This is a genomic window from Pseudomonas jinjuensis, assembly GCF_900103845.1.
Classification (GTDB): Bacteria; Pseudomonadota; Gammaproteobacteria; order Pseudomonadales; family Pseudomonadaceae; genus Pseudomonas; species Pseudomonas jinjuensis.
This window is the reverse complement of the sequence record NZ_FNIJ01000013.1, coordinates 1-114453: the sequence shown is the minus strand read 5'-3', so window position 1 is coordinate 114453 and position 114453 is coordinate 1. Positions and strand designations below refer to the sequence as shown.

101 protein-coding genes (1 of these 101 only partly in view) are annotated in these 114453 nt (G+C 66.8%); 51 read left to right on the top strand and 50 right to left on the bottom strand.

All coding sequences use genetic code 11. The annotated features are described in order from the left end of the window. The 5 genes from BLR75_RS18515 to ybaL all read left to right on the top strand — a co-directional run. On the top strand, window positions 1-272 hold the 3' end of the coding sequence (locus BLR75_RS18515) for an aspartate aminotransferase family protein (RefSeq protein WP_084311999.1). 1123 nt of this gene lie to the left of the window's left edge; the window shows 272 of its 1395 coding nt (coding positions 1124-1395); the start codon falls outside the window, past its left edge; the stop codon is at window positions 270-272. Between the two features lie 131 nt (window positions 273-403). Continuing rightward, window positions 404-1771 carry a glutamine synthetase family protein gene (locus BLR75_RS18510; RefSeq protein ID WP_084312000.1) on the top strand — a complete coding sequence of 456 codons (1368 nt, stop codon included), beginning with the start codon at window positions 404-406 and terminating at the stop codon, window positions 1769-1771. Window positions 1772-2033: 262 nt separating this feature from the next. Further along, on the top strand, window positions 2034-2792 hold the full coding sequence (locus BLR75_RS18505; RefSeq protein WP_084312001.1) for an SDR family NAD(P)-dependent oxidoreductase: 759 nt from the start codon (window positions 2034-2036) through the stop codon (window positions 2790-2792). Window positions 2793-2917: 125 nt separating this feature from the next. After that, entirely contained in the window at window positions 2918-3418 is a 501-nt protein-coding gene (locus BLR75_RS18500) for an acyl-CoA thioesterase (RefSeq protein ID WP_084312002.1), read from the top strand. 176 nt (window positions 3419-3594) lie between these two features. Next, window positions 3595-5304: a YbaL family putative K(+) efflux transporter gene (ybaL, locus tag BLR75_RS18495; protein WP_084312003.1), complete on the top strand. Its 1710-nt coding sequence runs from the start codon at window positions 3595-3597 to the stop codon at window positions 5302-5304. 164 nt (window positions 5305-5468) lie between these two features. On the opposite strand, the gene pdxY is transcribed toward ybaL, so the two are convergent. Next, window positions 5469-6335: a pyridoxal kinase PdxY gene (gene pdxY, locus BLR75_RS18490; protein WP_084312004.1), complete on the bottom strand. Its 867-nt coding sequence runs from the start codon at window positions 6333-6335 to the stop codon at window positions 5469-5471. A gap of 151 nt (window positions 6336-6486) precedes the next feature. Between pdxY and BLR75_RS18485 the strand changes: the two genes are divergently transcribed. After that, complete coding sequence (locus BLR75_RS18485) at window positions 6487-6909, top strand: DUF3301 domain-containing protein (RefSeq protein ID WP_169720256.1); 423 nt, start codon at window positions 6487-6489, stop codon at window positions 6907-6909. Between the two features lie 101 nt (window positions 6910-7010). On the opposite strand, the gene BLR75_RS18480 is transcribed toward BLR75_RS18485, so the two are convergent. The 14 genes from BLR75_RS18480 to BLR75_RS18415 all read right to left on the bottom strand — a co-directional run bounded on the left by BLR75_RS18480 (window position 7011) and on the right by BLR75_RS18415 (window position 24396). Then, window positions 7011-7889 (bottom strand): alpha/beta fold hydrolase, encoded by an 879-nt coding sequence (locus BLR75_RS18480; protein ID WP_084312006.1) that lies wholly within the window; start codon window positions 7887-7889, stop codon window positions 7011-7013. A 427-nt stretch (window positions 7890-8316) separates the two neighbouring features. Then, on the bottom strand, window positions 8317-8514 hold the full coding sequence (locus tag BLR75_RS18475; RefSeq protein ID WP_084312007.1) for a hypothetical protein: 198 nt from the start codon (window positions 8512-8514) through the stop codon (window positions 8317-8319). A 188-nt stretch (window positions 8515-8702) separates the two neighbouring features. Continuing rightward, window positions 8703-9638, bottom strand: a complete 936-nt coding sequence (locus tag BLR75_RS18470; RefSeq protein ID WP_084312008.1) for a LysR family transcriptional regulator — start codon at window positions 9636-9638, stop codon at window positions 8703-8705. 378 nt (window positions 9639-10016) lie between these two features. Beyond that, window positions 10017-10721 (bottom strand): NAD(P)H-dependent oxidoreductase, encoded by a 705-nt coding sequence (locus tag BLR75_RS18465; protein WP_084312009.1) that lies wholly within the window; start codon window positions 10719-10721, stop codon window positions 10017-10019. A 21-nt stretch (window positions 10722-10742) separates the two neighbouring features. Beyond that, entirely contained in the window at window positions 10743-11918 is a 1176-nt protein-coding gene (locus tag BLR75_RS18460; protein WP_084312010.1) for a pyridoxal phosphate-dependent aminotransferase, read from the bottom strand. 24 nt (window positions 11919-11942) lie between these two features. Then, window positions 11943-13553: a 5-guanidino-2-oxopentanoate decarboxylase gene (locus BLR75_RS18455; RefSeq protein ID WP_084312011.1), complete on the bottom strand. Its 1611-nt coding sequence runs from the start codon at window positions 13551-13553 to the stop codon at window positions 11943-11945. Window positions 13554-13682: 129 nt separating this feature from the next. Continuing rightward, window positions 13683-15770, bottom strand: coding sequence for an acetate--CoA ligase family protein (locus BLR75_RS18450; protein WP_084312012.1), 2088 nt, complete (start codon window positions 15768-15770; stop codon window positions 13683-13685). Window positions 15771-15780: 10 nt separating this feature from the next. Continuing rightward, window positions 15781-16941, bottom strand: coding sequence for an acyl-CoA dehydrogenase family protein (locus BLR75_RS18445; protein WP_084312013.1), 1161 nt, complete (start codon window positions 16939-16941; stop codon window positions 15781-15783). 4 nt (window positions 16942-16945) lie between these two features. Continuing rightward, entirely contained in the window at window positions 16946-17737 is a 792-nt protein-coding gene (locus BLR75_RS18440) for an enoyl-CoA hydratase/isomerase family protein (RefSeq protein WP_084312014.1), read from the bottom strand. Between the two features lie 380 nt (window positions 17738-18117). Then, entirely contained in the window at window positions 18118-19530 is a 1413-nt protein-coding gene (locus BLR75_RS18435) for an amino acid permease (RefSeq protein WP_084312015.1), read from the bottom strand. Window positions 19531-19915: 385 nt separating this feature from the next. After that, window positions 19916-22156, bottom strand: a complete 2241-nt coding sequence (locus BLR75_RS18430) for an ATP-binding protein (protein ID WP_084312016.1) — start codon at window positions 22154-22156, stop codon at window positions 19916-19918. Beyond that, a complete protein-coding gene (locus tag BLR75_RS18425; protein ID WP_084312017.1) occupies window positions 22153-22920 on the bottom strand; it encodes a substrate-binding periplasmic protein in 768 nt (255 codons plus the stop codon). Before BLR75_RS18425 ends, BLR75_RS18430 begins: the two co-directional genes overlap by 4 nt. A gap of 3 nt (window positions 22921-22923) precedes the next feature. Continuing rightward, entirely contained in the window at window positions 22924-23664 is a 741-nt protein-coding gene (locus BLR75_RS18420; RefSeq protein WP_084312018.1) for a response regulator transcription factor, read from the bottom strand. An 84-nt stretch (window positions 23665-23748) separates the two neighbouring features. Continuing rightward, on the bottom strand, window positions 23749-24396 hold the full coding sequence (locus BLR75_RS18415; RefSeq protein ID WP_084312019.1) for a TetR family transcriptional regulator C-terminal domain-containing protein: 648 nt from the start codon (window positions 24394-24396) through the stop codon (window positions 23749-23751). Window positions 24397-24803: 407 nt separating this feature from the next. Between BLR75_RS18415 and BLR75_RS18410 the strand changes: the two genes are divergently transcribed. The 3 genes from BLR75_RS18410 to BLR75_RS18400 all read left to right on the top strand — a co-directional run bounded on the left by BLR75_RS18410 (window position 24804) and on the right by BLR75_RS18400 (window position 28377). Beyond that, the gene (locus tag BLR75_RS18410) at window positions 24804-25898 is read left to right on the top strand and encodes a polyamine ABC transporter substrate-binding protein (RefSeq protein ID WP_084312020.1); all 1095 of its coding nucleotides are present in this window, start codon (window positions 24804-24806) and stop codon (window positions 25896-25898) included. A 175-nt stretch (window positions 25899-26073) separates the two neighbouring features. Then, the gene (locus tag BLR75_RS18405) at window positions 26074-27492 is read left to right on the top strand and encodes an aminotransferase (RefSeq protein WP_084312021.1); all 1419 of its coding nucleotides are present in this window, start codon (window positions 26074-26076) and stop codon (window positions 27490-27492) included. Between the two features lie 42 nt (window positions 27493-27534). Continuing rightward, window positions 27535-28377, top strand: coding sequence for a helix-turn-helix transcriptional regulator (locus tag BLR75_RS18400; RefSeq protein WP_084312022.1), 843 nt, complete (start codon window positions 27535-27537; stop codon window positions 28375-28377). A 182-nt stretch (window positions 28378-28559) separates the two neighbouring features. Here BLR75_RS18400 and choV read toward each other — a convergent pair whose 3' ends face one another. The 3 genes from choV to BLR75_RS18385 are packed head-to-tail and all read right to left on the bottom strand — an operon-like array spanning window position 28560 to window position 31560. Further along, on the bottom strand, window positions 28560-29738 hold the full coding sequence (gene choV, locus BLR75_RS18395) for a choline ABC transporter ATP-binding protein (protein WP_084312023.1): 1179 nt from the start codon (window positions 29736-29738) through the stop codon (window positions 28560-28562). Window positions 29739-29744: 6 nt separating this feature from the next. Beyond that, entirely contained in the window at window positions 29745-30584 is an 840-nt protein-coding gene (choW, locus tag BLR75_RS18390) for a choline ABC transporter permease subunit (protein WP_084312024.1), read from the bottom strand. A gap of 43 nt (window positions 30585-30627) precedes the next feature. Then, window positions 30628-31560 (bottom strand): choline ABC transporter substrate-binding protein, encoded by a 933-nt coding sequence (locus tag BLR75_RS18385; protein ID WP_090416120.1) that lies wholly within the window; start codon window positions 31558-31560, stop codon window positions 30628-30630. Window positions 31561-32164: 604 nt separating this feature from the next. Between BLR75_RS18385 and BLR75_RS18380 the strand changes: the two genes are divergently transcribed. Both BLR75_RS18380 and gbdR read left to right on the top strand, forming a co-directional pair. Further along, window positions 32165-33541: an L-serine ammonia-lyase gene (locus tag BLR75_RS18380; protein ID WP_084312026.1), complete on the top strand. Its 1377-nt coding sequence runs from the start codon at window positions 32165-32167 to the stop codon at window positions 33539-33541. Window positions 33542-33911: 370 nt separating this feature from the next. Next, on the top strand, window positions 33912-35015 hold the full coding sequence (gene gbdR, locus BLR75_RS18375) for a choline metabolism transcriptional regulator GbdR (protein WP_084312027.1): 1104 nt from the start codon (window positions 33912-33914) through the stop codon (window positions 35013-35015). Between the two features lie 380 nt (window positions 35016-35395). Here gbdR and BLR75_RS18370 read toward each other — a convergent pair whose 3' ends face one another. Continuing rightward, window positions 35396-35644 (bottom strand): hypothetical protein, encoded by a 249-nt coding sequence (locus BLR75_RS18370; protein ID WP_084312028.1) that lies wholly within the window; start codon window positions 35642-35644, stop codon window positions 35396-35398. A 286-nt stretch (window positions 35645-35930) separates the two neighbouring features. After that, window positions 35931-36860 (bottom strand): choline ABC transporter substrate-binding protein, encoded by a 930-nt coding sequence (choX, locus tag BLR75_RS18365; RefSeq protein ID WP_084312029.1) that lies wholly within the window; start codon window positions 36858-36860, stop codon window positions 35931-35933. Between the two features lie 158 nt (window positions 36861-37018). On the opposite strand from choX, the gene BLR75_RS18360 reads away from it, so the two are divergent. Beyond that, on the top strand, window positions 37019-37231 hold the full coding sequence (locus BLR75_RS18360; RefSeq protein WP_084312030.1) for a transcriptional regulator: 213 nt from the start codon (window positions 37019-37021) through the stop codon (window positions 37229-37231). Here the strand turns inward: BLR75_RS18360 and BLR75_RS18355 are convergent. Continuing rightward, window positions 37185-38120, bottom strand: coding sequence for a LysR family transcriptional regulator (locus BLR75_RS18355; protein WP_090416119.1), 936 nt, complete (start codon window positions 38118-38120; stop codon window positions 37185-37187). The two genes, BLR75_RS18360 and BLR75_RS18355, sit on opposite strands and share 47 nt — an antisense overlap. Window positions 38121-38360: 240 nt before the next feature. Here BLR75_RS18355 and BLR75_RS18350 point away from each other — a divergent pair, with 240 nt between their 5' ends. The 4 genes from BLR75_RS18350 to BLR75_RS18335 all read left to right on the top strand — a co-directional run bounded on the left by BLR75_RS18350 (window position 38361) and on the right by BLR75_RS18335 (window position 42775). Beyond that, window positions 38361-39776 carry an acetyl-CoA carboxylase biotin carboxylase subunit gene (locus BLR75_RS18350; RefSeq protein ID WP_084312032.1) on the top strand — a complete coding sequence of 472 codons (1416 nt, stop codon included), beginning with the start codon at window positions 38361-38363 and terminating at the stop codon, window positions 39774-39776. A 10-nt stretch (window positions 39777-39786) separates the two neighbouring features. Next, window positions 39787-41595, top strand: coding sequence for a sodium-extruding oxaloacetate decarboxylase subunit alpha (gene oadA, locus BLR75_RS18345; protein WP_084312033.1), 1809 nt, complete (start codon window positions 39787-39789; stop codon window positions 41593-41595). A 157-nt stretch (window positions 41596-41752) separates the two neighbouring features. Continuing rightward, the gene (locus BLR75_RS18340; RefSeq protein WP_084312034.1) at window positions 41753-42376 is read left to right on the top strand and encodes a c-type cytochrome; all 624 of its coding nucleotides are present in this window, start codon (window positions 41753-41755) and stop codon (window positions 42374-42376) included. Between the two features lie 57 nt (window positions 42377-42433). Then, window positions 42434-42775, top strand: coding sequence for a zinc ribbon domain-containing protein YjdM (locus BLR75_RS18335; RefSeq protein WP_084312035.1), 342 nt, complete (start codon window positions 42434-42436; stop codon window positions 42773-42775). A 161-nt stretch (window positions 42776-42936) separates the two neighbouring features. On the opposite strand, the gene BLR75_RS18330 is transcribed toward BLR75_RS18335, so the two are convergent. Together BLR75_RS18330 and aspA are read right to left on the bottom strand one after the other, a co-directional pair. Continuing rightward, window positions 42937-43965, bottom strand: a complete 1029-nt coding sequence (locus tag BLR75_RS18330) for a DUF5924 family protein (protein ID WP_084312036.1) — start codon at window positions 43963-43965, stop codon at window positions 42937-42939. A gap of 429 nt (window positions 43966-44394) precedes the next feature. Further along, window positions 44395-45819, bottom strand: coding sequence for an aspartate ammonia-lyase (gene aspA, locus BLR75_RS18325; protein WP_084312037.1), 1425 nt, complete (start codon window positions 45817-45819; stop codon window positions 44395-44397). A 179-nt stretch (window positions 45820-45998) separates the two neighbouring features. Here aspA and BLR75_RS18320 point away from each other — a divergent pair, with 179 nt between their 5' ends. Beyond that, window positions 45999-46904, top strand: coding sequence for a LysR substrate-binding domain-containing protein (locus BLR75_RS18320; RefSeq protein ID WP_084312038.1), 906 nt, complete (start codon window positions 45999-46001; stop codon window positions 46902-46904). Window positions 46905-47056: 152 nt separating this feature from the next. Here BLR75_RS18320 and adhP read toward each other — a convergent pair whose 3' ends face one another. Next, window positions 47057-48085 carry an alcohol dehydrogenase AdhP gene (adhP, locus tag BLR75_RS18315; protein WP_090416122.1) on the bottom strand — a complete coding sequence of 343 codons (1029 nt, stop codon included), beginning with the start codon at window positions 48083-48085 and terminating at the stop codon, window positions 47057-47059. Between the two features lie 302 nt (window positions 48086-48387). Here adhP and purE point away from each other — a divergent pair, with 302 nt between their 5' ends. The 4 genes from purE (at window position 48388) to BLR75_RS18290 (ending at window position 50967) form a co-directional block, all read left to right on the top strand. Beyond that, window positions 48388-48879, top strand: a complete 492-nt coding sequence (purE, locus tag BLR75_RS18305) for a 5-(carboxyamino)imidazole ribonucleotide mutase (RefSeq protein ID WP_084312040.1) — start codon at window positions 48388-48390, stop codon at window positions 48877-48879. Between the two features lie 8 nt (window positions 48880-48887). After that, window positions 48888-49973 (top strand): 5-(carboxyamino)imidazole ribonucleotide synthase, encoded by a 1086-nt coding sequence (locus BLR75_RS18300; RefSeq protein ID WP_084312041.1) that lies wholly within the window; start codon window positions 48888-48890, stop codon window positions 49971-49973. A gap of 97 nt (window positions 49974-50070) precedes the next feature. Beyond that, the gene (locus tag BLR75_RS18295; protein WP_084312042.1) at window positions 50071-50316 is read left to right on the top strand and encodes a GlsB/YeaQ/YmgE family stress response membrane protein; all 246 of its coding nucleotides are present in this window, start codon (window positions 50071-50073) and stop codon (window positions 50314-50316) included. Window positions 50317-50427: 111 nt separating this feature from the next. Further along, entirely contained in the window at window positions 50428-50967 is a 540-nt protein-coding gene (locus BLR75_RS18290; RefSeq protein WP_084312043.1) for a DUF3299 domain-containing protein, read from the top strand. 203 nt (window positions 50968-51170) lie between these two features. On the opposite strand, the gene BLR75_RS18285 is transcribed toward BLR75_RS18290, so the two are convergent. After that, window positions 51171-52097, bottom strand: a complete 927-nt coding sequence (locus tag BLR75_RS18285) for a LysR substrate-binding domain-containing protein (RefSeq protein ID WP_084312044.1) — start codon at window positions 52095-52097, stop codon at window positions 51171-51173. A 337-nt stretch (window positions 52098-52434) separates the two neighbouring features. On the opposite strand from BLR75_RS18285, the gene BLR75_RS18280 reads away from it, so the two are divergent. From BLR75_RS18280 to BLR75_RS18265, 4 genes are all read left to right on the top strand, one after another. Next, the gene (locus tag BLR75_RS18280) at window positions 52435-53925 is read left to right on the top strand and encodes an aldehyde dehydrogenase (RefSeq protein ID WP_084312045.1); all 1491 of its coding nucleotides are present in this window, start codon (window positions 52435-52437) and stop codon (window positions 53923-53925) included. A 31-nt stretch (window positions 53926-53956) separates the two neighbouring features. Further along, window positions 53957-55378 (top strand): APC family permease, encoded by a 1422-nt coding sequence (locus BLR75_RS18275; protein WP_084312046.1) that lies wholly within the window; start codon window positions 53957-53959, stop codon window positions 55376-55378. A 30-nt stretch (window positions 55379-55408) separates the two neighbouring features. Beyond that, window positions 55409-56791, top strand: coding sequence for an aspartate aminotransferase family protein (locus BLR75_RS18270; RefSeq protein WP_084312047.1), 1383 nt, complete (start codon window positions 55409-55411; stop codon window positions 56789-56791). A 197-nt stretch (window positions 56792-56988) separates the two neighbouring features. Continuing rightward, window positions 56989-58029 carry an ABC transporter substrate-binding protein gene (locus BLR75_RS18265; RefSeq protein ID WP_084312048.1) on the top strand — a complete coding sequence of 347 codons (1041 nt, stop codon included), beginning with the start codon at window positions 56989-56991 and terminating at the stop codon, window positions 58027-58029. A gap of 296 nt (window positions 58030-58325) precedes the next feature. Here the strand turns inward: BLR75_RS18265 and fdhA are convergent, their stop codons facing one another. From fdhA to glyA, 7 genes are all read right to left on the bottom strand, one after another. Further along, window positions 58326-59525, bottom strand: a complete 1200-nt coding sequence (fdhA, locus tag BLR75_RS18260; protein WP_084312049.1) for a formaldehyde dehydrogenase, glutathione-independent — start codon at window positions 59523-59525, stop codon at window positions 58326-58328. Window positions 59526-59756: 231 nt separating this feature from the next. Then, a complete protein-coding gene (purU, locus tag BLR75_RS18255; protein WP_084312050.1) occupies window positions 59757-60614 on the bottom strand; it encodes a formyltetrahydrofolate deformylase in 858 nt (285 codons plus the stop codon). 121 nt (window positions 60615-60735) lie between these two features. Then, complete coding sequence (locus BLR75_RS18250) at window positions 60736-61371, bottom strand: sarcosine oxidase subunit gamma (RefSeq protein ID WP_084312051.1); 636 nt, start codon at window positions 61369-61371, stop codon at window positions 60736-60738. A 172-nt stretch (window positions 61372-61543) separates the two neighbouring features. Beyond that, the gene (locus BLR75_RS18245) at window positions 61544-64564 is read right to left on the bottom strand and encodes a sarcosine oxidase subunit alpha (RefSeq protein ID WP_084312052.1); all 3021 of its coding nucleotides are present in this window, start codon (window positions 64562-64564) and stop codon (window positions 61544-61546) included. Between the two features lie 4 nt (window positions 64565-64568). After that, complete coding sequence (locus tag BLR75_RS18240) at window positions 64569-64895, bottom strand: sarcosine oxidase subunit delta (protein WP_084312053.1); 327 nt, start codon at window positions 64893-64895, stop codon at window positions 64569-64571. Window positions 64896-64908: 13 nt separating this feature from the next. After that, window positions 64909-66159: a sarcosine oxidase subunit beta gene (locus BLR75_RS18235; protein WP_084312054.1), complete on the bottom strand. Its 1251-nt coding sequence runs from the start codon at window positions 66157-66159 to the stop codon at window positions 64909-64911. A 128-nt stretch (window positions 66160-66287) separates the two neighbouring features. Further along, window positions 66288-67541, bottom strand: a complete 1254-nt coding sequence (gene glyA / locus BLR75_RS18230; protein ID WP_084312055.1) for a serine hydroxymethyltransferase — start codon at window positions 67539-67541, stop codon at window positions 66288-66290. Between the two features lie 309 nt (window positions 67542-67850). Between glyA and BLR75_RS18225 the strand changes: the two genes are divergently transcribed. The 4 genes from BLR75_RS18225 (at window position 67851) to BLR75_RS18210 (ending at window position 70825) form a co-directional block, all read left to right on the top strand. Next, the gene (locus tag BLR75_RS18225) at window positions 67851-68867 is read left to right on the top strand and encodes a GlxA family transcriptional regulator (RefSeq protein ID WP_371858126.1); all 1017 of its coding nucleotides are present in this window, start codon (window positions 67851-67853) and stop codon (window positions 68865-68867) included. A 486-nt stretch (window positions 68868-69353) separates the two neighbouring features. Continuing rightward, window positions 69354-69875 (top strand): PAAR domain-containing protein, encoded by a 522-nt coding sequence (locus tag BLR75_RS18220; RefSeq protein ID WP_084312056.1) that lies wholly within the window; start codon window positions 69354-69356, stop codon window positions 69873-69875. Then, complete coding sequence (locus tag BLR75_RS18215) at window positions 69808-70266, top strand: hypothetical protein (protein WP_139207043.1); 459 nt, start codon at window positions 69808-69810, stop codon at window positions 70264-70266. The genes BLR75_RS18220 and BLR75_RS18215 overlap by 68 nt, the downstream gene beginning before the upstream one ends. A gap of 70 nt (window positions 70267-70336) precedes the next feature. Then, window positions 70337-70825, top strand: coding sequence for a hypothetical protein (locus tag BLR75_RS18210; RefSeq protein WP_139207042.1), 489 nt, complete (start codon window positions 70337-70339; stop codon window positions 70823-70825). An 88-nt stretch (window positions 70826-70913) separates the two neighbouring features. On the opposite strand, the gene gabP is transcribed toward BLR75_RS18210, so the two are convergent. The 10 genes from gabP to BLR75_RS18160 form a co-directional block, all read right to left on the bottom strand. Next, a complete protein-coding gene (gene gabP / locus BLR75_RS18205) occupies window positions 70914-72323 on the bottom strand; it encodes a GABA permease (protein WP_084312059.1) in 1410 nt (469 codons plus the stop codon). A gap of 59 nt (window positions 72324-72382) precedes the next feature. Beyond that, entirely contained in the window at window positions 72383-73168 is a 786-nt protein-coding gene (locus BLR75_RS18200; RefSeq protein ID WP_084312060.1) for a creatininase, read from the bottom strand. Between the two features lie 48 nt (window positions 73169-73216). Next, window positions 73217-74305, bottom strand: a complete 1089-nt coding sequence (locus BLR75_RS18195; protein WP_084312061.1) for an ABC transporter ATP-binding protein — start codon at window positions 74303-74305, stop codon at window positions 73217-73219. Window positions 74306-74335: 30 nt separating this feature from the next. Next, window positions 74336-75127 (bottom strand): ABC transporter permease, encoded by a 792-nt coding sequence (locus BLR75_RS18190; RefSeq protein WP_084312062.1) that lies wholly within the window; start codon window positions 75125-75127, stop codon window positions 74336-74338. Beyond that, window positions 75124-76029 (bottom strand): ABC transporter permease, encoded by a 906-nt coding sequence (locus BLR75_RS18185; RefSeq protein ID WP_084312063.1) that lies wholly within the window; start codon window positions 76027-76029, stop codon window positions 75124-75126. Before BLR75_RS18185 ends, BLR75_RS18190 begins: the two co-directional genes overlap by 4 nt. Before the next feature lie 13 nt (window positions 76030-76042). Next, entirely contained in the window at window positions 76043-77170 is a 1128-nt protein-coding gene (locus tag BLR75_RS18180) for a polyamine ABC transporter substrate-binding protein (RefSeq protein ID WP_084312064.1), read from the bottom strand. A 292-nt stretch (window positions 77171-77462) separates the two neighbouring features. Then, window positions 77463-78803 carry an MFS transporter gene (locus BLR75_RS18175; RefSeq protein WP_084312065.1) on the bottom strand — a complete coding sequence of 447 codons (1341 nt, stop codon included), beginning with the start codon at window positions 78801-78803 and terminating at the stop codon, window positions 77463-77465. A 296-nt stretch (window positions 78804-79099) separates the two neighbouring features. After that, entirely contained in the window at window positions 79100-80311 is a 1212-nt protein-coding gene (locus tag BLR75_RS18170) for a M24 family metallopeptidase (protein WP_084312112.1), read from the bottom strand. Window positions 80312-80596: 285 nt separating this feature from the next. After that, window positions 80597-80896 carry a hypothetical protein gene (locus BLR75_RS18165; RefSeq protein WP_084312066.1) on the bottom strand — a complete coding sequence of 100 codons (300 nt, stop codon included), beginning with the start codon at window positions 80894-80896 and terminating at the stop codon, window positions 80597-80599. A 410-nt stretch (window positions 80897-81306) separates the two neighbouring features. Then, entirely contained in the window at window positions 81307-81699 is a 393-nt protein-coding gene (locus BLR75_RS18160; RefSeq protein WP_084312067.1) for a type 1 glutamine amidotransferase family protein, read from the bottom strand. Between BLR75_RS18160 and BLR75_RS26785 the strand changes: the two genes are divergently transcribed. The 4 genes from BLR75_RS26785 to fusA all read left to right on the top strand — a co-directional run bounded on the left by BLR75_RS26785 (window position 81698) and on the right by fusA (window position 87266). Beyond that, complete coding sequence (locus tag BLR75_RS26785; protein WP_169720255.1) at window positions 81698-81856, top strand: hypothetical protein; 159 nt, start codon at window positions 81698-81700, stop codon at window positions 81854-81856. The genes BLR75_RS18160 and BLR75_RS26785 overlap by 2 nt on opposite strands. 29 nt (window positions 81857-81885) lie before the next feature. Then, window positions 81886-82554, top strand: coding sequence for a hypothetical protein (locus BLR75_RS18155; protein ID WP_084312068.1), 669 nt, complete (start codon window positions 81886-81888; stop codon window positions 82552-82554). Window positions 82555-82663: 109 nt separating this feature from the next. After that, window positions 82664-83707: a threonine aldolase family protein gene (locus tag BLR75_RS18150; protein WP_084312069.1), complete on the top strand. Its 1044-nt coding sequence runs from the start codon at window positions 82664-82666 to the stop codon at window positions 83705-83707. 1510 nt (window positions 83708-85217) lie between these two features. Then, on the top strand, window positions 85218-87266 hold the full coding sequence (gene fusA / locus BLR75_RS18145) for an elongation factor G (protein ID WP_084312070.1): 2049 nt from the start codon (window positions 85218-85220) through the stop codon (window positions 87264-87266). A gap of 195 nt (window positions 87267-87461) precedes the next feature. Here the strand turns inward: fusA and gbcB are convergent, their stop codons facing one another. Continuing rightward, entirely contained in the window at window positions 87462-88565 is a 1104-nt protein-coding gene (gene gbcB / locus BLR75_RS18140) for a glycine-betaine demethylase subunit GbcB (RefSeq protein WP_084312071.1), read from the bottom strand. A 410-nt stretch (window positions 88566-88975) separates the two neighbouring features. On the opposite strand from gbcB, the gene gbcA reads away from it, so the two are divergent. From gbcA to BLR75_RS18095, 10 genes are all read left to right on the top strand, one after another. Beyond that, window positions 88976-90265: a glycine-betaine demethylase subunit GbcA gene (gene gbcA / locus BLR75_RS18135; RefSeq protein ID WP_084312072.1), complete on the top strand. Its 1290-nt coding sequence runs from the start codon at window positions 88976-88978 to the stop codon at window positions 90263-90265. A 619-nt stretch (window positions 90266-90884) separates the two neighbouring features. Continuing rightward, on the top strand, window positions 90885-91862 hold the full coding sequence (locus BLR75_RS18130) for a dipeptidase (RefSeq protein ID WP_084312073.1): 978 nt from the start codon (window positions 90885-90887) through the stop codon (window positions 91860-91862). A 70-nt stretch (window positions 91863-91932) separates the two neighbouring features. After that, window positions 91933-92463, top strand: a complete 531-nt coding sequence (locus tag BLR75_RS18125; RefSeq protein WP_084312074.1) for a DUF5943 domain-containing protein — start codon at window positions 91933-91935, stop codon at window positions 92461-92463. 79 nt (window positions 92464-92542) lie between these two features. Beyond that, window positions 92543-94603: a dimethylglycine demethylation protein DgcA gene (gene dgcA, locus BLR75_RS18120; RefSeq protein ID WP_084312075.1), complete on the top strand. Its 2061-nt coding sequence runs from the start codon at window positions 92543-92545 to the stop codon at window positions 94601-94603. A gap of 161 nt (window positions 94604-94764) precedes the next feature. Then, window positions 94765-96732, top strand: a complete 1968-nt coding sequence (gene dgcB / locus BLR75_RS18115) for a dimethylglycine demethylation protein DgcB (RefSeq protein WP_084312076.1) — start codon at window positions 94765-94767, stop codon at window positions 96730-96732. After that, window positions 96732-96863 (top strand): hypothetical protein, encoded by a 132-nt coding sequence (locus BLR75_RS27215; protein WP_255312793.1) that lies wholly within the window; start codon window positions 96732-96734, stop codon window positions 96861-96863. Before dgcB ends, BLR75_RS27215 begins: the two co-directional genes overlap by 1 nt. Continuing rightward, entirely contained in the window at window positions 96860-98092 is a 1233-nt protein-coding gene (gene etfA, locus BLR75_RS18110) for an electron transfer flavoprotein subunit alpha (RefSeq protein ID WP_084312077.1), read from the top strand. Before BLR75_RS27215 ends, etfA begins: the two co-directional genes overlap by 4 nt. Window positions 98093-98200: 108 nt before the next feature. Then, window positions 98201-98974, top strand: coding sequence for an electron transfer flavoprotein subunit beta (etfB, locus tag BLR75_RS18105; RefSeq protein WP_084312078.1), 774 nt, complete (start codon window positions 98201-98203; stop codon window positions 98972-98974). Window positions 98975-99203: 229 nt separating this feature from the next. Continuing rightward, complete coding sequence (locus BLR75_RS18100; protein WP_084312079.1) at window positions 99204-99434, top strand: hypothetical protein; 231 nt, start codon at window positions 99204-99206, stop codon at window positions 99432-99434. Continuing rightward, on the top strand, window positions 99431-99724 hold the full coding sequence (locus BLR75_RS18095; protein ID WP_084312080.1) for a cell division protein ZapA: 294 nt from the start codon (window positions 99431-99433) through the stop codon (window positions 99722-99724). The genes BLR75_RS18100 and BLR75_RS18095 overlap by 4 nt, the downstream gene beginning before the upstream one ends. A gap of 157 nt (window positions 99725-99881) precedes the next feature. On the opposite strand, the gene BLR75_RS18090 is transcribed toward BLR75_RS18095, so the two are convergent. The 4 genes from BLR75_RS18090 to BLR75_RS18075 all read right to left on the bottom strand — a co-directional run bounded on the left by BLR75_RS18090 (window position 99882) and on the right by BLR75_RS18075 (window position 102392). Next, on the bottom strand, window positions 99882-100790 hold the full coding sequence (locus tag BLR75_RS18090; protein WP_084312081.1) for a D-hexose-6-phosphate mutarotase: 909 nt from the start codon (window positions 100788-100790) through the stop codon (window positions 99882-99884). Window positions 100791-100973: 183 nt separating this feature from the next. Beyond that, on the bottom strand, window positions 100974-101663 hold the full coding sequence (locus BLR75_RS18085) for a GNAT family N-acetyltransferase (RefSeq protein WP_084312082.1): 690 nt from the start codon (window positions 101661-101663) through the stop codon (window positions 100974-100976). Between the two features lie 14 nt (window positions 101664-101677). After that, a complete protein-coding gene (locus BLR75_RS18080; RefSeq protein ID WP_084312083.1) occupies window positions 101678-102124 on the bottom strand; it encodes a GNAT family N-acetyltransferase in 447 nt (148 codons plus the stop codon). Between the two features lie 88 nt (window positions 102125-102212). Then, entirely contained in the window at window positions 102213-102392 is a 180-nt protein-coding gene (locus BLR75_RS18075) for a hypothetical protein (RefSeq protein ID WP_084312085.1), read from the bottom strand. A gap of 101 nt (window positions 102393-102493) precedes the next feature. Between BLR75_RS18075 and BLR75_RS18070 the strand changes: the two genes are divergently transcribed. From BLR75_RS18070 to BLR75_RS18055, 4 genes are read left to right on the top strand one after another with little or no spacing between them, the layout of a single operon-like run. Beyond that, a complete protein-coding gene (locus tag BLR75_RS18070) occupies window positions 102494-103144 on the top strand; it encodes a TetR/AcrR family transcriptional regulator (protein WP_084312087.1) in 651 nt (216 codons plus the stop codon). Beyond that, window positions 103134-104099 (top strand): HlyD family secretion protein, encoded by a 966-nt coding sequence (locus BLR75_RS18065; protein WP_084312089.1) that lies wholly within the window; start codon window positions 103134-103136, stop codon window positions 104097-104099. Before BLR75_RS18070 ends, BLR75_RS18065 begins: the two co-directional genes overlap by 11 nt. Next, window positions 104086-105021, top strand: a complete 936-nt coding sequence (locus BLR75_RS18060; protein ID WP_174688569.1) for an ABC transporter ATP-binding protein — start codon at window positions 104086-104088, stop codon at window positions 105019-105021. Before BLR75_RS18065 ends, BLR75_RS18060 begins: the two co-directional genes overlap by 14 nt. Beyond that, complete coding sequence (locus tag BLR75_RS18055; protein ID WP_084312091.1) at window positions 105018-106103, top strand: ABC transporter permease; 1086 nt, start codon at window positions 105018-105020, stop codon at window positions 106101-106103. The genes BLR75_RS18060 and BLR75_RS18055 overlap by 4 nt, the downstream gene beginning before the upstream one ends. Window positions 106104-106196: 93 nt before the next feature. Here the strand turns inward: BLR75_RS18055 and BLR75_RS18050 are convergent, their stop codons facing one another. Beyond that, window positions 106197-107738 carry a BCCT family transporter gene (locus BLR75_RS18050; protein ID WP_084312093.1) on the bottom strand — a complete coding sequence of 514 codons (1542 nt, stop codon included), beginning with the start codon at window positions 107736-107738 and terminating at the stop codon, window positions 106197-106199. Between the two features lie 321 nt (window positions 107739-108059). On the opposite strand from BLR75_RS18050, the gene betI reads away from it, so the two are divergent. From betI to betA, 3 genes are all read left to right on the top strand, one after another. After that, the gene (betI, locus tag BLR75_RS18045; RefSeq protein ID WP_084312094.1) at window positions 108060-108653 is read left to right on the top strand and encodes a transcriptional regulator BetI; all 594 of its coding nucleotides are present in this window, start codon (window positions 108060-108062) and stop codon (window positions 108651-108653) included. 50 nt (window positions 108654-108703) lie between these two features. Continuing rightward, a complete protein-coding gene (betB, locus tag BLR75_RS18040) occupies window positions 108704-110176 on the top strand; it encodes a betaine-aldehyde dehydrogenase (RefSeq protein WP_084312096.1) in 1473 nt (490 codons plus the stop codon). A gap of 119 nt (window positions 110177-110295) precedes the next feature. Next, window positions 110296-111984: a choline dehydrogenase gene (gene betA, locus BLR75_RS18035; protein ID WP_084312098.1), complete on the top strand. Its 1689-nt coding sequence runs from the start codon at window positions 110296-110298 to the stop codon at window positions 111982-111984. Window positions 111985-112131: 147 nt separating this feature from the next. Here the strand turns inward: betA and BLR75_RS18030 are convergent, their stop codons facing one another. Further along, on the bottom strand, window positions 112132-112536 hold the full coding sequence (locus BLR75_RS18030; RefSeq protein WP_084312100.1) for an acyl-CoA thioesterase: 405 nt from the start codon (window positions 112534-112536) through the stop codon (window positions 112132-112134). Between the two features lie 259 nt (window positions 112537-112795). Here BLR75_RS18030 and BLR75_RS18025 point away from each other — a divergent pair, with 259 nt between their 5' ends. Continuing rightward, window positions 112796-114115: an MFS transporter gene (locus BLR75_RS18025; protein ID WP_084312102.1), complete on the top strand. Its 1320-nt coding sequence runs from the start codon at window positions 112796-112798 to the stop codon at window positions 114113-114115. Between the two features lie 14 nt (window positions 114116-114129). Here the strand turns inward: BLR75_RS18025 and BLR75_RS26885 are convergent. Continuing rightward, a partial coding sequence (locus BLR75_RS26885) for a hypothetical protein (RefSeq protein WP_217633621.1) occupies window positions 114130-114453 on the bottom strand: 324 nt, incomplete at its 5' end.

Sequence of the window (114453 nt, the reverse complement as noted above, 5' to 3'; positions counted from 1 at the left end):
AGTGGTCGGTGACCGAGCTGGGCGCGCGCAGCGAATTCCAGTTCTGCCCCGTCTCGCCGCGCACCGGCGCCGAGGCCGAAGCCGCGTTCCACGACGAACTGCAGATGGCCCTGCACCTGTACCTGATCAATCGCGGCATCCTGATCACGCCGTTCCACAACATGACCCTGTGCTGCCCGGATACCAGCGCCGAGGATGTCGACCACCTGATCGATACGCTGGACCAGGCGCTGAGCGAACTCCTCGCCATCCCCGGCGCCCGCGGGGCCTGATCAAAAAGAACCTGTAGGAGCGAGCTTGCTCGCGAACGCTCTTTTGCGAATCCGCAGCGGAGGTGGGTTCGCGAGCAAGCTCGCTCCTACGAAAAGCATTCTGCGGCGCGCCGCGCCCACCGAGGTCCACCATGCAATTCGCCGATCGAAAGGAAGCCGAAGCCTTCCTCGCCGCGCACCCGGAAGTGCGCAGCATCGAACTCTTCATCATCGACGCCAACGGCATCCCGCGCGGCAAGCTGCTGCACCGCGACGAGCTGCTGGCCATCTACGACAACGGCCGGCCGCTGCCCAGCTCGATCCTCGCCCTGACCATCCAGGGCGAGGATGTGGAAAGCACCGGGCTGGTCTGGGAAGTGGCCGATGCCGACTGCTGGACCTATCCGCTGCCCGGCAGCCTGACCCTGCAACCCTGGCGCGCCACGCCCACCGGCCAGCTGCAGGTGAGCATGCACCCGACCCAGGGCCTGCCCGCCACCCCGGCCGATCCGCGGCAGGCGCTGGTGCGCGTGGTCGACCGGCTGAAGGCCGACGGCTTCTATCCGGTGATGGCGGTGGAGCTGGAGTTCTACCTGCTGGACAGGCAGCGCGACGCCCAGGGCCGCCCGCAACCGGCGCTGCAAATGAACGGCGTGCGCCCCGAAGCGCCGCAGGTCTACGGCGTCTACGAGCTGGAGCAGCTGCAGCCGTTCCTCGACGATCTCTACGCCGCCTGCGAAGTCCAGGGCCTGCCGGTGCGTACCGCGATCTCGGAATACGCCCCAGGCCAGGTCGAGCTGACCCTGGAACACCGCTTCGACGTGCTCCAGGCCATCGACGAAGGCGTGCGCTACAAGCGCCTGGTCAAGGGCGTGGCGAATAGACACGGGCTGCAGGCCTGCTTCATGGCCAAGCCGTTCGGCGACCGCGCCGGCAGCGGCATGCACCTGCACGTCAGCCTGGCCGATGGCGAGGGCAACAACCTCTACGCGAGTGAAGACCCACAGGGTACGCCGCTGCTGCGCCACTCCATCGGCGGCATGCTGGCGACCCTGCTCGACTCGCTGGCGATCTTCTGCCCCAACGCCAACTCCTTCCGCCGCTTCCAGGCCAACAGCTACGCGCCGCTGGCCAAGAGCTGGGGCGTGAACAACCGCACCGTGTCGTTCCGCGTGCCCGGCGGCCCGGCGCAGAGCCGGCACATCGAGCACCGCATCTGCGGCGCCGACGCCAACCCCTACCTGGCCGCGGCGGCGATCCTCGCCGGCATCCACAAGGGCATCCGCGAGCAGATCGACCCGGGCGCTGCGATCACCGGCAACGGCTACGAGCAGGCCCGCGAATTCCTGCCCACCGACTGGCTCACCGCCCTGCGCGCGCTGGAACAGTCCGAATGGGCCCGAGATGCGCTGGGCGAGGAATTCCTCAAGGTGTTCCTGGCGATCAAGTGGGAGGAGTACCGGCAGTTCATGGGCGAGGTGGGAGAGCAGGATTGGCGGTGGTATCTCGGTCACGCCTGAAGCCGGATGCATCTGTAGGAGCGCACCTGGGCGCGACCGGTCGCGGGCATGGACTAGGCGTCCCCGCCCGTCCTACAGGTTCGGTGGGGCTTTGCGTGGATCACACCCCGGCAAAAAATAATTCATGGCAAGACGAAATTTCTCGTCTTTCCTTGGTCATTAGATACGGGCGCCGCCTCTGCGGCGCCCTTGTTCGACGGCAATGCGCCGCTACTGCCTGCGGCGCTGCCGGCCCCTTTCAGGCAGGGAGATCCCGCAGCCAATGAGCACCCCCGTCGTTCTGATCACCGGCGCCGCCGGCGGCCTCGGTAGCGCCATCGCCAAACGTTTCGCCCAGAGTCACTGGCGCATCGCCGCCACCGACCTGGACCGGAACGGCTTGCACGCCCTCAACGCCAAGGTGCCGCTGGACGCCAGCGTCCCGGCCGACCTGCGCAGCGCCGACAACTGCCACAGCCTGGTCTCCGACATCCTCGCCCGCACCGGGCGCCTGGACGCGCTGGTCAACGCCGCCGGCGTCTGGCGCGAAGGGCCGGTGGAGCGTTTCGACGAGGACGAGTTCGACCTGGTGCTGGGGGTGAACCTGAAGGCGGCGTTCTACATGTGCCAGGCGGCCACGCCCTACCTGAAGGAAAACAGCGGCTGCATCGTCAACATCTCCAGCGACTCCGGCCGCCAGGCCTACCGCGGCTCGGCGGCCTACTGCGCGAGCAAGGCGGCGCTGACCATGCTCACCCGCACCCTGGCGCTGGAACTGGCGGAGCAGGGCGTGCGGGTCAACGCCATCTCGCCGGCGGACATCGCCACGCCGATGTTCGACTACCAGGCCGAACGCTACGGCAACGGCAACCCGGACGCCTACAAGCGCGCGCTGCTGAAGGATTATCCACAGGGCAAGACGGCCCGCTTCATCCGCCCGGACGAAGTGGCGGAGCTGGTCTGGTATCTCTGCGGGCCGCAATCCGAGGCGATCACCGGGGCCGACCTGGCGATCGATTTCGGGCTTTCGGCGGGGAGGTAGAACTCCCATGGTTCCCACGCTCCCGCGTGGGAACCCATCCGGGCGTCCCCGACCAATTCTTCCCCTCCCTGCCACCTCGCCGGTATAGGCTTGTCTCTTCGATCCCGTGAACCGATGAGACCGCTATGGAACCCGGCAACCACCAGCTCAGCATGACCGTCCTGATGACCCCCGACATGGCCAACTTCTCCGGCAATGTCCACGGCGGCACCCTGCTCAAGTACCTCGACGAAGTCGCCTACGCCTGCGCCAGCCGCTACGCCGGCCATTACGTGGTCACCCTGTCGGTGGACCAGGTGACCTTCCGCGAGCCGATCCACGTCGGCGAGCTGGTCACCTTCCTCGCCTCGGTGAACTACACCGGGCGCACCTCCATGGAGATCGGCGTGAAGGTGGTCACCGAGAACATCCGCGAGAAGTCGGTGCGCCACACCAACAGCTGCTTCTTCACCATGGTGGCGCTGGACGACGAGCGCAAACCGGTCCCGGTGCCGCCGCTGCAGCCGCGCACCCGCGACGAGAAGCGCCGCTACCTGCAGGGGCAGCATCGCCGGCAGCTACGCCAGGAGCTGGAGCAGCGCTACCAGGCGATCCGCGAGGAAGACCTGGGCGGCGACATTTCTTGACAAGAAATCCCGCGCATCGGGGAAAAATCTCGTTGCGTCAGCAGGTTAACCTTGACCTTCGGTGATGCACCCGGCATTGCCTAGACTTTCCTGCGCGGGCTTGACCCCGTGATCCACCTTCGAGCTGCCGGCCCGTCACGGGCGCGGCCGCTCCCTGCGTGCCCGGAGCCCAGACCATGCACCACACACCGCTGCTGACCACCCTTGCCGCCGGCTTCGTCCTGGCCTTCATCCTCGGCGCCCTGGCCAACCGCCTGCGCATCTCGCCGCTGGTCGGCTACCTGCTGGCCGGCGTGCTGGCCGGGCCGTTCACGCCCGGCTACGTCGCCGACCAGGCGCTGTCGCAGGAAATCGCCGAGCTCGGCGTGATCCTGCTGATGTTCGGCGTCGGCCTGCACTTCTCGCTGAAGGACCTGCTCTCGGTGAAGGCCATCGCCATTCCCGGCGCGGTGGTGCAGATCGCCGTCGCCACCGTGCTCGGCATGGGCCTGGCCTGGGCCATGGACTGGCAGATCGGCGCCGGGCTGGTGTTCGGCCTGGCGCTGTCGGTGGCGAGTACCGTGGTCCTGCTGCGCGCGCTGGAGCAGCGCGGGCTGATCGACACCAAGCGCGGGCGCATCGCCATCGGCTGGCTGATCGTCGAGGACCTGGCGATGGTCCTCACCCTGGTGCTGCTGCCGGCGCTGGCCGGCTCGCTGGGCGGCAAGTCCGACGGCAGCGACGCCGGCCTGCTGCTGCCGCTGCTGCTGACCCTGGGCAAGGTCGCCGCCTTCGTCGCGCTGATGATCTTCGGCGGCCGCCGCGTCGTGCCCTGGGCGCTGGAGCGGATCGCCGCCACCGGCTCGCGCGAACTGTTCACCCTCGCCGTGCTGGCCATCGCCCTCGGCATCGCCTATGGCTCGGCGGTGCTGTTCGGCGTGTCCTTCGCCCTCGGCGCGTTCTTCGCCGGGATGATCCTCAACGAATCCGAACTCAGCCACGAGGCGGCGGAGAACTCGCTGCCGCTGCGCGACGCCTTCGCCGTGCTGTTCTTCGTCTCGGTTGGCATGCTGTTCAACCCGGCGATCCTGATCGAGCAGCCGCTGCCGGTGCTGGCCACCTTCCTGGTCATCGTGTTCGGCAAGTCGGTGGCGGCCTACGTCATCGTCCGCGCCTTCGGCCACCCCAGCAGCACCGCGCTGACCATCGCCGCCAGCCTGGCGCAGATCGGCGAGTTCTCCTTCATCCTGGTCAGCCTGGGCGTCGGCCTGCAGCTGCTGCCGGAGATGGGCCGCGACCTGGTGCTGGCCGGCGCGATCCTGTCGATCCTGGTCAACCCGCTGCTGTTCATCGCCATCGAGCGGCTGCAGAAGGCGCAGCCGGTGGTCGTCGAGAGCGAAGGCGAAGCCGTGGCCCAGCAGCAGGAGGAACAGGACCTGCCGCCGACCGTGCGCGAGTGCGATCACGCCATCCTCATCGGCCACGGCCGCGTCGGCAGCCTGGTCAGCGCGCGGCTGTGCAAGGCCGGCGTGCCGCTGGTGGTGATCGAGGACAAGCGCGAGAAGGCCGCCGAACTGCGCGAGAGCGGCCTCACCGTGGTGGTCGGCAATGCCGCCAATCCGGAGGTGCTGAAGCTGGCCAACGTCGAATCGGCGCGCTGGCTGCTGATCGCCATTCCCAACGGCTTCGAGGCCGGGCGCATCGCCAGCCACGCGCGGACGGCCAACCCCCAGCTGGACATCATCGCCCGCGCGCACTTCGACACCGAGGTGGACTACCTCGAACAGAACGGCGCGGACCTGGTGATCATGGGCGAACGCGAGATCGCCCGCGGCATGTTCCAGCGCCTGGGCCTGGGCGACGCGCCGGTGCGGCACGACGACAGCGAGCTGCCGCAGTCGGCTTAACGGAGCGATAGGGAGTGTAGGAGCGGGCCATGCCCGCGACCGTACCTATGGTTCCCACGCTCCCGCGTGGTAACCCATCCGGGGACGCTCCTGCGTCCCAATCGACGCGGGAGCGTCGAGAGCTGCGTTCCCACGCAGGAGCGTGGGAACGATAGGGCGCGTTTCTACAGCGCCTTCGCCTCGTACCGCACCCGCGGGTGCGCGATGCGGTCCTGGGCGCGCACCAGTTCCAGCTCGTAGCTGCCGCAGGCCTGGGTTTCCAGCAGCACCTCGTGCACCGCGGCACCGCTGAATTCGAAGGCCGTGAGCGGCGCGTCGCCGAGCAGCAGGCGGGCGAGGAACAGCCCGGAGGTGAGGTCGCCGACGCCCACCGGCTGGCGCGGGAAGGCCAGCAGCGGGCGGCGCAGGTGCCAGGCCTCGTCGGCGGTGACCAGCAGCATCTCGAAGGCATCCGCCGGCCGTCCGGGGTAGTTCAGGTGCTTCACCAGGATCGCCTTCGGCCCGCGCGCCAGCAGGCTGCGCGCCATCTCCACGCAGTCCTCCAGGGATTCCGCGGTGCGCTCGCAGAAGCTGTCCAGTTCGAGCTGGTTGGGGCTCATGTAGTCGGCCACCGCGGCGGCTTCGTCGAGGAGGAACTGGCTGACTTCCGGGACGACGATGCAGCCCTTTTCCGGATGGCCCATCACCGGGTCGCAGAGGTAGACCGCCCGCGGATTGGCCTGGCGGATGCGCGCCACCACCTCGAGGATCGCCCGGCCCTGCGCCGCGCTGCCGAGATAGCCGGAGAGCACGGCGTCGCAGTTGCCCAGCTCGCCGATCGCGGCGATGCCGTCCACCAGTGCGGGAATCTGCTCCGAGGGCAGCACCTCGCCGGTCCAGTGACCATACTGAGTGTGATTGGAGAACTGCACGGTATTCAGCGGCCAGACGTTCACGCCGACGCGGCGCATGGGAAATTCGGCGGCGCTGTTGCCGGCGTGGCCGAACACGACGTGGGACTGGATGGTGAGGATGTGCGGGGTACGCGCCATGACTGTTTCCTGCTGCAGAATGCGGCAGTATGGGATGCAAAGGGCGCACTGTGAACAACCACCACTCGCCGCGGGTCGGCGGAGTGGGTAAGCTGGGGCGCCTGTCCCGGAGCGGAGCCTTGAAGTGACCTTGGGCAACCTTTTCGCATTCATGCTGCTGGCCGCGTGCGCCGCCTGGTGGTGGCGCGCCCACGGTGTCCGCGAGCGCGCGCTGCTGCTGGCCAGGCAGCATTGCGTCCGCCAGGGCGTCGAGCTGCTCGACGAGAACGTCGCCCTGCGCCGCCTGCGCCTGCGCCGCGACCAGCGCGGCCAGTTGCGCCTGGCCCGGGAGTTTTCCTTCGAATTCACCGCCACCGGGCAGGAACGCTACGCCGGCAGCATCCTCATGTTCGGCCAGTATGCCGGCCATATCGAACTGGCGCCGTTCCGCTTCGCCCCGGAACCCCGGACCCAGGCCGACGACGTGGTGGTGGACGCGGTATTCGACGAACCGCCGCGCCCGCAACGCAGCGCCGAAATCGTGCAGCTCGACGAGTGGCGCCGCGCGCACCAGACCAAGAAGTTCGGCGACTGATCCCACCCCCCTCGGCCTCGCTCCCGTAGGGTGGATGGCGCTATGTAGATCAATGGGCGCCATCGCCGCTCCGGATCGACGAAACGCGATTCAAGCCGAGGTCATTCGTGCCCGAGCAGGAAGCGCGCGACCCGCTCGGCGCTGTCCTCCGGATGCTCCTGCATGAAGCAGTGCCCGCCCTCCACGCGGTGTCCGCTGGCATGCCGGTTCTGCGCGCACCAGCGCGCCACCGCCTTGGGCACGAAGGGATAGGTGCGCTCGCCGTAGAGCACCAGCGTCGGCGTGGTCACCTTGCCCAGCGACGGCCACAGACGCTTGGGGAAGGACGAGAAGATCTCCGCCTCGCGGCTCGGCCGGCATTTCAGCTCGACGCCGCCTTCCACCTGCTTCATCGCGTGCTCGACATAGGCCCACAGCGCCGCATCGGTCCAGCCCCTGAAGATGCCGCGGCCGTGCAGCCCGGCATAGGCGGCGGCGCGGTCCGGCCACTGGCTGCGGCGCGTGCGGGCCTTCTGCACCATGGTGCGGCGCCTGTGCAGGCCGAGCACTTCGGACAATGCCATCACGCCGATCATCGCCGGGGTGAACAGCACCGGATCGAGCAGCACGGCGCGGCGGAACAGCTGCGGGTGGCGGGACAGGATCAGGCTGGTCAGCACCCCGCCGAAGCTGTGCCCGCAGGCGAAGCGCGGCACCTCGCCGAACAGCCCGCGGCCGGCCTCGAAGGCTTCCACCGCCAGCTCGGCCGTGCGGTTCCAGCCGTGGAAGCGGCCACCGTGGTCGCTGTCGCCATGCCCCTGGACGTCGCACATCCACAGGTCGAAGTCTTCCGCCAGCAGCCTGAGCATCGGCTCGTAGGCGCGGGTGCAGAAGCCGTTGCCGTGGATGAAGTGCAGCAGCGGCTTGCCGGACGGCTCGCTGCGCCAGCCGCGCAGGGTGTAACCGGCCGAACTGGCGTGGGACCAAGGCACGAGATGCATCGATTTTCTCCTTATTGGCCGCGCAGTGTAGCGATCGTCGGGGATGCCGGGCCAGTCTGGCAGGCTTCGCGCGGACAAAAAAAAAGCCGCTGATGAGAGCGGCCGGAGAAAGACGTCGATCTGGAGCAATCGGTATCGGCGTCGGGAAGCAGGAGAACGCGGCTGACCGGCCAACTGGACCGGTACAGGGCGCTTGAAGCTGTATCACTGGTGAAATTCTGCTCATTCGGTATAGCGGAATTTCGCCGAATCGTCGGAATCAATGGTATTGATTACAGCTTTGTCGATAAACCGGCTGATCTGTGAAAATCTATTTCACTTTTTGCAACAGTAGGGCGATTCGCAAAAAAACGCCGCAGATCGACTGCGGCGCAAGGCTAGGGAAATCCGGCTCACGCACCGGACTTCCCGGGGGATCGTACGCCGATCAGGAATCGGCGTGGTTGGCGGCACTGGTGTTCGCGGTACGTTCGGCGGAGTTGTCCGCTTTCTGCAGCGCGATGGCCGCTTCGTTCGCCTTGACCAGTTTGTCGGCCATCAGCCGGGATTCCTCGGCGAAGCTCAGTTGGGTGAAGGACAGCGAGCAGACGGCAAGCAGGGAGGCAGCGTAAAGGGCACGAGACATGATGATGTTCCTTTCTGAATACCCGATCGTTCGGGTCGGAGAAAGGTTACGGCGCAACAGTGCCTGGAAAAATAGCTGGCTGACCAATAGAGCGTTGCCTGGAAAGCAATAATCCAATTGTAGGAGCGGGCCATGCCCGCGACCCCGGCGCGGCGCCTGTGGCTGTCGCGGGCATGGCTCCTACGGAATCACGCCCAGTTCGAGGGATGCCCGATCACCTGCTCGTCCTCGGCGAAGGCCCTGGGCAGTTCCTCCTTGAGGAACTCGATCCAGGTGCGGATCTTCGCGTCGAGGAAGCGCCGTGACGGATACAGGGCGAAGATCTGCCGCACGTGCAGGCGGTGTTCCGGCAGTACCCGCACCAGCTCGCGGTGGCGCAGCGCCGGGGCCGCCACGTAGCTCGGCAGCAGGCACACGCCCATGCCCGCACGGGCGGCGCCGGCCAGGGCTTCGGCGACGTTGACCATGAAGGTGTCCTGTGGACGGATCACGCATTCCTCGCCGCCTTCCTCGAAGGCCCAGCCTTCCGGGAAGGTCGGGTCGACCAGATGCAGGCACTGGTGTTCGTGCAGGTCTTCGACGCTGCGCGGGATGCCGCGCCGCTGCAGGTAGCCGGGGCTGGCGCAGAGCACGCTGTAGATGGTGCCGAGGGTCTGGGCGACGTATTCGGAGTCGGGCAGTTCGCGGTCGCGGGTGATCACCACGTCCTGGCCTTCCTCGAGGATGTCCGGCTGGCGCTGGGACAGGGTCAGTTCGACGTTCACCTCGGAGTAGAGCTCGCAATAGCGCGAGATCAGCGGGACCAGGTGCTGCTGGCCGAGACCGGCGATCGAATGCACGCGCAGGCGCCCGCGCGGACGCAGGTGTGCGCCGCTGGCCTCGGCTTCCGCCTCCTCGACCTCGCCGATGATCTGCCGGCAGCGCTGCAGGTAGCGCTCGCCGGTTTCGGTCAGCGCCAGCCGCCGCGTGGTGCGGTGCAGCAGGCGCGCCTGCAGGTGGGTTTCCAGTTCCGAGACGATGCGCGAGACCTGCGCGGTGGAAAGCCCGAGGGCATTGGCCGCTGCTGTGAAACTGCCAGCATCGACCACCCGGGCGAAGGTACGCATTCCGTGTAGGGTGTCCATTGTTGCCTGCTCCGCAAAACTGCATCGCAGTATAGGCACTTCATTACAGATTGTTGCTGCCTATACTGCGCACAGGTCGCTGCAGCAGCGCTGGGCAAACCCTGTCCATCGTCTGGTCGCTGGCACACCAGTCAGCCGCCGATCCCTCACGCATGCAACTCCGGCTGTAGCGACCATTTTCTTTCCTGCCTGGCGCGATCTGCGGCGGGCGAGCCATCTTCTGTAGGAGCGGGCCATGCCCGCGACACGCTGGCACCGCCGAGGTCGCGCGCATGGCGCGCTCCTACAAATGAGCAATTCCCACCTATTCGCGAGCAAGCTCGCTCCTACACAAGCCGCGATCCCCTTGAAAGCCAGGGTGAAACCCGCCAAGCGGACTCAGCGCGGAAGTGGATACAGGCGCTCGTCGAACTGCTCCAGCCGCGGGAATTCCAGCGGCTGGTCGCTGGCGAGGTTCTGCAGGCGGTCCTGGTAGTCGCGCAGGAAGCCTTCGCGGGCGTCGTTGCTGATGTAGGGCACGTGCCAGGCGACGAAGGGCGGCAGCACCTGCATGCCGGTGTAGGCCAGGGTGCCGCGCAGGATCGGCCGCAGCATGTCTTCCAGCGGGCCGTGGATCGCATCCTCGCCGAACATGTGCTCGCGGCCGCCGAGGGTCACCGTCAGTAGCGCCTGCTTGCCGGCCAGTCCGCCCTGGTCGTAGAAGCGCTTGCCGCCGTAGACCACGCCGGAAACCAGCACGCGGTCGAACCAGCCCTTGAGGATGGCCGGGGCGGAGAACCAGTAGATCGGGAAGTTGAAGATCACCAGGTCGGCCCACAGCAGCTTGTCCAGCTCGGCGCGGATGTCGGCGGCGATGCTCTGGTTCTTCGTTCCTTCGCGCTGCTCCAGGGCATAGACCAGATAGTCCGGGTTGGCGCGTTCGGCGAAGTCGGCGGCGCTGGCCACCGGGTTCCAGTTCATCGCGTAGAGGTCGGAGACCTGCACCGCGTGACCCTGGCCCTGCAGGGTTTCCTGCGCCAGCTTGTACAGCGCGGTGGAGAAGGATTGCGGTTCGTTGTGGGCGTGGACGATCAGTACGTTCATGGCGGTTTCCGTGGATGAGTCTTACTGCATCAGTTCGGCGGCGCAGCGGGCGATGCGCCGGCAGGCTTCGCGTAGCGGTTCCTCGTCCAGCACCAGGCCGAGGCGGATATGTCCGGCGGCGCTGGGGCCGAAGGCTTCGCCGGCGAGCGCGGAGACGCCGTGGCGATCCAGCAGGATATCGGAGAACTCCCCGGCGGAAAGCCCGGTGGCGCGGATGTCGACCATGACGAACATGCCGCCGTCCGGACGCAGCGTGCGCAGGCCGGGGCAGCCGTCGAGGCAGTCGAGGACCAGGTCGCGGCGCTGGCGGTAGGCCTCGCGCATGGCCTCCAGTTCCGGCAGATCGGCCTGCAGTGCGACCACGGCGGCGTCCTGGATGAAGTCCGGCGAGCCGTAGAGCATGCACAGCGCCAGGTTGCCCAGGTGCGCGGCGAGTTCCGCCGGGCCGACCACCCAGCCCACGCGCCAGCCGGTCATGGCGTGGGATTTCGACAGGCTGTTGATGGTCGCGGTGCGCTCGGCCATGCCCGGCAGGCTGGCCGGGCTGATGTGTTCGCCGTCGAACACCAGTTCGCTGTAGACCTCGTCGGAAATCATCCACAGGTCATGGGTTATGCACAGGTCGGCCAGCGCATCCCAGGTGGCGCGCGGCAGGCTGGCGCCGGACGGGTTGTGCGGGCTGTTCAGCGCCAGCGCGCGGGTGCGCGGGGTGATGCGCGCGGCGACGTCCTCGGCCTGCACGCGGAAACCGTGCTCGGAACGTACCGGCACCGGGATCACGGTGGCGCCGCAGGCACCGAACACTGCCTCGTAGGTGACATACATCGGCTCGGCGACGATCACCTCGTCGCCCGGATTGAGCACGCACTGGGCCACCGCGTAGAGCGCGCACTGTGCCCCGGCGAGCACTATCACCTGGTCGGCGTCCACCGCCTGGCCGCTGCGCTTGCCATGGCGCGCGGCGATGGCCTCGCGCAGGGCACGCTTGCCGCTGACGTCGGCGTAGTGGGTATTGCCGGCGCGCAGGCTGTGGATAGCTGCATCGACGATCGGTGCCGGCGTGTCGAAATCCGGATCGCCGACCGACAGCAGCAGGATGTCGTCGCCCTGTTCCAGACGGGCCAGGGCGCGGTAGTGGATATCCCAGGCGGCGGCGCCGTCGCCGGCGATGCGTTGGGTGAGTTGTGAATAACGCATGGTGCTTACCTCGCTGCCGGGCCGTTACTGGGCGCAGGCGTGTTTCAGTTCGATCAGGGTGACGCCGGGCTGTGCAAAACCTTCGCGCAGGTCGCTTTCCAGCGCGTCCAGGCTCTGCGGCTGGCGCACCGTGCAGCCATAGGCGCGGCCGAGCAGGGCGAAGTCCGGGTTGCGCGGCAGCACGCCGATGGGCTCGATGTCGAGGCCGAGCATGTCGTCGCGGATCTGCCCCAGCGCGTCGTTGTTCCACAGCAGCACCACCAGCGGGCTGTCCAGCTCCTCGACCGCGGTGGCCAGTTCCTGCGCGGTGTAGAGGAAGCCGCCGTCGCCCACCAGCACCAGGCCGGGCCGCTCCGGCGCGCCGAACTTGGCGCCGATGCCGGCCGGCACGCCGTAGCCGAGGGTGCCGTAGCCGGTGGGGTGCAGCCAGCCGCGCGGCGCCTTGCTGGGGAACAGGTAGTTGCCGCTGTAGGCCAGCTGGGTCATGTCGCTGGCGATGAAGGCGTTGTCCGGCAGCGCCTTCTCGATACGCTCCAGGATCGACTTGTGGATAAGTTGCAGCGGCGCATGGCTGGCATCCAGTTGCGCTTTCAACTGGGCAATCCGCTGTTGTGCCGACGCGGTATCGCGTGTGGATAACTTCAAACCGGCCAGCAGCGCCTCGACGCTCGCCTGTGAATCGCCGTGCAGCGCCACGGCGCTGGGGTAGAAGTCGTTGAACTTGCGCGAGTCGATATCGATGCGGATCAGCTCGCCGCCGATCGGCAGGCGCTCGCGCCAGAAGTCGGTATCGGCCATCTCGGTGCCGACCGCGAGGATCAGGTCGGCCTCGCCGATCATGTCCCAGCCGGCCTGGGTGCACAGGGTCGAACCGGCGTTAAGCGGCGCTTCCGGCGCCAGCAGGCCCTTGCCGGCGACGCTGGTGAACAGCGGCGCGGCCAGGCGCTCACTGAGCGCTGCGAGGGATTCGGCGGCATGCAGGGCGCCGCCACCGGCGATGATCATCGGCCGTTGCGCGCTGGCGAGTTTATCCACAGCCTGCTGGATGGCGGCGGATGCCGCCGGACCACGGCCGGGACGACGAACCACCTCGTTGCTCCAGTCGCGCGCCACCGGGGCGGCGAGCACGTCCAGCGGCACGGAGATATGCACAGGGCGCGGACGCTCGCTGTCGAACACGGCGTAGGCGCGGGCGATCAGCTCGGGCAGATCCTCTGCGCTCAGGGCAACCGCCGAGAACGCGGTGATCGGCGCGGTCATGGCGCGCTGGTCCTGGGTCTCGTGCAGGCAGCCCCAGCCCTTGCCGAGGCTGGCGGTGTGGTTGACGCTGGAGATCACCAGCAGCGGCACGGAATCGGCGTAGGCCTGGCCGATGGCGGTGGCGGCGTTGGTCACGCCGGGGCCGGTGATGACGAAGCACACGCCGGGCTTGCCGCTGACCCGGGCGTAGCCGTCGGCCATGAAGCCGGCGCCCTGCTCGTGGCGGGTCAGCACATGGCGGATGCCGCTGCCGGGCAGGCCGCGGTACAGCTCCAGGGTGTGCACGCCGGGGATGCCGAAGACGGTGTCGACGCCGTAGTTGGCGAGCAGGCGGACGAGGGCCTGGCCGCCGGTGAGGGTTTTGATGTTCTGCATGTTCACTCCTCGAAGCTGTTCTGCTCTTCGTAGGAGCGAGCTTGCTCGCGATCATCCGTGCTATCCGGAGACTCCGGTGTTGTGGGTAACTCCGGGATCGCCAGCAAGCTGGCTCCTACAGGTTCTTGTTCATTCGGCGACTCGAATCAGCGCATCCACCGCCACCGCGCCATCGGCGCAGGCCAGCAGCGGGTTCACGTCCAGTTCCAGCAGCGAATCGACGTGCTCGCAGGCGTAGTCGGCGACCGCGCGGATGGCTTCCACCAGCGCGTCCATGTCCACCGCTGGGCGGCCACGGAAGCCGGTGAGCAGCGGCGCGCTGCGCAGGCTCAGCAGGGCGGCGCGGATCGCCGCGTCGGTGGTCGGCAGCAGCAGGCTGCGGCTGTCCTTGAGCAGCTCGACGAGGATGCCGCCGGCGCCGATCACCAGCGCCAGGCCGAATCCGGCCTCACGCTTGATGCCGACGATCAGCTCGGCCAGCGGCGGGCTGGCCATGCGTTCCAGCAGCACCTTGTCGAAGGCGACCTGCGGCGCGTGGCGGGCGAGGTTCTCGCGCATGCTCAGCAACGCCGCTTCCAGCGCGGCCTCGTTGCGCAGGTTGAGCGCCACGCCGCCGGCCTCGGTCTTGTGCGGCAGGTCGGCGCTGACCGCCTTGAGCACCAGCGGGAAACCGAGCTCGACGGCCGCCTCGCGGGCCTGTTCCGGCGTGGTCAGCACACCCGGCGGCAGCGGCACGCCGAAGGGTTTCAGCGCCTGCTTGGAGTTCCATTCGTCGAGCAGCCGGCCCTGGCCTTCCAGCGCCAGCGGGCAGAGCGGCACGCGCGCCGCCTCGCCACGCTCCAGCAGTGCTTCGCGGCGCTGGCGGTAGTGGGCGATGCGGCCCCAGGCGGCAAGGCCGTCCTCGACGCCCTGCAATGCAGCGACGCCATTGGCGTGCAGCAACTCGCGGGCGTGGGCCGGCAGCAGTTCGGGGAAGGCCGAGGCGATGAAGCCGACCTTGTCGTGACGCTTCAGCGCGGCGCAGTACAGCTCCAGCAGGAGGTCGCACTGCGGCCGTTCGCCGGTGGATTCGCCGGGATAGTCGAGCACCAGCAGCGCGGCGTCGGCCGGCGTGCGCAGGGCGCTGTCGAGCATCTGCTCCAGCGCCGGGCCGTCGCCCCAGATGGCGGTGGTGAAGTCCAGCGGGTTGGCGATGTTGGCATAGTCCGGCAGCACCTTGGCGAGTTCCGCGCGCTGCGCATCGACCAGCCTGGGCAGGCTCAGGCCGTTGCGCTCGGCGTAGTCGGCGATCAGCCCGGCGTCGCCGCCGGAGCAGGCCAGAGCGGCGAGGCTCGGACCGGCAGGCAGGTTGCCGCAGGCGGCCGCCTTGAGGGTTTCCATGAAGCTCACCGGACCGCTCACGCGGATCACCCCGAGGCGATCGAACAGCGCGTCGTACAACGCGTCGGAGCCGGCCAGCGAACTGGTGTGGCTGAGCGCGAGTTCCGCGCCGATCTCGGAAACGCCGGTCTTCAGGGCGATCACGGGGATGCCCTTCTGCAACGCCTTGTAGGCGGCGCGGGCAAAGCCGGGGACGTTCTTCAGGCCTTCGAGGTGCAGGCCGATGGCGGTGACGCGCGGCTCGTCGAGCAGCACGTCCATCAGCTCGGCGACGCCCAGCTGCGCCTGGTTGCCCACCGAGGCCATGTAGGCGACGGGCAGCGAGCGGTCGCTCATCGAGATGTTGTAGGCGAAGTTGCCGCTCTGGGTCAGCACCGCCACGCCCTTCTCGACCATGTGCCCGCCGTGGGCCACCGGCCACAGCGCGGCGCCGTGCAGGTAGTCGAGCAGGCCGTAGCAGTTCGGCCCGAGCAGGGCCATGTCGCCGGCGGCCTGCAGCAGGCGCTTCTGCAGTTCCTCGCCCTCCTCGCCGGTTTCGGCGAAGCCGGAGGCGTAGCAGATGGCGCCGCCCGCGCCTATCGCGGCGAGTTCGGCGACGGCGTCGAGGGTCAGTTCACGGTTGGTGGCGATGAACACGGCGTCCGGGCCGCACGGCAGATCGGCCACCGAACGCACGCAGGGCACGCCTTCCAGTTCGTCATGCTGCGGATTGACCAGCCACATCTCGCCTTTGAAGCCGCCTTCGGCGCAGCGCTTGAGCGCGCGCGCCATGCTGCGGCCGCCGATAAAGGCCAGGTGACGGGGAGCGAGCAGGCGCTTGAGGTTGTCTCGGTTCATGGCTCGGACCTCAACGCAGCAGCGGCCGCAGCAGTTCGCGGGAAATGATGTGGCGCTGGATTTCCGAGGTGCCTTCCCAGATGCGCTCGATCCGCGCGTTGCGCCAGATGCGCTCGACCGGGCCTTCGTCCATCAGGCCCATGCCGCCGAAGATCTGCACGGTCTCGTCGGCGACCTTGCCCAGCACTTCGCTGGCGAACAGCTTGGCCATGCCGGCCTCGCCGTCGGTCATGCTGCCGCGGTCCATCTTCCAGGCGGTGTGCAGGGTCATCAGCTCGGCGGCGCGGATCTGCGTGGCCATGTCGGCGAGCTTGAAGGAGATGCCCTGATAGCTGCCGATGGCCTGGCCGAACTGCTTGCGGTCGGCGGCCCATTGCAGCGACAGGTTCAGCGCGCGCTGGGCCTGGCCGACGCAGTTGGCGGCGACCATCACGCGGCCGGCGGTGAGCCAGGCGTTGGCCACTTCCCAGCCCTTGTCGACTTCGCCGAGGACCTTGGAGGCCGGCACGCGGCAGTCGTCGAAGAAGATTTCGTAGGTGTGGTAGCCCTTGTTGCTGACGCACTTCGGCCCGCGGCGCACGGTCATGCCGGGAGTGCCCTTGTCGACCAGGAAGGCGGTCACGGCGTTGCGCTTCTTGCCGTTGCGCTCGAAGGTGTCGGTCACCGCGAAGACGATGGCGAAGTCGGCGTGGCCGGCGTGGCTGATGAAGTGCTTGGCGCCGTTGATGACGAAGTCGTCGCCGTCACGGGCGGCGCGGGTCTTGATCGAGTTGGCGTCGGAACCGGCGCCCGGCTCGGTGAGGGCGAAGCAGTCGATCTTCTCGCCCTGCACGACGGGCAGCAGGTAGTCGCTGATCTGGTCGCCCTTGCAGGCCATGAGGATCTTCGACGGACGCGCGACGAACACGTGCAGCGCCCAGGAGACCTTCGACAGCTCGCGTTCGACCAGCGCCTGGGACAGGTAGTCGAGGCCGCCACCGCCGACTTCCTCGGGCATGTTGAAGGCATAGAAACCGGCGGCGATGGCCTTGCCGCGAATCTGCGCGGCCAGCTCCGGGGATACCGCATCGGCGCGGTCCACTTCTTCCTCGTAGGGCAGCAGCTCCTTCTCGACGAAGGCCTTGACCGCCTCGACGAGCATTTCCTGTTCCTGGGTCAGTTGGAAGTCCATGGGATTACCTGCCGCTGAAGTTGGGGGAACGTTTTTCCGCCACCGCGCGCAGGGCTTCGGCGGCGTCCTCGCTGCGACCGCAGAGCAGGCCGGCAGCCTGTTCGGCTTCCAGCTGCTGGGTCAGCGAGCGGTTGGCGCCATCGCGGATCAGGCGCTTGGTCTGGGCGAAGGCGAAGGTCGGGCCGGCGGCCAGGCGCGCGGCGAAGTCGCCGACGGCGGCTTGCAGCTGCTCGTCGGCGACCACTTCGCCGACCAGCCCGGCATTCAGCGCGCGCTCGGCGTTCCACAGCTCGTCGAGGAACAGCAGGCGCTTGGCCGCCTCGCTGCCGATCAGCCGCGGCAGGTGCCAGCTGGCGCCGGCGTCCGGGCAGTAGGCCATGCCGGTGTAGCCGGCCTTGAAGCGCGCCGAGGCGCCGGCGATGCGGAAGTCGCAGCAGAGGGTCAGGTCCATCCCGGCGCCGACGGCGGTGCCGTTGATGGCGGCGATGGTCGGTTTGTCCATGCCGTGCAAACGGGCCATCAGGGCGTGGGCGGTTTCGGTCCAGCCGTAGGTTTCCAGCTCGCCACGGGCTTCGGCCTCGGCCCATTCGGCGAGGTCGGCGCCAGCGCAGAAGCTGCGGCCCGTGCCGGTCAGCACCACCACGCGCACGGCGGGGTCGCTGTCGCAGGCATCGAGCTGGGCGTGCAGGGCCTTCAGGGTGGGGATGTCCAGCGCGTTGCGCTGCTGCGGGCGGTTCAGGGCGATCCAGGCGATGCCGCCTTCGATCCGGCTGGAGAGAGAGGAAACGTGAGTCATGCTGCCCTCGTGTTGTTGTCACTTGTGGTGAGGTCGGTGAAGCATTGGAAGCCATACTAAACAAGTGTTCAGCAAGGCGGCAATGCACCCGAAAGGGGGCTTGTAACGGGGTGTGGGAATGCTCCGGAGCCTGATTTCATGGGGCTTTGAAGGATTGGCCGGGGAGGAGGGCGGGGTGGTTGTTACAACTTCGAACAAACGCCGAGGCCGACTGTAGGAGCGTCGCCATGCGCGCGACATCGGTGACGCCGGCGATTGTCGCGGGCATGGCCCGCTCCTACAGGGTGGGCGGGCGCCGGGACCTGTAGGAGCTCGCTCCTACGAAAAGCGAAAAGCGAAAAGCCCCGCAATGCGGGGCTCGTGTCATGCAAAGGGAAGGCTTAGCCGATACTCGACACCGCCTCGTCGCTCAGCACCTGGCCGCGCTTGAGCTTCAGCGTGTAGTACGCCAGGTAGCACGCGGCGATGAAGCCGAAGCCCCAGTACAGCGACGGTCGCTGGGTCGGGTCGATGGCGAGGAAGACGAACAGCGAGCAGCAGATGACGATGCACGCCAGCGGCACGAAGGGGAACAGCGGCGCGGCGTATTTCAGGTCGGCCACCGTGCCGCCCTTGGCCATGTGCTCGCGACGGAAGCGGTACTGGGCGTAGGCGATGACGATCCAGGTCACTGTGCCGGACATGCCGCTCACCGCCATCAACACCATGAACAGGGTGTCGGCGGCGATCACGCTGGTCAGCAGCGAGAGCAGGGCGAAGGCCAGGGTGATCAGCAGCGCGTACAACGGCACGCCACGGGCGCTCAGCCTGGACAGGCTGCGCGGGGCCATGCCGGTCTTCGACATCGCCCAGAGGATGCGGGTCGAGGCGTACAGGCCGGAGTTGCCCACCGAGAGGATGGCGGTGAGGATCACGAAGTTCATCAGGTCCGCCGCGTAGGGGATGCCGACCATGTCGAACACCTGCACGAACGGGCTTTCCATCAGCCCGGCCTTCTCCCACGGGACGATGGCGGCCAGCACGGCGATCGCCAGCACGTAGAAGATCAGCACGCGGAACACCACGTTGCGCACGGCGCGCGGGATGCTCTTCTCCGGCTGCTCGGTCTCGCCGGCGGCGACACCCATGATCTCGCAGCCCTGGAAGGCGTAGACCACCGTCATCATCACCGCGAACACCGCCGCCAGGCCGTTGGGGAACAGGCTGTCGCCGAGCAGGTTGCTCATCATCGGCGCCGGCTCGCCGCTTTCCAGCGGGATGCCGCCGAAGATCACCAGCAGGCCGACCACGATGAAGCCGAGGATGGCCGCCACCTTGATCCCGGAGAACCAGTACTCGGCTTCACCGAAGGCGCGGGTGGTCAGGGCGTTGAGGGAGAACAGCACGACCACGAAGAAGCCCGACCACAGCCAGATCGGCACGTCGGGGAACCAGCGGGTCATCAGCATGCCGGCGGCGGTGAATTCCAGGCCGACGGTGGAGGCCCAGCTCATCCAGTACACCCAGCCGATCATGAATCCGGTGGCGGGACCGATGAAGCGCGTGGCGTGGGCCTGGAACGAGCCGGAAACCGGCATCTGCACGGACAGCTCGCCGAGGCAGACCATCACCAGGTACATCAGCAGGCCGGCCACCAGATAGGCGAGGATCGCGCCGGCCGGGCCGCCCTGGTTGATGATCACGCCCGAGCCCATGAACAGGCCGGTGCCGATCACCCCGCCGAGGGACAGCATGAAGATGTGGCGGCTCTGCAATGCTCGGGTGAGCTGGATCTTCTCTTTAGCTTCAGCCATGGCGCACCTCCGGATTCGGGGTGCGGGCGAGATGGACGTGACGGCTCATTATTGTTGTCTCCAATCAGTCGGAAGCCGTGTCTCGGGCACGGATGCCACCGGATTATTGGAAGGGGATGTAAGGAGCCGTTGAAGGTTGGGATCGAAGATGTAAAAAGTCGTAAGGAATTTGTCGCAAGCGCCGGCCGTTGCAGGAGCGGGCCATGCCCGCGACACGCGGCGGTGCCTGCGATTGTCGCGGGCATGGCCCGCTCTTACGGTCAGGTCAGGCGTAGGCCGTTACAACTCGCCGCGATGAAAGCCTGTAGGAGCGAGCTTGCTCGCGATCGGAGTTACGCCTGGCGGCCGGGCATCCGGCGAACATTGATCGCCAGCAAGCTGGCTCCTACGAATCGAGTTCCCGCATGGCTTCCTCCCGACAAGCCGCTACCCGCTCCGCCCACCCCGCCAACTCTTCTCCGGCCAGCGCCGCACTCTCCAACTCGCGCAAACACTCCCCCAACGCCCGCAATCCCATGGACTGGCAACTCCCCGCCAATCTATGCGCAAGGTCCGCCACCTCCTGCGGATCGTCATGTTGCAGCGCCTCGTCGAGTAGCGGCAGCTGTTCATCCAGCATCCCGCGCAGGCTGGCGAGCAGTTCCGCCAGCCTGTGCTCGCCGAGCAATTGCCGGTGGGTCGCCAGCACCTGCAGGTCCAGTGGTCCGTCTTCGGTGAAGGGAACGGCGTCGTGCAGTCCGGCCAGCGCGCGGCGCAGTTCGGGTAGGCGCAGAGGTTTGCCGAGGACGCCCTGCATGCCGGCGGCGTAGTAGCGGCGGACCATGCCCGGCAGCACGTTGGCGGTGAAGGCGAGGATCGGCGTGTCGCGGTTGCGGCCGTCGACCTGGGCGCGGATCGCCTGGCACAGTTCGATGCCGCCGAGGCCGGGCAGGTGCATGTCGAGCAGGATCAGCTCGAAGCGCCGTTCGCGGCACAGCGCCAGCGCCGGATCGGCATCCTCGGCGAGGCTGACCCGATGGCCGTCGCGCTCCAGCAGGCCCTGGGCCACCTCGCGATTGAGCGCGACGTCTTCCACCAGCAGGATGTCCAGCGCCTTGCCCGGTGCCTCCGAAGGAATGCAAGCCAGCGGCGCGGAAGCCGGCGCCAGTACGATCTCGAACCAGAAGGTGCTGCCTTCGCCCTCGCGGCTGTCCACGCCGATCTCGCCGCCCATGGCTTCCACCAGGCGCTTGCTGATTGCCAGGCCGAGGCCGGTGCCGCCATAGCGCCGCGCCACTTCCTCGCTGGCCTGGGTGAAGCGCTGGAAGATCTTCGCCAGCGCCGCCGCGGGGATGCCGATGCCGTCGTCGATCACCGCGAAGCGCAGACGCTGGCCGTTTTCTTCCTGCGCCAGCAGGCCCACCTCGAGGCGCACCTCGCCGTCCTCGGTGAACTTCACCGCGTTGGCCACCAGGTTGCTCAGTACCTGGCGGAGGAACTGCTCGGCGCCACGGCAGGCGTCCTGTACCTGCGGGTCGATGTGCAGGCGCAGGCAGGTGCCGTTTTCCTCGGCGCGCGGTTCGAGCAGGGTGAGCACGTCGTCGAGCAGCTGGCGCAGGGAGAAGTCCAGCGGTTCCGGCTGGCTGGCGCCGTCCTCCAGCTTGGCGAAGCTGAGCACCTCGTTGAGGATCGCCAGCAGCCCTTCGCCGGCCTGGGACAGCGCGTGCAGCCGGCGCCGGTCCTGTTCGCCCAGCGGTGCGCCGCGCAGCAGTTCGGCCATGCCGAGGATGCCGTTGAGCGGCGTGCGGATCTCGTGGCTCATGGTGGCGAGGAAGCGCGTCTTGGCGCGGTTGGCGGCTTCGGCTTCCTCCTTGGCGCGGCGCAGGCTGGCGGTGCGCCGTTCGACCCGCCGCTGCAGCTCGTCGCGCTTGCTCTGCAGGGCCGCGCGGTCGGCCTCGCGGCGGCGCAGGTCGGCGCGAATCGCCTGGCGCATGTCGTCCAGCGCGTGGGCCACGGTATCGATCTCGTCCTGCTCGGCGCGCTCGCGCTTGTCCAGCAGGAGCGGCGCCTGCAGGTCGCCGCCGGCGATGCTGCGCACGAAGTCGGCCATCACCCGCAGGTGGCGGGTGACCAGGCTATGGAACAGCCAGCTCAGCGCCACGGCCAGGCCGCAGAGGAACACGCCCATCCACAGCAGGCTGGCCAGGCCGCCCTGCCAGAGCCGCCGGTAGACGGCGCCGAGGTCGATGGCGATTTCCAGTTCGCCCAGCTGCCGGCGTTCGCCCTGCGGCGGCTGGTAGCTCAGCGGGAAGCGCTCGACCCGCAGCGGCCCGCGGCCCCGTGCGTCGCCCTGGACCAGGTTGAAGTCGGCGCTGCGCAGGCTGGCGCGGGCGATGTCCGGGAAGTCCACCAGGCCGTGCAGCTGCACGTTCAGCTGCTCCTGGTTGAGGTCCCACAGGCTGCGCTCGAAGCTGGCCAGGTAGCCGACGCGGATCAGCTCCAGGCGCGCCTCGATATCGCGCATCTCGCGGCGGTACTCGAAATACAGCTGCACGGCGCCGGCCAGCACGGTGAAGCACAGGCTGAACAGCAGTACCCGCAGCAGCAGGCGCCGCGCCAGGCCGCCGGGCAGGTGCGGGAAGCTCATCGCGGCACCCCGCCGCCGAGCATGACGCGGTAGCCGGCTTCGCTGTCGTCCAGCCAGCGCGCGATGCTGCCGTCGTCGACGCGCCGTTGCAGCGCCGCGTCGATCTCCGTCATCCGCGCGGCCAGCGGCGAATGGCGCGACACGGCGATGCGCAGGTAGTCGACGGTCAGCGGCGTGGGCAGCACGCGGATGTCCTCGCCGCCGGACAGCTGCTCGGCGAACAGCCGGCCGGTGCGGCGCTCGTGGATGATGAAGTCGATGCGCTGGCGCACCAGCTTGCCGAAGTTCTGCCGGCTGGTGGAGACCCACTCGATGTTGTCGTGGCTGGCGACGAAGCGGTCGAAGTCCGGCCCGTAGCTCTCGCCGAACAGCAGGCCGCCGCGGTAGTGGGCGAGGTCGTCGAGCTGGCGGAACCGCACCGGGCGCTTGCGGTTGTAGAAGATCGCCACTTCCTCGCGCAGCACCGGCACGCTGGAGAACCGCAGGCCGTCGTCGCGCTGCGGCGTGCGGTAGGCCAGCACCGCGTCGACGCGGCCGGCGGCGGCGTCCAGCAGGCAGCGCTTCCAGTTGCCGAGGGTGACGAACTCCACCTCATAGCCCAGCTCGCCGAACACCGCGCGCACCACTTCCGGCGCCAGGCCGCGTATCTGCTGGCCGTCGCTCCAGGATATCGGCGGGTACACCGGGTGGTCGCAGTAGCGGATGCGCTCGCCGGCCTGCGCCACGGCGCACAGCAGGAGGGCGAGCAGGGCCAGCCAGCGCATCGCTCAGGCGTCGCTGGGGGAGGCGGTGAACAGGTAGCCGGCGCCGTGGATGGTGATGATCAGCTCCGGTTCGGCGGGATCGTCGCGCAGCTTGCGGCGCAGGCGGCCGACCAGCACGTCGATGGAGCGGTCGTTGGGCAGCCACTCGCGGTTGCGGATCTGGTCCATCAACTGGTCGCGGTTGAGGGTGTGGCCGGCGTTGCGCAGGAACACGCAGAGCAGCTGGAACTCGCCGTGGGTCAGCGCGGTTTCGCTGCCGTCGGTGTCGATCAGGCGGCGCCGGTCGACGTCCAGCAGCCAGTGGGCGAAGCGCTTCTGGCTGGCGCGCGGAGCGGCGGCGGCAGCGGCCGGCGTGCTGCGCGCATGGCGCACGCGGCGGATCAGGTTCTTCGCCCGCGACACCAGTTCGCGCGGGTTTACCGGCTTGCTGACGTAGTCGTCGGCGCCGCATTCGAGGCCGACGATGCGGTCGATGTCGTCGTTGCGCCCGGTGATGAGGATGATGCCGACCTCCGAGCGCACGCGCAGCTCGCGGGTCAGGGTCAGGCCGTCCTTGCCGGGCAGGCGGATGTCGAGCAGCACCAGGTCGATCGGCTGCTCGCCGCGCTCGGCCTCGGCCAGGCAGCTTTCCGCCTGCTCGGCGGTGTCGGCGCAGAGCACGTCGTAGCCTTCCTCGGCGAGGTAGGCCTGGAGGAGTTCGCGAATCAGCGGATCGTCATCGACGATCAGTACACGGGGAGCCATCGCACTGCCCTGGAATGTCTTCTTATTGTGGGTTGTAGGAAGCGTCCTACTGCCGCCGCAGGGTAACGGCCGCTGAACGATCGATCAACAGCCGGCCGGCGACTTGCGGAACCGCTGGCGTCCGCCGGCCTGCAGGCCGTCCACCCAGGCTTCGCAGATCTGCATGCCCTGCTCGGGAGTGAAGGTATTGGGATTCAGCCCGGATTCCAGCCACAGGCCGTCGAGCAGCGCGCTGAGGCTGATCGCCGCGAGATCGGCGTCGAAGTCTTCCCAGCCTTCCTCGGCGGCCAGTTGGCCGAGGGTCTGGGCGAGCACGGTGCGGTACTCGCCGTAGGAATGGTCGTGGGCCTGGTTGATCGCCTCGGCGGTCTTCACCGCGCCCCAGAACGCCAGCCAGGCTTCCAGCAGCTGCGGGTCGAGCAGTTCGGCGGAGAACGACGCGCGAAAGAACGCCGACAGGCGCGCCCGCGCATCCGGCGCCGCCCCGGCGATGGCCTCGCGCAGCAGTTGCATGACCCGCCCGGTGATCGCCCGGTAGGCCTCGGCGACCAGTTCGTCCTTGCCGCTGTAGTGGTGGCTGATCAACCCCACCGACACCCCGGCCTCGGCGCAGATCTTGCGGATCGAGGCGCCCTGGAAGCCGTGCTGCTTCAGGCAGGTCAGCGTCGCCTCGATCAGCAGGGCCTTGCGCTGCTCGGGTTCCAGTCGGGAAAAGCGGACTTCCTGGTTCATGCCTGGGGCTCCGGGTGAAGGTCAGGGGAGAATTTGAACGATTGTGCAGCAAGAGGGAAGTGGTACGAGGCCCAGCGTGTAGGAGCGAGCTTGCTCGCGATCATCCGAAGCAGCCGGCGGCACCGTGGTCGCCGGGATCTGCGGGATCGCGAGCAAGCTCGCTCCTACAAAAAAAGCGGCTCCGCAGTTTCGGAATCGTTCCCCCGCGGTAGGCGCATACCTGTAGGAGCGAGCTTGCTCGCGATCATCCGGACCGGCCGGCCGCGCCGTGGTTACCGGTAGATAGGGGATCGCGAGCAAGCTCGCTCCTACGAAGAGCAGCCCGGCACCCCACCCTTTCGGGGAATACCCCCAAACCCGCCATCGGTCGAGAGTGAGTCCCGACAACAACAACAGGCGGGACTGACATGCGGACCACTCTTGCGGCAGTACTCAGCACGACCCTGGCGGCCTTGCCGGCCATGGGCTTCGGCGCCGACGACAACACCCTTCACCTCTACAACTGGACCGACTACATCGGCGAGAACACCATCGCCGGGTTCGAGAAGGCCACCGGCATCAAGGTGGTCTACGACACCTTCGACTCCTACGAAACCGTGCAGGGCAAGCTGCTGCCCGGCCGCTCCGGCTACGACCTGGTGGTGCTCAACGCCGCGCTGGTGCCGCCGCTGCTCAAGGCTGGCGTGTTCCAGCCGCTGGACAAGTCGAAGCTGCCGAGCTGGAGCAACCTCGACCCTGAAGTGCTCAGGCACCTCGATCATTACGATCCGGGCGTGAAGTACTCGGCGCCCTACACCTGGGGCAGCAACGGCATCACCTACAACGTCGACAAGATCAGGGAGCGCATGCCCGACGCGCCCATCGGCTCGCTGGCGATGCTGTTCGATCCCAAGGTGGTGTCCAGGTTCGCCGACTGCGGCGTGACCATCATCGACTCGCCCACCGACGTCATCCCGCTGGCGCTGGCCTACCTGAAGCGCGACCCCAACAGCGCCGCGCCGGAAGACCTGAAGGCCGCGGAGGACCTGCTGCAGTCGATCCGTCCGTACATCCGCAAGTTCGACTCCACCAGCTACCTCAACGGCCTGGCCAACGGCGACCAGTGCATGGCGATGACCTGGTCCGGCGACTACGCCACCGCCCAGGCCCGCGCCGACGAGGCCGGGGCGAAGGTGAAGCTGGACTACTTCATCCCGCAGGAAGGCTCGCTGATCTGGTTCGACGACTTCTACATCCCGGCCGACGCGCCGCACGTGGCCAACGCCCACAGGTTCATCGAATACATGCTGCAGCCGAAGGTGGCCGCCGAGGTCAGCGACTACATCCGCTACGCCACCAGCAACGCCGCCGCCACGCCGCTGCTGGCCGCCGAGGTGCGTGACAACCCGGCGATCTACCCGGACGCCGCCATCCGCGCGCGCCTGTTCACCCAGAAGGTGCAGGACCGCAAGGCCACGCGGCTGATCACGCGGACGTGGAATGCGGTGAAGACGGGCACGTAACTACACCAGAGCCCCTCACCCCAGCCCTCTCCCAGGGGGAGAGGGGAATGGCTTGGCGTGAAGAGTCGCTCCGGTAATCCATGGCTGGCACTGTCGCCCCCTCTTCCTCCGGGAGAGGGCCGGGGCGAGGGTGACGGCCTCCGAACAGAACATCAGAAATACAGAGGCACCCAGTATGAACACCCCATCCCCAGCCTTCTTCGCCCAGTTCGACGACGAGCAGCTGGTCGCCGCCGACAAGGCGCACTACATGCACGGCTACCACGTGTTCGACGACCACCGCGAGAACGGCGCGCTGAACATCGCCGCTGGCGAGGGCGCCTATATCTACGATACCCACGGCCGGCGCTACCTCGACGCGGTGGGCGGCATGTGGTGCACCAACATCGGCCTCGGCCGCGCGGAAATGGCCGACGCCATCGCCGAGCAGGTGCGCCAGTTGGCCTACTCCAACCCGTTCTGCGACATGGCCAACGTCAGCGCCATCCAGCTCTGCGAGAAGCTCGCCGAACTGGCGCCGGGCGACCTCGACCACGTGTTCCTCACCACCGGCGGCTCCACCGCCGTGGACACCGCCTACCGGCTGATCCAGTACTACCAGAACTGCCGCGGCAAGCACGCCAAGAAGCACATCATCAGCCGGGTCAACGCCTACCACGGCTCGACCTTCCTCACCATGTCCCTCGGCGGCAAGGTCGCCGACCACCCGGCGGAGTTCGACTTCCTCAAGGACTTCATCCACCACATCTCCTGCCCGAACCCCTATCGCGCGCCGGAAGGCATGACCGAGGCGGACTTCCTCGAATTCCTGGTCGCCGAATTCGAGGACAAGATCCTCGAACTGGGCGCCGACCAGGTCGCGGCCTTCTTCGCCGAGCCGATCATGGGCTCCGGTGGCGTGATCGTCCCGCCTGTCGGCTATCACAAGCGCATGTGGGAGGTCTGCCAGAAGTACGACGTGCTCTACGTCGCCGACGAGGTGGTGACCTCCTTCGGCCGCCTCGGCGCGTTCTTCGCCTCCGAGGACGTGTTCGGCATGCAGCCGGACATCATCACCACCGCCAAGGGCCTGACTTCCGGCTACCTGCCGCTGGGCGCGTGCATCTTCTCCGACCGGATCTGGAAGGTGATCGCCGAGCCGGCCCAGGGCCGCTGCTTCAGCCACGGCTTCACCTACAGCGGCCATCCGGTCAGCTGCGTGGCGGCGCTGAAGAACATCGAGATCATCCAGCGCGAGAACCTGCTGGCGCATGTGGAGGACGTCGGCGCGTACTTCGAGGAGCGCCTGCGCACCCTGGCCGACCTGCCGCTGGTGGGCGACGTGCGCTGCCAGCGGCTGATGGCCTGCGTCGAGTTCGTCGCCGACAAGCGCAGCAAGACGCTGTTCCCCGAGGAGCTGAACATCGGCGAGAAGATCCACCTGCGCGCCCAGGCCAAGGGCCTGCTGGTGCGGCCGATCGTGCACCTCAACGTGATGTCGCCGCCGCTGACCATCACCCGCGCGCAGGTCGACGAGATCGTCGAGAAACTGCGCGAATCGATCCTCGAGGCGGCGGACGACCTGCGCTGGAGCGGCGACTACGCGGGAAACTGATGCGCTTTGCCGAGGTTCCCGGGCGCCAGTAGACTGCCCGGCATGAGCGAAACCGAAAGCAACCTGTCCACCCCGGCCCTGCATGCCTGGCATGCGGGGCTGGCGCGCGTCATGGCGCATGTCGCCGAGCCGGCGTTCGCCGAATGCCTGGCCGAGGCGCTGGCGCAGCTGGTGTCGATCGAATCGGTGCTGTTCGGCCTCGAACGCAAGGGCCAGGCGCCGCGCCATCTCTACCAGCGCGGCATTCCCGAGGAGTACCGCGAGGCGCTGACCGAGCGCTACTACGCCCGCGGCTACATGCTCGACCCGTTCTGCCTGGCGCTGGAGGACGGCCTCGCCGAGGGCTTCTATCCGCTGGCGGAAATCGCCCCGGACGACTTCTTCAGCAGCGAGTACTACAAGACCTACTACCTCAAGTGCGGCTCGGTGGAGGACAGCCACTACATCGTCGACCTCGACGAGCAGCGCAAGCTGTCGCTGTGCGTCTACCAGGGCCGCAGCGGCGCGCGCTTCGACGCCGGGCAGCTCGACCTGCTGCGCAGCGCCCTGCCGCTGGTGCGCGAGCTGTGCGTGCAGTTCGACCGCAGCGGCGGGCTGGAACGCTGCCTCGACGGCGAACCGGCCGGCGCCCCGGCGCCCGCGCTGAACCGGCACATCCGCGCGGCCTTCATGAACTTCGGCGCCGACCTGCTCACCGAGCGCGAACGCGAGATCGCCCACCTGCTGCTGCGCGGGCACTCGGTGAAGTCCAGCGCCAGGGTGCTGGAGATATCCCCGGAAACCGTGCGCATGCACCGCAAGCACCTGTACACCAAGCTGGAGATCAACTCGCAGGCGGAGTTGTTCTCGCTGTTCATCGATTGGCTGACGCAGGGCGAGCCATAGGGGAAAGCCCCGCGGAACCTGTAGGAGCGAGCTTGCTCGCGATCCGCAGGCCATGCTGGCGGTGAGCGCGGCTGATCGCCAGCAAGCTGGCTCCTACGAAAAGCGCATCGTCGCCGTCGTTGCCGCGATCCCAAAAACAAAAACGCCGGGCAATGCCCGGCGTCTTCGTTTCATCGGCCCCGTCAGCCCATGTTCTTGCCCAGCAGCGCGTGATAGAGCTCGCTGTCCCCCAGCACCCCGACCACGCGGTTCTGCTCCTGCAGCACCAGCTTGTGGCCGGTCTGGTAGCGGATCTGCAGGGCGTCGCGCATGCGGATGCTGACGTCGACCACGGTCGGCTCGTGCTTGAGCTTTTCCACCGGGTCGCCCGGGCGCCAGCGTTGCAGGTCGATGATGTTGCTGCCCTGGCGCGCGTTCTTGATCTGGTTGCCTTCGGTGAGGCCCAGCCAGCAGTCGCGGCCCTGGTCGAAGCAGACTTCGCCGGCCTCGTGGCGGCATTGGTCGAGGCCGCGCATCAGGCTCGATCCGCACAGCACGTTGAGCGGGTTGGTGTGGGCGACGAAGGTGCGCACGTAGTCGTCCGCCGGGCTGAGCACGATTTCCTCGGGCTTGCCGTGCTGGATGATGCGGCCGTCCTTCATGATGGCGATGCGGGTACCGATCTTCAGCGCCTCGTCGAGGTCGTGGCTGACGAAGACGATGGTCTTGTGCAGCTGCCGTTGCAGCACCAGCAGTTCGTCCTGCAGCTGCTGGCGGATCAGCGGGTCCAGCGCGGAGAAGGGTTCGTCCATCAGCAGGATGTCGCAGTCCATCGCCAGCGCGCGGGCCAGGCCGACGCGCTGCTGCATGCCGCCGGACAGCGAGTCCGGGCGCTTGTCGCGCCATTGCGACAGGCCGACCAGTTCCAGCTTCTCGTCGATCAGCTTCTTCCGCTCGTTGGCCGGGCGGCCCTGCATCTCCAGGCCGAAGCCGATGTTCTCGGCCACGGTCAGCCAGGGCATCAGGGCGAACTTCTGGAACACCATGGCGATGCGCTTGGTGCGCATGGTCTTGAGGGTCGCCGGCGAGCAGCTGGCGATGTCCACCTGCTGGCCTTCGTGCTCGATAAGCAGCTTGCCGCGGCTCACGGTGTTGAGGCCGTTGATGCAGCGCAGCAGGCTGGACTTGCCTGAGCCGGAGAGGCCCATCAGCACGCAGATCTCGCCGCGGTTGACGTCCAGGCAGGCGTCTTCCACACCCAGTACCTGTCCGGTGCGCTTGAGGATTTCCTCGCGGCCCATGCCCTGGTCGAGCAGTCTGATGGCTTCCTTGGTATGGGCGCCGAAGATCACATCGACGTGTTCGAAACGAATCGCGGACATAAGTGCTTACCTCCCCCGCAGCGAGCGTTGCTTGCACACCCGGTCGAGCAGGATGGCGAGCAGGACAATGGCCAGGCCGGCCTCGAAGCCGAGGGAAATGTCCGCCGTGTTGAGCGCGTTGACCACCGGCTTGCCGAGGCCGTCGGCACCCACCAGGGCGGCGATCACCACCATCGACAGGGACAACATGATGCATTGGGTGACGCCGGCGCCGATGCTGGGCATGGCGTGCGGCAGCTCGATGCGGGTCAGCAGCTGCCAGCGCGAGCAGCCGAAGGCCTTGCCGGCGTCCATCAGTTCCGCCGGCACGTCCTGGATGCCCAGGCAGGTCAGGCGGATCGGCGCGGCGATGGCGAAGATCACCGTGGAGATCAGCCCCGGCACCACGCCCAGGCCGAACAGGGTCAGGGTCGGGATCAGGTAGACGAAGGTCGGCACCGTCTGCATCAGGTCGAGCAATGGCCGCAGGCCGGTGTAGAACCACGGCTTGTGCGCCGCGACTATGCCCAGCGGCACGCCGACGGCGATGCACACGAGGGTGGCGAAGATGACCTGGGCGAGGGTCTCCATGGTTTCCGTCCAGTAGCCCAGGTTGAGGATCAGCAGCAGCGAGGCGAGGGCGAACAGCGTCAGGCCGACGCTGCGCTGGATGAGGTGGACCAGCGCCACCAGGATCGCGGTGAGGACCAATGGGTTGAACCACAGCAGGCCGTTGGTCACGCCGTGGATGAGGAATTCCAGGGTGTCCGAAATCTTGTCGAAGAACGCGGAACCATGCTGGGTCAACCAATCGACGAATCCGGCGATGTGGTCTCCCAGGGGAAGCTTGTTGTCAGTCAGGAACATAGTGCGGGCCCATCGGAAGCTAAGGGGAAACGACCTTCACCAGTTACTTGGCGAAGGCCAGTTTGGCAGCGGCCGCCGCCGGCTTGCCGTCTCGAGTGGTCACCCCTTCGAGCCAGGCATCCAGCAGCTCGGGGTGATCCTTAAGCCAGGTTCTCGCCGCCTCCTCGGGCTTCTTGCCCTCGTTGAGGACGGCGTCCATCAGCTTGTTCTCCATGTCCAGGGTGAAGCTGAGGTTCTTCAGCAGCTGCCCGACGTTGGGGCATTCCTGCACGTAGCCTTTGCGCACGTTGGTATAGATGGTGGCGCCACCGAAGTTGGGGCCGAAGAAGTCGTCCCCGCCTTCCAGGTACTGGATCTTGAAGCGGGTGTTCATCGGGTGCGGTTCCCAGCCGAGGAACACCACCCACTGGTCGCGGCGGTCGGCGCGCTGCACCTGGGAGAGCATGCCCGCCTCGCTGGACTCGACCAGCTTGAACTTGCCGAGGTCGAAGGCGTTCTTGTCGATCATGCTCTGCACCAGGCGGTTGCCGTCGTTGCCCGGTTCGATGCCGTAGATCTTGTTGCCCAGCTTGTCGGCGAACTTGTGGATGTCGGCGAAGCTCTTCAGCCCGGCGTCATACACGTGCTGCGGCACGGCGAGGGTGTACTTGGCGCCTTCGAGGTTGGCGCGCACGGTTTCCACGGTTCCGGCATCGGCGTAGGGCTTGATGTCGTTGGCCATGCTCGGCATCCAGTTGCCGAGGAACACGTCGAGGTCGTTGTTGGCCAGCGAGCGGTAGGTCACCGGCACCGACAGCATGTTCATCTTGGTGGTGTAACCCAGCGATTCCAGCAACTCGCGGGTGGTCGCCGTGGTCACGGTGATGTCGGTCCAGCCGACATCGGAGAAACGTACCGTCCCGCACGATTCGGGTTCGGCGGCATTCGCCGCCATTGCGAAAAGGGACACAGCCAGCAGCAAGGACTTGCCAATCATGAGCGGACTCCTCTGCAGGGTGCCGGCGCCTCCTCTACGGGGCGGCGGACTGAATGCTTGTTAGTGGGACCACCAACTGCCGGTCCCTTTCTTGTCGATTCGGAAACGATCATGGAGCAGGAAAAATCTGTCGCCTACCGGGGGCGTCGTAACCAGTGCGGACGAAGTCGCAATCAGCACCAGGAGTGTCGCATCCGGTTTTGCTGGCCCGCCGCAGCGACTTCGGAGCGGCGTTTTTGCCTGAGAGCGACCTGAATCGGCAGAACCATCTATCAAGATAGTCCGCCATGACCCGCGGCGTTGGCCGGGGTTGGGCAGCTGTAGTGCAGACGCGCGAGGGACGTGCGAGTTCCGCGCCTGGCGCGATGTCGACACAGGGTGGATGGCGCTTTTCCATCCACCATTGCGGGGCCGCATGCGCGGCCATGGCGGATCGGTGGAGCGTGATCCACCCTACGCGTCCCTCGTACCCAGGCCCCCGCGGCGTTTTTGGATAAAAGCAGGTCGATAGCGGACACCGCAGGCCGGTGCGAACCGCAGAAGATGGCGGCAACGCGGACACAGGGACGTTTCCGCTCCCCACTTCGTTTTTCCGGAGGCCGGCATGGCTATCAGTGTGTTCGACCTGTTCAAGATCGGTATCGGCCCGTCCAGTTCCCATACGGTCGGCCCGATGCGTGCCGCCGCGCTGTTCGTCGGCGCCCTGCGCGAGCGCCAGTTGCTCGGCCGGGTCGCTCGCGTCGAAGTGCGCCTCTATGGCTCGCTGTCGGCCACCGGCGTCGGCCACGGCACCGACCGCGCGACGGTCATGGGCCTGATGGGCGAATGGCCGGACCGCATCGACCCGTCGCAGATCGCCCCGCGCATGGCCGAGCTGCTGAGCAGCGGCGAACTGAACCTGGGCGGTGAACGGCGCATTCCCTTCGACTGGGTGCGCGACATGCGCCTGCTGGAAGAGAACCTGCCCTACCACCCCAACGCCATGACGCTGATCGCCTCCGGCAGCGAGGGCGAACTGCACCGCGACACCTACTACTCCATCGGCGGCGGCTTCGTCGTCGACGAGGAACAGGCCGCCACCGGCAGCCTGGACCAGGACCACACCCAGCTGCCCTACGACTTCAACAGCGCCGCCGAACTGCTGACCCTGTGCCGCCGCCACAACCTGCGGGTGTCGGAACTGATGCTGGCCAACGAACGCATGTGGCGCAGCGAGACCGACATCCGCTCCGGGCTGATGACGATCTGGCAGGCCATGAAGGACTGCGTGAACAACGGTCTCAAGGAGGAAGGCATCCTTCCCGGCGGGCTCAACGTGCAGCGCCGCGCGGCCAGGCTGCACCGCAACCTGCTGGAGATCGGCAAGCCCAACGTCATCGGCTCGACCCTGAGCGCCATGGAGTGGGTCAACCTGTTCGCCCTGGCGGTGAACGAGGAAAATGCCGCCGGCGGGCGCATGGTCACCGCTCCCACCAACGGCGCGGCGGGGATCATCCCGGCGGTGCTGCACTACTACATGCGCTTCAATCCGGATGCGCGGGACAGCGACGTGGTGGACTACTTCCTCGCCGCCGCGGCGGTCGGCATCCTCTGCAAGAAGAACGCTTCCATCTCCGGCGCCGAAGTCGGCTGCCAGGGCGAAGTCGGCTCGGCCTGCGCGATGGCGGCCGCCGGATTGGCGGAAGTCCTCGGCGCGACCCCCGCGCAGGTGGAGAACGCCGCCGAGATCGGCCTGGAACACAACCTCGGCCTGACCTGCGACCCGGTCGGCGGGCTGGTGCAGGTGCCGTGCATCGAGCGCAACGCCATCGCCGCGGTGAAGGCCATCAACGCCGCGCAGATGGCCCTGCGCGGCAACGGCGAGCACTTCATCTCGTTGGACCAGGTGATCCGCACCATGCGCGACACCGGCGCCGACATGCACGACAAGTACAAGGAAACCTCGCGCGGCGGCCTGGCGGTCAGCAGCATCGAATGCTGACCCGCAATGGCGCGCATTCCGCCGCTGCGCTTCCTTTTGGCGCGGCGGCGGGAAACGGGAAAGAACCTCATCCGCACAACCGTTACCTTTCTCACCACCCCCGACCGCTAGCGAAAACCGGATGCTACGGAAATGCCCAGACCGGCCAGTCACTAAGGCATTTGCGACATTCTGCTGGTCGCATCTGAGCTCCCAAAAACGCCCATTCATGGGCGTTTTCTTTTTTTATTGAACAATCAATCAATGTGGGCACGGCATTTGCTCTCTCTTCTGTCCAAAGGAGTGCGCCGGTCTCAGAGCATTCCTACAAAAACAAAAGAAAATCGCCCCAACCCCAAGGGGCACGTGACCTAGCGTGAGGATATTGACCATGAATGCGTTCAACGCCGGCGTTCCCCTGCAAACCCGGACTCCGCAGTCCATCGGCTTCCTGCTGCTGGATAACTTCACCCTGATTTCCCTCGCTTCGGCAGTCGAACCCCTGCGCATGGCCAACCACCTCTCCGGGCGCGAGCTGTACCGCTGGCACACCCTGAGCCTGGACGGTCGCCAGGTGTGGGCCAGCGACGGCCTGCAGATCACCCCGGACGCCAGCATGGCCGATGCGCCGGCGCTGGATACGGTGATCGTCTGCGGCGGCGTCGGCATCCAGCGCAGTGTCAGCCGTGAACATGTGACCTTCCTGCAGACCCAGGCGCGCCTCGGCCGCCGCCTCGGCGCGGTGTGCACCGGCAGCTGGGCGCTGGCCCGCGCCGGCCTCCTCGACGGCTACGACTGCAGCGTGCACTGGGAATGCCTGGCGGCGATGCAGGAGGCCTTCCCGCGCGTGGCCATGAGCACCCGCCTGTTCTCCATCGACCGCAACCGCTGCACCTCCTCCGGCGGCACCGCGCCGATGGACATGATGCTGCACCTGATCGGCCGCGAGCACGGCCGCGAGCTGTCGGCGGCGATCTCCGAGATGTTCATCTACGAGCGCATCCGCAACGAGCAGGACCACCAGCGCGTGCCGCTCAAGCACATGCTCGGCACCAACCAGCCGAAGCTGCAGGAAATCGTCGCGCTGATGGAAGCCAACCTGGAGGAACCGATCGACCTCGACGAACTGGCGGTCTACGTCAACGTCTCGCGGCGCCAGCTCGAGCGGCTGTTCCAGAAGTACCTGCACTGCTCGCCGTCGCGCTACTACCTGAAGCTGCGCCTGATCCGCGCGCGCCAGCTGCTCAAGCAGACCTCCATGTCGATCATCGAGGTGGCCTCGGTGTGCGGCTTCGTCTCCACCCCGCACTTCTCCAAGTGCTACCGCGAATACTTCGGCATCCCGCCGCGCGACGAGCGCCAGGGCCAGCCGCTGAACCAGCCGGCCGTGCTGATGCCGATCCCGCAGGACCTGGCGCACATGCCGCATTCCTCGGCCATGTCGGCGCTCAGCCAGGCGCAGGGCGAGTCGACCTTCGCCAGCGTGAGGGTGTAGCGCGCGTCGACGTGCTTGCACCCGCCCTACGCCGAGAGACCCGTAGGAGCGGGCCATGCCCGCGACCGTGCGCGTGGCGCGCTTCCGGGATGGACGCGGGGGCGTCCGAGGATGCATTTCATGGTTCCCACGCAGGGGCGTGGGAACCATGAAGCCGTGTAGGGACAACTGTCTCGCAATCGCTGTGTAGGGCGAATGAAGCGGAACGCTTCATCCGCCGACCAGGCCGCGCCGATGGGATGGCGGATAACGCTGGCGCGTTATGCGCCCTACGTGGCTGCTCATGGCCCGCTTGACGCCATACCTGTAGGAGCGGGCCATGCCCGCGACCGCGCGCGTGGCGCGCGTCTACGACGGACGCGGAAGTGCCCCGTCCCGCCTTACGGCCGCGGCACCAGCGCCGGCAGCAGTTGCCGGGAAATCGCCTCGCGTACCGCGGGGAGCAGGGTGGCGTTGCTGGTGAACATTTCCTCCACCAGCCGGCGCAGTGCGCGCGAGCTTTCCGGGGTGAGGGCGCGCACGGCGATTTCGCAGGCCTGCTCCGGCGTCGCGTCGGGTGGCATGTGGAAACCCAGCGCCTGCAGGCGCTCGCGGAAATCGTCCTGGTCGATCAGGTCGGCATGCATCATCGCGCTATCTCCATGGCTGCAATCAGGGACTGGAATCGATTCTGGTAACCCCGGGGCGGGGCGGCAAGCATCCGCAGGTCGGAATGTCCGGAGCTGGCATGAGCAGGTCGCTTTCGACTAAGCGGCGTTACGGCGGGCTACGCAGAATGGAAGCCATCGAAGGTCCGCAGGCACTCGGACCGGGCACACACTGAGAGCCCACTACCGGCTCATTCTTGTCCCCTGCCGCGCGTCGGGCGCCGCAGGGGATTTTTTTGTCCAGGCCGCAGGGCCGGCAGGGGATTCCTCATTCGAGACTGGCGCGGACCGCCGCCAGGCCATCCGCGCCGGCGAAGCTGCCGACGCCGTCGAGCCAGCGCTGCAGGTCCCCGGGATGCGCCTTCAGCCAGTCGCGGGCGACCTGGCGGGGCGGCTGGCGCTCCATGATCGGCGCCATCAGGCGGCTTTCCTGGTCGGCGTCGAAGGTCAGGTTGCGCAGCAGGCGCGCCACGTTCGGGCAGCGCTCCAGATAGTCCGGCGCGGTGACCGTCGAGACCGTGGCGCGCCCTTCGTCGGGGCCGTAGACGCCCTCGCTGCCGGACAGGTAGCGCAGCGGAATGTCGAGGTTCATCGGGTGCGGCTTCCAGCCGAAGAAGACGATCCAGTCCCGGCGCTTGATCGCCCGGCGCACGGCAGTGAGCATGCCGGCTTCGCTGGATTCGACCAGACGGAACCCGCCGAGGCCGAAGCGGTTCTGCGCGATCATCGCGGCCATGCCCCTGTTCGCCCCGGTGCCGGGTTCGATGCCGTAGAGCTTGCCGTCCAGGCGTTCGCGGAAGCGGGCGATGTCGGCGAAGGTCCTGAGCCCGCCGTCGTAGGCGTAATCCGGCACCGCCAGGGTGGCCTGGGCGTCGGGCAGGCTCGGCGGCTGCAGCACGCGCACCTGGCGCTTCTCGACGAAGGGGCGGATGTTGGCGTCCATCAGCGGACTCCAGTAGCCGAGGAAGATGTCAAGGCGGTCGTCGCGCAGGCCGGAGAAGATGATCTGCTGCGCCGCGCTGGTCTGCTTGACGCGATAGCCGAGCCCTTCCAGCAGCGCCTCGGCGATGGCGCTGGTGGCGACCACGTCGGTCCAGCTGACCAGGCCCATGCGCACGTCCCGGCAGCGCTCCGGCTCGCCGGCCCGCGCGCCATCGGCCAGCAGCGCCAGGACGAGGATGATGATCGGGACTCTCATGGCCGCTCCCCCGGCGATCTCGTTCATCGGAGACTAGCCGTGGCGCACCCGCTGCGCGCGCCGGCGGCGACACCCACTGTTCATTCTTTCGCCGTCAAAGCGTCATCTGCCGGCGCCAAGCTGGCCACTCCAGCCCCTTCGGCCATGGGAGATGCGAGATGCCACGCCAGATCGACGCCACCCTGCAACTGGACGCCAAGACCCGCCGCAAGCTCGAAGACCAGCGGCGCATGATGTTCCGCCGGGCCATCGAGGAACGCCTCGAAAGCCGCCGGTTCGCCCTGGAAAACGATGATTATCCCGACCTGATCGCCGTCAATTACCTCAATTCGGCGCGTTCGGCGCGGAAAAGCGCTCGGCCAGCTGGCTGATCAGCGCCCGGCCTTCACGGATGAAGGCGACGAACGCCTGGGCCACCGGGCTCAGGCGTTTGCCGCGGGCGTGCACCAGACACCAGCTGCGATAGAGCGGCAGCTCCTCCACCGGCAGTTCGCGCAGCAGTCCCGCCTGCACTTCGCGGCTCACCGCATGGCGTGGCAGCAGGGCCAGGCCGAGCCCGGCGAGGACGCCCTCGCGCGAGCCTTCCAGCGAGGAAAATTCCAGAGTCTGCGGGAAATGCGCACGCTTCTGCTGGAAATGCTCCTCGATCGCCTTGCGTGTGCCGGAGCCCGGCTCGCGGATCAGCAGGGGGAAGGCTTCCAGGTCCTTCAGCGACAGCTTGGCCGCCGAGCACAGCGGATGGTCCGGCGGCGCCACCGCGACGATCGGGTTGTTGAGGAAGGGCAGGAACTCCAGCGCCATGTCCTGCGGCACCAGGGACATGATCACCAGGTCGTCGCGGTTGTCCGACAGGCGCTTGATCACCTGGCCGCGGTTGACCACGGTGAGGTTCAGGCTGACGTCCGGGTGCTGTTCCTGGAATTTCGCGAACAGGTGCGGAGTGATGTACTTGGCGCTGGATTCCACCGCCAGGCGCAGCTGGCCCTGCAGCGAGCCCTTCAGGTCGGAGAGCTGCATGTCGAGGTTTTCCAGGCGCTGGAAGATGTCGTTGCTGGCGCGCAGCAGGGCGTCGGCGGCGTCGGTCTGGTAGAGCTTCTTGCCGATGTACTCGAACAGCGGCTGGCCGACCAGCTCTTCCAGTTGTCGGATCTGCAGGCTGACCGCCGGCTGGGTCAGCGCCATTTCTTCCGCGGCGCGGCTGTAGGAACGGCTCTCGCACACCGCACGGAATACCTGCAGCTGGCGCAATGTCATGCGCATCAATGACTTACGCATGTCTCTCGACTCCCGATGACGGCTGTTTCGTCAACTATAAGTCAAAATTAATGGCTACCCCAATAATTATTGATTTTGGTTAATCCTCCCTCTGGCGTTAGGGTAAAAAACAGCCGGAAGCCTGATCCGGCGTTGTGCCCAGCCGGCCGGGATGCGCTTCCGGACCGGATTGCCGATTGGTTCATGCACCGGGGTCCATCGGGCCCGGGTCGAGGGAAACCCGAAGTGATCAAGAAAATCCTGATCGCCAACCGTGGGGAAATCGCTGTCCGCATCGTGCGCGCCTGCGCCGAGATGGGCATCCGCTCGGTAGCCATCTATTCCGAGGCCGACCGCCACGCGCTGCACGTCAAGCGTGCCGACGAAGCGCACAGCATCGGCGCCGATCCGCTGGCCGGCTACCTGAATCCGCGCGCGCTGGTGAACCTCGCCGTGGAAACCGGCTGCGACGCGCTGCACCCGGGCTATGGCTTCCTCTCCGAGAACGCCGAGCTGGCGGAAATCTGCGCCGAGCGCGGGATCAAGTTCATCGGCCCGTCGGCCGAGGTGATCCGCCGCATGGGCGACAAGACCGAAGCCCGGCGCAGCATGATCGCCGCCGGCGTGCCCTGCACCCCCGGTACCGAAGGCAACGTCGCCGACCTCGACGAGGCGCTGCGCGAAGCCGAGCGCATCGGCTACCCGGTGATGCTCAAGGCCACTTCCGGTGGCGGCGGCCGTGGCATCCGCCGCTGCAACAGCCGCGAGGAACTGGAACAGGCCTACCCCCGCGTGATCTCCGAAGCCACCAAGGCGTTCGGCAGTGCGGAAGTCTTCCTCGAGAAGTGCATCGTCAATCCGAAGCACATCGAAGCCCAGGTGCTGGCCGACTCCTTCGGCAACACCGTGCACCTGTTCGAGCGCGACTGCTCGATCCAGCGCCGCAACCAGAAGCTCATCGAGATCGCCCCGAGCCCGCAGCTCACCCCGGAACAGCGCGCCTACATCGGCGACCTCTCCGTCCGCGCGGCCAAGGCCGTGGGCTACGAGAACGCCGGTACCGTGGAGTTCCTGCTCGCCGATGGCGAGGTGTACTTCATGGAAATGAACACCCGGGTGCAGGTGGAACACACCATCACCGAGGAAATCACCGGCATCGACATCGTTCGCGAGCAGATCCGCATCGCCTCGGGCCTGCCGCTGTCGGTCAAGCAGGAGGACATCCAGCACCGCGGATTCGCCCTGCAGTTCCGTATCAACGCGGAAGACCCGAAGAACAACTTCCTGCCGTCGTTCGGCAAGATCACCCGCTACTACGCGCCCGGCGGCCCCGGCGTGCGGACCGACACGGCGATCTACACCGGCTACACCATTCCGCCGTTCTACGACTCGATGTGCCTGAAGCTGATCGTCTGGGCACTGACCTGGGAAGAAGCGCTGGACCGCGGCCTGCGCGCCCTGGACGACATGCGCGTGCAGGGGGTGAAGACCACCGCGCCGTACTACCAGGAAATCCTCAAGGACCCGGGATTCCGCAGTGGCCAGTTCAACACCAGCTTCGTGGAAAGCCACCCGGAACTGACCAACTACTCGATCAAGCGCAAACCAGAAGAACTGGCCCTGGCCATCGCCGCCGCCATCGCTGCCCACGCCGGCCTGTGAGGATTATCGAATGAGCAAGAAAGTCACCGTCACCGATACCATCCTGCGCGACGCCCACCAGTCGCTGCTGGCCACCCGCATGCGCACCGAGGACATGCTGCCGATCTGCGACAAGCTCGACCAGGTCGGCTACTGGTCGCTGGAAGTCTGGGGCGGCGCCACCTTCGACGCCTGCGTGCGCTTCCTCAAGGAAGACCCGTGGGAGCGCCTGCGCAAGCTGAAGGCCGCGCTGCCGAACACCCGCCTGCAGATGCTGCTGCGCGGCCAGAACCTGCTCGGCTACCGCCACTACAGCGACGACGTGGTCAAGGCCTTCGTCGCCAAGGCCGCGGTCAACGGCATCGACGTGTTCCGCATCTTCGACGCGATGAACGACGTGCGTAACCTGCGCGTTTCCATCGAGGCCGTGAAGGCCGCCGGCAAGCACGCCCAGGGCACCATCTGCTACACCACCAGCCCGGTGCACACCATCGAAGCCTTCGTCGCCCAGGGCAAGGCCATGGCCGACATGGGCGTCGACTCCATCGCCATCAAGGACATGGCCGGCCTGCTGACCCCCTACGCCACCGGCGAACTGGTCAAGGCGCTGAAGGACAACCTGTCCCTCGACGTGGTCGTGCACTCCCACGACACCGCCGGCGTCGCCAGCATGTGCCAGCTGAAGGCCGTGGAAAACGGTGCCAACCGCATCGACACCGCCATCTCCAGCATGGCCTGGGGCACCAGCCACCCGGGCACCGAGTCGATGGTCGCCGCCCTGCGCGGCACCCCGTACGACACTGGCCTGGACCTGGAACTGCTCCAGGAGATCGGCCTGTATTTCTACGCCGTGCGCAAGAAGTACCACCAGTTCGAGAGCGAATTCACCGGCGTGGACACCCGCGTGCAGGTCAACCAGGTCCCGGGCGGCATGATTTCCAACCTGGCCAACCAGCTCAAGGAGCAGGGCGCGCTGCACCGCATGGACGAAGTGCTCGCGGAAATCCCGCAGGTGCGCGCCGACCTCGGCTACCCGCCCCTGGTCACCCCGACCTCGCAGATCGTCGGCACCCAGGCGTTCTTCAACGTGCTCGCCGGCGAGCGCTACAAGACCATCACCAACGAGGTGAAGCTGTACCTGCAGGGCCGCTACGGCAAGGCGCCGGGCGAAGTGAGCGAGAAGCTGCGCCGCCAGGCCATCGGCAGCGAGGAAGTGATCGACGTGCGCCCGGCCGACCTGCTCAAGCCGGAACTGAGCAAGCTGCGTGACGAGATCGGTGCGCTGGCCAAGTCCGAAGAGGACGTGCTGACCTACGCCATGTTCCCGGACATCGGCCGCAAGTTCCTCGAAGAGCGCGCCGCCGGCGCCCTGAAGCCGGAAGAACTGCTGCCGATCCCGAGCGGCAACGGCGTCGCCGCCGCCGGCAGCGAAGGCACCCCGACCGAGTTCGTCATCGACGTCCACGGCGAGACCTACCGCGTGGACATCACCGGCGTCGGCGTGAAGACCGACAACAAGCGTCACTTCTACCTGTCCATCGACGGCATGCCGGAAGAAGTGGTGTTCGAGCCGCTCAACGAGTTCGTCGTCGGTAGCGGCAGCAAGCGCAAGCAGGCCAGCGCGCCGGGCCATGTCACCACCACCATGCCGGGCAACATCGTCGATGTGCTGGTGAAGGAAGGCGACGTGGTCAAGGCCGGCCAGCCGGTGCTGATCACCGAAGCGATGAAGATGGAAACCGAGGTCCAGGCGGGCATCGCCGGCACCGTGAAGGTCATCAACGTCGCCAAGGGCGATCGCGTCAATCCGGGCGAGATCCTGATCGAGATCGAAGGCTGAAAAGTCCCCGCTTTTTAGTCCCTGGGGGAGCATGATGCTCCCCCTTTTTTATTCTCCGGATTTCCTTGACCTGCATCCGCGCCGCCCGCGCAGCGGCTTCCTATAGTCGGCCTTTTCAGCCGCACAGAGGCCCGGAGGCGGGCCAGGGAAAACCACTATGCGCAAATTCCTGCTCCTGCTGGCCTGTCTCGCTTCCCCCGCCTTCGCCGAGGATTCGGCGCTGCAGCGTTTCAATGCGCTGATGACCGATCCGCAGCAGCGCGAGGCGGCCTATGCCGCCGGCCAGGAGCGCATCACCCTGTGCGGGCATTGCCACGGCGAGGATGGCAACAGCAAGCGCGACTACATCCCCAACCTGGCGGCGCAGAACCCGCGCTACCTGTTCGACGCCTTCGAGAAGTACGCCAGCGGCGCGCGCAGCGACTACGTGATGTCCAGGCTGGCCAGCACCCTCGGCCTCGACGAGCGGGTGAACATCGCGGTGTATTTCAGCCAGCAGCAGGTGCGGCCGTCCGCCGCCGCCAGCGACGAAGCCCTGCGTGGCGAGGGCGCGGCGCTGTTCCGCCAGGTCTGCACGGCCTGCCACGGCCAGCAGGGCCTCGGCAGGGAGGGCACCCCGCGCCTGGCAGGCCAGCCGGGCGAATACCTGCGCCGCACCCTGACCCGCTATCGCGACAAGGACCCGCGCCGCGCCGGATCGACCATGCTGGGCGTGGCCGGCGGGCTCTCCGACCGGCAGATCGCGGCGGTCGCGGCCTACCTGCAGGGCCTGCAGCCCTGAGAGCAGGTAAAACCATGTAGAATATGTGCCCTTTCCTGTCCCTACCGAGGAACCGCCGTGAGCAATCTGCCGCCCTGCCCGAAATGCAATTCCGAATACACCTACGAGGACGGTGCGCTGCTGGTCTGCCCGGAGTGCGCCCACGAATGGTCCGCCGATGCGGCGAGCGAGGCGGCCAGCGACGTCAAGGTGATCAAGGATTCTGTCGGCAACGTCCTGCAGGACGGCGACACCGTCAGCGTGATCAAGGACCTCAAGGTCAAGGGCTCGTCGCTGGTGGTGAAGGTCGGCACCAAGGTGAAGAACATCCGCCTGGTGGACGGCGACCACGACATCGACTGCAAGATCGACGGCATCGGCGCGATGAAGCTGAAGTCGGAGTTCGTGAAGAAGGTCTGAGCCTTCGAGCTTGCCAAGAGCCCGGCCATCGCGCCGGGCTTTTTATTGATTGGCTTTCGCCTGTAGGAGCGGGCCATGCCCGCGACCCCGCCCATGTCGTGCGCATGGCCCTACACCAGCGATTGGCCGCGGCGCGAAGACAGTTGCTCCTGCAAAAACGCTCAGGGCGTCACCTCGAAGCGCAGCGTCCCGATCACCTGTCCCGCTTCGGTCAGCACCTGCACCTGCCACTTGCCGGCCGGATTCGGCGGGAAGTTCTGCTTGTGCGTCCAGGCCCGGTAGCCGGCCTCGCGGCCGCCGCGGATGTCCAGGGCGATGCGGTCCACCTCGCGGCCGTTCAGGCGCCAGACGTGGTAGATGCGTTCGTCCAGCCCGCGCGGCGCGCTGATCGCCGTGTAGGCGTAGAGCCCCTGGCTGCTGATCTGCGCGGCCGGCACCGTCTCCAGGCTGTCGCCGGGGGTGCGCTGGACGTTGTCGAACTGCGCGGTCACCGCCATCTCGGTCATCCACAGCGTCGACGGCGGCACCCAGGCGCGGCCGAACCAGCCGACCGTGCCGACCGCCACGGTCAGCCCGAGCAGGGCCAGCCAGCGCCACCACTTCTGGATCGACACCGACACCGCCAGGCTGGGGAAGGACAGCAGCACGGCGATGCCCAGCGCCAGCCGGTAACTCTCCGGCGTGTTCAGGTGGAGGATGATCGGCAGCGCCGTCAGCAGCACGGCGAACAGCGTCAGGGCGTGGTAGCCGAGGAAGGTCCAGCGCCGCGGCGCCAGCCACTTGTAGTAGACCGGGTCGACGATGGCGATCAGCCCGGCCAGCGCCAGCGCTCCGGTGAACAATGCCTGGCCGCTGTTCCAGGTGGTGGTGACGAAGAAGAACGGCAGGCAGAAGAACAGACTTTCCTGGTGGATCAGCTGGGTGGCGTAGCGCAGCAGCGGCGGCGGCAGCTCCCAGCCGAAGCGCTTCTTGATGCGTTTGGTGAGCAGGTTCTCCAGCATCAGCCAGGCCCAGCTGACCAGCATGACGATCGCCATCACCCGGGCGAACCCGGCGCGGTGGCGGTCGACCATCATGAAGCTGAACACTCCGGAGGCGAACCCCGCCACGGCGACCAGCCGCGGATAGCGGGTCATGATGGCGACGACGAAAGCGATCAGGCGCTGGAGATGGGTCTTCCAGGTAGGCATGAAGTTGGTTGGATGCGGAGCGGAAAGGGGCGTCAATTGTACGCCTGGGGCGGGGAGGGGGCCATGCCGAACCCGGGCTATGCCCGCGAAGAAATGGACGCAGGAGCGTCCAGGGATGCGTTCCCACGCCGGAGCGTGGGAACGATTCGAAGCCGGGGCGGGGCGATTTTGTAGGAGCGGGCCATGCCCGCGACCTGCCGGCCCAGCCAATGTCACGGGCGTTTCGCAGGCAAAAAAAAGGGGATGCCGCATCTGCAGCATCCCCATAGTGGAGAGAGTCTGACTGACCTCTCAGCCGGTGAGCGTGGCGCGCGGATCGCTCCGCCGCGCCGGGTATAAAAGCAGGGATGGTGGGCACCCCTGAAAGGTGGGGAGGATGACTCCTCCACAACCGGTGAGTCATGGGCCGGCTCGATCCCGGCCCGGTGTTCAGGCGCGCAGCGGAATCAGGCGCGGGGCGATCATGTTTTCCGGCAGCAGGATGTCGGCCAGGGTGGCTTCGTCCAGCAGCTTCTCCTCGCGCACCAGTTCCAGTACGCCGCGGCCGGTTTCCAGCGCGGTCTTGGCGATGCGGGTGGAGTTCTCGTAGCCGATGTACGGGTTCAGCGCGGTCACCAGGCCGATGCTGTGCTCCACCAGCTTGTGGCAGTGCTCGACGTTGGCGGTGATGCCGGTGATGCAGTGCTCGCGCAGCATGTCCATGGCGCGCTGGAGCAGGCGGATCGAGTCGAAGATCTTGTAGGCGATCAGCGGCTCCATCACGTTCAGCTGCAGCTGGCCGCCTTCGGCAGCGATTGTCAGCGCCAGATCGTTGCCCATGATTTCGAAGGCGACCTGGTTGACCGCTTCCGGGATCACCGGGTTGACCTTGCCCGGCATGATCGAGCTGCCCGGCTGGCGCGGCGGCAGGTTGATCTCGTTGATGCCGGTGCGCGGGCCGCTGGAGAGCAGGCGCAGGTCGTTGCAGATCTTCGACAGCTTGACCGCGGTGCGCTTGAGCATGCCGGAGAACAGCACGAAGGCGCCCATGTCGGAGGTGGCTTCGATCAGGTCGGCGGCCGGCACGACCGGCTGGCCGCTGATGGCTGCCAGGCGCTCGACGGCCAGCTTCTGGTAGCCGGGGTCGGCGTTGATGCCGGTGCCGATGGCGGTGCCGCCGAGGTTCACTTCGGTGAGCAGCTCCGGCGCCAGGCGGCGCAGGCGGTCGAGGTCTTCGCCAAGGGTGGTGGCGAAGGCGTGGAATTCCTGGCCGAGGGTCATCGGCACGGCGTCCTGCAGCTGGGTGCGGCCCATCTTCAGCACGTTGGCGAACTCTTCGCCCTTGGCGGCGAAGGCCTGGATCAGGCTGTCGAGGCTGGCCAGCAGGGTGTCGTGGCCGAGCAGCAGGCCCAGGCGGATGGCGGTCGGGTAGGCGTCGTTGGTCGACTGCGCCATGTTCACGTCGTTGTTCGGGTGCAGGTACTTGTACTCGCCCTTGGTGTGGCCCATCGCTTCGAGGGCGATGTTGGCGATCACTTCGTTGGCGTTCATGTTGGTGGAAGTGCCGGCGCCACCCTGGATCATGTCGACCACGAACTGCTCGTGGAAATCACCGCGGATCAGGCGGGCGCAGGCCTCGCTGATCGCCGCATGCTTCTCGGCGGGCAGGTGGCCCAGCTGGTGGTTCGCATCGGCGGCTGCCTGCTTGACCATCGCCAGGGCGACGACCAGTTTCGGGTAGTGCGCCAGCGGCACACCGGACAGGCGGAAGTTGTTCACGGCGCGCAGGGTCTGGATGCCGTAGTAGGCATCGGCAGGTACTTCAAGAGTGCCGAGCAGGTCTTTCTCGATGCGGAACGATGCAACAGGGGACATGACGAGAGTCTTCTCAGGGAAACACGGCAACCGCCGCGATGCCCCGTAGACTAGGGATTTCGCCGATCGTCGGCCAATGCTGTTAAGCGCTGCCTCATGCACAAACGGCATAATGTACGCTGTGACCAACTGATGACAGCGAACGTGCAACCTGTTACGCACGTTCCAGGAGCCTTTCCGTGAATCTCGAAATGAAATGGCTGGAGGACTTCAGCGCGCTGGCCGCCACCCGCAGCTTCTCCCAGGCGGCGGAAAAGCGCTTCGTCACCCAGCCGGCCTTCAGCCGGCGCATCCGCAGCCTGGAGGATGCCCTCGGCCTGACCCTGGTGAACCGCCAGCGCACGCCGGTGGAGCTGACCGAGGCCGGCCAGCTGTTCCTCGTCACCGCACGTGCCGTGGTCGAGCAGCTCGGCCAGGTGGTGCGCCATCTGCATCACCTGGAGAGCGGGCAGGGCGAGGTGCTGCAGTTCGCCGCCGCGCACTCGCTGGCGCTGGGCTTCTTCCCGGCGTGGATCTCGCGGCTGCGCGCCGAGGGCCTGAACATCGCCAGCCGCCTGGTGGCGACCAACGTCGGCGAGGCGGTGCACCTGCTGCGCGAGGGCGGCTGCGACCTGATGCTGGCCTTCTACGACCCGGACGCGGCGCTGCAGATGGACCCGGAAATCTTCCCCTCGCTGCACCTGGGCCGCACCGAGATGCTCCCGGTCTGCGCGGTGAACTCCGCCGGCGTGCCGCTCTACGACCTCGACAGCGGCCAGAGCGTGCCGCTGCTGGCCTACAGCGCCGGCGCCTTCCTCGGCCGCGGGGTCAACCTGCTGCTGCGCCAGCGCAGCCTGCGCTACACCATCGTCTACGAGACGGCGATGGCCGACAGCCTGAAGAGCATGGCGCTGCAGGGCATGGGCGTGGCCTGGGTGCCGCGCCTGAGCGCGGCGACGGAACTGGCCCGCGGCGAACTGGCGATCTGCGGCGGCCCGCACTGGGTGGTGCCGCAGGAGATCCGCCTGTACCGCTGCGCGCTGGTGCGCAAGGCGGCGGTGCGGCTGCTGTGGCGCAAGCTGGAAGGCGGGATGGGCAGCGTGTAGGGTGGGTGCAATCCGCCGGAATGGTGTGGGGATGGCGGGTTGCACCCACCCTGCGCGGAGGTGACCTGTAGGAGCGGGCCATGCCCGCGACGGCGCGTGATGTGGGTCGCGGGCATGGCCCGGCTCCTACAGGGGGGCCGTGTCCGGATCGGTCAGATCTCCACCACGATCCGCCCCTCGATCTGCCCGGCGCGCATCCTGTCGAGGATGGCGTTGATGTTGTCCAGCCTGTCCGAGCTCACCGTCGCCTTGACCAGTCCTTCGCCGGCGAAGTCCAGCGCTTCCTGCAGGTCCGCGCGGGTGCCGACGATGGAGCCGGTGATGTGCAGGCCCTTGAGCACCACGTCGAAGATCGGCGTGGGGAAGTCGCCCGGCGGCAGGCCGACCAGCGAGACGGTGCCGCCGCGGCGGGCCATGCCGATGCCCTGGCCGAAGGCGCTGTTGGAAACCGCCGTGACCAGCACGCCGTGGGCGCCGCCGATGTCGCGCTGGATCACCGCGACCGGGTCTTCCTGCTTCGCGTTCACCGTCAGCGTGGCGCCGAGCTTGCGCGCCAGTTCCAGCTTGGCGTCGTCGACATCCACCGCCGCCACATGCAGCCCCATGGCCTTCGCATACTGCACGGCGACATGGCCGAGGCCGCCGATGCCGGAGATCGCCACCCACTGGCCGGGGCGCGCCCTGGTTTCCTTGAGGCCCTTGTACACGGTGACGCCCGCGCAGAGGATCGGCGCGATCTCGGTGAAGCCGACCTGTTTCGGCAGGATACCGACGAAGTTGGGGTCCGCCAGCACATATTCGGCATAACCGCCGTTTACCGAATAGCCAGTGTTCTGTTGCTGTTCGCAGAGGGTTTCCCAGCCGGTCAGGCAGTGTTCGCAGCAGCCGCAGGCGGTGTACAGCCAGGGCACGCCGACGCGGTCGCCTTCCTTCACCCGGGTCACCCCGGCGCCCACCGCGGCGACGTAGCCGACGCCCTCGTGCCCGGGAATGAACGGCAGGCTCGGCTTCACCGGCCAGTCGCCCTCGGCGGCGTGCAGGTCGGTGTGGCAGACGCCGGACGCCTCGATCTTCACCAGCACCTGCCCGGGGCCGGGCAGGGGGACTTTCACTTCCTCGATCCGCAGCGGTTCGCCAAAGGCGTGGACTACCGCGGCTTTCATGGTCTGGGGCAGGGTCAGGGACATCTCGTGCTCTCCTTGGACGATGAAGAGGGGCCTGCAGCGAAGCGCAGGCGCGAACAGGCAGTCTGGACCGGTAAATCAGGATCGTCTTGAGTTGCGGCAGGCTTTTCCGAGGTGTTTTCTGTAGGAAAATTTACCGGGCGCTACAAATCGGGACGGACGGTCACTCGACAGGCGCGCCGGGCGTGGCTTTGCGGTATACTGCGGCGCCTTCGAAGCGACGTCTGCCGCCGCTTCGGCCACGTACAAGCCACGCCCGAGCGTGGCTTGTTGGTTTTCACCCTGAGAGAGGCACGACGATGAGCGCACTGGTTGGTGTGATCATGGGCTCCAAATCCGACTGGAGCACCCTCAGCCACACCGCGGACATGCTGGACAAGCTGGGGATTCCCTACGAGGTGAAGGTGGTTTCCGCCCACCGTACTCCCGACCTGCTGTTCCAGTACGCCGAAGAGGCCGAAGGCCGCGGCATCGAGGTGATCATCGCCGGCGCCGGCGGTGCCGCCCACCTGCCGGGCATGTGCGCCGCCAAGACCCACCTGCCGGTCCTCGGCGTGCCGGTGCAGTCGTCCATGCTCTCCGGCGTCGATTCGCTGCTGTCCATCGTGCAGATGCCCGCCGGCATCCCGGTCGGCACCCTGGCCATCGGCAAGGCCGGCGCGGTCAACGCGGCGCTGCTGGCGGCGAGCATCCTCGGCGGCAAGTACCCGAAATATCACGTCGCACTGAAAGTGTTCCGCTCCGAACAGACGGAAACCGTGCTGGACAACCCGGACCCCCGAGAAGCCTGAGTACATCCATGAAAATCGGTGTCATCGGTGGCGGCCAGCTGGGCCGCATGCTGTCCCTGGCGGGCACCCCGCTGGGCATGAACTTCGCCTTCCTCGACCCGGCGCCGGACGCCTGCGCCCAGGCCCTCGGTGAGCACATCCGCGCCGACTACGGCGACCAGGACCACCTGCGCCAGCTGGCCGACGAGGTCGACCTGGTGACCTTCGAATTCGAGAGCGTGCCGGCCGAGACCGTGGCCTTCCTCTCGCAGTTCGTGCCGGTCTACCCGAGCGCCGAATCCCTGCGCATCGCCCGCGACCGCTGGTTCGAGAAGTCGATGTTCAAGGAGCTGGGCATTCCGACCCCGGCTTTCGCCGACATCCAGACCCAGGCCGATCTCGACGCCGCGGTGGCCAGCATCGGCCTGCCGGGCGTGCTGAAGACCCGCACCCTGGGCTACGACGGCAAGGGCCAGAAGGTCTTGCGCAGCGCCGCCGACGTGGTCGATGCGTTCGCCGAGCTGGGCAGCGTGCCGTGCATCCTCGAAGGCTTCGTGTCCTTCACCGGCGAGGTGTCGCTGGTGGCGGTGCGCGGCCGCAACGGCGAGGTGCGCTGCTACCCGCTGGTGCACAACACCCACGTGGACGGCATCCTGCGCCTCTCCGTGGCCAGCGCGGACCATCCGCTGCAGGCGCAGGCCGAAGACTACGCCGGCCGCGTGCTGCAGAAGCTGGACTACGTCGGCGTGCTGGCCTTCGAGTTCTTCGAGGTGGACGGCGGCCTGAAGGCCAACGAGATCGCCCCGCGCGTGCACAACTCCGGGCACTGGACCATCGAAGGCGCCGAGTGCAGCCAGTTCGAGAACCACCTGCGCGCCGTCGCCGGCCTGCCGCTGGGCTCGACCGCCAAGGTCGGCGAGAGCGCCATGCTCAACTTCATCGGCGAAGTGCCGGCGGTGGAGAAGGTCGTCGCCATCCCCGACTGCCACCTGCACCACTACGGCAAGGCGTTCAAGGCCGGGCGCAAGGTCGGCCACGCCACCCTGCGCTGCGCCGACCTGCCGACGCTGAAGGCGCGGATCGCCGAAGTCGAAGCCCTGATCTCCAGGGGCTGATCGCTCGCGGCCGTCCTCCCTGCAGGGCGGCCGCGTGCTTCTACACTGTCCGATGACAGGCGCACCAACGCGCTCCAACCCCACTAGGAGAACTGTCATGGGACTCATCGGAACCATCGTCATCGGCCTGATCGTCGGACTCGTCGCGCGCTTCCTCAAGCCCGGCGACGACAGCATGGGCTGGATCATGACCATCCTGATCGGCATCGGCGGCTCGCTGCTGGCGACCTACGGCGGCCAGGCGCTGGGCATCTACGCCGCCGGCCAGGTGGCGGGCTTCATCGGCGCGGTGATCGGCGCGGTGGTCCTGCTGATCATCTACAACATGGTGAAGAAGAGCTGACGCAGGCCGCGACCGCAGGCGGTCCGTTGCCTGGGCCGCTGTGCCTGCTGGTCATTCCCGGGCCGATGCAGAACAATACGCGGCGTTCTCCCGCCACCCTCCGGAACGCCCATGCGCCGTACCCTGTTCGCCTGCAGCCTGTTGCTGCTGACCTCCCTGGCCCACGCCGAACCCCCGGAAACCGACTGGCTCTCGCTGATGCCGCCGAGCGACCGCAAGGCGCTGGAGGAGATGCCGGAAATCGACCACGCCGGCCCCGAGGCCAACGGCACCTTCACCGACAAGGACGGCCTGAAGCAGAAGGACAGGCGCCTGCCGGCGGTGATGTACTCGATGAAGACCGTGCCCGCGCTGGACGGCAGGACCATCCGCCTCGGCGGCTACCCGGTGCCGCTGCAGAACGACGCCCGCGGCCGCGTCACCGAGTTCTTCCTGGTGCCCTATCCGGGTGCCTGCATCCACGTGCCGCCACCGCCGCCGAACCAGATCGTGCTGGTGCGCTATCCCAAGGGCATCCAGCTCGACGACATCTACCTGCCGCTGTGGGTCAGCGGCACGCTGAAGGTGGAGAAGGTCAGCAACCAGCTGGCCGATGCGGCCTATGCCATGGACAACGCCAAAGTCCGGCCGGTGGAGGAGAGCGACCTGTAACGGTTATCGGCGGGTTGCACCCGCCCTACGGCGGTCGACCAGAAACGTAGGGTGGATGAGGCTCTTTTCATCCACCATTGCGGGGCCGCATGGGCGGCCATGGTGGATCGGTGGAGCGTGATCCACCCTACGGGTGCTGCATTCCTGTAGGGGCCATGCCCGCGACATTGGCAGGGCCGGAAGGTCGCGGGCATGGCCCGCTCCTACGTTGATTCCGCAGTCATCTGGCTGCCGCTGAGCTGCTCCCGCGCATAGTCGACGAACAGCTGCGCCGGCTTGGTCAGCTGGGCGCGTTTCAGCCATGCCGCCACCAGTCCCGACGCGCTGACCGGCTCGGCGATGTCCACCATCACCACCTTCTTGCCGTCGTAGGTGCACTCCGAATGCGGGCGGGTGACCAGCACCGAGAAACCGAAGCCCTGGCCGACCATGCCGCGCACCATCTCGATCGACGGCGAGCTGAAGGCGATGTGCGGGTTCAACCCCAGTTCCTCGAAGATGCTCACGAAATAGGTGCGACTTGGCTGCACATCGAGCAGGATCATCGGTTCCAGCGCGAGGTCTCGCAGTGATACCTGCGCCTGCCGGGCGAAGCGGTGGTTTTCCGGCAGCAGCGCGTAGGGGCGCTGCGCCGGCATCAGCGGCTGGGTCTCGATGGTGCCGTCGAGGTCGTGCTCGTAGAGGAACGCCAGGTCGAAGCGCCCGGCGGTGAGGCCCTGCACCAGTTCCTGCTGCTCGCCGTCGCGGATGCGGATTTCCACCCCCGGGTAGCGTTCGCGGAAGCCGGCGATCAGCCGCGGCAGGTAGAGCGGGGCGACCGTCTCGAAGCAGCCGATATCGATCTGCCCGGCCACCACGTCGTTGTCGGCCAGGGCGTTCTGCTCGAACTCGTGGGCCATGCGCAGCAGCTCCTGCGCCTTGCGGTAGAAGCGCGCGCCGGTGGGCGTCAGCGACACGCCCTGGGCATGGTGGCGGATGAACAGCTGGACGTTGAAGCTTTCCTCCAGCCCCTTGATCGCCGTGGAGATCGACGGCTGCGCGATGTACAGCTTGCGCGACGCCTCGGCCACGCTGCCGCATTCCACGGTGGTCACGAAATACTTGAGTTGTCGCAAGGTATAGGAAGCCACTGCAAGACCTCTTGCCGGCGCCGCATCCGGTGGTGCGGGCCTGATTGTTGTGGTTGTTTCTCTGGAGCACGTGTAGGGCGCATAACGCGCCAGCGTTATCCGCCGCAAACCCGGCGCCATGCCCATCGGCGGATGAAGCGTTCCGCTTCATTCGCCTTACGAAGGCCACGGGGACGGCCCCTGCACAATAACCCAGCACGCCGCCCGCTGCCGGTGCACGCCTGCCCAGCTTTTTCATATACCCCGAAGACATATTTAATATTTTTCCTGCGCCGGGGCTTGCGCGACCATCTCATCCCATCCCAGAACAATAACGCTCGTGAGCAGGAGTGCCCTGGTGTACCAACTCAACGACTGGCAATTGCGTGCCGCCCGCCAGACCTTCATCGACAGCGCCCTGATCGGTGGCCGCCGCGTGGCCGCCGCCGACGGCGCTACCTTCGCTTCCATCGACCCGGCGACCAACCGCCTGCTGGCCAACGTCGCCGCCTGCGGCGAGGCGGAGATCGACGCCGCCGTGCGCGCCGCGCGCAATGCCTTCGACAACGGCCCCTGGGCGCGCATGGCGCCGCGCGAACGCAAGGCGGTGCTGCTCAAGCTCGCCGAACTGATGCTCGCCAACCGCGAGGAACTGGCCCTGCTCGACTCGCTGAACATGGGCAAGCCGGTGATGGACGCCTGGAACATCGACGTGCCCGGCGCCGCCGGCGTGTTCGCCTGGTACGCGGAAAGCATCGACAAGCTCTACGACCAGGTCGCGCCCACCGCGCAGGACGCCCTCGCCACCATCACCCGCGAGCCGCTCGGGGTGATCGGCGCGGTGGTGCCGTGGAACTTCCCCCTCGACATGGCCGCCTGGAAACTCGCCCCGGCGCTGGCCGCCGGCAACTCGGTGGTGCTCAAGCCCGCCGAGCAGTCGCCGTTCTCCGCCCTGCGCCTGGCCGAACTGGCGCTGGAAGCGGGCCTCCCGGAAGGCGTGCTGAACGTGGTGCCGGGCCTTGGCGAAACCGCCGGCAAGGCCCTCGGCCTGCACATGGACGTCGACGCGCTGGTGTTCACCGGCTCGACCCAGGTCGGCAAGTACTTCATGCAGTACGCCGCGCAATCCAACCTCAAGCAGGTCTGGCTGGAATGCGGCGGCAAGAGCCCGAACCTCGTGTTCGCCGATTGCCGCGATCTCGATCTTGCGGCAGAAAAAGCGGCTTTCGGCATTTTCTTCAACCAGGGCGAAGTCTGCTCGGCCAACTCGCGGCTGCTGGTCGAACGCTCGATCCACGACGAATTCGTCGAGCGCCTGATCGCCAGGGCCCGCGACTGGGCGCCCGGCGATCCGCTGGACCCGGCCAGCCGCGCCGGCGCCATCGTCGATGCGAAGCAGACCGCCGGCATCCTGCGCTTCATCGACCAGGCGCAGAACGACGGCGCGAAGCTCGCCTGTGGCGGCCGCCAGCTCAGCTTCAACGGCTCGGACAACTTCGTCGAACCGACCATCTTCACCGGCGTGCGCCCCGGGCAGCGCCTGGCCCGCGACGAAGTGTTCGGCCCGGTGCTTGCAGTCACCGCGTTCGACAGCGAGGACGAAGCCGTGCGCCTGGCCAACGACAGCGTCTACGGCCTCGCCGCCTCCGTGTGGAGCGACGACCTCAACCGCGCGCACCGCGTGTCGCGCAGGCTGAAGGCCGGCACCGTGTCGGTGAACACCGTGGATGCGCTGGACCCCTGCGTGCCCTTCGGCGGCGGCAAGCAGTCCGGCTTCGGCCGCGACCTGTCGCTGCACTCGTTCGACAAGTACACCCAGCTGAAGACCACCTGGATCCAGCTGCGCTGAGCGTCACACAAGAAGAACAAGAGGAAGACCCATGAGCGTGCAACAACCGGCCCTGCGCCGCGTGCTCGGCCTCGGCCCGCTGCTGGCCGTGGCCATCGGCCTGGTGGTATCCCAGGGCGTGATGGTACTGATGCTGCAGGGCGCCGGCAGCGCCGGCCTCGGCTTCATCCTGCCGCTGGGCGTGGCCTACCTGCTGGCCCTGAGCTACGCCTTCTCCTTCTCCGAACTGGCGCTGATGATCCCCCGCGCCGGCGGCCTGAGCAGCTACACCGAGGTGGCCATCGGGCACTTCCCGGCGATCCTGGCGACCTTCTCCGGCTACGTGGTGGTGGCGATGTTCGCCCTCTCCGCCGAACTGCTGCTGCTCGACATGATCATCGACAAGGTCTACCCCGGCGCGCTGCCGTCGATGACCGTCGCCTATGGCGTGCTCGGCCTGTTCACCGTGCTCAACCTGCTCGGCATCGACATCTTCGCCCGCCTGCAGAGCGTGCTGGCGCTGGTGATGATGATCGTCCTGCTGCTGCTCGGCCTGGGCGCGGTGAGCCACGAGCAGGCCGCCGTGCAGACTGCCGTGAACAGTGGCTGGAACCCGCTGGGCGTCGGCGTGCTGGCGCTGACCGCGCTGGCCGTGTGGGGCTTCGTCGGCGCCGAGTTCGTCTGTCCGCTGGTGGAAGAGACGCGGCGCCCGGAGCGCAACATCCCGCGCTCGATGATCCTCGGCCTGACCATCATCTTCCTTACCATCGCGCTGTACTGCCTCGGTGCGCTGATGCTGATCCCCGGCGAGGAGCTGGCCGGCGACCTGCTGCCGCACTTCACCTTCGCCAACCGCGTGTTCGGCGACTACGGCCAGCTGTTCCTGGTGATCGCCGCCATCACCGCCACCTGCAGCACGCTGAACTCGTCGCTGGCGGCCATCCCGCGGATGCTCTACGGCATGGCGCAGAACGGCCAGGCCTTCCCGCAGTTCCAGTGGCTCAGCCGCAGGGCGCGCACGCCGTGGGTGGCCGTGCTGTTCGTCGCCGCCATCACCGGCCTGCCCATCGTCCTGCTCGGCGAGAACCCGGACGCGATCAACATCCTGCTGCTGGCCGCCGCGCTGTCCTGGCTGCTCGCCTACATCATCGCCCACGTCGACGTGCTGGCCCTGCGCAGGCGCTATCCGCAGATTGCCCGGCCGTTCCGCACGCCGTTCTACCCCTGGCCGCAGCTGTTCGGTATCGCCGGCATGCTCTACGCCGTGGTGCACGTGTCGCCGACCCCGGAAATGACCGGCCGTATCTTCGCCAGCGCAGGCGTGGTGCTCGGCGTGGTCTCGCTGGTGGCGGTGGTGTGGATCAAGCTGGTGATGCGCAAACCCCTCTTCGTACCCGAACCGCTCGAGACGGCCGGTGAGACTGCCCAGGGCAAGTCCGTCGCCCTCGATCCCCTGCAATCCCCTCTGGCCTGACGCGCCATCGAGGGAACTAGGAGACAGTCGATGACCGACAAGACCACTCAACAGCGTGAAACCCGCGACTACCAGGCAGCCGACGCGGCCCACCACATCCACGCCTTCCTCGACCAGAAGGCGCTGAACGAGGAAGGCCCGCGCGTGATGGTGCGCGGCGAGGGCCTGTACCTCTGGGACAACGATGGCAATCGCTACCTCGACGGCATGTCCGGCCTGTGGTGCACCCAGCTCGGCTACGGCCGCAAGGACCTGACTGCCGCGGCCACCCGTCAGCTCGACCAGCTGCCGTACTACAACATGTTCTTCCACACCACCCACCCGGCGGTGGTGGAACTGTCCGAGCTGCTCTTCAGCCTGCTGCCCGGCCACTACAGCCACGCGATCTACACCAACTCCGGCTCCGAGGCCAACGAGGTGCTGATCCGCACCGTGCGCCGCTACTGGCAGGTGGTCGGCAAGCCGCAGAAAAAGATCATGATCGGCCGCTGGAACGGCTACCACGGCTCGACCCTCGGCAGCACCGCGCTGGGCGGCATGAAGTTCATGCACGAGATGGGCGGCATGCTGCCGGACATCGCGCACATCGACGAACCCTACTGGTTCGCCCACGAGGGCAACCTGACCCCGGCGGAATTCGGCCTGCGCGCCGCCCGCCAGCTGGAAGAGAAGATCCTCGAACTGGGCGCCGACAACGTCGCCGCCTTCGTCGCCGAGCCGTTCCAGGGCGCGGGCGGGATGATCTTCCCGCCGGAAAGCTACTGGCCGGAAATCCAGCGCATCTGCCGCCAGTACGACGTGCTGCTGTGCGCCGACGAAGTGATCGGCGGCTTCGGCCGCACCGGCGAGTGGATGGCCCACCAGCACTTCGGCTTCGAGCCGGACACCCTGTCCATCGCCAAGGGCCTGACCAGCGGCTACATCCCCATGGGCGGCCTGGTGCTGAGCAAGCGCATCGCCAGCGCGCTGGTGGAGCAGGGCGGCGTGTTCGCCCACGGCCTGACCTACTCCGGCCACCCGGTGGCGGCGGCGGTGGCCATCGCCAACCTCACCGCGCTGCGCGACGAAGGCGTGGTGACCCAGGTGAAGAACGACACCGGCCCGTACCTGCAGCAGTGCCTGCGCGAAGTGTTCGGCGAGCACCCGCTGGTGGGCGACATCCAGGGCGCCGGCCTGGTCGCCGCGCTGCAGTTCGCCGAGGACAAGGCGACCCGCAAGCGCTTCGCCAACGAGAACGACCTCGCCTGGCGCTGCCGCACCATCGGCTTCGAGGAAGGCGTGATCATCCGCTCCACCCTCGGCCGCATGATCATGGCCCCGGCCCTGGTGGCGACCCGCGCGGAGATCGACGAGCTGATCGACAAGACCCGCATCGCGGTCGACCGCACGGCGCAGGAGATTGGTGTGCTGTAACGCAATCCCTGTAGGAGCGGGCCATGCCCGCGACCCATTGACCGGTCGCGGGCATGGCCCGCTCCTACAAATACCCCCATACAACAACGCCGCGGGCTCGACGAAGCCCGCGCGATGGAACCCTTTTGTCCGGCTTCTGGCCGGTAGCTGCCCGCAACGCAACACACAACAAGCCAAATGGCTGTGGGAGTCGTTCCATGAAAGTGTCCTTGCTACCCCTCACCTGCGCGGTCTTCGCCGCCATCACCGGCGCCGCCCAGGCGCAATCGCAGAGCATCACCGTCATCTCCTTCGGCGGCGCCACCAAGGCGGCCCAGGAGCAGGCGTACTTCAAACCCTTCAACCAGAGCGGCGCCGGGACGGTGGTGGCCGGCGAGTACAACGGCGAAATGGCCAAGGTGAAGGCCATGGTCGACGTCGGCAACGTCAGCTGGGACGTGGTCGAGGTGGAAAGCCCCGAACTGCTGCGCGGCTGCGAGGAGGGCCTGTTCGAGCGCCTCGATCCGGCGGTGTTCGGCGACTCCGCGCAGTTCGTCCCCGGCACCCTCAGCGAATGCGGCGTGGCCACCTACGTCTGGTCGATGGTGATGGCCTACAACGGCGAGAAGCTGGCCAAGGCGCCGACCTCCTGGGCGGACTTCTGGAACGTCAAGGACTTCCCCGGCAAGCGCGGCCTGCGCAAGGGCGCCAAGTACACCCTGGAAGTCGCCCTGCTGGCCGACGGGGTGAAGTCGGAAGACCTGTACAAGGTGCTCGCCACCCCCGAAGGCGTGAACCGTGCCTTCAGGAAACTCGACCAGATCAAGCCCAGCATCCAGTGGTGGGAAGCCGGCGCCCAGCCGCCGCAGTGGCTCGCCGCCGGCGACGTGGTGATGAGCGCCGCCTACAACGGCCGCATCGCCGCCGCGCAGAAGGAAGGCGTGCAGCTCGGCATCGTCTGGCCCGGCAGCCTCTACGACCCGGAATACTGGGCGGTGGTGAAGGGCACCAGGAACAAGGCGCTGGCGGAGAAATTCATCGCCTTCGCCAGCCAGCCGCAGACGCAGAAGGTGTTCGCCGAGCACATTCCCTATGGTCCGGTACACAAGGATGCGCTGGGACTGCTGCCGGCCGACGTGCAGGCCAACCTGCCGACCGCGCCGGCCAATCTGGAAGGCGCGCGTTCGGTGGATGCGGCGTTCTGGGTCGACCATGGCGAGGAGCTGGAGCAGCGCTTCAACGCCTGGGCGGCGCGGTAACACCGGGCCGACGCGCTCTTTGTAGGAGTGCGCCATGCGCGCGACCGGATGCCGAGGGTCGCGGGCATGGCTCGCTCCTACACGGTTTCGCTGGAATGTCAGGGTAGGGCGCATAACGCGCCAGCGTTATCCGCCATCCCATCGGCACGGTCTTATCGGCGGATGAAGCGTTCCGCTTCATTCGCCCTACGAAGAGCGCATCGGTGACGTCGGGATGAAAAAAAGGGAGCCCGAAGGCTCCCTTGGAGAGAGACCGCGGTAGTGGTGACCGCAGCCGGGGGTCTTGTGCCGCGTGATTACGCAGCGCGGAACAGGTTGTGCGGGTCGATGACGAATTTCTTCGGCACGCCGGCATCGAACTCGCCGTAGCCTTTCGGCGCGTCGTCGAGGGTGATGACTTCCACCCCGACGATGTCGGCGATCTTGATGCGGTCCCACATGATCGCCTGCATCAGCTGGCGGTTGTACTTCATCACCGGGGTCTGGCCGGTGTGGAAGCTGTGCGACTTGGCCCAGCCGAGGCCGAAGCGGATGCTCAGCGAGCCCTGCTTGGCGGCCGCGTCCACCGCGCCCGGATCTTCGGTGACGTACAGGCCGGGGATGCCGATCTTGCCGGCGACGCGCACCACGCCCATCAGCGAGTTCAGCACGGTGGCCGGAGCCTCGTGCTGCGAGCCCGAATGACCGTGGCCACGGGCCTCGAAGCCCACTGCGTCGACGGCGCAGTCGACTTCCGGCTCGCCCAGCAGGTCGGCGATCTGCTCGTGCAGCGGGGTGTCCTTGGACAGGTCGGCGATCTCGAAGCCCTGGGCCTTGGCGTGAGCCAGGCGGGTCGGGTTGACGTCACCGACGATCACCACGGCGGCGCCGAGCAGGCGGGCCGAAGCGGCGGCAGCCAGGCCGACCGGACCGGCGCCGGCGATGTACACGGTGCTGCCCGGGCCGACGCCGGCGGTGATCGCGCCGTGGTAGCCGGTGGGCAGGATGTCCGACAGGCAGGTCAGGTCGCGGATCTTCTCCATCGCCAGCTCGCGGTTCGGCAGCTTCAGCAGGTTGAAGTCGGCATACGGCACCATCACGTATTCCGCCTGGCCACCGACCCAGCCGCCCATGTCGACGTAGCCGTAGGCGCCGCCGGCGCGGGCCGGGTTGACGGTCAGGCAGACGCCGGTGTGCTGCTCCTTGCAGGTGCGGCAGTGGCCGCAGGCGACGTTGAAGGGTACGGAGACCAGGTCGCCGATCTTCATGGTCTCGACGCTACGGCCGATCTCGATCACCTCGCCGGTGATCTCGTGGCCCAGCACCAGGCCTTCCGGCGCGGTGGTACGGCCACGGACCATGTGCTGGTCGGAGCCGCAGATGTTGGTGGAGACCACGCGCAGGATCACGCCATGGTCGATCTGCTTGCCCTGGGGGTCCTGCATCTTCGGATAGGGAATGTTCTGCACCTCGACCTTGCCGGCTCCGAGATACACGACACCACGATTACCAGACATAGCTATTCCTCATTGTCGTTGTGGGTACAAATGCGCGATGAGCGCGCGGCTTTGCACTGGGAACTCGTCTGTTGCTTGTTGCGCGACAGGGCCGGAAAAGGTGGCAGTCCGGGGCTGTCGGTGTTGCTCAGGTGTATTCGGCGGATAACGCCTGTGGCGTTATGCGCCCTACGTAGGTGCCCGGCAGACGTAGGGCGGATGAGCTCCACCCATCCGCCGTTCAACGGTCCGTCAAAGCACGACGGTCCGATTCGCGTTCAAAAACACCCGCCGCTCGATGTGATACCCGATCGCCCTTGCCAGCGTCAGGCACTCGACGTCGCGGCCCTTGGCGATCAGGTCTTCCGGATAGTGGGCGTGGTCCACGGCCTCGACGCCCTGGGCGATGATCGGGCCCTCGTCGAGGTCGTTGTTGATGTAGTGGGCGGTGGCGCCGACCAGCTTGACGCCCTTCTGGTACGCCTGGTGGTACGGCTTGGCGCCCTTGAAGCCGGGCAGCAGGGAGTGGTGGATGTTGATCGCCCAGCCGTCCAGCTTGCGGCACAGCTCGGGGGAGAGCACCTGCATGTAGCGGGCGAGGATCACCAGCTCCGCGCCGGTCTGCTCGATCACCTGCCACACCTTCGCTTCCTGCGCCGGCTTGTCGCGCGGGTCGAGGGGGAAGTGGTGGTAGGGGATGCCGTGCCAGCGCGCCAGCGGTTCCAGGTCCGGGTGGTTGGAGATCACCGCCACCACGTCCATCGGCAACTGGCCGATGCGCTGGCGGTAGAGCAGGTCGTTCAGGCAGTGGTCTGCCTTGGAGACCATGATCGCCACCTTGCTGCGATAGCCCGGCGCGGTCAGCGCGAAATTCATCTGGAACGGCGCGACCCGCTCGCTGAGTCCCGTGCGGAAGGCGTCCTCGTCGAAGCCGTCGCCGGCGCGGAACTCGATGCGGATGAAGAAGCGCTGCGCCAGGCGGTCGTCGAACGAGTGGTGCTCGGTGACGTAGCAGCGCTGCTCGTAGAGATAGCGCGTGACCACGTCCACGGTGCCCAGCAGGCTCGGGCTGTCGGCGGTGAGGATCCAGGTATCGGGTGTGCGGCTCATCTTGGTCTCCTGCAGTGCACCAACGTAGGTTGGCGCTGAGCGAAGCGATGCCCAACGCGTGGTGGGGCGGAGTACGTTGGGCTTCGCAAGCTCAGCGCCAACCTACGCACCCCACCGACGGTTACGCTGCGACCTTCAGCCCGTACTCGGCGCTGGCGTCCTGCAGCCAGAGCCAGAAGTAGTCGGCGAAGCTGCGCCGCACGATCAGCTCCCAGCTGTCCTCGCCGGTATGGCGGATCACGCAGCTGGCCTTGGCGAAGATGGTGCCGACCGCCTTGCCCACCGGGAAGTTGCTCGGGTGCACGTCGTAGCTGGTGGACTTCATCAGCATTTCGCGGACGCTCGGGCCGGAGAGTTCCAGCACGGTCTGGCCGCCGCTGACGTTGACCACCGAGTAGTGCAGCTCCTCGCCGAGGGTCTTGCGCAGCTTCTGCTCGATGGCGAGTTCCTCGCCGCTCGGGACGATCAGCAGCCACTCGTCCGGGGCCATCCACTGCAGGGAGGTCTCGCCCTTGGCCACCAGGGTCAGGGCCACCGGCAGTTCCAGGCCGAGCGCCTTGTGCACGCCGCCGGCGAAGGCCGGGTCGCTGGCGTCGCCGCGCAGGGTCAGGTGGCCGAGCAGTTTCTTCTCGCGCAGGACGATCCCGGACTTGGGATTGCCGCGGCCGGCGAGCTTGTCCAGTTCGGCGTGGAACAGCGGCGATTCGGCCTTTGCGCCGGCTGCCGGGCGTTGCTGGTAGACGTTTGCTTTGCTCATGTTCTGTTCACCTTGGGGGCGCTTATCGCCTGTTTCCCCTCACCCCAGCCCTCTCCCGCAGGGAGAGGGGGCCGAGCTGAGTGTGCTGTGAGTGCCGTGCCCGCCGGTCGCCTCGAACTACTCCCTCTCCCTCTGGGAGAGGGCGGGGGTGAGGGCAGCCGGCGGCACCGAATCAATCCACGTTCTGCCGTTCCCCTTTCGGGTCGTAGAACACCGAGCTGCAGATCTCCGCCTCGATCACCCGGCCGTCGACCAGCGGCGCGTAGACCTTCTCGCCCATGCGCTTGAGGCCGCCCTTCACCACCGCCATCGCGAAGCTGTAGCCGAGGGTCGAGCTCATGTAGCTGGAGGTGACGTGGCCGACCATGTTCATCGGGATCGCCTGCTGCGCGGTGAACACCAGCTGCACGCCTTCCGGCAGCACTTCCGACGGGTTGGTGGGCTTGAGGCCGACCAGCTGCTTGCGGTCGCTGCGCAGGCAGTCCTCGCGGTTCATGCCGCGCCAGCCGATCCAGGAGAACGGCTTGGTGCGACCTACCGCCCAACCCATGTTCAGGTCGTCCGGGGTGACCGAGGCATCGGTGTCCTGGCCGACGATGATGAAGCCCTTCTCGGCGCGCAGGACGTGCATGGTCTCGGTGCCGTACGGCGTCAGGTTGTACTTGGCGCCGGCCTCGACGATGGCTTCCAGCACACCCATGGCGTAGTCGGCCTGGATGTTCACCTCGTAGCTCAGCTCGCCGGTGAAGGAGATGCGGAACACGCGGGCCGGCACGCCGGCGACCTTGCCTTCCTTCCAGGTCATGAACGGGAAGGCGTCCTTGCCGAGGTCGATGTCGGTGACTTCGGCGAGCAGCTTGCGGCTGTTCGGGCCGGACAGGGTCAGGGTCGCGTAGTGGTCGGTGACCGAGGTGAAGTACACCTTCAGCTCCGGCCATTCGGTCTGGTGGTACAGCTCCAGCCACTCCAGCACGCGGGCCGCGCCGCCGGTGGTGGTGGTCATGACGAAGTGGTTGTCGGCGAGGCAGGCGGTGACGCCGTCGTCGAAGACCATGCCGTCTTCCTTGCACATCAGGCCGTAGCGGGCCTTGCCCACGTCCAGCTTGGTCCAGGCGTTGGTGTACACGCGGTTGAGGAACTCGCGCGCATCCGGGCCCTGGATGTCGATCTTGCCGAGGGTGGAGGCGTCCAGCAGGCCGACCGACTCACGCACGGCGCGGCACTCGCGGGCCACGGCGGCATGCATGTCCTCGCCACGCTTGGGGAAGTACCACGGGCGCTTCCACTGGCCGACGTCCTCGAACTCGGCGCCGTTCTTCACGTGCCAGGCGTGCAGGGCGGTGAAGCGCACCGGCTCGAACAGGTGACCGCAGTGACGGCCGGCGACGGCGCCGAAGGTCACCGGGGTGTAGTTCGGGCGGAACATGGTGGTGCCGGTGTCGGCGATGCTCTTGCCCTGGGCGCGCGCGGCGATGGCCAGGCCGTTGATGTTGCCCAGCTTGCCCTGGTCGGTGCCGAAGCCCAGCGCGGTGTAGCGCTTGACGTGCTCGATGGACTCGAAGCCCTCGCGGCAGGCCAGCTCGACGGCGGCGGCGGTGACGTCGTTCTGCGGGTCGACGAACTGCTTCGGCGCCTGCGCGGTGGACTTCTCGTGGGGCACCTGGAACAGCGCCAGGGTGGCTTCCTCGGTGCGGGTCGGAGCCTTCGGCAGGTCGCCTTCGACGGCCTTGAAGCCGGACTCGACAGCCGCCTGGCTGCCGGCGCGGTAGCCGTCGGCGAGGGAGTCGGCGAGACGGAACACGCCATTCACCGCGCCGGCGCAGATGCGCTTCTGGAAGGCTTCGCCGGGTACGAAGGCGAGGATGTCCTCACGCCATTCCGGCTTGCCGCCCAGGTGCGACGCCAGGTGCACCACCGGGCTGTAGCCGCCGGAGCTGGCGATCAGGTCGCAGTCCAGCCATTCGCCGGGAGCGGTGACCTTCATGCGGAAGCTGTCGATCGACGCGACCTTGGCGCCGCTCACGCGCTTGCTGCCGCGCGCCTCGATCACCGAGCTGCCGGTGATCACGCGCAGGCCGCGCTTGCGCGCTTCCTCGACCCACTCGCCGCGCGGGTTCGGCCGCGCATCGGCGATGGCGACCACCTGCAGGCCGGCTTCCTGCCAGTCCATGGCGACGCGGTAGGCGTAGTCGTTGTTGGTCGACAGCACCAGCTTCTTGCCCGGTGCCACGCCGTAGCGGCGTACATAGGTGGAAACCGCGCCGGCGACCATGTTGCCGGGCACGTCGTTGTTCGCATAGACCAGCGGACGCTCGTGGGCGCCGGCAGCCAGCACCACGCGCTTGGCGCGCACGCGGTGGACGCGCTGGCGCACCTGGCCGAGCGGGGCGATCTCGCCGAGGTGGTCGGTGCGCCGCTCGTGGATGGTGAGGAAGTTGTGGTCGTGGTAGCCGTTGACGGTGGAGCGCGGCAGCAGGATGACTTCGCGCATGCCCTTCAGCTCGTCCAGCACCTTGGCGACCCACTCGTCGGCGGGCTTGCCGTCGAGGGTTTCGCGGGTGTCGAGCAGGCTGCCGCCGAACTCTTCCTGTTCATCGGCGAGGATCACGCGGGCACCGCTGCGGCCGGCGGCCAGCGCGGCGGCCAGACCGGCAGGGCCGGCGCCGACGATCAGCACGTCGCAGTGGTGGTTCATCCAGTCGTAGCTGTCCGGGTCGACCTCGGTCGGCGCGCGGCCGAGACCGGCGGCCTTGCGGATGAACTTCTCGTAGGTCGGCCACATCGACTGCGGGTACATGAAGGTCTTGTAGTAGAAGCCGGGCGGCATCATCTTGCCGCCGACCTTGCCGAACACGCCCATCAGGTCGTTCTGCACGTTCGGCCAGCCGTTGGTGCTGCTCGACACCAGGCCGTCGTACAGCGCCTGCTGGGTGGCGCGCACGTTGGGGATCTGGGTGGCTTCGCGGGAGCCGATCTGCATGATCGCGTTCGGCTCCTCGGGGCCGGCGGCGACGATGCCGCGCGGACGCGAGTACTTGAAGCTGCGGCCGACGATGTCGACGCCATTGGCCAGCAGGGCGGCGGCGAGGGTGTCGCCGGCGTAGCCCTGGTATTGCTGACCGTTGAAGGTGAAGGTCAGCTGCTTGCTGCGGTCGATGCGACCGCCACGGGAAAGACGATTGATCTGGCTCATGGTCTCAGGCCTTCTCGACAGCGGGCTGTGCGGCGGATTTCTTCACGGAATCGGCGGTGACGCTCGGTTTTTCGCCGATCTTGTAGGTCTCGAGGATTTCGTAGCTCACCGTGTGGCGGGTGACGTTGAAATACTTGCGGCAACCGGTGACGTGCACCCACAGCTCGTGGTGGATACCGCGCGGGTTGTCGCGGAAGAACATGTACTCGCCCCATTCCTCGTCGGTGCAGGCGTTGGGATCGAGCGGACGCGGGATGTGCGCCTGGCCCTTGGCGTGGAATTCCTCTTCGGAGCGCAGCTCGCCGCAGTGGGGGCAGAAGATGTGCAGCATTGTGTGGGCCCTCTTAGTGAGCTACTGCCGCAGCGCCGTGCTCGTCGATGAGCGCGCCACTGTGGAAACGGTCGATGGAGAACGGCGCGGCCAGCGGATGCGGCTCGCCCTTGGCGAGGGTGGCGGCGAAGACGTTGCCCGAGCCGGGAGTCGCCTTGAAGCCGCCGGTGCCCCAGCCGCAGTTGAAGAACATGTTCTTCACCGGGGTCTTGCCGATGATCGGGCAGGCGTCCGGAGTGGTGTCGACGATGCCGCCCCACTGGCGGTTCATGCGTACGCGGGAGAGCACCGGGAACATCTCGACGATGGCCTGCAGGGTGTGCTCGATCACCGGGTAGGAACCGCGCTGGCCGTAGCCGTTGTAGCCGTCGATGCCGGCGCCGATGACCAGGTCGCCCTTGTCCGACTGGCTGATGTAGCCATGCACGGCGTTGGACATGATCACGCTGTCGATGATCGGCTTCAGCGGCTCGGAAACCAGCGCCTGCAGCGGGTGCGATTCGATCGGCAGGCGGAAGCCGGCGAGCTTGGCCATGTGCCCGGAGTTGCCGGCGGTGACCACGCCGACGCGCTTGGCGCCGATGAAGCCGCGGTTGGTCTCGACGCCGATCACCGCGCCGTCCTGCTTGCGGAAGCCGATGACTTCGGTCTGCTGGATCAGGTCCACGCCCAGGGCGTCGGCGGCACGGGCGAAGCCCCAGGCCACGGCATCGTGACGGGCCACGCCGCCGCGACGCTGCACGGTGGAACCCATGATCGGGTAGCGGGCGCTCCTGGTGCAGTTCAGGTAGGGGATCTCTTCCGCCACCTGCTGCGCGTTGAGCAGCTCTCCGTCCACGCCGTTCAGGCGGTTGGCGCTGACGCGGCGTTCGCCGTCGCGCATGTCCTGCAGGGTGTGGCAGAGGTTGTAGACGCCGCGCTGGGAGAACATGACGTTGTAGTTCAGGTCCTGGGACAGGCCTTCCCACAGCTTCATGGCGTGTTCGTAGAGCAGCGCCGACTCGTCCCACAGGTAGTTGGAACGCACGATGGTGGTGTTGCGCGCGGTGTTGCCGCCGCCCAGCCAGCCCTTCTCGACCACCGCGACGTTGGTGATGCCGTGTTCCTTGGCCAGGTAGTAGGCAGTGGCCAGGCCGTGCCCGCCACCGCCGACGATGACCACGTCATAGACCTGCTTCGGCGTAGGCGTGCGCCACATGCGCTGCCAGTTCTCGTGGTGGCTCAGTGAGTGCTTGAACAGGCCGAAGCCGGAATAGCGTTGCATGTGGGTGCTCCTGAAATCTCTTTTTCTGATCGCCGCGCGGGACCGCTTTTTGTAGGAGCCAGCTTGCTGGCGATGCTTTCGGGCTGATCGCCAGCAAGCTGGCTCCTACAGGTCTCTTACGGGAAATCTCAACGATAGACCGGGAAGTCCGCGCACAGCCCGGCGACCTGGGTGGCCACCTTGGCCTCGACATCGGCATCGCCGAGGTGGTCCAGTACGTCGCAGATCCAGCCGGCCAGCTCCACGCTCTGCGCTTCCTTCAGCCCGCGGGTGGTGATGGCCGGGGTGCCGATGCGGATGCCGGAGGTGACGAACGGGCTCTGCGGGTCGTTCGGCACGGCGTTCTTGTTCACCGTGATGCCGACGCGGCCGAGCGCGGCATCGGCTTCCTTGCCGGTCAGGCCCTGCTTGATCAGCGAGAGCAGGAACAGGTGGTTGTCGGTGCCGCCGGACACCACGTCGTAGCCGCGATCGATGAAGGTCTTCGCCATGGCCTGGGCGTTCTTGATCACCTGGGCCTGGTAGTCCTTGAAGCCGGGTTCCAGCGCTTCCTTGAAGCACACCGCCTTGGCGGCGATCACGTGCATCAGCGGGCCGCCCTGGGCGCCGGGGAAGACCGCGGAATTCAGCTTCTTCTCGATCTCTTCGTTGGACTTCGCCAGGATCAGGCCGCCGCGCGGGCCGCGCAGGGTCTTGTGGGTGGTGGTGGTGACCACGTCGGCGTAGGGCAGCGGGTTCGGGTACAGACCGGCGGCGACCAGGCCGGCGACGTGGGCCATGTCGACGAACAGGTAGGCACCGACCTTGTCGGCGATCTCGCGGAAGCGCGGGAAGTCGAGGGTCTTGGAGTAGGCGGAGAAGCCGGCGACGATCATCTTCGGCTTGTGCTCCAGCGCCAGGCGCTCCACTTCGTCGTAGTCGATCAGCCCGGTGGCGGTGTCCAGGCCGTACTGCACGGCGTTGTACAGCTTGCCCGAGGACGACACCTTGGCGCCGTGGGTCAGGTGGCCGCCATGGGCCAGGCTCATGCCGAGGATGGTGTCGCCGGCATGCAGCAGCGCCAGGTAGACCGCGGAGTTGGCCGAGGAGCCGGAGTGCGGCTGGACGTTGGCGTAGTCGGCGCCGAACAGCTGCTTGGCGCGGTCGATGGCGATCTGTTCGACCTTGTCGACGTGCTCGCAGCCGCCGTAGTAGCGCTTGCCCGGATACCCTTCGGCGTACTTGTTGGTCAGCCCGCTGCCCTGGGCCTGCATGACGCGCTGGCTGGTGTAGTTCTCCGAGGCGATCAGTTCGAGGTGGTCCTCCTGACGGGCATCCTCGGCCTGCATCGCGGCGAACAGTTCATCGTCATAGCCCTGGATCTGGTCGTGCTTGCTGAACATCGCGTGGGTCTCCGTGCGACAACCGGGTGTCGCCTGTTGGTGGGGGCTTTCCGGGACGCTGGATGCAGCGGTCGGTATGAGCCAGTGGGATCGATTGTGCGAGAGCCCCATGACACCCGTTTGCCTGTTTGCGACCTCAAAATGCCCAAACCGACCCGGCCGGCGACCTGCCGTCACCCCGCCATGCGGCGACTGCCGGGAAAGGCCGCGGGGTGTAGACTGGATACGACCTCGTGTCGCAGAAAAACAAGAAACACGGACTGCATTCGACCGCCCTCGCCCGGTCATCGCAGTGGAGGAATTTTCCAGATGGCCAGCACCTTCCAGGCCGCCGCCAGCGAGCGGACGCCTGTCGCCACCCCGGCACCCGGCATGAAGACCTACGGCTTCCTGCTGATCCCCAACTTCACCACCATCGGCTTCGCCTCCGCGGTGGAAACCCTGCGCATGGCCAACCTCGCCGCGCACCGGCCGCTGTACCGCACCCTGCTGATCGCCCGCGACCTGGAACCGGTGCAGGCCAGCAACGGCATGCGCGTGCTGCCCGACCATTCGGTGGACGACGCGCCGAAGCTGGATGCGCTGTTCGTGGTCGGTTCCAACCCGATCCCGGCGAAGAACGACCGCCACCTGATCGACTGGCTGCGCAAGCTCGCCCGCCACGGCGTGCCGCTCGGCGGCATCTGCACCGGCAGCCACCTGCTGGCCAGCGCCGACCTGCTGCGCGGCTATCGCTGCACCATCCACTGGGAAGACATCGAGCAGCTGAAGGACCGCTTCCCCGGCATCGTCATCTCCAACCAGCTGTTCGAACTGGACCGCGACCGCTACACCTGCTCCGGCGGCACCGCGGCGATGGACATGACCCTGCAGCTGATCGCCCGCGAACCGGGCGGCGTGGAAATCGCCACCCGCGCCGCCGAACTGCTGCTCTGCGACCGCATGCGCGGCTCCCGCGAACAGCAGCGCGTGCCGCTGCGGCAGAAACTCGGCAGCGCCCAGCCGAAGCTCAGCCAGATCGTCGCGATCATGGAGGCCAACCTGGAGGAACCGCTGGAGCTGGAAGAGCTGGCGCAGCTCAACGAGGTGTCGGTGCGCCAGCTGGAGCGGCTGTTCAGCAAGTACCTGGAACGCACGCCCAGCCAGTACTACCTCGAACTCCGCCTGAACCGCGCCCGCGACCTGCTGCTGCGCAGCGAAGCGCAGATCCGCGACATCGCCCTGTCCTGCGGCTTCGCCTCGCCGGCGCACTTCTCCAAGTGCTACAGCCGCTTCTTCGGCTGCTCGCCACGGGGGCAGAGGAAGCAGAGTCCGCTGGGGGCGTGATGATGTCGCGGCATGGCCCCTACACCAGAATTCGCGAGCAAGCTCGCTCCTACACGACAACGCCGGCCCTCGTAGGAGCGAGCTTGCTCGCGAACAAAATGCGCTGAGATACCAAGACAGTTGCTCCTACAGGTCGGTGCCACATGTAGGGCGGGTGCAACCCGCCAATCCGTGGCGGTCTATCCGGCGGGCTGCACCCGCCCTACGGTCTGAACGCGGATCGACCAGGGCAGTGCTGCTCTTCGTAGGAGCCAGCTTGCTGGCGATCAGCCGAGCCATCCGGCTACACCGGGTTTTCCGATAACGCCCGGATCGCCAGCAAGCTGGCTCCTACAGGTTTCGCGCCCGCCCTGCATCCTGAGCCGAGGGAAAATTCCGCAGTTCCTGTCAGCCGCTGCTTCCGGTCCGGCCAGCGAGGAACGCATGCCATTCGCTGCGGTTATCGTCGGAATTCCGCAATAAACCGACTCCAAGGAAAGGAATGGCATGATCCCAATAGCCCGTCTCGGCGACATGCATGTCTGTCCGGTTCCCGGACACGGCACCTCGCCCATCGTTTCCGCTTCCCCCGATACCCAGGTCAACTCCCTGGGCGCAGCCCGCGTAGGCGATATCTGTGGCTGTGGCGCCGTCATCACCACAGGTTTCCCCTCCATCGTCGTCGACAACCGGCCACTGGCCCATCTGGGCAGTCCCAGCAGCCACGGCGGCAGCATCGTCTCGGGCAGTCCGGATAGCTTCGGCGGCTTCATGTCCGCTGCGGCGGCGGGCAGCGTCATCATCGACTTCGCCAGGCTCGGCGCGATACGCCCGGATGGTTCGCTGGACGAGGGGCTGATGACCGAATTGAAACCAGTCGCCCATCGAGCACCTGTCGCTGTTCAGCCATGGCGTACCGCAGCGGGTAGCCTTCGGTTACCAGCTGGCGGGGGATTACCGCATGTCCCTCGACGTCCTGAACTACCAGAGGATCTCGCCCCTGGCTTTCTCCAGTTCGGCGCGCATTGACAGCTATGCCTGCCGGACAGGGATGGGAAACCGCCCGGAATATCCCATCGAAGAAGCCATCCAGTTCTTCCCGCAGACCAATGAAAGTCTTGCGCAACTATTGGCCAATCACCTGCGGATCAAGGTCAGGGCATTCGTCCGCCGCTCCGATTACCGCAACACCTGGGGTTCGTTCGAGGAGCGCCAGTTGGGCAAGCTTTGCGGGATCAGTGATAACGCCGCGCCGGGGGAGGAGTGGTGTCGCAGGTGGAGGGCGTTGGCGAAGGAGCGAAAGAACAACAACGACGCGCTTACTTTCACTTACCAGACGATGGGCGCAATGAACCCGGTAATTTCCGGCGACACACCAATTGGTGTTCCAGGAGGCCACTTTGATTTCCTGCCGAAGTAAGAGCTTCTGGATCGCTTTCATCATCTTCCTTCCCCCGCTACTGATCGGGAACCGCTACGGATTCAAGACAATGACGAGCGTATACAAAACGGATATGGGAAACGGTGTGGTCATTTACGCAGATGATTACGTGAAGACCGGGCGCTGGGTTTTCCACTGCGGCCGCTCACGCCTGATAAGCAGGGAGCCTTTACCTGCACCGCTGGGCGAGCTGAAGAGGGCGGGGGAAATTACCATCGGCAACATGTACGGATTGAATGACAGCGATGAAAAACTTGCGAAAGACGCGATCCTGGCTCTAACGGCAATACCCGACTGGTATCGGAATCTGCGTTATCTCTATTCCGTTCTCGATGAGAACAGCGATCTGAACAGTCACGTCTTCGACTTGTTGATGACCCACGAAGGCCGCCAGTGGGCGTTCAGGATTTGGCAGGAAGTCGAACCCGGGGGCAAGTCCAGCTTCGATATCACGGCCGTTCCCTACGACCCCGAATCCTACCTGGACCATGCCGGGGCGCTCCAGGCCGCCGCCAGCAGTTGCTCCTCGCCCCAATGAGGGCGCCGGACGCCCGGATGTCCGCTGGAAAAAGCCGTATCCGCTTCCGGATACGGCTTCCATCTTCACCACCCTCGCCAATGCTTCACTACGAATCCACCCTCGCCAATCCCGGCACCGCCTGCTTCGCCTTGCCCTTGCGGCTGTCGAGCAGCCCCAGGCAGACGATCACCGTGGTCAGCATGCCGGTGGCGAGGACTTCCGCGCGGTGGTCCGGCATCGCCAGCATGATGCCCAGCACCGCCAGGATGAACAGGATCACCAGCCAGGTCAGCCAGGGATACAGCCACATGCTGAATTCCAGCGGCTTGCCGGTGGCGACCAGTTGCCGGCGCATGCGCAGCTGGGAGACGGCGATCACCAGGTACACCAGCAGGGCGACGGCGCCGGAGCTGGCGAGGAGGAAGGCGAAGACCTTCTCCGGGGCGAAGTAGTTGATGATGGTGGTGAGGAAGCCCACCGCGGTGCTGGCCATCACGGCCGCGTAGGGCACCGCCTTGGGCGAGGTCTTCTGCAGGAAGCGCGGGCCGTCGCCGCGCCGGCTGAGCGAGTAGACCATCCGCGAAGCGGTGTAGATCGCCGAGTTCAGGCAGCTGGCCACGGCGACCAGTACCACGACGTCGACGATCAGCTTGGCGTAGGGGATGTTCATGATCTCCAGGGCGCGCTGGTAGGAGCCCACCTCGGCGAGCAGCGGGTCGTTCCACGGCACGATGGAGACGATCAGGAAGATCGACACGATGTAGAAGATGCCCATCCGCCAGACCACCGAGTTGGTCGCGCGGGTGATCTGCTTCGCCGGGTTCTTCGATTCGGCGGCGGCGATGGTGACGATCTCCGTGCCCATGAAGCTGAACACCGTGGTCAGCAGCGCGCCGAGCACCGCGCTGAAACCGTTGGGCATGAAGCCGCCGTGTTCCTGGGTGAGCCGCATCAGGCCGCTGACCTCGTGGCCGGGCAGGCCGCCGGTGAGGGCGAAGACGCCGAGGACGATGAAGCCGATCACCGCGATGACCTTGAGCAGGGCGAACCAGAACTCGAACTCGCCGTAGCGCGCCACGCTGAACAGGTTGGTCGCGGTGAGCAGCGCGGTGACCGCCAGGGCGAACTGCCAGGTCGCCACCGCCGGGAACCAGGCGTTGAGGATGGCCGCGGCGGCCACCGCTTCCAGCGGGATCACCAGCACCCAGAACCACCAGTACAGCCAGCCGATGGAGAATCCCGCCCAGCGGCCGATGGCCCGTTCCGCATAGGTGGAGAAGGAGCCGGTATCGGGCGCGGCGACCGCCATCTCGCCGAGCATGCGCATCACCAGCACCACCAGCGTGCCGGAGATCAGGTAGGCCAGGATCGCCGCCGGGCCTGCGGAGGCGATGGCGTGGCCGGAGCCGACGAACAGGCCGGCGCCGATGGCCCCGGCGATGGACAGCATGGTGACGTGGCGTTGCTTGAGCTCGGCGGCGAGTGCCGGGCCGCCGCTGGAAACGGGTGTGGACATGGTGGTTACCCTCGGAATTCTTGTTGGACCGGGTTACTGGCGGAGCGGGCGCGAAGGGATCAGGACGACTTGGCGAATGCCTCCTGCACGGCGGCGGCGATGCCTTCGGTGCACACCTGCAGGATCAGTTCGCCCTTCTCGCGACTGGCGTCCCTGGCCGAGGAGAGGGTGCCGCAGGCCGGCGTGCGTTCGGGGATGACCGGGAACACGTCGTAGGGCGGGAAGGTCGCCGGCGGGTGGTCGACCACCTTGTCCATGTCCACCAGGTTCGGGTAGAGGGCCAGCATCAGCGACGTTTCGAAGACCCCGCCGTGCTCGATGTCCCAGCCGAGGAAACCGTCCGGATACAGCGCCTCGATCACCGCCGGGTCGCGCACGAAGTCCCAGTAGGACAGCACCACCACGCGGAAATCGGTGATCCCGGCGTAGCGCAGTTCGCGCAGGGCGAGGTCGATGCCCTCGACGATGAACATGGAGTTCTCGTAGTGCCCGTTCATCAGCACCAGCCGGCGGGCGCCGTGGCGCGCCAGTTCGCGGATGATGTCCTGCACGGTGCCGGTCAGGGTCGCGCCGTCGAGGCTGGTGGTGCCGGGGAAATGGTTGCCGCCGCCGGATTTCTGCTGCGACTTGTAGCCGTACTGCAGGCCCGGCAGCACCAGCGCGCCGATGCGTTCGGCGACCCGCTGGCAGACCGCCGTCGGCAGCAGCACGTCGACGTTCATGCACATGTGGTGGCCGTGCTGCTCCAGCGCGCCGACCGGCAGCAGCATCACGCAGTCACCCTGGGCGACCCTGGCTGCGTATTCCTTCCAGGTCAGCTCGCCGACGAAAACACTCTTGCTCATCGATTTCTCTCCAACAGTTCCACGTCCCGGCCGGAGCCGGGTGTTCGTTCACTCGCCGCGCAGGATCAGCGCACTGGCGCTGTCCCAGCCGGCGAAAATCTTCTGTCCGCTCTCCAGGCCGAGGCTGTCGTATTCGGCATGGGGTTTCTGCACCTGCAGTTCGAGACCGCTGGCGCTTTCCAGGTGGATGTTCACCATCGAGCCGATGAATTCCTCGCCGACCACCCGGCATTCCAGGCGATTGGGCAGGGCCGCGCGGTCGCCGAGCTGGATCTGGTCGGCGCCCAGGCAGACGCTCACCGGCTCGCCGGCGGCCACCCTGCGGTCCCGCGGCGGCCGCGCGAGGAAGGCGCCGTGTTCGGATTCGATGCGTACCTGCCCGGATTCGTCGAAGCCGGCGACGCTGCCGCCGAGGATGTTCTTGCCGCCGACGAACTCTGCGACGAAGCGGTTGTGCGGCTCGCGGAACACGTCCTGCGGCGTGCCGACCTGCTCGATGCGGCCGCGGCTCATGATCACCACGCGGTCGGCCATGGCGAAGGCTTCCGACTGGCTGTGGGTGACATAGACGAAGGTGATGCCGAGGTCCTTCTGCAGCTCGGTCAGCACGCCCTGCATGCGCACGCTGAGGTGCGCGTCGAGGGCGCTCAGCGGTTCGTCGAGCAGCAGGATCGGCGGCTCGGTGACCAGCGAGCGGGCCAGGGCCACGCGCTGGCGCTGGCCGCCGGACAGCTGGGCGATATCGCGGCTGGCGAACTCCGCCAGGCCCAGGCGTTCCAGCCAGTGCAGCGCCTTCTTGCGCCGCTCGGCCCTGGCCATGCCGCGCATCTTCAGGCCGAACTCGACGTTCTCCAGCACACTGAGGAAGGGGAACAGCGCCAGGTTCTGCCACACCAGCGGGGTGTCGCGCTCCCAGGAACGGAGGTCGTTGATGCGCTCGCCGTTCAGGCGGATCTCGCCCTCGCTGGGTTTCTCCAGCCCGGCGAGCATGCGCAGCGTGGTGGTCTTGCCACAGCCGCTGGAGCCCATGATGGCGACGAACTCGCCGCGGTGGATCTCCAGGTTCATGCGCTCCACGGCGACGAACTCGCCGAAGTGCTTGACCACGTTATCGAACACGACCAGCGGTTGACTCATGTCGGTTACCTGCGATTCGAATGGTTGGGCTCAGGCCGGCTTGCGCCGGCGCATCAGAAGCAGTTGCGCGAGGATCACCAGCAGCATGCTGGTGACGAACACCAGCGAGCCGATGGCGTTGATGGTCGGGCTCACCTGGCCCTGCAGGGTGTTGAGGATGCGCACCGGCACCGTCTCGTTGAGGCCGGAGACGAACCAGGCGACGGCGAACTCGTCGAACGACACCGCCATGGTCACCAGCAGCGCGGCGAAGATGCTCGGCGCGGTGAACGGCAGGATCACGTGGCGCATGGCCTTCCACTGGCTGGCGCCGAGGTTCCAGGCGGCCGCTTCGAGGATCGGGTCCATCTGCGCCAGGCGCATGCGGATCACCGCCATGGCGAAGGGCGCGCACATCACGATGTGGGCGATCATCACCGCGTGGATTTCCCCGGACAGCCCGACCCGCGAGAGGAACGCCAGCATTGCCAGGCCCATGATCACCACCGGGATGGTCGGCGGCAGCAGGGCGAGGGCCATGTACACCGGCTTGCCGAAGAAGTGGTAGCGGAAGTCGGTGTAGGCCGCGGTGAAACCGAGGAAGGTCGACACCAGCGACACCACCACCGCCACCTTCAGGCTGTTGCGGAACGCCTGCCACACCGCCGGATCGCCGGCGATGGTCTGGTACCAGTGCAGGCTGAAGCCGCCCAGCGGCAGGGACGGGAAGCGGTCGGCGTTGAAGGAGAACACGAAGCTGCCGAGGATCGGGGTGAACACGAAGAGGAACACCAGGCCCACGTAGCCGCGCAGCAGGAAGTTGATCAGGCGATGCTCGTTCATGCGCGCCTCCGGTAGGCGAAGCGGACCGCGGTGAAGGCCACCAGCAGCAGGGTCGCGATCATCATCGTGGCGATCACCGCCGCGCGCGGCCATTGCTGGCCGGACTTGGTGGTGTCGGCGATCAGGGTGCTGAGGGTCGGCGGCTGGCCGCCGCCCAGGTACAGCGGGCTGACGAAGTCGCCGAAGGTGAGGATGAAGCAGAACAGCGCGGCCACCACGATGCCGACCCGCGCCGACGGCACTATCACCTGCAGCACGGTGCGCAGCCGCCCGCAGCCGAGGTTGTGCGCCGCCTCCACCAGCGAGCGGTCCATGTACATCAGGCTCAGCAGTTGCAGCACCACCACCAGCGGCAGGCACAGGGTGAAGTAGCCGACGAAGGTGCCGAAGCCGCTGTTCAGCATCGGCAGCGTGCCGATGCCCAACTGGCCGAGCAGCGCGTTGAAGATGCCGTTGTCGGCGAGGAACACCTGCCAGGAGTAGGTGCGCACCAGGTAGCTGGTGAAGAACGGCGTGATCAGCAGCAGAATCGCCAGCTGCCGGGCCGAGGCGCGGAACTTGAAGGCGATGGCGTAGGCGCAGGGGAAGGCCACCAGGCTGACCAGCAGCGTCGCCCCGGCGGCCATCGCCAGGGTGTGCGCGTAGGCATCCCAGAAGTAGCCGCGGCTGAGCACGTAGCTCCAGTTCAGCCACTCGAATGCCGGCAGCATGCGGAAGTTGCGCACCACCCAGAAGCTGATGGTGACCAGGAATACCAGCGGGAAGACGAAGAACGCCAGTTGCCAGAACAGCATCGGCAGCGAGAAGCCGAGGGCGTACCACGGCCCCTGGCTGCGCCTGCGCGGCTGAGCGCTGTCGAGATCGACCACCGGCGGAGCGATTTGCAGCTTGCGTGAGGTCATTGCCACGGCCTCCTCAGGCGCCCTTGTATTCCGACCAGAAGTCGTTCCACTCCTCCAGCCCCTGCTGCACCGGCAGTTGGCGATACTGGATGCGGCCCTCGCGGATGTCGTCCATCACGTTGCGCTGGCCGAGCAGCATGCCCTGGCGCTTCGCCTCGGTCGGATCGACCTGGTTGAGCAGCGCCCAGCCGCGCTGGCTGGGAATCAGCGCGGGGTAGGCGAGCATCCGCGCCGACTTCACCTGGCCCTCCGGCGAGGTGATGTACTGGATGAACTTCTTCGCCAGCTCCGGGCTGCGGGCCTTGCGGGCGATGCAGTAGGACTCGGTCCACTGCAGGCCGCCTTCCTCCGGCACCACCGTCCTGACCGGCGCCCCGGAGCGCTCCAGCACGCCGGTGATCCAGTCGCCGATGCCGCACATGGCATGGACCTGGCCGTTCTTCAGCGAGGAGAAGGTGCCGCCGTAGTCGAAGAAGCCGCCGATCTGCGGGCGCAGGCTCATCAGGCGCTGCTGCACGTCCTTCCAGTGCGCGGCGTCGATGTCGTAGGGCGGCTTGTTGCCGTTGTACAGGCTGATCTGCCCGAGGTTCGGCAGGTGCCAGTCGAAGTGCCCGACCTTGCCCTTCAGGCCGTCGTCCCAGAACAGCTTGTAGCTGCGTACCTTCGATTCCGGCACCAGCTGGGTGTTGTAGGCGATGCCGAGGAAGCCGAAGCGGATCAGCACCGAATACAGCTCGTTGCCTTCCCAGTGGCCGGGGAAATGCTGGAACTCGGGGAAGAAGTCGTCGAAGGGATAGTCGGAGGGGTCGAGGCGCTCGATGTAGTCGGCCGCCTTGAGCTGCTGCACGTATTCGGCGTCGGAAAGGATCAGGTCGAAGGTGCCGGGCGGGGATTGGGAAATCAGCCCGAGCATGTTGTCGCCGCCGGTGTAGTACTTGGCGCGGACCTTCACGCCGTGCTGGCGCTCGAAGTCGGCGACGATGTCCGGCTCCGCGTGGCCGGCCCAGGCGAGGATCACCAGCTCCTTTTCCGCGGCATTGGCGCTGCGCATGGGCAGCACGCTGGACAGCGCGGCGCCGCTGGCGAGGATGCCGCTGCCGATGAGGAAATCGCGTCGTGACAGGTCGGTACGGTTCTTCATTGTTGTTCTCCCCTGCGGTATGGAAAGTGCTGTTGCCGTTGTTCCTGGCCTTCCTCTGTCGTGCGTTTGTTCCTGGCGTGCGTGTAGAGAGCCCGCCAGGCGTCCGGCATGGCAGGCGTATCAATGGATCGGTGGGTTCTGGCGTCGGGAACCAGTGCTGGCGAACGGCGCTGCGGGCGGCAGACGGTCTTCTGTTGATGGCCATTGCAGCAAAAGCGGCCGTGTCGTTTTTGTCTGAATCCGACCCGAAGTTGGCAGGATTCAAGGGGGTTCCCGGTGGAAGCGCCGCCGCTCAGTCTTCCATCGGCCTATGCGCCGTCTCCCTCACGCAGAGCATCGCCAGCAGCGCCACCGCCGCCGCGCCGACCAGCAGCCAGGCCGGGGCGAGCTTGTCGCCGGTGACGCTGATCAGCCAGGTGGCGATGAAGGGCGCGGTGCCGCCGAACAGGGCGTTGGCGGTGTTGAAGCTGAAGGCGAAGCCGCTGTAGCGCACGCGGGTCGGGAAGATCTCGGCGAGGAAGCAGGGCAGGGTGCCGTCGTTCATCGCCAGCATCAGGCCAAAGCCGATCTGGATCAGCAGGATGACCGCGAACGCCTTGTCGCCGATGGCCTGGAACAGCGGCACGGTGAGCGCCAGGAACAGCAGCGAGGCGGCCACCAGCATGGTCTTGCGGCCGAAGCGGTCGGACAGCCGGCCCATCAGGAAGATGAAGCCGATGTAGGTCGCCAGCGACACGGTGGAAGCGAGGAAGGAGTCGCTCTCGCTCATGCCCATCTCGGCCGACAGGTAGGTCGGCATGTAGCTGAGCAGCAGGTAGAAGGCCACCGCGTTGAGGCAGGTGACGCCGATGGCGATCATGATCTGCTTGCGGTACTGGCCGAACAGCAGCTGCATCGGCACCTTGTGCTCGCCGCCCTTCTTCTCCATCGCCTCTTCCATCTCGCGGAATTTCGGCGTGTCGGCCAGGTGCAGGCGGATGTAGCGGCCGATCAGCCCCAGCGGCGCGGCGAGCAGGAACGGCAGGCGCCAGCCCCATTCGTGCAGCGCCTCGCTGTCGAGGTGCGCGTACAGCTGCGCGGCGAACAGCGAGCCGAACAGCAGCCCGGCGGCGGTGCTCGCCGGCACCAGGCAGGTGTAGAAGCCGCGCTTGTTTTCCGGTGCGTACTCGGCGAGGAAGGCCGCCGCGCCGGCGTACTCGCCGGAGGCGGAGAAGCCCTGCACCAGGCGGATCACCAGCAGCAGCGCCGGGGCGGCCAGGCCGACCTGGGCGTAGGTGGGCAGCAGGGCGATGCAGAAGGTCGCGCCGGACATGATCAGGATCGACAGCGAGAGGGCGTTGCGCCGGCCGAAGCGGTCGCCGATATGGCCCCAGACGATGCCGCCGATGGGGCGGACGATGAACGACAGGGCGAACACCGCGAAGGCGGCGAGCAGGCCTGAGGTCTTGTCGGTCTGCGGGAAGAACACCACGGCGATGACCGCGGCGAGGTAGCCGTAGGCGGCGTAGTCGAACCACTCGACGAAGTTGCCCATGAAGGCGGCGGAAGCGGCCCTGCGCAGGACGCGGCGTTCCTCGGTGATGGCGGTCATGGACGCCTGGCCGTAGGCCACGGGTTGCTGGGACAGGCTCATTGCGCACCTCCGAGGCAGCGTTCTGCCCGGTGTGCCTGTGCCTCAGTGTAGTGACCGGGTGTGCTGTTGTCGGAGCAGCCGGTGTCGGCAGCGCCGCTGGCGCCGTGCGGGAAGGTGACCATTGCCCATACCTCTGTTTTTATCGAAATGGTGTGTCGGCAGCGGGAAGATCGAGGGCCGCGTGGATATGTCGGGGCGCGGCGTGGTTGTAATCGGTCATGGCACCGCCGGTGGCGGTGGTGGGGATATCTCCAATGAAATGAGCCGCACGCGGCAAGGCGTGCGGCTCGTGGCGGTCACTTGCGGATGATGTTGCGCTCCGGCCCGTAGGGGAACCGGGTGATGTTCTCCGCGCCGTCCTCGGTGACGATGAGGATGTCGTGTTCGCGGTAGCCGCCGGCGCCCGGCAGGCCTTCCGGCAGCATGATCATCGGCTCCATCGACACCACCATGCCCGGCTCCAGCACGGTATCGATGTCCTCGCGCAGCTCCAGCCCGGCCTCGCGGCCGTAGTAGTGGCTGAGGGTGCCGAAGGAGTGGCCGTAGCCGAAGGTGCGGTACTGCAGCACGTCATGCTTGAGGAAGATCTCGTTCAGCTCGCGGGCGATGTCGCTGCAGCGTGCGCCCGGCTTGATCAGCTCGAGGCCGGCCTCGTGCACCTCGACGTTGATCTGCCACAGGCGCAGGTGCTCGTCGGAGCAGTGGTCGAGGAACAGCGTGCGTTCCAGCGCGGTGTAGTAGCCGGCGATCATCGGGAAGCAGTTCAGGCTGAGGATGTCGCCCTTGTTCACCTTGCGGGTGGTCACCGGGTTGTGCGCGCCGTCGGTGTTGATGCCGGACTGGAACCAGGTCCAGGTGTCCATCAGCTCGACGTTGGGGAAGGTTTTGGCGATCTCGCGGACCATCGCCTGGGTGGCGTGCAGCGCGACTTCGTATTCCGGCACCTGGTCATGCAGCGCCTCGACGATGGCCGCCCCGCCGATATCGGCGACGCGTGCGCCGTGGCGGATGATCGCGTGTTCCTCGGCGGACTTGATCATGCGCATGCGCATGCACGGCGCGGCGATGTCGACCAGCTCGGCGTTGGGGTAGCGCGCGGCCAGCTTGTCGCGGTTCTGCAGGTTCAGGTGGTCGAACTCGATGCCGATGCGCCCGGCCTTCGGCAGCGCCTGCTGGATGGCGACGAAGTAGTTGTCGCGCTGCCAGTCGGTGTAGACGATGTTGTCCGTGCCCACGGTGCGGCGCCACGGCTGGCCGCCGTCGATGTTGGCGCTGATGGTCACCGCGTCTTCCTGGGTCACCACCAGGGCGTAGGGGCGGCCGAAGGAGCAGTAGAGGAAGTCGGAGTAGTAGTTGATGTTGTGGTACGAGGTGAACACCGCAGCGTCGATATTGGCCTGCGCCATGTAGGCGCGCAGCTTGGCCTGGCGGTTGGCGTACTCCTGGGCGGAGAAGGTCGGCTGGACTTTCTGGCCGTTGCGGATCCTGAGCGTCTGGGGCATTTGCATCGCGTGCATCCTCGATCGTTCTTGTCGATCGACGCGCCGGGAGTGGCGTGTCGTTGGATGCATTGCAACAGAAGGCCCTGGCGGTTTTTTGCACGTTTCCGACCTGAAGTTGGACGGATCCGCTGCGGTGATGGGGGCGCCGATAGCCAGGGCTCACGTGGATCAACTCCATCGATCCACCGTGCGGAGCATCCGGCGCGGGGATGGTGGATGGAAGAGCCCGAGCGACGGACATCCTGTAGGAGTGGGCCATGCCCGCGACCGATCGCGCGCTCAGGCGCGCTCCTACTCCTCCGCCTCGGAAGAACTGCACACCCCGTTCGCCCCGCCCTTGCCGGTGTACGAAACCGTGGCCGTTCCGTCGTCCTCGAGGGAAATCGAGATGGTCACGCCGCCGCCCCTGGCCTCGTAGTACTTGTCGTTGAACTTCTTCACCTTGGCTTCCTTGCCATTGACGAACACCGACTCGCCTTCGGCATGCACGGCGATATTGCCGGGGCAGTCATAGTCGAGCAGGGGGAGGCCCTCGGCATGGGCGGCAGCGCTGGCGGTCAGAAGGATTGCGACAAGGAAGGGGCGGTACATGAAGAGGCTCCGGGGAAGAGGGCGATACCCGGAAAGCGTAGTCGCTGCACCACTTCATCGTTCCCGCGCCCGCTCCTGCGGGAACCTTGCCTTGTAGGAGCGACTGTCTCGCACCATGGCCAATCGCTGGTGTAGGGCGCATGAAGCGGAACGCTTCATCCGCCGTTGGGGCCGTGCCGATGTGGTGGCGGATAACGCTGGCGCGTTATGCGCCCTACCCGGACATGCCAGCGAAACGGTGTAAGCGGGCCATGCCCGCGACCGCATCGGCACGAGACCCCGGCGCAGCATTGTCATCACAGCGCGTAGGGCGGGTGCAGCCCGCCGCGTTGGCCGGCGCGGATAAAAAACAGGCCCGGAACGTGCTGCCGACACGTGCGGGCCTGAAGTGGTGTCGAATCGTCGGTGTTTCAGTGCAGCTGTGCCGCCTGTCCGTATCTCAGCGCCGTGCCCACCTCGCCGGCCAGCTTCTCGCCGTCGTGCCGGGCGATCAGGCGCAGCAGCGCTTCGAGGATGTTCGCCCCCTGGGTGTGGTCCGCCGGGCGGCTGCCGGTGGCGTCGCAGAGGATCAGCAGGTCGGCCGTGGGCGCGGTCTGCAGGGCGCCGTCCGGGGTGACGCGCATGCCGTTGCTGGCGCGTACCGGAGCGCTGTCGCGGGACCGGGTCGACCAGCGGAACAGCGCGCGGCCGGCAATCTGGTTGGCCATCCGCAGCCATTCCGTGGTGCGGGCGAAGGCGAACAGGTCGAAGTACTCCTGCAGGAGCAGCTCGACGGCGACCGGAGTGCGTTCGAAGTGGCTCATGGTGTTCTCCCTGACTTGCGACGCTGCCGACCACCTGCTGACAGCGAACCTGGAAGGGATTCTGCGCAACGCGGGCGGGAAAAAGCTGTCCATTGCCGACCCGAAAATGTTCCTGGCCACCATCCGGGGCATGCCCAGTCGCCGCCGCAGCGGCTAGACTGCGCCTCTTCGACTCGCGAGGACGCCATGAACCGTTCCCTGATCAGCCTTTCCGCGCTGCTGCTGGCCGCCACCCTGGCCGGCTGCGGCGATGAATCCAAGCCGGCCAAGGTCGCCGAACCGACCGCCACCGAAACCGCCGCCGCGCCGGCCGATCCCTGCGCCGACAGCACCCTGGCCAAGGCCCTGCCGCCGGAGAGCAGCATCAACGGCTATGCCTTCGTTTCGCGCAGCTGCGCCTACAACACTGCCAGCGCCATCTACGGCAAGGCCGATGGCAGCCAGCATCTGGAAATCAGCCTGACCGACACCGGCCTGCCGGCGCCGGCCGGCAGCGAGCAGAGCGGCATGGCCGACAGCTACCTGGAAACCCAGACCCGCGTCCGCGACATGACCCGGCAGAACGTCGCCCTGCTGCAGTCCGCCCGCGAGAAGGCGCTGCAGAACGGCACCGCCGGGCAGTTCGGCGGCGAGGCCTTCCTGCCGCTGATCGAGACCGCCGGCTCCGGCGAGCAGTTGGCGATCACCGTCGCCCCGGCCGACGAGGCGGGCGGCGCCAACCTCACCGGGCTGCTCAAGGAGCGCTACGTGCTCAACCTGCTGAGCAGCGACCAGCCGTTCGGCAAGGACGCGGCGGCGGCGCGCAAGCTGCTGATGCCGTTCGTCGAGCAGATGCGGATCGGCGAGCTGCGCTGAGTCGACGGCCACCGCAATGATGTCGCCTGCGTGATCGCGACTGCCGCCCCTGGCGCTCGCGATTTCGCTACGCTGCTTGCTGGATTTACCTGTTCCAGAGGCAGCCTTCATGACCGACGACACCCAACAGTTCGCCAGCGACAACTATTCCGGCATCTGCCCGGAAGCCTGGGCGGCGATGGCCGAGGCCAACCACGGCCACGAGCGCGCCTACGGCGAGGACCAGTGGACCGCCCGCGCGTCCGACTATTTCCGCGACCTGTTCGAAACCGACTGCGAAGTGTTCTTCGCCTTCAACGGCACCGCCGCCAACTCCCTGGCCCTGGCCTCGCTGTGCCAGAGCTACCACAGCGTGATCTGCGCCGAGACCGCCCACGTCGAGACCGACGAGTGCGGCGCGCCGGAATTCTTCTCCAACGGCTCCAAGCTGCTGCTGGCGCGTACCGACGAGCAGGGCAAGCTGACCCCGCAGGCGATCCGCGAGATCGCCCTCAAGCGCCAGGACATCCACTATCCCAAGGCGCGGGTGGTCACCCTCACCCAGGCCACCGAGGTCGGCACCGTCTACCGCCCGGATGAGCTGCGCGCGATCAGCGAGACCTGTGGCGAACTCGGGCTGCACCTGCACATGGACGGCGCGCGCTTCTCCAACGCCTGCGCCTTCCTCGGCGCGTCGCCGGCCGAGCTGACCTGGAAGGCCGGCGTCGAGGTGCTGTGCTTCGGCGGCACCAAGAACGGCATGGCGGTGGGCGAGGCGATCCTGTTCTTCAACCGCGAGCTGGCGGAAGGCTTCGACTACCGCTGCAAGCAGGCCGGCCAGCTGGCCTCGAAGATGCGCTACCTCGCCGCGCCCTGGGTCGGCGTGCTGCAGGACGGCGCCTGGCTGCACTACGCCGGCCACGCCAACGCCTGCGCGCGCCTGCTCGCCGAGCGGGTGGCCGACGTGCCGGGAGTGAGCCTGATGTTCCCGGTGGAAGCCAACGGCGTGTTCCTGCAGATGTCCGAACCGGCGCTGGAGGCCCTGCGCCTGCGCGGCTGGCGCTTCTACACCTTCATCGGCGCCGGCGGCGCGCGCTTCATGTGCTCCTGGGACACCAACCTCGCCCGGGTCGAGGAACTGGCGCGGGATATCCGCGAAGTGATGAGCGCCTGAGGTTTTCCACGAAACCTGTTGATGCTCCTGTGCACAGCCGCTCCGGAGGCTGTGCGCAGGCGCCGGAAAGCCGCGTGGATAGTGGCTTGCAAGGAATTGATCAGGCTTTGTCCAGGCGCCTGTGAATTGTCCCCGGATGTTGTTGAGCGTCCTGTTGGGAGTATGTGGATAGACCGCTGCAAGCCAGTGATATTGCGGCTTCCAGCGGTTTGTTCGGAATTTGAGCAGATTTCGCCTGTGGAATAACTCCCTGCACTGCGCCTCTGCCCTGTGGATTTGCCCACATCCGCTGTGGGCGATGGTGCAGGGAAGCTGTGGACAGGCTGTCATCACCTTGCTGCAGGCCACGCCGTACGAGACCTCCTGCTGGTTGATCGCTTTCTGCTCACTCGCCGGTTTATCCCCAACTCCGCCTCCTGTAGGAGCGAGCTTGCTCGCGAAGCTCTTTATTCCTGCCTCGTGCTTTTCCCCATTTCCTGTTGAAAGCCCTGTGCGCAGCCTGTAGCTGGACTGTGCATGCTCATCCACATCCCGCGTTGTTCCTGGGCTGCAGCGTTTCGTCCACTTTCTGCACCACGGCCCTGAGATTGTCCCCGGATAGTGTTGAGCCTTCTGTGGATAAGCTGTGTGGGGATCGCCCGGGGGCACTCCCTGTAACGCCTGCCGAGGGTTGTTCGTTTTTTGCCCAGGAAATTGCCGAAGGTCTTGTCTTTCAAGGGTTTTCCCGGATGGGGAAAAGCCATCCGGATTGTTCACAGGGGCTGTGGAGCGGGACGTAGGCAAGCTGTGGAAAAGATGTTGGCACAGTTCTACATGACGCAGCAGGCGGGGCTCGGGTGAGGTTGGTTGTTTTTTGTACGGCCGGGGCCGTATCTGCGGTTATGGGGGCTCTGGGATCTGTTCGCGAGCAAGCTCGCTCCTACGCGGGTACGAGCTGGCCGCTTTTGTAGGAGCGGGCCATGCCCGCGACCCGCCGTGCTGTCGCGCGCATGGCGCGCTCCTACAAATGTCACCCCCGCTCTTGTAGGAGCGAGCTTGCTCGCGAATGGCCCTGTGCAGATTTCCCCGTTATCTGTTGAAGCCGCTGTGAGCCGTCTGTAGCAAGCCTGTGTGTACATCACTGGAATCCGCGTCCTGCGTGGCCTCCACAGAGTTGGCTAAATTTTGTCCAGTGCGTCGGAGACTGTCCCCGAAAGCTGTTGAGCCAGCTGTGGATAACCTGTTGGACAAATGCTCCAGGCCGCGCCTGCCAAGGTCTCGCCACGGCTGTTCGTTTTTTGCCCGGAAATCTGGCGAAAACCGCGCCGTACAAGCCTTCCTGCGCAATACCGAATACCCGGCGGCTTGTTCACAACCACTGTGGAGCGAAGCGCCGGCAAGCTGTGGAAAACCTGTTTTCATCCCCCTGCAGAGCACGGCTGGCGGGGGCTCGCCGAAGCTGACGGTTTTTTGCTCAGGACGCCCCGGGAGCCCTGCCTATACTTCGAGAATCCTGGAAGTGGAGGTGCCCATGTCGAGCTACTCGGTAGAACAGATTCGAACGGTGGCCCTGGTCGGCCACGGTGACAGCGGCAAGACCCTGCTGGCGGAAGCCCTGCTGCATCGCAGTGGCGCGATTCCCGCGATGGGTTCGCTGGAGCGTGGCGATACGCTGTGCGATTCCGATCCCATGGAGCGCGACTATCACCACTCGCTGGCTGCCGCCCTGGTGCATTTCCGCCACGAGGATGCGGAAGTCCACCTGATCGATACCCCCGGCTATCCCGATTTCATCGGCCACGCCCTGCCGGCGCTGGCGGCGGTGGAAACCGCGCTGGTGGTGGTCAACGCGCAGAACGGCATCGAGCTGACCACCCGCCGCATGATGGCCTGGGCCGGCGAGCGCAAGCTGTGCCGGATGCTGGTGGTGAACAAGATCGACGCCGAGCGGGTCGACCTGCCCGGCTTGCTGGCCAACCTGCGCGAGGCGTTCGGCAAGGAGGTGCTACCGATCAACCTGCCGGCCGACGGCGGCAGCAAGGTTGTGGACTGTTTCTTCAATCCGGCCGGCGAGTCGGATTTTTCGTCTGTGGAGGAGGCGCACCAGGCGCTGGTCGACCAGGTGGTGGAGGTCGACGAGGAGCTGATGGCGCGTTATCTGGAGCAAGGGGAAATCCGCCCGGAGGAGTTGCACGAGCCCTTCGAGCGGGCGCTGCGCGAAGGGCACCTGATTCCGCTGTGCTTCGTTTCCGCGCGTAGCGGGGCAGGGGTGCAGGAGCTGCTGGACGTGCTCGCCCGCCTGGCGCCGAATCCCACCGAGGGCAATCCGCCGCTGTTCCATATCACCGACGACAGCGGCAGGACCCGCGACTTCCGCTCCCGCCCGGACCCGGAGGCGCATGTGCTGGCGCATGTGTTCAAGGTGGTGGTCGACCCCTTCGTCGGCCGCATGGCGGTATTCCGCGTGCACCAGGGCACGCTGCGCCGGGAGATGCAGCTGTTCGCCGGCGAGGGGCGCAAGCCGTTCAAGGTCGGCCACCTGCTGCGCATGCAGGGCAGGAAGTTCGAGGAGGTGCCGGAGCTGATCCCCGGCGACTTCGGCGCCCTGACCAAGGTCGAGGAGGTCGAGTACGACGTGGTCCTGCACGATTCCCACGACGAGGACCATATCCACCTCAAGCCGCTGGATTTCCCCACGCCGATGCAGGGCGTGGCGATCCAGGCCAGCCGTCGCGGCGACGAGCAGCGCCTGGCCGAGGTGCTGCAGCGCCTCCTGGTGGAAGACCCCTGCGTGCAGCTGGAATACAACGGCGCCACCCAGGAGACCGTGCTGCGCGGCATGGGCGAGCTGCACCTGCGCTACCTGCTGGAGCGCCTGACCGGCAGCTACAAGCTGGAGGTGACCACCAGCCCGCCGAGCATCGCCTACCGCGAGACCGCCACGCGCCCGGCGGAAGGCCATTCCCGGCACAAGAAGCAGACCGGCGGGGCCGGACAGTTCGGCGAGGTCTTCCTGCGCCTGGAGCCACTGCCGCGCGGCAGCGGCTTCGAGTTCGTCGATGCGATCAAGGGCGGGGTGATTCCCGGGCAGTTCATCCCCTCGGTGGAGAAGGGCGTGCGCTCGGCGCTGGCCGCCGGGACCCTGGCGGGTTTCCCGGTGGAGGACGTCAAGGTCACGGTCCACGACGGCAAGAGCCACTCGGTGGATTCCAAGGACATCGCCTTCCAGGCCGCCGGACGCAAGGCCATGCTCGACGCCCTGCGCAACGCCGGGCCGATCGTGCTGGAGCCGATCGTCAACGTCGAGGTGACCACGCCGGAAGCGCGGGTGGGCGACATCACCTCCGACCTGACCACCCGCCGCGGGCAGGTGCTCGGCACCGAGTCGCTGTCGGCCAGCGTGGTGGCGATCCGCGCCCAGGTGCCGCTGGCGGAGCTGGACGGCTATGGCAACCGGCTGAAGTCGATCACCCAGGGGCAGGGCTTCTTCAACGTCGAGCCGAGCCACTACGCGGCGGTGCCGCAGGATGTGCAGCAGCGGCTGGCGAGCGGGTACAAGGCGGTGCAGGAGGAGGATTGAGTGGGCGTTGGAGGCGGAAGGGGCGGGCTTTTGTAGGAGCGGGCCATGCCCGCGACATCGGCGGCGCCGGCATTTCGCGGGCATGGCCCGCTCTTACGGTAGACCGTAGGATGGGACGAGCGAAGCGATTCCCATCGATGGGTATCGCAAGCTCAACCCATCCTACGGCCTCAGGCTCGCGTCCTGACGCGGCAATCAATACTCGATCACCACATCCCCTTTCGGCACGCTGCAGCACGACAGGATGTAGCCCTCGGCCAGGTCTTCGTCGGTGATGCCGCCGTTGTGCTCCATCTCCACCTCGCCGGAGCGCTTCATCACCTTGCAGGTGCCGCAGATGCCCATGCCGCAGGCCTTGGGAATGTGCAGGCCGACCTTGGCGGCGGCGGTATGCACGGTTTCGCCGGGGGCGACGCGGACGCTCTTGCCGGTTTCGCTGAACATCACCTCGTGCAGGTCGCCGGCGGCCACTTCGGCAGCCTGGGCGGCGGCTTCGGCGGCCTGGTCGCGCACTTCCTCGCGGATTTCCGGCGGCGTCGGGCCGAAGGCTTCCTCGTGGTAGCGCTGCATGTCGAAGCCGACCGCTTCCAGCAGGCGCTTCACCGCGCTCATGTAGGGCGTCGGGCCGCAGCAGAAGATCTCGCGCTCCATGAAGTCCGGGGCCATCAGGTCGAGCATCGGCTTGCTCAGGTAGCCGCGATAGCCGGACCAGGTCTCGCCGATCTCGTACTTCTCGCAGACCAGGTGCAGCTTGAAGTTGGCAATCCGCGAGGCCATGTGGCGCAGCTCGCGGTGATAGATGATGTCCTTCGGCGTGCGCGCGCTGTGCACGAACACCATGTCCACCTCGCCGTTGGTATCGAAGAACCAGCGCGCCATGGACATCACCGGGGTGATGCCGACGCCGCCGGAGAGGTAGAGCACCTTGTCCGCCGGGAAGTCGATGGCGTTGAAGCGCCCGACCGGGCCGTGCACCGCCAGCTGGTCGCCTTCCTTGAGGTTGTCGTGGATCCAGTTGGAAACCTTGCCGCCCGGCACGCGCTTGATGGTCAGGGAGAAGGAGTAGGGCACCGAGGGCGAGCTGGAGATGGTGTAGGAGCGCATGATCGGCTCGCCATCGATCTCCAGTTCCAGGGTGACGAACTGTCCGGGCTTGAAGAAGAACATCAGCGGCTGGTCGGCCGCGAAGCAGAAGGTGCGCACATCCGAGGTTTCCTGGATCGCCTTGACGCAGCGCACCATATGGCGGCCGTTGCTCCAGGTCTGGGTATTCACCGGGTTCAGGAAGTTGCTCGCCATGGTCTTCTTCTCCGCGCACGCTGGCCGGATGCCGGCCTTCTTTCTTGTAGGGTAGGCCACGCCGCCCGGGGACTCGTCATCACCGCGAACGCAGGAACCCGATGATTCGGCGGCATGCCTGCATGGAACCGATTGTGCGCACACCCGCGTGCGCTCATTTACCTGCCTGCGACATCTACATGCTTATCGCGACCTGCCGCGCCCCATGTGCCCTGGAGCGTCGCCAACTGTTGCCGGCATGTCGCCCGTGGGCAAGGCCGTCGCCCGGCACGGCCGCAAACTGGTTCCCAGCCGAAACAAGAAGACTGCATAACGACGGCGCCTCGGCACGCCGCCCTGCCCTGCGTGGCACACCGTATCAGCCACTTCAATTCGCCGGCAGCCCGCGGCTGCGGCACGAGGACTTACCGATGGATGTCACTTCTACCCTGAGTCTTGGCGATCCCCTTGAACCGGCCCGCAAGGCCACCGCCGAGATGCTGCGTACCCGCGACCATTCCTTCTCGCTGCCCCAGCCGTTCTACAACGACGAGCGCCTGTTCCAGATCGACATGCAGGAGATCTTCCTGAAGGAATGGCTGATCGCCGGCATGACCTGCGAAATCCCCGCCAAGGGCAACTTCCTCACCGTGCAGATCGGCGACAACCCGGTCATCGTCCTGCGCGGCGCCGAGGGCAAGATCCACGCCTTCCACAACGTCTGCCGCCACCGCGGTTCGCGCCTCTGCGTGAGCGACAAGGGCAAGGTCGCCAAGCTGGTCTGCCCCTACCACCAGTGGACCTACGAGCTGGACGGCCGACTGCTGTTCGCCGGCACCGAGATGGGCGACGACTTCGACATGAAGGACTACAGCCTGAAACCGGTGAACGTGAAGACCGCCGGCGGCTACATCTTCATCTCGCTGGCCGAGAACCCGCCGGCCATCGACGACTTCCTGCGTACGCTCGAGCACTACATGGAGCCGTACGACATGGAGAACGCCAAGGTCGCGGTGCAGACCACCCTGCGCGAGAAGGCCAACTGGAAGCTGGTGCTGGAAAACAACCGCGAGTGCTACCACTGCAACGGTTCGCACCCGGAACTGCTGAACACCCTGCTGGAGTGGGACGACGTCACCGACCCGCGCGCCAGCCAGGCGTTCAAGGACCAGGTCGCCGCCTGCACCAAGGCCTGGGACGAGGAGAAGATCCCCTACGCCCACGCCAGCTTCGGCCTGCGCAACCGTATCGTGCGCATGCCGCTGCTGCAGGGCACCGTGTCCATGACCATGGACGGCAAGCAGGGCAGCAAGAAGCTGATGGGCCGCATCAAGAACCCGGACCTCGGCTCCATGCGCATCCTCCACCTGCCGCACTCGTGGAACCACTGCATGGGCGACCACATGATCGTCTTCACCGTGTGGCCGATCAGCGCGCAGGAAACCGTGGTCACCACCAGGTGGCTGGTGCACAAGGATGCGGTGGAAGGCGTCGACTACGACGTGGCGCGCCTGCGCGAGGTGTGGGACGCCACCAACGACCAGGACCGCCGCCTGGCCGAGGAAAACCAACGCGGGATCAACTCCACCGCCTACCAGCCGGGCCCGTACTCGAAGACCTACGAGTTCGGCGTGATCAACTTCCTCGACTGGTACAGCGAGCGCCTGCTGAACAACCTGGGCGAGGAGTCCGCCCACGTGCGCAAGGTTTCCGGCGAGTAACCCCCCAACGCCCCCTGCATGGGGGCGTTCCCTTTTCCGAGGAGGAACCCGCATGGACAGCCTGCTCTTCTACGGCAGTTCGGCATTCGTCACCGCCCTGGTGGCGTGGAACCTCGTCGCCTGCTGGCGCGGGCGCTGACTTCGCCGCCGGCGTTGGCGCTTTTTGTAGGAGCCAGCTTGCTGACGATCCACGGTTTCGTTCGTGCCACGGTGTCGGCGGGCAAGCGCGGCTGATCGCCAGCAAGCTGGCTCCTACAGGTTCGTGCCGCATTCACGTATCACCTTTCCATCGTTCCCACGCTCCCGCGTGGGAATGCATCCCTGGACGCTCCTGCGTCCGCATTACATCCGGTCGCGGGCATGGCCCGCTCCTACAAGGAAAGCCCGGTGCCGGACCTGTAGGAGCGGGCCATGCCCGCGATTCTTTTCGCCCCGCGCTCCCGCGTCCGCCCGCCCGTATCCGCCCACGACGCAAACGCTGTCGCCCACGTCGCCCCGTTGACGCTTTCGGTACGACCCTGGTCGTTTTCGAAGCGGGTCGCCTGTCGCCCCGGGGATATTCTGGCTCAAAGCGTCGGCACCAGACCGGCGCGCCCAGCCTGAAGAAGGGGTATGCCAGATGAGCCCAGCAGAACTGCACGCCGACAGCATCGTCATCGACGGTCTGATCATCGCCAAGTGGAATCGCGAACTGTTCGAAGACATGCGCAAGGGCGGCCTGACCGCGGCGAACTGCACCGTGTCGGTGTGGGAAGGCTTCCAGGCCACGGTGAACAACATCACCGCCAGCAACAAGCTGATCCGCGACAACAGCGACCTGGTGATCCCGGTGCGCACCACCGCCGACATCCGCAAGGCCAAGGAGCAGGGCAAGACCGGCATCCTCTACGGCTTCCAGAACGCCCACGCGTTCGAGGACCAGATCGGCTACGTCGAGGTGTTCAAGCAGCTCGGCGTGGGCATCGTGCAGATGTGCTACAACACCCAGAACCTGGTCGGCACCGGCTGCTACGAGCGCGACGGCGGGCTCTCCGGCTTCGGTCGCGAGATCGTCGCCGAGATGAACCGCGTCGGCGTCATGTGCGACCTGTCCCACGTCGGCAGCAAGACCTCCGAGGAAGTCATCCTCGAATCATCGAGGCCGGTCTGCTACTCCCACTGCCTGCCGTCCGGCCTGAAGGAACACCCGCGCAACAAGTCCGACGAGGAACTGAAGTTCATCGCCGACCACGGCGGCTTCGTCGGCGTGACCATGTTCGCGCCCTTCCTCGCCAAGGGCATCGACTCGACCATCGACGACTATGCCGAAGCCATCGAGTACGTGATGAACATCGTCGGCGAGGACGCCATCGGCATCGGCACCGACTTCACCCAGGGCCACGGCAAGGACTTCTTCGAGTGGCTGACCCACGACAAGGGTTACGCCCGCCGCCTGACCAACTTCGGCAAGATCGTCAACCCGCTGGGCATCCGCACCGTCGGCGAATTCCCCAACCTCACCGAAACCCTGCTCAAGCGCGGCATGCCCGAGCGCGTGGTGCGCAAGGTGATGGGCGAGAACTGGGTTCGTGTCCTCAAGGACGTCTGGGGCGAGTGACCCCAGCGCCTGGCGGGTGCAACCCGCCAACCAAACCAATAACAACCCACCGAATCCCGGGAATCCCACCATGGCCAAGCATGCACCCGAACTGCCCATCGAAGTCGACAGCGAAACCGGTGTCTGGACCACCGATGCCCTGCCGATGCTCTACGTGCCGCGGCATTTCTTCGTCAACAACCACATCGGGATCGAGGAAGAGATCGGCGCCGAGCGCTATGCGGCGATCCTCTACAAGGCCGGCTACAAGTCCGCCTGGCACTGGTGCGAGAAGGAAGCCGAATGCCATGGCCTGGTCGGCGTCGAGGTGTTCGAGCACTACATGAAGCGCCTGTCGCAGCGCGGCTGGGGCCTGTTCGAGATCGAGCAGATCGACCTCGACAAGGGCACCTGCCAGGTCCGCCTGAAGCACTCCGCGTTCGTGTACGTCTACGGCAAGGTCAATCGCAAGGTCGACTACATGTTCACCGGCTGGTTCGCCGGCGCCATGGACCAGATTCTCCAGGCCCGCGGCAGCGACATCCGCACCGTCGCCGAGCAGGTGTACAGCGGCGCGGAAGAAGGCCACGACGACGGCCTGTTCATCGTCAAACCGATCTGAGTAGGAGCGGGCCATGCCCGCGAATCGCGGCCACGGGCCGCGCCTACAACAATAAAAGTGATTCCGTGAGGATGCCGCAATGGCCTTCGAAGCAATGTTCCAGCCGATCCAGATCGGCAAGCTGACCATCCGCAACCGCGTACTCTCCACCGCCCACGCCGAGGTCTATGCCACCGATGGCGGCATGACCACCGAGCGTTACGTGAAGTACTACGAGGAGAAGGCCAAGGGCGGCATCGGCCTGGCCATCTGCGGCGGTTCCTCCGTGGTCGCCATCGACAGCCCGCAGGAATGGTGGAGCTCGGTGAACCTGTCCACCGACCGCATCATCCCGCACTTCCAGAATCTTGCCGACGCCATGCACAAGCACGGCGCCAAGATCATGATCCAGATTACCCACATGGGCCGCCGCTCGCGCTGGGACGGCTTCAACTGGCCGACCCTGATGTCGCCGTCCGGCATCCGCGAGCCCGTGCACCGCGCCACCTGCAAGACCATCGAGCCGGAAGAGATCTGGCGCGTGATCGGCAACTTCGCCCAGGCTGCGCGTCGGGCGAAGGAAGGCGGGCTGGACGGCGTCGAGCTGTCCGCCGTGCACCAGCACATGATCGACCAGTTCTGGAGCCCGCGCGTCAACAAGCGGACCGACGAGTGGGGCGGCAGCTTCGAGGGCCGCATGAAGTTCGGCCTGGAAGTGCTCAAGGCCGTGCGCAAGGAAGTCGGTGACGACTTCTGCGTCGGCATGCGCATCTGCGGCGACGAATTCCACCCGGACGGCCTGTCCCACGAGGACATGAAGCAGATCGCCAAGTACTACAGCGACACCGGCATGATCGACTTCATCGGCGTGGTCGGTTCCGGTTGCGACACCCACAACACCCTGGCCAACGTCATCCCGAACATGACCTATCCGCCGGAGCCGTTCCTGCACCTGGCGGCCGGCATCAAGGAAGTGGTCAACGTGCCGGTGCTGCACGCGCAGAACATCAAGGACCCGAACCAGGCCACCCGCATCCTCGAAGGCGGCTACGTGGACATGGTCGGCATGACCCGCGCGCACATCGCCGACCCGCACCTGATCGCCAAGATCAAGATGGGCCAGGTCGACCAGATCAAGCAGTGCGTCGGCGCCAACTACTGCATCGACCGCCAGTACCAGGGCCTCGACGTCCTCTGCATCCAGAACGCCGCGACCTCCCGCGAGTACATGGGCGTGCCGCACATCATCGAGAAATCCACCGGGCCGAAGCGCAAGGTGGTGGTGGTCGGCGGCGGGCCTGCCGGCATGGAAGCCGCGCGGGTAGCGGCAGAGCGCGGCCACGACGTGACCCTGTTCGAGAAGAAGGACCAGCTCGGCGGGCAGATCACCACCGCTTCGAAGGCGCCGCAGCGCGACCAGATTGCCGGCATCACCCGCTGGTACCAGCTGGAGATCGCCCGCCTCGGCGTCGATCTGCGCCTGGGCACCGCGGCCGACCCGGAAACCATCCTCGACCTGCGCCCGGACGTCGTGGTGCTGGCCAACGGCGGCCATCCGTTCCTCGAACAGAACGACCACTGGGGCGCCGCCGACGGGCTGGTGGTCAGCAGCTGGGACGTGCTCGACGGCAAGGTCGCGCCGGGCAAGAACGTGCTGGTCTACGACACCATCTGCGAGTTCAGCGGCATGTCGGTGGCGGACTTCCTCGCCGACAAGGGCGCCCAGGTGGAGATCGTCACCGACGACATCAAGCCGGGCGTGGCCATCGGCGGCACGACCTTCCCGACCTACTACCGCAGCATGTACCCGAAGGAAGTGATCATGACCGGCGACCTCGCGCTGGAGAAGGTCTACCGCGAGGGCGACAAGCTGGTGGCGGTGCTGGAGAACGAATACACCGGCGCCAAGGAAGAGCGGGTGGTCGACCAGGTCGTCGTGGAGAACGGCGTGCGTCCGGACGAGACGCTCTACTACGCGCTCAAGCAGGGCTCGCGCAACAAGGGCCAGATCGACGTCGAGGCGCTGTTCGCGATCAAGCCGCAGCCGTGCCTGGCGGAGAGCGGTGACGGCTACCTGCTGTTCCGCATCGGCGACTGCGTGGCCCAGCGCAATACGCATGCGGCGATCTATGACGCCTTGAGGCTGTGCAAGGACTTCTGACCCGGACGCCAATCCCTGTAGGAGCGAGCTTGCTCGCGATGGCTGACTGACATTCAACATCGTCGTCGACGGTTACACCGCGATCGCGAGCAAGCTCGCTCCTACATGAGTCTCGGCCAGCCTGCGTCTTTTGCGTTTCGATGAGTTCGATAGGAGCCATCATGTTGAACACCCTTCTGCCGCTGCTGCTCTTCGCTGCCCTGGCCCTTGCGGCCATCGGTGCGCTGAAGCGCTTCCTCATGTGGCGCCGCGGCCGGCCGTCGAAGGTCGACTGGATCGGCGGCCTGCTGAAGATGCCGCGTCGCTACCTGGTGGACCTGCACCACGTGGTCGAGCGCGACAAGTACATGTCCAGGACCCACGTGGCGACCGCCGGCGGCTTCGTGCTCGCCGCGGTGCTGGCCATCCTCGTGCACGGCTTCGGCCTGCACAGCCGGGTTCTCGGCTTCGCCCTGCTGGCGGCTACCGTGCTGATGTTCGTCGGCGCGCTGTTCGTCGCCAGGCGCCGTCTCGACCCGCCGTCGCGGCTGTCGAAAGGCCCGTGGATGCGCCTGCCGAAAAGCCTGCTGATGTTCGCCGCGAGCTTCTTCATCGCCACCCTGCCGGTCGCCGGGATTCTTCCGGAAGGCTTCGGCGGCTGGGTACTGGCGGCGATCCTCGCGGTGGGCGTGGCCTGGGGCGTGTCCGAGCTGTTCTTCGGCATGACTTGGGGCGGCCCGATGAAGCACGCCTTCGCCGGTGCCCTGCACCTGGCCTGGCACCGGCGTTCGGAGCGCTTCGGTGGCGGCCGTTCCACCGGCCTCAAGCCGCTGGACCTGGCCGACCCGATGGCGCCGCTGGGCGTCGAGAAACCCACCGACTTCACCTGGAACCAGCTGCTCGGCTTCGACGCCTGCGTGCAGTGCGGCAAGTGCGAGGCCATGTGCCCGGCCTTCGCCGCCGGCCAGCCGCTGAACCCGAAGAAGCTGATCCAGGACATGGTCATCGGCCTGGCTGGCGGCAACGACGCGAAATTCGCCGGTTCGCCTTATCCGGGCAAGCCGCTCGGCGAGCACAGCGGCGGTCCGCACCAGCCGATCGTCTCGCTGGAAGGCAAGGCCCTGGTGGATGCCGAGACCCTCTGGTCCTGCACCACCTGCCGCGCCTGCGTCGAGGAATGCCCGATGATGATCGAGCACGTCGATGCCATCGTCGACATGCGCCGCCACCTCACCCTGGAGAAGGGCGCGACCCCGAACAAGGGCGCCGAGGTGCTGGAAAACCTGATCGCCACCGACAACCCCGGCGGTTTCGCTCCCGGCGGCCGGCTGAACTGGGCGGCGGACCTGAACCTGCCGCTGCTGAGCGAGAAGAAGCAGGCCGACGTGCTGTTCTGGGTCGGCGACGGCGCCTTCGACATGCGCAACCAGCGCACCCTGCGCGCCTTCGTGAAGGTCATGCGCGCGGCCAACGTCGACTTCGCCGTGCTCGGCCTGGAAGAGCGCGACAGCGGCGACGTGGCCCGTCGCCTGGGTGACGAGGCGACCTTCCAGACCCTCGCCAAGCGCAACATCGCGAGCATGGCTCAGTACCGTTTCAAGAAGATCGTCAGTTGCGACCCGCACAGCTTCCACGTGCTGAAGAACGAGTACGGCGCCCTCGGCGGCAACTACGAGGTGCTGCACCACAGCACCTTCATCGACGAGCTGGTGCAGGCTGGCGCGCTGCAACTCGGCCAGAGCAAGGCTGCTAGCGTGACCTATCACGACCCGTGTTATCTCGGCCGCTACAACGGCGAGTACGAAGCGCCGCGCAACGTGCTCAAGGCCATCGGCATCGAAGTGAAGGAGATGCAGCGCTCCGGCTTCCGTTCCCGCTGCTGCGGCGGTGGCGGCGGCGCGCCGATTACCGACATCCCCGGCAAGCAGCGGATTCCGGACATGCGCATGGTCGACATCAAGGAGACCGGCGCGGAACTGGTGGCCGTGGGCTGCCCGCAGTGCACCGCGATGCTCGAAGGCGTGGTCGCCCCGCGCCCGGAGATCAAGGACATCGCCGAACTGGTCGCCGAGGTCCTCATCGAGGCCACCGAGGTGCCGGCAAAAAAGCCGTCGCTGGCCAAGCGTGAAGAAGCGGTGGAGGTGCATTGATGAAGCAGCACCTGTCGTTCCCCGTAGGGCGCATAACCGTTCGCGGTTATCCGCCGATCCCCCGCGCCGCCGAATCGGCGGATAACGCGGAGCGTTATTCGCCCTACACCTGCCTGGAGGCTCAAGCATGAGCGACATCATCCGCCGCGATCCCCGCGCCGAGTGGATCGCCCGCAACCGCCTGCACCCGCTGCACCAGGCCATGCAGGCCGCGAAAGGTGGCGAGGCGCGCTGGATGGGCCCGAACGGGCTGATCCGCAAGAACCCCCATGCGGTCGGCTTCATCGGGCCGAATGGAGTCAAACGAATCGATCGCTCCGGCAGCCAGCAGGGCGTCGCCGGCAAGCGTTCCGCCGCGGCCGAAGTGGTGCAATTGCCGCTGCATGTGGTCGAGCAACCGGCCTTCGTCATCGCCGTGGTGCCGGACATGGTCGGCGGCCGCCTCTCCAGCCACGACCGCGACCTGCTCGGCCTCGCCAACAAGCTGGCCGGCGCTGACGGCGCGGTACTGGCCGTGGTGTTCGGCGAACACAAGGAGTCCGCCTTCGACACCGCCGGCATCGACCGCCTGCTGCTGCTCGATGGCGAGCAGTACGAAGGCTACGCCCCGGAGCAGCGCGTTCTCGCCCTGCGCGCCGTGGAAAGCCAGTTCAGCCCGCGCCACTGGCTGCTGCCCGACAGCCGCAGCGGTGGCGGCGAACTCGGCCGCCGCCTGGCCGCCAGCCTCGGCGAGCGCCCGGCGACCCGCGTCTGGCAGGTCGACAGCGAACGCTGCACCGGCCGCGCCGGCGCCGGCCAGCAGGACATCCAGCGGCCGCTGGCACGGCTGATCCTGGCCGCCGCCGAGTGCGCCGAGCCGGTCAGCGAAACCCGTCACGAGGTGCGCCCGGTCGAGCTCGACGGCAACGTCGCGCGCAACCTGCCGCGTATCGAGGACCTCGGTCCGGTGGCCGTGGACCCGGCGCAGATCCCCATGGCCGAGGCGGAGTTCATCCTCTCCGGCGGCAACGGGGTGAAGGATTGGGACCTGTTCCACAAGGCCGCCGTTGCGCTGGGCGCCACTGAAGGCGCGTCCCGCGTGGCGGTGGACGACGGCCACATGCCGCGCAACCGCCAGGTCGGTGCCACCGGCACCTGGGTCACCGCGCGGGTCTACCTCGCCGTGGGGATTTCCGGCGCCATCCAGCACCTGCAGGGCATCGGCGCCTGCGACAAGGTGGTGGCGGTAAACATGGACCCCGGCTGCGACATGATCAAACGCGCCGACCTCTCGGTGATCGGCGACTCGTCGGCGATCCTCCAGGCGCTGATCCGCCTGGCCGAGGAATATCGCAATGGAGCGGCGCGCGATGCGGCCTGATGCCTCCGGCTTCTTCGTAGGGCGCATAAAGCCGCAGGCTTTATCCGCCGCCATCGTCACAACGGCGGATAACGCTGCGCGTTATTCGCCCTACGTCGAGATTGCAGCATGACTGACCTGAACATCGTCACCCTGGTCTCCATCGGCGCCCACCCGGCCTCCGGCCGCGCCCGTCGCGCCGAGCAGGACGCCCGCGCCGTGGAGCTCGGCCTGCGCCTCGCCGGCAAACGCCTGCAGGTGCTGCACGCCGGCAACCCGCAGGAAGAAGCCCTGCGCAGCTACCTCGGCATGGGCCTCGACGAGCTCGCCGTACTGGAACAGCCGGCCGGCGCCGATGCGCTGCCGGCGCTGGCGGAATATCTGGCTGGCGCCGGCGCGCAACTGGTGCTCACCGGCAGCCAGGCGGAAACCGGCGAAGGCTCCGGCATGCTGCCGTTCCTGCTGGCCGAGCGCCTCGGCTGGCCGCTGGTGGTCGGGCTGGCGGAAGTGGAGAAGGTCGAGAATGGCAGCGCCCAGGTCCTGCAGGCCCTGCCGCGCGGCCAGCGGCGCCGGCTCAAGGTGCGCCTGCCGTTCCTCGCCAGCGTCGACAACGCCGCCCCGGTGGCACGCCAGAGCGCCTTCGGCCCGGCCCGTCGCGGCTTCATCGAGGCCCATGAGGTGGAGATCGTCGACGACGCGCTGCTCGCCGAAAGCACCCTGCAACCGGCGCGCCCGCGGCCCAAGCGGCTCAAGGTGATCAAGGCCAAGACCGGCGCCGAACGCATGAAGGCCGCCACCGCCAAGGCCTCCGGCGGCACCGGCCAGGTCCTCAAGGACCTCACCCCGGAAGCCGGCGCCGAGGCGATCTTCAAGCTGCTGCGGGAAGAGGGTGTGATTCGCTGAGGGCAAAGCTTTCGCGGGCATGGCCCGCTACTACAGGGGCCGCACGGGGCATTTGTAGGAGCGGGCCACGCCCGCGATCCCCTGATCCGCCGAAATCACACGAGAAAAAATCCGTAAGCTATTGAATTGACAGCATGCATCCCGTCCGGATCGGGCCGCTTTTTCTGGCCGCCGGGGCCGCTTTTCTTTATCCTCCGCGCCGATTCCAACGGCTCCGGAGACCTTCCCCATGCTCGACGCCACCCTCGAACAGCTCGAACAACTGATCGGCGAACTGCTGCAGCAGAACCAGCAACTGACCGAAACCAACGCCCAGCTCAACCAGCAGCTGCTGGCCGCCCGCGAAGAGAACGACAGCCTGCAGCTGTCCCTGCTGGAGCAGGAAGAGAAGCACAGCGCCACCGCCGTGCGCCTGCAGAACCTGCTCCGCCGCGTCAGTGACGCCCGCGTCGGCGCATGAGCGATGCCTCGGTTCGCGTGCTGCGCATCCTCGGCCGCGAATACAACATCAAGGCGCCCGCCGGCGAAGAGCGGGTGCTGCAGGAAGCGGCCGCGCTGCTGCAGGCGGAGATCGCCGCCAGCAAGAGGAAGTTTCCCCACGTCACCGCCAGCGAGCTGATGGTGCTCTCGGCGCTCAACCTCTGCGCCCGGCACCTCGACGCCCGCAGCGACCCGCGCGGGCACCTGGACGGGGTCGAGGAACGCCTGGCCGCCCTCAACGAACGCATTCGCGAGCAGCTGGATTCGTAGCGCCCTGATCGTCCCCGCACTCCCGCGTCCGGGCGCTGCGGTGCGCTCTTCGTAGGAGCCAGCTTGCTGGCGATCATCCGTGCTCACCAGGCATGCCGGCATTGCCGGAAAACTTCGGATCGCGAGCAAGCTCGCTCCTACAGTCAGGCGAGGCGCCCTATGCGAGCACCTCGCTCCAGACCTCCATGCTCATCGTCTCGCTGCGCCCAGGGGCGATGCTGAGGATGTCGTCCATCACCCGCGCCGTCTCGATGCACAGCATCCGCTGCCAGGCGTCGTCGGGGAATTGCGAGAGGCGGGCGGCCTTGTCGATCCATGGGTTCCACAGCACCGCCGAGCGCGAGTGGCTGGCCTGGATGTGGATGCCGCGATTCCACTGCGGATCGCGAATCACCAGCGGCCTGTCGAGGCCGAGGTAGATACGATCGGTCTCGCCGGCGAAACGCACCACGCCGTGCTGCTGGCGCTCTTCCCAGTTCTCCAGCGTCTCGATGTAGCGCGCGCCCTGCAAGCCCTCGACGCTTACCTCGCGGATGTCGCTGACGGCGAAGTAGGTGTGCAGCGCCTGGCCGATCGCCAGCGGCTTGTCGCCGAGGTTGCGGGTGGTCAGTTCCAGCTTCAGGTGCTCGCCGAAGCGCATCGCCAGGCTCAGCTCGGCGGCATGCGGCCAGCCGGGCAGGCCGTGGTGGGCGTCGAGGCGGAAGTGCACGGTGAGTTCGCCCTGTTCGTCGGCGATGTCTTCCAGTTCCCAGTCGACGCCGCGCACCAGCCCGTGGGCCGGGCCGCTCTCGCCTTCGACCATGCCGCGCACTTCCACCGGGTTGCGCTCCAGGCCGCCGAACCACGGCCAGCACACCGGCACGCCGCCGCGCACGGACTGGCCGTGCTTGTACTCGGCGGTTTCGCTGAGCCAGACCAGCGGCTGCTGCTCGTGGGGCTGGTAGCTGAGCAGCTGCGCGCCCTGCTGGGCGATCAGCGCCTCGCCATGGGCGGTATGGATGCGCCAGCAGGGCAGCTCGTCGATGCGCACCTGCTCGACGCGGGGAGTCTGGATTTCGGTGCTCATGGCGGTCTCCGGGACAGCTTCTGGAAACCCTAAGTATCACCGATCTTTTCAATAGGGGCAGGGAAATGGCTGGAGCGCGCCTTACGTGTAGGAGCGAGCTTGCTCGCGATCCGGTGTTACCTCTGACGATGGGCTACCGGTCGAACCTGGATCGCCAGCAAGCTGGCTCCTACAGGAGTTGGCTCAGGAGGGGACAAACGAACGCAAATCCTCCAGCCGCCGCTTCTGCCGCCCTTGCTCGTCGAAGTTCTCCCCGCTCAACCACTCTTCGAACGCCCGCTGCCGCACCGGCCATTCGCTGTCGAGGATGGAGAACCACGCGCTGTCGCGATTCCTGTCCTTCACCACCATGTGCTGGCGGAACGTCCCCTCGTAGGTGAATCCGAGGCGCTCCGCCGCGCGCATCGAGCGGGTGTTGAGCGAATTGCACTTCCACTCCAGGCGCCGGTAGCCGAGGTCGAAGGCCCGCTTCGCCAGCAGGTAGACCGCCTCGGTGGAGCCCGGCGAGCGCTGCATCACGCGGCCGAAGGCGATGTGGCCGATCTCGATGCAGCCGTCCTTCGGCGTGATGCGCAGGAAGCTGAGCAGGCCGACGCAACGCTGCGAGGCCTTGTCGATCACCGCGAAGAACTGCGGATCGGCGCTCGCCGCGTTGCCGGCGATCCAGGCGTCGAACCCGGCGCGCTCGGGGAAGGGGCCGTAGGGCAGGTAGTCCCACAGCACGGGATCGGAGTCCGGCCCTTGCAGGGCGGTCCACAGGTCATCGCCGTGACGGGCAGGGTCGAGCGGTTCCAGATTCACGTAACGTCCGGAGATCGATTCCCGGGCGGGCATGGCGACAGGTTGCCAGTGCAGGGCGGTTTGTTCGGTCATGGCGGGTCTCCCGGTCATAGCAGCTTGCGGTACTGGACGAAGCCGGAACGCTGGGCGATGCGCTCGTAGAGCAGCATGGCGGTGGCGTTGGTCTCGTGGGTCAGCCAGTGCACCCGCGAGGCGCCGTGGGCCTGCGCCTGGGCGTAGACGTGCTCGATCAGCTTGCGGCCGACACCGCCGCCGCGCAGGCCCTTGGCGACGAACAGGTCCTGCAGGTAGCAGTAGTCGCCCTGGGTCCAGGTGGAGCGGTGGAAGACCCAGTGCACCAGGCCCACCGCCTGGCCGTCCTGCCAGGCCAGCGCGGCGTGCATCGGCTCGGCGGGGTCGAGGAAGCGCTGCCAGGTCACGGCGCTGGTCGCATCGTCGATCTCGGTGTTGTAGAAGCGCTGGTAGCCCTTCCACAGCTGCATCCAGACTTCGTGGTCGTCGGGGGTGAGGGGACGGATTTCGAGGGCGGACATGGCGGAACCTTCATTATTGTGAGGGATTCGGCAGCCTAGAACGGCCGCCTGAACTGCTGAAGATACAGTTTCGGATGAAAACTGTGGGTCACGATGGCGCCGGCTGTCGCGGCTGCTCCCGCCGCGCCCAGTACATCTGCCTGTGCCCGCGCGCCTGGTAGTCCCGCGCCAGCGCCTCGGCTTCCTCGCGGGTCAGGCCGCGGCGCATGACGAACTGGTTGCCGTTGTCGTCCAGGCGCAGCAGGCACCAGTCGCGCGGCTCGTTCATGGCACGACCCTCCGCATACGTTTGTCAGAAACCTTAGCCGCTCCCTTGCGGCCTTCGCCGAACTGCGCAAGATTTAATTAAACATATATTTAAATACTGCCATGAACGACGAACCGAAACGCACACCCGGCCGGCCGCTCGCCGATACCAGCGACCTGCGCCAGCGCCTGCTCGATACCGCGCTGGACAGCTTCGCCCACGCCGGCATCCGCGCCACCAGCCTGCGCGGCATCGCCCAGCGCTGCGGAGTGACGCCGGCGCTGCTGAACTACTACTTCGGCAACAAGGAGCGGCTGGTCGACGCCGTGGTGGAGGAGCGCCTGCTGCCGCTGATGCTCGGCATGGGCGAGCGCCTGGAGCAGGCCGGCGACGATCCGCGCGAGCTGGTCGCCGCCTTCGTCCGCGGCATGAGCGCCAGTATCCGCGCCAACCCCTGGCTGCCGCCGCTGTGGGTGCGCGAGATCCTCTGCGAAGGCGGCGTGCTGCGCGACCTGCTGACCACCCGCGTCGCGCCGCTGGTGCCGCTGCTGCTGGCCCGGCGCTTCGCCGAGGCGCAGGGGCAGGGGCGGCTGAACCCCGGCCTCGACCCGCGCCTGCTGGTGGTCTCGCTGATCGGCCTGACCCTGCTGCCCTACGCCTCCGCGCCGCTGTGGCGGAACATCTTCGACGCGCCGGAGATCGACGACGAGGCGATGATCCGCCACACCCTCAACCTGCTCGGCCAAGGCCTGGAGGTGCCCGATGCGCGCTGACCGATGGCTGCTCGCCGGACTGCTGCTGGCGCTGGTCGGCTGCGGCGGCAATGGCGATCCGGAACTGCTCGGCACCCTGGAATGGGACCGCGTCGGCATCCCCGCCGAAGCCTCGGAAACCATCCTGCGCTGGGACGTCGCCGAGGGCGACCAGGTGAAGGCCGGCCAGCTGCTGCTGGAACTCGACCCGCGCCGGCTGGACGCCCAGGTCGCCCAGGCCCGCGGCGAAGTGGCCCAGGCCCGCGCCCGTCTCGACGAACTGAGCAACGGCGCGCGCAGCGAGGATATCGACGCCGCCCGCGCCACCCTGGCGCGCAACCGCGCGGCCCAGGCCGAGGCCGAGCGCAACTTCCCGCGCATCGAGCAGATGTACCGCCGCGGCCTGGTCGCCATCGCCGAACTGGACCGCGCCCGCGCCACTCGCGACCAGGCGCGCAACGAGAGCCGCAACGCCGAGGCGCGCCTGCGCGAGCTGACCAACGGCACCCGTCCGGAGCAGATCGAGCAGGCCCGCGCCGTCCTCCAGGCCGCCGAGGCCAACCTTGCCCATCTGCAGGTCACCCGCCAGCACCTCAGCGTGCGCGCCCCGCGCGACGGCCGCGTCGATGCGCTGCCGTTCAGGCCCGGCGACCAGCCGCCGGAAGGCGCCGAGGTGGTCAGCCTGCTGGTGGGCGACGAGCCCTATGCGCGGCTGTTCATCCCGGCGTCGATCCGCGCCCGGGTGGATGTCGGCACGCGCCTGCGCATCCATGTCGAGGGCGTCGAGCAGCCGTTCGAGGCACGCCTGCGCAATATCCGCAGCGAATCCAGCTTCACCCCGTACTTCGCCCTCACCGGCGACGACGCCAGCCGCCTGGTCTATCGCGCCGAGGCGGTGCTGCAGGGCGACGCCGCGCGCCGGCTGCCCGCCGGGCTGCCGCTGACCGCCGAGCGCATCGACGATGAACGGCAATGATCTGGTCATCCAGGCGCGCGGGCTGACCAAGCGTTTCGGCCAGCTCACCGCGGTCGACCACCTCGACCTGCACGTCGGCCGCGCCGAGGTGTTCGGCTTCCTCGGCCCCAACGGCTGCGGCAAGTCCACCACCATCCGCATGCTCTGCGGCCTGCTGCGGCCCACCGAGGGCGAGATCGAGGTGCTCGGCTACCGGATCCCCAGGGACGCCGAGGCGCTGAAGCGGCGCATCGGCTACATGACGCAGAAATTCTCGCTCTACGAGGACCTCACGGTCGGCGAGAACCTGGACTTCCTCGCCAGCGTGCAGGGCCTGAAACGCAGCGACGCCCGCCAGCGCATCGGCGAGCTGCTGGAGCGCTACTGGCTCACGGACCGCCGCGACCAGCTGGCCGGCACCCTGAGCGGCGGGCAGAAGCAGCGCCTGGCGCTGGCCGGCGCGGTGCTGCACAAGCCCGACCTGCTGCTGCTCGACGAACCCACCAGCGCCGTGGACCCGCAGTCGCGCCGCGAATTCTGGGACTCGCTGTTCGAACTGGCCGACGCCGGCACCACCCTGCTGGTTTCCACCCACTACATGGACGAGGCCGAGCGCTGCACGCGGCTGGGCATCCTCGACGCCGGCCGGCTGGTGGCAGACGGCAGCCCGCGCGAGCTGATGGACGCACTGCCGGGCCGCCCGCTGCTGGTGGAATGCGAGCAGCCACGGCTGGCGCAGAAGGCGCTGGAAGGCCAGCCGGAAGTGATCGCCATGGCGCAGATCGGCGCTTCGCTGCGGGTGCTCAGCGCCGACCCGGACGCCGCCGCGGACATCCAGCGGCGGCTGCGCGGACAGGGCATCGAGGCGCGGGTGGAGAACGCCGATCCGAACCTGGAGGACGTCTTCGTCAGCGTCACCCAGCGGGCGAAGGAGGACGCATGAACCTGCGCCGGATGGCCGCCATCGTCCTCAAGGAACTGCGCCAGCTGCGTCGCGACCGCCTGACCTTCGCCATGATCGCCGGCATCCCGATCATGCAGCTGGTGCTGTTCGGCTACGCCATCAACCTCGACGTGCGCGGCCTCGACGCGGCCGTGCTGGACCAGGCCAACACCGCCAACTCGCGCGAGGCGGTGGCGGAGATCGCCTCCAGCCAGGTCATCTACCTGCGCTACCGGCTCTCGACGCCGCAGCAGGTCAACGAGATGCTCCGCGAGGGCAAGGTCAGCAGCGTGCTGGTGGTGCCGCCGGACTTCGAATCGCGCCTGCAGCGCAAGGACCCGGACCGCCCGCCGCTGCAGCTGGTGGTGGATGGCTCCGACCAGACCGTGCAGGCCGCCGCCCGCCAGCTCGCCGGCTATCCGCTGCCGGGCTGGGAAAAGCCCAGCAGCGTGTCGGTGGTCAACCTGTACAACCCGGAACGCCTGGCGCCGCTGAACACCGTGCCGGGGCTGGTCGGGGTGATCCTGACCATGACCATGGTGCTGTTCACCGCCATCGCCCTGGTCCGCGAACGCGAGCGCGGCAACATGGAAATGCTCATCACCACGCCGGTGTCGCCCTGGGAGCTGACCATCGGCAAGGTGCTGCCCTTCGTCGGCATCGGCCTGATCCAGGTGACGGTGATCCTGCTGGTCGGCCTGCTGCTGTTCGAGGTGCCGGTGCGCGGCTCGCTGCTGGAGCTGTACGTCGCCTCGCTGGTGTTCATCTTCGCCAGCCTGACCCTCGGCATCTTCCTTTCCACCTTCGCCGACAGCCAGTTTCAGGCCATGCAGATGGCCTTCTTCACCTTCCTGCCGCAGGTGCTGCTGTCCGGCTTCATGTTCCCCTACGCCGGCATGCCCAAGGTGGCGCAGTGGATCGCCGAGCTGCTGCCGCTCACCCACTTCCTGCGCCTGGCGCGGGGGATCATGCTGCGCAACGCCGGGCTGCTGGAGCTGTGGCCGGAACTGGCGGCGCTGGGGGCGTTCAGCGTGCTGATGATGGGGATCGCGGTCACGCGGGTGCACAAGCGGCTGGATTGAGGGTGACGCCCTACAAAAACAACCCAACAAAAAAGAAAGCCCGGCGCAACGGCCGGGCCAAAGAGGCGGCGCCACCCGGCGCCACCGGGGAGATCAGCCTTCCGCCGCCAGCCGCGCCGGCGCCGCCTGGGCGCTGCCGTGCAGCTGCTCGTAATCCGCGCGCATCGCCTTGTACAGGCCGAACATGAACAGGATCAGCACCGCCGAGAACGGCAGTCCCGCCAGCACCACCACGGTCTGCATGGCGGTGAAGTTGCCGGCGAACAGCAGGCCGATGGTCACCAGGGTGACGATCACCGACCAGAGGATGCGCAGCCAGTTCGGCGCGTCCTCGTCGAGGTCGCCGCCCTGGCGCGACAGGTTGGCGAGCATCACCGAGCCGGAATCCGCCGGGGTGAGGAACAGCACGAAGCCGACGAAGATCGACACGCCGATCACCACCTTGGCCAGCGGGTAATGCTCCAGCAGCAGGTAGATCGACATCGACGGCTGCTCCAGCGCGGCCTTGGCCAGGTCGGTGGCGTTGTGGTTCATCACCAGGTCCAGCGCGCTGTTGCCGAACACCGACAGCCAGGCCAGGGTGAAGCCCAGCGGGATCAGCAGCACGCCGCAGACCAGTTCGCGCACCGTGCGCCCTTTGGAAATGCGGGCGACGAACATGCCGACGAAGGGCGCCCAGGAGATCCACCACGCCCAGTAGAACAGGGTCCACAGGCCCAGCCATTCCTCGTTCTTGCCGGCGCCGCCGCCGGTGTACACGTAGAGGTCGAAGGTCTTCAGGATCAGGCCGTTGAGGTAGTCGCCGAGGTTCTGCACGAAGCCGTTGAGCAGCTCCAGGGTCGAGCCGCAGACCAGCACGAACAGCAGCAGTGAGCTGAACAGCACGATGTTCAGGTTGGACAGCCGGCGGATGCCCTTCTCGATGCCGGAAACGGCAGCCAGGGTCGCCACCAGGCTCATCACCAGCAGGACGATCAGCAGGGTGGTCTTCGAATGCTCCATGCCGGTCAGGTATTCCAGCCCGGACGACACCTGCAGCGCGCCGATCCCCAGGTTGGTGACCAGCCCGAGCAGGGTGACGAAGATGCCGAAGCAGTCCACCGCATGGCCCACCGCGCCCTTCACCCAGCGCTCGCCGAGCAGCGGGTAGAGCGCCGAGCGCAGCGCCAGCGGCTGGCGGTGGCGGTAGGCGAAGTAGCCGACGGCGAGGCCGACCAGCGCGTAGATCGCCCAGCCGTGCAGGCCCCAGTGGAGGAAGGTCAGCTGCAATGCCTGGCGGGCCGCCTGCGCGGTGCCCGGGGCGCCTTCCGGCGGATTGTAGAGGTGGTCGAGCGGCTCGGAGGCGGCGAAGTAGAGCAGCGAGATGCCGATCCCCGAGGAGAACAGCATGCCGGCCCAGGCGCCGTAGCTGAAGTCCGGCCTGTCGTGGTCGGCGCCGAGCCTGAGCGTGCCGAAGCGCGAGAAGGCGATCCACACCACGAAGAACAGGTAGGCCCCGATCGCCAGCATGTAGTACCAGCCGAAGCTGTGCGACAGCCACGCCTGGGTGCGGTTGAGCAGCGCGCCGGCGCTGTCCGGGAAGAGGATGAGTGCGGCGGTCAGAACCAGGATCAATGCGGTCGAGCCGAAGAACACGATCGGATTCAGACTGGCCTGCTCGTTTGTTTTTATTGGCGAAGCAGTCATTACAGGGGCACCCCGTGGCAGTGAACGCGTGTGGCGAAGAACGCCGCAAAGCATTGCCGCCGCGCACCTTGCGCCCGGATTCTGCGATCCTTGGCGGTTGGCGAGCGCGGTGATGAACGGTCCGGGCCGCTTGCACGCAAGGCTCGGAGTGTTCATGGAAGCGCAGCTTAATCTTGGTTGATTGAACGTTCAATAAAAACAAAATAGACTGGCCCAACATGACGCCGGACGGTCGGGTACACCCGCGTCCCGCGAAAGGAGATACGAGAAATGCCTAAGGTCGGTATGCAGCCCATACGCCGCTCGCAACTGATCCACGCCACTCTGGAGGCGGTGGACCAGGTCGGCATGGGCGACGCCAGCATCGCCCTGATCGCCCGTCTGGCGGGGGTTTCCAACGGCATCATCAGCCACTACTTCCAGGACAAGAACGGTCTCCTGGAAGCGACCATGCGCCACCTGATGGCGGCGCTGAGCAAGGCCGTGGGCGAACGCCGCGCGGCCATGCGCGACGACGATCCGCGCTCGCACCTGCGGGCGATCATCGAAGGCAACTTCGATTCGAGCCAGGTGAACGGCCCGGCGATGAAGACCTGGCTGGCGTTCTGGGCGAGCAGCATGCACCAGCCGCAGCTGCGCCGCCTGCAGCGGATCAACGACCACCGCCTGTATTCCAACCTGTGCTGCCAGTTCCGCCGGGAGCTGCCGCTCGCCGAGGCGCGCGCCGCCGCCCGCGGCCTGGCCGCGCTGATCGACGGCCTATGGCTGCGCGGCGCGCTGTCCGGGGACGGCTTCGACACCGAGCAGGCGCTGGGAATCGCCTACGACTACCTCGATCAACAACTGGCCAAGCGCACGGGATAGCCCGGCGCAGCCTTGCGTAAACAAAGCCAATAAGAGAGGACAACATCACCATGGCCCGATTCGACGTACAGCGGCTCTACATCGGCGGTCGTTATGTGGAAGCCAGCAGTGGCGCCACCTTCGAGAGCATCAACCCGGCCACTGGTGAGGTCCTCGCCGAGGTGCAGCGCGCCTCGAAGGACGACGTCGAGCGCGCCGTCGCCAGCGCCGTGGAAGGCCAGAAGGTGTGGGCGGCGATGACCGCCATGCAGCGTTCGCGCATCCTCCGCCGCGCGGTGGAAATCCTCCGCGAGCGCAACGACGAACTGGCCGAGCTGGAAACCCTCGACACCGGCAAGCCGCTGGCCGAGACCCGCAACGTCGACATCGTCACCGGTGCCGACGTGCTGGAGTACTACGCGGGCCTGATCCCGGCCATCGAAGGCGAGCAGATCCCGCTGCGCGAGACCAGCTTCGTCTACACCCGCCGCGAGCCGCTGGGCGTGGTCGCTGGCATCGGCGCGTGGAACTACCCGGTGCAGATCGCCCTGTGGAAGTCCGCCCCGGCGCTGGCCGCCGGCAACGCGATGATCTTCAAGCCCAGCGAAGTCACTCCGCTGAGCGTGCTGAAGCTGGCGGAAATCTACACCGAGGCCGGCGTGCCGGACGGCGTGTTCAACGTCCTCACCGGCAGCGGCCGCGAAGTCGGCCAGTGGCTGACCGAGCACCCGCAGATCGAGAAGATCTCCTTCACCGGCGGCACCTCCACCGGCAAGAAGGTCATGGCCAGCGCCTCCAGCTCGTCGCTGAAGGAAGTGACCATGGAGCTGGGCGGCAAGTCGCCGCTGATCATCTTCGAAGACGCCAACCTCGACCGCGCCGCCGACATCGCCGTCATGGCCAACTTCTTCAGCTCCGGCCAGGTCTGCACCAACGGCACCCGCGTGTTCATCCCGCGTTCGCTGCAGGCGCGCTTCGAGGCCAAGGTGCTGGAGCGCGTGAAGCGCATCCGCATCGGCAGCCCGCAGGACGAGAAGACCAACTTCGGCCCGCTGACCAGCTTCGCGCACATGGACAGCGTGCTGCGCTACATCGAACTGGGCAAGGAAGAGAAGGCCCGCCTGCTGTGCGGCGGCGAGCGCCTGACCCAGGGCGAATTCGCCAGCGGCGCCTACGTCGCGCCCACCGTGTTCACCGACTGCCGCGACGACATGACCATCGTCCGCGAGGAAATCTTCGGCCCGGTGATGAGCATCCTGGTCTACGACAGCGAGGATGAAGTCATCCGCCGCGCCAACGACACCGAATACGGCCTCGCCGCCGGCGTCGTCACCCAGGACCTGGCCCGCGCGCACCGCGTCATCCACCGCCTCGAGGCCGGCATCTGCTGGATCAACACCTGGGGCGAGTCGCCGGCGGAGATGCCGGTGGGCGGCTACAAGCAATCCGGCGTCGGCCGCGAGAACGGCCTGACCACCCTGGCTCACTACACGCGGATCAAGTCCGTGCAGGTGGAGCTGGGCGACTACGCCTCGGTGTTTTGACCTGACCTGACCCGGCCGGTCGCAGGCCCCACTCCCTGCCACCGGCCAAACCCGACTTCCAGACACCGGCGCGCACGCGTCGCGGGCGGTGTCATGCCTACAAAAAGAGGAAGGCCCGCATGTCCCAGGAATTCGACTACATCATCATCGGCGCCGGCTCGGCCGGTAACGTGCTCGCCACCCGCCTGACCGAGGACGCCGACGTCAGCGTGCTGCTGCTGGAAGCCGGCGGCCCGGACTACCGCGCCGACTTCCGCACCCAGATGCCGGCGGCGCTGGCGTTCCCGTTGCAGGGCCGGCGCTACAACTGGGCCTACCTGACCGATCCCGAGCCGCACATGAACAACCGCCGCATGGAGTGCGGGCGCGGCAAGGGCCTGGGCGGTTCCTCGCTGATCAACGGCATGTGCTACATCCGCGGCAACGCCATGGACTTCGATGGCTGGGCGCAGAACAAGGGGCTGGAAGACTGGACGTATCTCGACTGCCTGCCGTACTTCCGCAAGGCCGAGACCCGCGACACCGGGCCGAACGATTTCCACGGCGGCGACGGCCCGGTCAGCGTGACCACGCCCAAGGCCGGCAACAACCCGCTGTTCCATGCCATGGTCGAGGCGGGCGTGCAGGCCGGCTTCCCGCGCACCGAGGATCTCAACGGCTACCAGCAGGAAGGCTTCGGTCCGATGGATCGCACCGTCACCCCGCAGGGGCGCCGTGCAAGCACTGCGCGCGGCTACCTGGACCAGGCCCGCGAGCGGCCGAACCTGACCATCGTCACCCACGCGCTGACCGACCGCATCCTCTTCGACGGCAAGCGCGCCATCGGGGCGACCTATCTGCAGGGCAACGACAACGCGCTGAAGGAAGTGCGTGCGCGCCGCGAGGTGCTGGTGTGCTCCGGCGCCATCGCCTCGCCGCAACTGCTGCAGCGTTCCGGCGTCGGCCCGGCGCCGCTGCTGCGCGATCTCGGCGTGCCGGTGGTGCACAACCTGCCGGGCGTCGGCCAGAACCTCCAGGACCACCTGGAGATGTACCTGCAGTACGCCTGCAAGCAGCCGGTCTCGCTGTACCCGGCGCTGCAGTGGTGGAACCAGCCGCAGATCGGCGCGGAGTGGATGTTCAAGGGCACCGGCCTCGGCGCCAGCAACCAGTTCGAGGCCGGTGGCTTCATCCGCACCCGGCCGGAATTCGAGTGGCCGAACATCCAGTACCACTTCTTGCCGGTGGCGATTAACTACAACGGCAGCAACGCGGTGAAGGAGCACGGCTTCCAGGCCCACGTCGGCTCGATGCGCTCGCCCAGCCGCGGCCGTATCCACCTGACTTCCCGCGATCCGCGCAAGCACCCGAGCATCCTGTTCAACTACATGTCGTGCGAGCAGGACTGGCAGGAATTCCGCGACGGCATCCGCATCACCCGCGAGATCATGGCCCAGCCGGCACTCGATCCCTATCGCGGCCGCGAACTCAGCCCTGGCATCGACAGGAAGACCGATGCCGAGCTGGACGCCTTCGTCCGCGAACATGCGGAAACCGCCTTCCACCCGTCCTGCTCGTGCAAGATGGGCGAGGACGACATGGCGGTGGTCGATGGACAGGGCCGCGTGCACGGCATCGAGGGGCTACGGGTGGTGGATGCGTCGATCATGCCGCTGATCATCACCGGCAACCTCAACGCCACCACCATCATGATGGCCGAGAAGATCGCCGACAAAATCCGCGGTCGCCAACCGCTGCCGCGCAGCACCGCCGAGTACTACAAGGCCAACGGCGCCCCGGTACGCGGCAAGCCGCTGCGGGCGGTGTGATGGCGTAGGAGCGAGGGGGACGGACGCCTAGTTCTTGCTCGCGAACTCCTACCGGCAAAACGCCGTGCTCGAGCCCTCGCTCCATACAGCCCCCTCTCCCTCTGGGAGAGGGCCGGAGTGAGGGCGCTTTCTAATACGGGCTGAAACTCAACCCCGCCGCGGCGGCACCGGCCGGGTCCGCCCGCTGCCATCGATGGCCACGAACACGAACTGCGCCTCGGTCACCTTGCGCCACTCGCTGGACAGCGGATCGTCGCTCCACACCTCGACCAGCATGCGGATCGAGCTGCGGCCGATTTCCATCGTCTGCGTATAGAAGGAAAGCTGCGCGCCGACCGCGACCGGCACCAGGAAGGCCATGCGGTCGACGGCCACGGTAGCCACGCGGCCGCCGGCGATGCGGCTCGCCATGGCGGTGCCGGCGAGGTCCATCTGGGAAACCAGCCAACCGCCGTAGATGTCGCCGAAGCCATTGGTCTCGCGGGGCAGTGCGGTGATCTGCAATGCCAGGTCGCCCTGCGGGATGGGGTCTTCTTGTTCGAGCTCGATCATGGTCAAGGGCCTCTCGCCCTGGAAAACATCTTGGAAAGGAAGTTGAGGAAAAACTCTCCCAAGACGCCGGCCGCTGCAATGCCTTGGGACAGCTTTCTGATCGGCATGGGCATTATATAGAGGTGCGCTCCCCGCGACGACCGCAGCGTTGCCCTGCGCGGCCAGCTGTGTCGGCATTGTGCAATTTGCTATGGTGCGGCAGCGGCGGCCATCGAGGGTGGCCGTCCCCAACAAGAACAGTCTGTCGAGAAATCCCGCCATGCCTTCCGCGAATGCACCCGCTGCGCCCGTATCGCGCCCGCTGACCCGCAGCGACTACAAGACCCTGTCGCTCTCCGCCCTGGGCGGTGCCCTCGAGTTCTACGACTTCATCATCTTCGTGTTCTTCGCGACGGTGGTGGGCAAGCTGTTCTTCCCCGCCGACATGCCGGAATGGCTGCGCCAGCTGCAGACCTTCGGCCTCTTCGCCGCGGGTTACCTGGCGCGCCCGCTGGGCGGCATCGTCATGGCGCACTTCGGCGACCTGCTCGGCCGCAAGAAGATGTTCACCCTGAGCATCTTCCTGATGGCGGTGCCGACCCTGATCATGGGCCTGCTGCCGACCTACGCGCAGATCGGCATCTGGGCACCGCTGGCGCTGCTGGTGCTGCGCATCATCCAGGGCGCCGCCATCGGCGGTGAAGTGCCCGGCGCCTGGGTGTTCGTCGCCGAGCACGTTCCGCATCGGCACGTGGGCTACGCCTGCGGCACCCTGACGTCCGGCCTCACCGCCGGCATCCTCATCGGCTCGCTGGTGGCGACGCTGATCAACAGCGTCTACAGCGTGGAAGAAGTCCACGACTACGCCTGGCGGATTCCCTTCCTGCTGGGTGGCGTGTTCGGCCTGTTCTCCGTCTACCTGCGCCGCTGGCTGCACGAGACCCCGGTGTTCGCCGAGCTGCAGCTGCGCAAGGCGCTGGCCGACGAGGTGCCGCTGGGCGTGGTGCTGCGCGAGCATCGTCCGGCCATCGTGCTGTCCATGCTGCTGACCTGGGTGCTCTCCGCCGCGATCGTCGTGGTCATCCTGATGACTCCAGCAGTGCTGCAGAGCGTATATGGCTTCGACGCGGCGACCGCGCTGAAGGCCAACAGCCTGGCTATCGTCTTCCTCACGGGCGGCTGCATTCTCGCCGGAGTGCTGATCGACCGCTTCGGCTCCGGCCGCACCTTCGTCGTCGGCGGTCTGTTGCTGGCGGTGATGTCCTGGACTTTCTACAGCAGTCTCAAGGCGCATCCGGACTGGCTGTTCCCGCTCTACGCACTGGCCGGCCTGAGCGTCGGTATCGTCGGCGCGGTGCCCTATGTCATGGTGAACGCCTTCCCGCCGGTGGTGCGCTTCAGCGGCCTGTCCTTCTCCTACAACCTGGCCTACGCCATCTTTGGCGGCCTGACCCCCATGGTGGTTTCCCTGCTGATGAAGGAAGACCCGCTTGGTCCGGCCTATTACGTACTGGCCCTGGCTGTCGTTGGCCTGCTGATCGGCGTCTATCTGCTGCGCTGTGAACGTCGCGCGGTAGTGCAGGGCATGGCCACCAACTGACCGCTCAGGCAGTTTTAGAAAGTATTTTCAAAAAAGCCGTTGACGGGAATTTCCAGGTCCCTATAATGCGCCCCACTCCAGTCGACGACGCCGACGAAGTTCTTGAAAATCAAGCACTTAAGCTTGGTGAGGTGGTTGGAGTGGTGGTTGGCGACGATCATCGAGGTGCTTGACAGCGAAACTGATCGCTGTAGAATGCGCCTCCCGCTGATGCGAAGGTCTCGACCTTCACGGAAGCGCAAGCGATTGAGTAGAAACGAAAATTTCGAAAATAACGCTTGACGGAAAGAGAGGTTAGCGTAGAATGCGCGCCTCGGTTGAAGCGAAGGCCTCAACCA

Bases quoted from the DNA above. Each gene is read 5' to 3' on its own strand.
- BLR75_RS18510 (WP_084312000.1), top strand. From the start codon at position 404: ATGCAATTCGCCGATCGAAAGGAAGCCGAAGCCTTCCTCGCCGCGCAC.
- BLR75_RS18505 (WP_084312001.1), top strand. From the start codon at position 2,034: ATGAGCACCCCCGTCGTTCTGATCACCGGCGCCGCCGGCGGCCTCGGT.
- BLR75_RS18500 (WP_084312002.1), top strand. From the start codon at position 2,918: ATGGAACCCGGCAACCACCAGCTCAGCATGACCGTCCTGATGACCCCC.
- ybaL (WP_084312003.1), top strand. From the start codon at position 3,595: ATGCACCACACACCGCTGCTGACCACCCTTGCCGCCGGCTTCGTCCTG.
- pdxY (WP_084312004.1), bottom strand. From the start codon at position 6,335: ATGGCGCGTACCCCGCACATCCTCACCATCCAGTCCCACGTCGTGTTC.
- BLR75_RS18485 (WP_169720256.1), top strand. From the start codon at position 6,487: ATGCTGCTGGCCGCGTGCGCCGCCTGGTGGTGGCGCGCCCACGGTGTC.
- BLR75_RS18480 (WP_084312006.1), bottom strand. From the start codon at position 7,889: ATGCATCTCGTGCCTTGGTCCCACGCCAGTTCGGCCGGTTACACCCTG.
- BLR75_RS18475 (WP_084312007.1), bottom strand. From the start codon at position 8,514: ATGTCTCGTGCCCTTTACGCTGCCTCCCTGCTTGCCGTCTGCTCGCTG.
- BLR75_RS18470 (WP_084312008.1), bottom strand. From the start codon at position 9,638: ATGGACACCCTACACGGAATGCGTACCTTCGCCCGGGTGGTCGATGCT.
- BLR75_RS18465 (WP_084312009.1), bottom strand. From the start codon at position 10,721: ATGAACGTACTGATCGTCCACGCCCACAACGAACCGCAATCCTTCTCC.
- BLR75_RS18460 (WP_084312010.1), bottom strand. From the start codon at position 11,918: ATGCGTTATTCACAACTCACCCAACGCATCGCCGGCGACGGCGCCGCC.
- BLR75_RS18455 (WP_084312011.1), bottom strand. From the start codon at position 13,553: ATGCAGAACATCAAAACCCTCACCGGCGGCCAGGCCCTCGTCCGCCTG.
- BLR75_RS18450 (WP_084312012.1), bottom strand. From the start codon at position 15,770: ATGAACCGAGACAACCTCAAGCGCCTGCTCGCTCCCCGTCACCTGGCC.
- BLR75_RS18445 (WP_084312013.1), bottom strand. From the start codon at position 16,941: ATGGACTTCCAACTGACCCAGGAACAGGAAATGCTCGTCGAGGCGGTC.
- BLR75_RS18440 (WP_084312014.1), bottom strand. From the start codon at position 17,737: ATGACTCACGTTTCCTCTCTCTCCAGCCGGATCGAAGGCGGCATCGCC.
- BLR75_RS18435 (WP_084312015.1), bottom strand. From the start codon at position 19,530: ATGGCTGAAGCTAAAGAGAAGATCCAGCTCACCCGAGCATTGCAGAGC.
- BLR75_RS18430 (WP_084312016.1), bottom strand. From the start codon at position 22,156: ATGAGCTTCCCGCACCTGCCCGGCGGCCTGGCGCGGCGCCTGCTGCTG.
- BLR75_RS18425 (WP_084312017.1), bottom strand. From the start codon at position 22,920: ATGCGCTGGCTGGCCCTGCTCGCCCTCCTGCTGTGCGCCGTGGCGCAG.
- BLR75_RS18420 (WP_084312018.1), bottom strand. From the start codon at position 23,664: ATGGCTCCCCGTGTACTGATCGTCGATGACGATCCGCTGATTCGCGAA.
- BLR75_RS18415 (WP_084312019.1), bottom strand. From the start codon at position 24,396: ATGAACCAGGAAGTCCGCTTTTCCCGACTGGAACCCGAGCAGCGCAAG.
- BLR75_RS18410 (WP_084312020.1), top strand. From the start codon at position 24,804: ATGCGGACCACTCTTGCGGCAGTACTCAGCACGACCCTGGCGGCCTTG.
- BLR75_RS18405 (WP_084312021.1), top strand. From the start codon at position 26,074: ATGAACACCCCATCCCCAGCCTTCTTCGCCCAGTTCGACGACGAGCAG.
- BLR75_RS18400 (WP_084312022.1), top strand. From the start codon at position 27,535: ATGAGCGAAACCGAAAGCAACCTGTCCACCCCGGCCCTGCATGCCTGG.
- choV (WP_084312023.1), bottom strand. From the start codon at position 29,738: ATGTCCGCGATTCGTTTCGAACACGTCGATGTGATCTTCGGCGCCCAT.
- choW (WP_084312024.1), bottom strand. From the start codon at position 30,584: ATGTTCCTGACTGACAACAAGCTTCCCCTGGGAGACCACATCGCCGGA.
- BLR75_RS18385 (WP_090416120.1), bottom strand. From the start codon at position 31,560: ATGATTGGCAAGTCCTTGCTGCTGGCTGTGTCCCTTTTCGCAATGGCG.
- BLR75_RS18380 (WP_084312026.1), top strand. From the start codon at position 32,165: ATGGCTATCAGTGTGTTCGACCTGTTCAAGATCGGTATCGGCCCGTCC.
- gbdR (WP_084312027.1), top strand. From the start codon at position 33,912: ATGAATGCGTTCAACGCCGGCGTTCCCCTGCAAACCCGGACTCCGCAG.
- BLR75_RS18370 (WP_084312028.1), bottom strand. From the start codon at position 35,644: ATGATGCATGCCGACCTGATCGACCAGGACGATTTCCGCGAGCGCCTG.
- choX (WP_084312029.1), bottom strand. From the start codon at position 36,860: ATGAGAGTCCCGATCATCATCCTCGTCCTGGCGCTGCTGGCCGATGGC.
- BLR75_RS18360 (WP_084312030.1), top strand. From the start codon at position 37,019: ATGCCACGCCAGATCGACGCCACCCTGCAACTGGACGCCAAGACCCGC.
- BLR75_RS18355 (WP_090416119.1), bottom strand. From the start codon at position 38,120: ATGCGCATGACATTGCGCCAGCTGCAGGTATTCCGTGCGGTGTGCGAG.
- oadA (WP_084312033.1), top strand. From the start codon at position 39,787: ATGAGCAAGAAAGTCACCGTCACCGATACCATCCTGCGCGACGCCCAC.
- BLR75_RS18340 (WP_084312034.1), top strand. From the start codon at position 41,753: ATGCGCAAATTCCTGCTCCTGCTGGCCTGTCTCGCTTCCCCCGCCTTC.
- BLR75_RS18330 (WP_084312036.1), bottom strand. From the start codon at position 43,965: ATGCCTACCTGGAAGACCCATCTCCAGCGCCTGATCGCTTTCGTCGTC.
- aspA (WP_084312037.1), bottom strand. From the start codon at position 45,819: ATGTCCCCTGTTGCATCGTTCCGCATCGAGAAAGACCTGCTCGGCACT.
- purE (WP_084312040.1), top strand. From the start codon at position 48,388: ATGAGCGCACTGGTTGGTGTGATCATGGGCTCCAAATCCGACTGGAGC.
- BLR75_RS18300 (WP_084312041.1), top strand. From the start codon at position 48,888: ATGAAAATCGGTGTCATCGGTGGCGGCCAGCTGGGCCGCATGCTGTCC.
- BLR75_RS18295 (WP_084312042.1), top strand. From the start codon at position 50,071: ATGGGACTCATCGGAACCATCGTCATCGGCCTGATCGTCGGACTCGTC.
- BLR75_RS18290 (WP_084312043.1), top strand. From the start codon at position 50,428: ATGCGCCGTACCCTGTTCGCCTGCAGCCTGTTGCTGCTGACCTCCCTG.
- BLR75_RS18275 (WP_084312046.1), top strand. From the start codon at position 53,957: ATGAGCGTGCAACAACCGGCCCTGCGCCGCGTGCTCGGCCTCGGCCCG.
- BLR75_RS18270 (WP_084312047.1), top strand. From the start codon at position 55,409: ATGACCGACAAGACCACTCAACAGCGTGAAACCCGCGACTACCAGGCA.
- BLR75_RS18265 (WP_084312048.1), top strand. From the start codon at position 56,989: ATGAAAGTGTCCTTGCTACCCCTCACCTGCGCGGTCTTCGCCGCCATC.
- fdhA (WP_084312049.1), bottom strand. From the start codon at position 59,525: ATGTCTGGTAATCGTGGTGTCGTGTATCTCGGAGCCGGCAAGGTCGAG.
- purU (WP_084312050.1), bottom strand. From the start codon at position 60,614: ATGAGCCGCACACCCGATACCTGGATCCTCACCGCCGACAGCCCGAGC.
- BLR75_RS18250 (WP_084312051.1), bottom strand. From the start codon at position 61,371: ATGAGCAAAGCAAACGTCTACCAGCAACGCCCGGCAGCCGGCGCAAAG.
- BLR75_RS18245 (WP_084312052.1), bottom strand. From the start codon at position 64,564: ATGAGCCAGATCAATCGTCTTTCCCGTGGCGGTCGCATCGACCGCAGC.
- BLR75_RS18240 (WP_084312053.1), bottom strand. From the start codon at position 64,895: ATGCTGCACATCTTCTGCCCCCACTGCGGCGAGCTGCGCTCCGAAGAG.
- BLR75_RS18235 (WP_084312054.1), bottom strand. From the start codon at position 66,159: ATGCAACGCTATTCCGGCTTCGGCCTGTTCAAGCACTCACTGAGCCAC.
- glyA (WP_084312055.1), bottom strand. From the start codon at position 67,541: ATGTTCAGCAAGCACGACCAGATCCAGGGCTATGACGATGAACTGTTC.
- BLR75_RS18225 (WP_371858126.1), top strand. From the start codon at position 67,851: ATGGCCAGCACCTTCCAGGCCGCCGCCAGCGAGCGGACGCCTGTCGCC.
- BLR75_RS18220 (WP_084312056.1), top strand. From the start codon at position 69,354: ATGATCCCAATAGCCCGTCTCGGCGACATGCATGTCTGTCCGGTTCCC.
- BLR75_RS18215 (WP_139207043.1), top strand. From the start codon at position 69,808: ATGTCCCTCGACGTCCTGAACTACCAGAGGATCTCGCCCCTGGCTTTC.
- BLR75_RS18210 (WP_139207042.1), top strand. From the start codon at position 70,337: ATGACGAGCGTATACAAAACGGATATGGGAAACGGTGTGGTCATTTAC.
- gabP (WP_084312059.1), bottom strand. From the start codon at position 72,323: ATGTCCACACCCGTTTCCAGCGGCGGCCCGGCACTCGCCGCCGAGCTC.
- BLR75_RS18200 (WP_084312060.1), bottom strand. From the start codon at position 73,168: ATGAGCAAGAGTGTTTTCGTCGGCGAGCTGACCTGGAAGGAATACGCA.
- BLR75_RS18195 (WP_084312061.1), bottom strand. From the start codon at position 74,305: ATGAGTCAACCGCTGGTCGTGTTCGATAACGTGGTCAAGCACTTCGGC.
- BLR75_RS18190 (WP_084312062.1), bottom strand. From the start codon at position 75,127: ATGAACGAGCATCGCCTGATCAACTTCCTGCTGCGCGGCTACGTGGGC.
- BLR75_RS18185 (WP_084312063.1), bottom strand. From the start codon at position 76,029: ATGACCTCACGCAAGCTGCAAATCGCTCCGCCGGTGGTCGATCTCGAC.
- BLR75_RS18180 (WP_084312064.1), bottom strand. From the start codon at position 77,170: ATGAAGAACCGTACCGACCTGTCACGACGCGATTTCCTCATCGGCAGC.
- BLR75_RS18175 (WP_084312065.1), bottom strand. From the start codon at position 78,803: ATGAGCCTGTCCCAGCAACCCGTGGCCTACGGCCAGGCGTCCATGACC.
- BLR75_RS18170 (WP_084312112.1), bottom strand. From the start codon at position 80,311: ATGCAAATGCCCCAGACGCTCAGGATCCGCAACGGCCAGAAAGTCCAG.
- BLR75_RS18165 (WP_084312066.1), bottom strand. From the start codon at position 80,896: ATGTACCGCCCCTTCCTTGTCGCAATCCTTCTGACCGCCAGCGCTGCC.
- BLR75_RS26785 (WP_169720255.1), top strand. From the start codon at position 81,698: ATGGTGTTCTCCCTGACTTGCGACGCTGCCGACCACCTGCTGACAGCG.
- BLR75_RS18160 (WP_084312067.1), bottom strand. From the start codon at position 81,699: ATGAGCCACTTCGAACGCACTCCGGTCGCCGTCGAGCTGCTCCTGCAG.
- BLR75_RS18155 (WP_084312068.1), top strand. From the start codon at position 81,886: ATGAACCGTTCCCTGATCAGCCTTTCCGCGCTGCTGCTGGCCGCCACC.
- BLR75_RS18150 (WP_084312069.1), top strand. From the start codon at position 82,664: ATGACCGACGACACCCAACAGTTCGCCAGCGACAACTATTCCGGCATC.
- fusA (WP_084312070.1), top strand. From the start codon at position 85,218: ATGTCGAGCTACTCGGTAGAACAGATTCGAACGGTGGCCCTGGTCGGC.
- gbcB (WP_084312071.1), bottom strand. From the start codon at position 88,565: ATGGCGAGCAACTTCCTGAACCCGGTGAATACCCAGACCTGGAGCAAC.
- gbcA (WP_084312072.1), top strand. From the start codon at position 88,976: ATGGATGTCACTTCTACCCTGAGTCTTGGCGATCCCCTTGAACCGGCC.
- BLR75_RS18130 (WP_084312073.1), top strand. From the start codon at position 90,885: ATGAGCCCAGCAGAACTGCACGCCGACAGCATCGTCATCGACGGTCTG.
- BLR75_RS18125 (WP_084312074.1), top strand. From the start codon at position 91,933: ATGGCCAAGCATGCACCCGAACTGCCCATCGAAGTCGACAGCGAAACC.
- dgcA (WP_084312075.1), top strand. From the start codon at position 92,543: ATGGCCTTCGAAGCAATGTTCCAGCCGATCCAGATCGGCAAGCTGACC.
- dgcB (WP_084312076.1), top strand. From the start codon at position 94,765: ATGTTGAACACCCTTCTGCCGCTGCTGCTCTTCGCTGCCCTGGCCCTT.
- BLR75_RS27215 (WP_255312793.1), top strand. From the start codon at position 96,732: ATGAAGCAGCACCTGTCGTTCCCCGTAGGGCGCATAACCGTTCGCGGT.
- etfA (WP_084312077.1), top strand. From the start codon at position 96,860: ATGAGCGACATCATCCGCCGCGATCCCCGCGCCGAGTGGATCGCCCGC.
- etfB (WP_084312078.1), top strand. From the start codon at position 98,201: ATGACTGACCTGAACATCGTCACCCTGGTCTCCATCGGCGCCCACCCG.
- BLR75_RS18100 (WP_084312079.1), top strand. From the start codon at position 99,204: ATGCTCGACGCCACCCTCGAACAGCTCGAACAACTGATCGGCGAACTG.
- BLR75_RS18095 (WP_084312080.1), top strand. From the start codon at position 99,431: ATGAGCGATGCCTCGGTTCGCGTGCTGCGCATCCTCGGCCGCGAATAC.
- BLR75_RS18090 (WP_084312081.1), bottom strand. From the start codon at position 100,790: ATGAGCACCGAAATCCAGACTCCCCGCGTCGAGCAGGTGCGCATCGAC.
- BLR75_RS18085 (WP_084312082.1), bottom strand. From the start codon at position 101,663: ATGACCGAACAAACCGCCCTGCACTGGCAACCTGTCGCCATGCCCGCC.
- BLR75_RS18080 (WP_084312083.1), bottom strand. From the start codon at position 102,124: ATGTCCGCCCTCGAAATCCGTCCCCTCACCCCCGACGACCACGAAGTC.
- BLR75_RS18075 (WP_084312085.1), bottom strand. From the start codon at position 102,392: ATGAACGAGCCGCGCGACTGGTGCCTGCTGCGCCTGGACGACAACGGC.
- BLR75_RS18070 (WP_084312087.1), top strand. From the start codon at position 102,494: ATGAACGACGAACCGAAACGCACACCCGGCCGGCCGCTCGCCGATACC.
- BLR75_RS18065 (WP_084312089.1), top strand. From the start codon at position 103,134: ATGCGCGCTGACCGATGGCTGCTCGCCGGACTGCTGCTGGCGCTGGTC.
- BLR75_RS18060 (WP_174688569.1), top strand. From the start codon at position 104,086: ATGAACGGCAATGATCTGGTCATCCAGGCGCGCGGGCTGACCAAGCGT.
- BLR75_RS18055 (WP_084312091.1), top strand. From the start codon at position 105,018: ATGAACCTGCGCCGGATGGCCGCCATCGTCCTCAAGGAACTGCGCCAG.
- betI (WP_084312094.1), top strand. From the start codon at position 108,060: ATGCCTAAGGTCGGTATGCAGCCCATACGCCGCTCGCAACTGATCCAC.
- betB (WP_084312096.1), top strand. From the start codon at position 108,704: ATGGCCCGATTCGACGTACAGCGGCTCTACATCGGCGGTCGTTATGTG.
- betA (WP_084312098.1), top strand. From the start codon at position 110,296: ATGTCCCAGGAATTCGACTACATCATCATCGGCGCCGGCTCGGCCGGT.
- BLR75_RS18030 (WP_084312100.1), bottom strand. From the start codon at position 112,536: ATGATCGAGCTCGAACAAGAAGACCCCATCCCGCAGGGCGACCTGGCA.
- BLR75_RS18025 (WP_084312102.1), top strand. From the start codon at position 112,796: ATGCCTTCCGCGAATGCACCCGCTGCGCCCGTATCGCGCCCGCTGACC.